We start from the raw sequence: 113,016 nt of genomic DNA on the forward strand, positions 1-113,016 counted from the left end.
ATGCCAAGGACGGGGTGGACATGAGTAAAGAGACATTCATCATGCCGGCCTATATCCCGCCCAAGGCGCGCAGCCTGTTCGAGCCGCACCGGCTGTTCCTCATGACGGTCTTCGTGGCGATCGTATTCTGCGCCGCATGGTTCATGCGCTGGGACTGGCTGCCGCGCTATGGCGAACGGCTCGCCTATGGCGTCTGGCAGACGCTGATCCTGCTGTTCTGGAGCTCGATCGTCGGCTTTCTGTTTGCGGTGCCGATTGGGCTGGTGCAGGTCACGGGACCTCGGCCGCTTGCGTGGCTTGCAAGGGGGTTCTGCAGCATCATCCGTGGTACGCCGATCCTCTTGCAACTCTGGCTGCTGTATTACGGGCTCGGATCGATCTTCGCCCAGTATCCGGAACTGCGTTCTTCCTTCCTGTGGCCTTATCTGAGGCAAGCTTGGCCTTACGGCTTTACGTCGCTGATGATCTCGTTTGCCGCCTATGAGGGCGAGGTGATGCGGGGGGCCTTCGCCGGCGTGCCGCGGGGCGAGCTGGAGGCGGCGCGCGCGTTCGGCATGGGGCGCTTCACCATGTTCCGGCGTATCTGGCTGCCGCGGGCGATCCATCGGGCATTGCCGACGCTTTCCGGCGAGACCGTGCTGCAGCTCAAGTCCACGCCGCTGGTCGCGACGATCACGGTCATCGATGTCTATGCCGTGATCTCCAGGGTCAGACAGGATACCTTCCTGACCTACGAGCCGTTGCTGCTGCTGGCGCTCATCTACCTGTGCCTCACCGGCATCCTCGTCGCTGCTTTCCGCTTCCTCGAAAGCCGGGTTCCCACGCGCGAAACCTGACAAATGTAATCTTTTTTGGGTCTATTCCAAGACTCTGTCAGTTCTCAGGGCACCTTATTAAGGGATCCTATACCTTAACATCCACAATATAGATTTCCACGCGCAGGGGGCTGCGCGGCTGCGGCGAATTTGGGGGCTCATGATGTCGTCGGCTGAAGAGAAACGGGAACTGCAGAAGCGTCTGGACTTCATCGGTCTGGATCAGGAGTCGCGGGCGGTGCTGAAGCGCCTTGCCCCCATGATCGACGCAAGCCTCGCGACCGCGCTCGGAGCGCTTTACAAGAAGATCCAGTCGACGCCCGATACGGCCCGCTTCTTCTCCAGCCAGTCGCATATGGAGGCTGCGAAGAAGCGGCAGGCGAGCCATTGGAACGTGCTGGCGGAAGCCAGGTATGACGAGCGTTATGTCGAAGGCGTCAGGGCCGTCGGTGCCGCACACGCCCATGCCGGCCTTGATCCGCGCTGGTATATCGGCGGTTATGCGATCGTCATGGAACACCTGATCCATACCGTGATGGCGGCGAACTGGCCCTCGCGTTTCGGCCGCGGCAATTCGCAGAAGCTTGCCAAAGAGATCAGCACGCTGGTCAAGGCGGCCATGCTCGACATGGATTATTCGATCTCCGTCTACCTGGACATCCAGGCGGAGGAGCGGCGGCGCGCCGAGGAGGATAAGCGGACCGCCGATCAGGCGCAGGAGGTCGCGCTCGAAGCTCTCGACGATGTGCTGAAGGGACTTGCGACGGGCGATCTGGAAGCCCGGCTGTCCAATGACCTGCCGGTCAATTTCGGCCGCATGGTGGAGGATTATAACAACAGCGCGGAGAAGCTGCGCATCACGCTCGCGACCGTCCGGCATGCCGGAGAAGAGATATTGGTCAGCACGAATGCGATCACCAAGGCCTCGCAGGATCTCGCTCGCCGCACGGAAGAGCAGGCGCAGGGACTGGAGGAAAGCTCGGCAACCTTGCATCAATTGACGCAGAGTGTGTCGGGAACGGCGGGAGGCGCCAGCAAGGCGGCATCCGCCGTGGATGTGGCCCTTTCGGAGGCGCGCGCCTCGGGACCGGTGGTCAAACAGGCCGTGGCGGCCATGGGTGAGATCGAGCGGTCCTCGGACGAGATTTCGAAGATCATCGGCGTCATCGACGAGATCGCCTTCCAGACCAACCTTCTGGCGCTGAATGCCGGCGTCGAGGCGGCGCGTGCGGGCGAGGCGGGTCGCGGCTTTGCCGTGGTGGCACAGGAGGTGCGGGCGCTCGCCCAGCGCTGCGCCGATGCCGCAAAGGAAATCAAGGACCTGATTTCAGACAGTTCGCGCCAAGTCCAGGCTGGCGTCGACCTCGTTAACAATGCGGGCACCGCGCTCGGTCAGATCACGACGCGCATCGACGACATCAATTCGATCGTCCGGACGATCGCCACCGAGGCGGGCCATCAGTCCGTCGGCCTCCACGAGGTCAATGGCGCGCTGAGCCGCATGGACACGCTGACTCAGGAAAATTCGGCGATGGTGCTGGAAAGCGCCAAACAGACGGCCGACCTGCGCGACGCCGTGGAGCGGCTCGTCACGGCGCTGCGCGGCTTCAAGACGCGGAGTGCGGAACGACTTGCCCGCGACCGTCAGGCACGCGAACAGGATGTCCGTCGCCGGGTTGCGTGATCAGCGTCTTCCGCCGGCCAGTCGCGCGGCCTCCGGCCTGCGTCTGAGGATCAGCATCGATGCGGCGCCGAAGGCTGGTCCGACCGCGAGCAGCACGAAAGTCCAGCGCCAGCCGCCGAGAAGCTCGGCGATATGCGGCATCAGCCAGATCATGAAGATGGTCAGCGCAAATCCCATGCCCATTTGCAGCGACAGCGCCGTGCCGACATAGTTGCGGTCGGCAAGTTCGGTGACGGCAGCGGAAAACTGCGCCGAATCACCGATGATCGAAATGCCCCAGACGATCACCACCAGCGCCAGCAGCCAGAACGGGCCGTCGAAGACGATACCGATCAGAAGCGCGCAGACGCCGGAAACGATCATCAGCCCCGCAGTCGTGGCCGTACGGCCGAAACGATCGGACAGCACGCCGCCCGCAAAACAGCCGGCGACGCCCGAGGCGACAGCGATGAAGGTGAGGAGCGATGCGTCACTGCTGATGCCGGTACCGCTCGTGTCGAGCGCGGCGGTCAGATAAGCGAGCAGCCAAGCCCACATGGCATAGAGTTCCCACATATGGCCGAGGTAGCCGCCGTTGACGAGCAGCAGGTTTCGGTCCCTCAGGACCCGGCCGACCTGGCGCGGGTCGAACAGCGCCTTGCCGAAAGGGTAGGGGCCTTCGCGGGTGAAAAGAAGGAAGACGACCGCGCTGCCGAGCGCAGCCGCGCTCGACAGGGCCACGGCGAAACGCCAGTCCATGGCGGACGACATGCCACGAAAGAGATGCGGCAGCGACGAGCCGGCGGTGATCGCGCCGATGACGCCGGCAAGCGCCAGCCCCCGGCCGGAGATGAACCAGGTCGACACGAGCTTCAACGCCGGCGGATAGACGCCGGCCAGGGCAAAACCCGTGACCATGCGGAGAAGGACGGCACCGGCCGGTCCCGGCTCCAGCAGCAGCGCGGCATTGGAAAGCGCCGCCAGCAGCGCGGATGCCGCCATCAGCCGGTTCATGCGGACAAGGTCCGGCAGGTTGAACAGGCTTGCCGACAGCGCGCCGATGACGAAGCCGATCTGAACGCCGTTGGTGAGCCAGGCCGCCGCGCTTTCCGAAAGCGACCAGGCGCGCTTCAGTTCCGGCGCTATGGCGTTTGCGGAGAACCAGCAGCAGAAGGAAAGCACGACCGCGAGGCAGAGGAGCGCCAGCATACGCCAGCGACCGTAGGCCCGAACATCGGAGGCGGCTGCCGTCATGGGTTGATACCGAAGTCGAATACGAGGCTCATCCTGCCGTCCGGTATTTCGCCGCAATATGCCTCTCGGGCAGGCGCGGTGATCCGAACAGCTTTTCACGAAGCGGGCCTTCGCGATAGCTGGTTTTGTAGATTCCGCGCTCCTGCAGGATCGGGACCACCAGTTCGATGATGTCGTCGAAACATTCCGGCACCACGGTGCGCGACAGATTGAAGCCATCGACGCCCGCCTGATCCATCCAGGCGACGAGATTGTCGGCGATCTGCTCCGCCGAACCCACCATCGGCGCCTGACGGCTTCCCAGCACCATCTGTTCGAGCAGTTTGCGCTTCGTCCATTGCGGGCCGGCGGTGCGGGTCATCGCTTCGACATTCGAGACGATCGCCGAGCTTTTCCCCGTTTCGATCGGTTCGTCGAGATCGTACCTGGCGAAATCGATGCCGAGCGAGGCGGCAGCATGTACGAGCGCGCCTTCCGAACTTGCATAGGCACGGTAGTCCTCGAATTTCTCGCGGGCTTCCTTCTCGGTGCGGCCGGTGACGATGGTGGCGCCGACGAAGACCTTCACATCCTCCGCCAGACGGCCGTATCCGACCGCGCGGGCGCGGATATCCTCGACGATGCCCTTCACCCCTTCGACCTTCTGGCCGTTGACGAAGACGCATTCCGCGTGGGTCGCGGCGAACTGCCGACCGCGCGTCGAGGAGCCGGCCTGATAAAGCACGGGCGTGCGCTGCGGCGAAGGTTCGCAGAGATGCAGCGCGTCGAGGCGGTACTGCTTGCCCTGGTGGTCGATCTTGTGAACTTTGGCCGGGTCGGCATAGATGTGGTTCGCACGGTCGACGACGACCGCGTCGTCCTCCCAACTGCCCTCCCACAGCCGGTACATGATCTCCATATATTCGTCGGCAAGATCGTAGCGGTCGTCGTGGGCCGCCATGCCGTCGAGGCCGATCGCCTTGGCGGCGCTGTCGAGATAACCGGTGACGATATTCCAGCCGATCCGCCCACCGGTGAGGTGGTCGAGTGTCGACATGCGCCGGGCAAAAAGAAAGGGCGGCTCATAGGTGAGGTTGACGGTGACGCCGAAGGACAGATGCTCCGTCACCGCCGCCATGGCCGGCAGCAGCATCATCGGATCATTGACGGGCACCTGTACGGCGCCCTTCAGCGCGGCAGCACTGCTGCCGCCATAGACATCGTTGACGCCCACCACGTCGGCGAGGAAGATGCCGTCGAAGAGACCTGCCTCCAGTTTTTTCGCATAATCGGTCCAGTAGCGGAGTTCGGCATAACGATGCGACTGGTCACGCGGGTGCGCCCAGAGCCCTTGCTGGATATGGCCGACCGTATTCATGTCGAAAGCGTTGAAACGGATTTCGCGTCCAGTTTCGTTCCCCATGTTATCTTCCTTATTCGATTGCAAACGGATGCCGTCTCTTATAGGGTTATTTTGTCCACTATAGAAGACGATTGACGAAAGGCAAGCGGCCTGCAGCAGATGGAAAAGGATCCGGTTCAGGCGATCGCCACCCGATTGAAAATCGAGCGCGAGGCGCGAGGCTGGTCGCTTGCCGAGCTTGCCGAACAGTCGGGCGTCTCGAAGGCGATGATCAGCAAGATCGAACGATGCGAGGCGAGCCCAACGGCCACTGTCCTCGGCCGGCTTTCCGGCGCCTTCGGTCTGCCGCTGTCGGTGCTGATGGCCCTCGCCGAACGGGCGCAGGAGCAGGTGGCGCTTGCGGCGGAACAACCGGTTTGGACCGATCCGGAGACGGGCTATACCCGGCGCGCCGTCTCACCGCCGAATTCCCTGCTGGAATTGCTGGAGGTTTCTTTGCCGCCCGGCGTGCGCGTGCCCTATCCCGCAGCCGCCTTTGCCTTTCAGCATCAACAGATCTGGGTTTTGTCCGGACGGTTGGATTTCCAGGAGGGCCGGACGCTGCATCATCTCGCCGAAGGCGATTGCCTGCTACTCGGCCCACCGGCGGATTGCGTCTTCTTCAATCCGGGTTCGGAACCAATCCGTTACGTGGTCGCCCTGACCCGACGGTAATCGGCCCTCCGGAACAGGCGGGCGGCCAGCAGATTCCGGCCCCGTCTTCCAAACAGAAGAACCTCATGGCCCTCATCGCTGCCCTGAAATTGCGCGGGCAACGACCCTGGGTAACAACATTCTTCGTGAAGTCGACCGTGCCCGGCAAGTCGTTCGAGCCTGATGTCAGAAAGAAAAGACGCTTCCCGGGAGGGGAAGCGCCAGTTGGGGAGGGGGTACTTATGACGCGCCGGACGCGTGGAGGTCAGGCGTCCGACACGCTGTGAACACGTAATCGTGAGTTTTGTTCCCGACGTGATCTCAATCTCATGTTTCGGTGAGGAACAATCGGTGATCGATCCGGTTCTGCAATTATATGCAGAAAGGAGAATGCGATCATGAGCAAGGCAGTCGAGACCACGGATCACAAGCAGATCCGCCAGTGGATCGAAGAGCGCGGCGGCCACCCGGCCCGCGTCAAGGGCTCCGGAGAAGGCGGCATCCTGCGCGTCGATTTCGGAAAACCGGAAGAGGCGCTGGAGGAAATCGAATGGGACGATTTCTTTTCGATCTTCGACGCGAACAAGCTTGCCTTCCTTTTCCAAGACGAGACGGAAGCCGGCAAGACCAGCCGCTTCAACAAGTTTGTGTCCCGCACGAAGCATTGAGGCCGCAGTTCCCATTGCAGCTCATCCCGAACGAAGGAGGACGACCCATGTCCGCATCCAAGCATTTCAAGACCCGCCAACCGAACGATGCCGATCTCAGGAAAGATCCGGGTATCGGGCAGTCCAAGGGGCTCGATCGTTTCACCGGTCTGGACGAGATCGCCGGCGACAATACCGAGGAAGGAGACGTCGCCAATGATACGACCAGTTTCGGCGGGGTGGACCCCAATCAGCGGGGCCGGGTCAACAAATAATCTGCCGAAGGAGAAATATCATGCATGCCGAAAAGAAAATGCAGGGCAGCAAGACCCGCCAGCAGCAGCGCGACATTATCAGGAAACAGGTGAATACCGCCAATGCGGACAAGGATTTCGACCCCGGTCCGGACCTCGCGCGCAGCGAAGCGGCCAAGGAGGCCTTTCGCCGAGGTGACAATCTCAACATGCGAGCGGCGGATGTTTCCCTTCATGACGATCCGTCGATCGTCCGCGGCGTCAATCAGGAAAGCGAACATCGCAAGGGCCGCGGTTCCTGATCCACCCTAGAGAATGGAACCAGAACCGTGTCCTTGAGGTTGTCGGATGTCTGGCCGATGGTATGATGCCCTGAAGGGCTGGACAAGGAGGGCGCGGCTGCGGGCTGCGCCGCTATCGTGTGGGAGGATGGCATGTTCGATTCGAGCCCTACTTTTTCCAATCGCGAAGACGCCGGTCGGCAGCTTGCGGAAGCCATGCAAGCGGCACCGCTCCACGATCCGATCATCATGGCGCTGCCGCGCGGCGGTGTTCCGGTCGCATTCGAGGTGGCGCAACGGCTCGGTGCACCGCTCGATCTCCTGATCGTCCGCAAGATCGGTGCGCCCGGCCATCCGGAATATGGCATCGGCGCGGTGGTGGACGGCAAGGAGCCGCATGTCGTTGTGAGTGAGGCGGCGGCCCGTCATTTTCACGTTCCCCCAGGCTATCTGGCGACCGAGCGCGACCATCAGCTCGCCGAAATCGAACGCCGCCACCGCATGTATTTCGGCGAGGACGAACCACGCGATCACGACCATGCGGGCCGCGACATCATTCTCGTGGACGACGGCATTGCCAACGGGGTCTCGATCCGTGCCGGCATTCATGCGCTGAAGGAGATGGGCGTCGGATCGATCCGCGTCGCGGTGCCCGTCGCTCCGCGCGAACTCCTCGAAACGCTGCGGGAGGAGGTCGACGAAGTCGTCTGCCTTTCGGCCCCGGAGCACATGGAAGCGGTGAGCATGCACTACCGCGATTTCGCCGAGACGACCGATCAGGATGTGGTCCGACTCCTGAAGGAGGCCCGCAGGCTCACCCGGATGATCCATTAAAAGCTCAGAGCTCCACCGTTGCCAGCAGCGGCAGGTGATCGGAGGCGCGGCGCGCCAGCGGTGTCGAAATCACTTTTGTTTCCACGACTTTGATCTCCGATGAAACGAAGATGTGGTCGATCCGGAGGAGTGGAAATCGCGACGGGAAGGTGGCTGCCGGCTTTCCGCCGGGTTGGCGCTGCGCATCGGCCAAGTGACGGGCGATGGCTTTGTATGTCGCGGTCAGCGGAATGGCATTGAAATCACCGATCAGAATCCGGGGATTGTCGTGGCAGGCGGGATCCCCCATCCACGAGGGGCCGAGAAGCTCGCCGATCTGCTGCATCCGGTCGCCGCTCATCAGGCCGAGATGCGTATTGAACACCTGCACTTTCTTGGCCCCGATCTCGATCTCGATCCACACCGCGCCACGTTGTTCGCCCGTCGACGGCAATCCGTCGCCCTTGACCATGCGGGCGGGAAGCGCCGTCAGGATAGCGTCGCCATATTTCTCCTCCGCGACCTTGAGGGCCGGATGAAAATGGAACCCCATTTCGAGAAGCGAAGCGATGGCGTGAGCCTGATCCACCCCTCCGGTGCGGCTGCGGCCGACATCCAGTTCCTGCAGGCCGATGACGTCCGGTTCCAGAGCCGAAATCACTTCGGCAATTCGGGCGGGATCGAGCCTGCGATCGGTGCCGATGCAACTATGGACGTTGTAGCTCAGGATTTTCAGGCGGTGCCTTGCGGGCGGCGGCGAACCGGCGGAGGGAGATGCGGGATCGTTCATAGCGCAGGGAACACCTTTGCCGCGTTTTCGTTCCCGTTCATATACCGCCGCTTCTGAGAGGAACCATGACTGCCAGACGCTATTTCCTGAAGTTCCTCGTCGGGGTCGCGATCTGTCTGGCAACCGTGCTGATCTACCGCAGCCTTGCACGTTATACGCTGGACGAGATCGAGGAGGCGGTCCGGTCGATCACCGGCGCCAAGCTCGCTTCCGCGTTTTCCTTCGTTATTCTCTCCTATCTCTGCCTCACCGGTTTCGACACGCTTGCCCTGCGCTATGTCGGTAAACCTCTCGCCTATCGGCAGGCGGCGCTTGCCTCCTTCACCGCGCTGTCGATCGGTCACAATGTCGGGCTCGCGGCGCTGAGCAGCGGTGCGGTGCGTTACCGCTTCTACTCCCGCTGGGGGTTGACGGGAGAGGACATCGCCAAGGTGATCGTCTTCTGCGGCGCGACCGTCGGTCTCGGGCTCGCGACGCTTGCCGGTCTGGCGCTGCTTCTCCGTCCCGTCGATGCCGCCGATCTGCTTGGTCTCGGCGCCCCGGCACGGATTGCGATCGGTCTTCTCTGCCTTGCAATCCCGGCTGCTTATCTGATGATCTGCATTTTCCTCCCTCGGCCCGTCGTTCTCCGCCGCTGGCGTTTCGAACCGCCCGTGCCGAGGCTTGCGCTCGGCCAGATCGTCGTCGGCACGCTGAATTTCGCCTGCGTCGCGGCTTCTATCCACCAGTTGCTGGCAAGCTTCACCGATGCCGGCTATCTGGAGGTGGCGAGCGCCTATGTCACCGCCAACATGGCCGCGCTGATCAGCCATGTGCCGGGCGGACTCGGTGTTCTGGAAGCAACGATGCTGAGCATCCTGCCATCCTCCGCGTCGATCGGGGCGCTGGTGGCGTTTCGGGCACTTTATTTCTTTGTTCCGTTGACGATCGGCATGCCGACCTTTCTCGTGAGCGAAGCCTATTATCGACATCGCGGCGGACGTTATTCAAAGCAAACGGTGATGTGACAGACGGGAGAATAGCCGCCGAAAGCCGCCCTTTATTTCCGGGATCGGCCAGAAAGGCTGTTTCGGATCGATGATGCCGGTACCGACGAGCGATTCCGTCTCTCCCTTTTCCGTATCCACGTCGAAGGCCCGCAGGCCGCGCGGCTTTATGTTCAGGCGGTCGACGGCTGCTACCATCGATCCGGTTTCCGCGATGATCCGCGCCACTTCGGACGGCTCGGCATCCAGGTGTTCGGCCAGAAGATCGTTGCGCAGCGCCGCAATCGCTCGTCGACCGGCCGGGTCGTTGGTTTCGGCGGCAAGGTCGGCTTCCGTGTCCAGCCCTTCCGAACGGTTGTTGAGGTTGGACGACCCGACGCGCACGAAACGGTCGTCGGCGATGATCAGCTTGGAATGGACGATGATCTCCTGCTCGCCGCCCTTTCCGTCGGGCACGGCGGCGTAGAAGACGCGCAGGCGACCGTGGCGGTCGGCCCGTTTCAGGCGGCGGATCAACCGGTTGCGATTGTGCCCCATCATCAGCTTTTCCAGGAAGCCGTGAGACTCGCGAGTGACGATCACGACGATCTCCGGCCCGTCGGACTGCCTCAACCGCTTGGCGAGCGTGCGCGCCACACCAAAGGAGGCCAGATACTGGGTCTCGATATAGAGATGATGTTTGGCGGCCCTCAGCGCATCATGGGTAAGGCGAATGGCTTCGCGATGGCCGCGGTGGCCTTTCCATTTCCAAGCTTCGGTCAGCGCAAGGCCGGTATTGCAGTGGATCAGCGCCGGTTCGAGATCATCCGGCCACAGTCCTTCGCCGGGCGGGCCAACGGGTTTCACAACCTCCCTGGTCGCCCTCTGCCAGCGCCGGCGGGCGACATCGCCGATCAGCCTGGCGCTCTCGCCGGCGACGACCGTCTGCATGTCGTGAACGGGTCCGTAAGGCGTGCCGTCCGGCGAGCGACGCAACGGATTGGCGGCCGCATGGGTCCGGTCGTCCCAGCGGCGCGCGGTCAGATCTATGCCGCCGAGAAATGCGGTACGGTCGTCGATCGCGACGATCTTCTGGTGGTGGCTGGCGCGCAGGGGATGGCCGAAATCGAATTCGAGGCGGATGCGAGGATGGTCGCTCCACTCCATCTTACCGAACATCTTCAGGCTCTTGCCCGAATAAACCGGCCCCATGCCCCAGACAAGGATGCGGATTTCGAGTGCCGGTTTTTCGTCCGCCAGTCGGCGCAGCAATGCGCCCAGGGTCTCATCGCCCGCGTCGCGAGGTCGCAGACGGATTTCGGGGTTGAAATCCCAGCCGATGATGAAGATCGAACGCTCCGCCTGCCGCAGGACCTGGTCCAGGCGGCGAAAATAATCTTCCGCGTCGATCAGGAAGGCTAGCTTTTCAGCTTTAGCGCTGCGCCAGGCATTGCGGCCGGGTCGAATGATCGGATCGAATTGAACTTCCTGCCCGTAAGGGATCGGCTGCGTCGTCGCGTCCACCTGCGCCACCTCGTCATGCGATGATAGGGGAACGCAGGAATTTTGCAATTTGTTCCCACCCGTGAGGCTGCGGAACATCGAGCCGCTCCGGCCGGCCTATTGGACGATCGTCTGCGGCTTCGGTGCTGTGAAATCGCTCGTGCCGTCACCGAACAGCCCGACGATGAGGATCAGTCCCAGCAAGATCATCGCCGCGGCGACCAGCAGTTTCCCGAGGCCCGCCTTGGCTGGCTGATCGCGCTTCGTGTCCTGCAAGTTCCTCTCATGGGAATGCGTGCGGGAATGCGTGCGGCTGTGAATGTTCATGGCAAACTTCCCGGTTCTGGTGAGGATCGCTATCTCTCACGCGGCCTCTCGGTGGAGAGCCAAGCTGGCGGGCGGCATATAAGCCGGCGGGTTGGGGTTTTCGTCGGGATTGGGCAGCGGTGTTTCGTCCGGCAGTCTGTCGGGTTCCGGTTCGTTGATCGGCGGTTCCGGCGTCCAGATGGGCGCCGGCATCGGCGGCTGTTCGCTCGGTTCGCGAGGATTGGGCATCATGGATCTGCTCCCTGTTACTCTACCCACAACAACCCGATATGGCGATTGTTCCTCGCAAATTGCCGTCTCAACGGTTCGTGGAACCGGTACTCGTCGGATCCGTCCCCGGGGTGGGGGCCGGCGACGGTGTCCGCGCCGTGTCGGTCGCTGCGGGGTTGTTCGGAGCCTGCGCCGTGTCGGCCGAAGGGCCGGCGACGTAATATCCGATCGCGAGCAGAAGGAACAACAGGATGATCCCTCCGAGAATCGAATTCGCCTTGGTCGTCCGCGTCATGGTCTTGCCTTCCATGGCTGGTGAATTTGCAAGGATGACAATTCGCAGAAGGCTGTAAAAGTTCCGCCCGGATGGGTGAAGAGGAACTTCCGATGCCTTCGGGGGTTGAAATCCTGCATCGCGCCATCTGCTGCCGGAGAGACACATCGAATTTGCGAGGAGATGCGAATGACACATGCCCGAGATAATTTCCTGGCCTGGCTTCGCGCGGCGCATGCCATGGAAGAGCAGGCGGTCACCATGCTAACCGATCAGGCACGGCGGATCGAGAGCTACCCGGATCTCAAGGCCAGGATCATCCAGCACCTTTCCGAAACCGAGGCGCATGCCCGGGCTCTGAAGGATCTCCTCGATCAATTTGCCGGCAAAGGCGGCGTCCTCGCCCTCAAGGACATTGCCGCCAAGCTCACGGCGAAGGCCCAAGGGGTCAGCGGCATGCTGACCAGCGACGAGGTCGTGAAGGGAGCGATGGCGGGCTACGCTTTCGAGCATCTCGAAATCGCCAGTTATCGCGTCCTGATCGCCGCAGCCGATGAGCTCGATGAGGAGGAAGCAAAGGTCGTTTTCGAACGCATTCTGGCGGAGGAAATCGCCATGGCGGGTTGGCTCGAGGCCAATCTGGACACGATCACCCGAATCTTCCTGATGCGGGACGAGCGGGATCTTATGGCAAAACGATAAGCGGGAAATGGGCCAGCCGCCTCCGAGGCGGCTGGCATGAAATCAGCTTTTGGGCGCCACCGAGGCGCTGAGTTGGAAGTGGAGGTTCTTTTCGTCCCGCACTCCCTGCTGATAGAGGGCGATGATCCGGGCAGCCAGGTCGTTTGCTCCATGGCTGCCGCCCGCGAGCCCATGCTCAGCACAGAAATCATCGAAAAAGCGCTGCAAGAATGCCAGCTCGCTCGGTTCGAAGGTATTCGTCAGGACTGCCGCATTCATAGTCTCGGCCTCCTTTGGGGCGGAAGCGCTTCACGTCTTCCGGTCGCCGACTGTGCCTTTTCGATTGCCGACGATCAACCAAGACTACTCTTTATCCTTCCTTTTGCAAGGGAGGAACCGGGTACCGCCGTCGCAGAGACCGCTTTGTGTCCTTCTCTCACTCAGCCGTGAAGGGGGGCGTGTTCAGTCGTTCAGTCGGTTCGATTCGTGATCGTGAAACTGCTCCGTCTGAATCGCCTTGCCATCCAATCCCCGCTCCCGCGAATGCTGGGCCTTGTCACGGTTGGAAAGAACCATATTGTCCGGAAGAATGTCCTTGTCGATATCGGTCATGGCGCCGTTGCCGCTGCCTTTCCCGGAGGTTGCCGAACCCATGTGTTTCGAATTCGCATTGGCCATGAGATCTGCTCCTTGTCTTTCTTCCATCGGGAAAGAAACCCGCGAAACAGGTTTTTGATCCGAGGCCGGATCAATCTGTTTCGACAAGGAAGAAGGTCGTCGGCCCGGCGGGGGTGTCATTGGAGAGATCGAAGCGCAGCGGCCCGTTGGCGCTCTGCAACGGCGCGTGCACCACGCCGTCCAGTCCGACCGGCGAAAGCCGCCAGCGGCCGCTGCGGTTCTTGAATTCCACCGAAAGCCTGCCCTTTCGCAGCAGTACCGGCAGGGAGCCGAAATCCTCGATCACCTTCTCCTCACTATCGCGAAAGCGCATATTGGTGTTGCGGGCATCGGTCGCGAAGATCAGCAGCATCCGCTTCGCTGCTTCAAGCGTCGAAGCCCCGTCGAGGACTGAAACCGCGAAAAGAGCGCTCCGATCTCCGCGCGCTATCCGGACCGTCCCGAGATCGATCGGATCTTCGAGTGAAGCGAAGGCCGCGGCCTCGGTATGCGCCGTCGACAGCGTCAGGCGAAGCTTTTGCCGATCCAGCAGCAATTCGCCCGTATCGCTCTCGAAAATGCCTTTTCCGGGGTCGGTGCGGTTGTTCCTCGGCAGGGAGCCGGCTTCCTTCAGTGCGGCGAGGAGTTTGACCGCATCCACCTCGCCGCGCGGCTGATTGGCGGCCAGCGGCCGACGCAGTCCGTCCGACCTTTCGAGGCCGATACGGGAAACCAGCGACAGTTCGGTCAAGGCATCCGGCTCGGCGGCCTGCACGTCCTCCGTCAGGTCCTCCTCGCCGCGCACCAGCAAGGGAATGGTGTTGGGCGACGAGGCGACGTCGCCGCGCCGGTAGAGGAGGGCCGCAAGCGTCTCCCCGGCGCGGGCGACGGGATCGAGCGCGATCGCATAGGGCAGCATGGCGCGTTTGTGGGGGTAGGGCTCGCCATATTGCAGCGCGATCGGGCCATGGCCGTGGCGGCAAAGCATGTCCCAGCCCTGCAGTGCCGCATAGGCCGGCATCATCAGCCCTGCCTCATAGCGGTAGCGGCTCCAGAAGAGATGGTCGTATTCGCTGAGCACAAACGGCTTGCCGAGCCAGCGCGCCGCCGCCGCGTAACGCATATAGGCGCCGGCATCGCCGATCGAGCTCTTGTTTTCGATCTTCGAGCCCGGATCGTAGCCGCTCACCCAGTCCTGGTAGGTGTTCATGGTGACGGCCTGAAGGCCGGCACGGCTGAGGCTGGTCTGTATCGTCGCCCAGTTGTTGTAGGTGCTGACGATGCCGCGATAGCCGAGATCGCGGATGGCCCTGGTCAGCTTTTCGGCCGACTTGCGTTCGGTCTCGACAAAAAACGCCTGCAGATCGCGATGGCGCGGGCCGTCGTCGTATCGGTTGGCGGGCGGATATACGGAAGCGTTTTCCAGCCGCTCATTGGCCTTCAGGTCCGGCCAGGCGGCACGCAATTTCTGCGTCGAGCCGTATTTCGCCCTGAGCCATGCGTTGAACGGCCGGCGCAGCATGTCGCTGTAGTTCGGCTTGCCCGGCTTCTCGTTGAGGACGCTGTCGAACTCGATGCCGTTCTCGTTGGCGAGAATGACGACTGCGAGCGCCTCGTCGCGGATCGGCGCGACGCCGGTATAGGGATTGACCTTGGTGAGGATCTCCTGCTGCAGCCGCTTCCAGTGCGCAAACGCACGGTCGTCGAAATAGAGCGCAAGTTTTCCGCCTTCCGACGGGTCCCAGCGATCGTCGTATCCGCCATACCCGCCCCGCCAGGAGGTCAGGCCGTCGACCATCCAGGAAATGCCGTTCTTCTTCAGCGCGGCCATCAGATATCGGATGCGGTCGAGCACGTCGGGATCGAAGTCAAAATCCCGGTTGCGCCCGTTCATCAGGCTTGCATCGAGGAAGTAGAAGCGGGCGATGTTGTAGCCGCGCATGGCGAGCTGTTCGGCATAGATGTCGGCCTCCGCATGATCCGGGAAACCGCCGGACGCCGGGCTCCATCCGAGCGACGCGCAGAAAAGGCGGGCAGGCTTGTCGGGAGTGCTCGCCCTTGCCAGATGCCCGTTCGCCCCCACGACGATCCGGTTGCCCTGACCGGTGAGGTCGTTCGGCAGGAAGCCCGAAAAATCGAGGGGGCTACCCGGCGCAATGATGAGCGCGGTTTCGCGGAGGGGTAGCCAGTCAGCCGGCCAGGCTTCGGGCGTCGAGACTGCGAGCGCCAGGGCCGCTGCCAGTATTCGGACCAGTCGTCTCATCCGTATCTCCGAATTGCCAGCTCTCGACCCATTCGCGCGGATCACGCCGGGACGCAAAAAAGCCGACGGGCACGGCCGCGGCGTGGAACAGCCAGGCCACGACCGTATAAAGCCCCATCTTCAGGCCGCCCTTGCGCCAGGACATCAGCGCGACGATTGCGGCAAAGATGCCGGCGACGAACGCGAGGGCGGCGGGCTTGTCGGGTATGACGATCAGCAGCGCCAGCGAGAAAGCGATCCAGGCAAGCACGAGAGCCCAGAGCTTGAGCTCGGGCAATTCCCGCAACATCTGCCGGAAATAGGGTTTGCCGGTCGAGGCGCGCAGCACCTCGCCGATGCCGAACAGATACTTGGTCTGCCAGCGGCGGACAAGCAGGCGATAGGAATTGACGCTGTGGCCGTAATGCCGGACGAAGCGCCGATCGAGCCGGTGGAGGTCCCAGCCGGCGTGGCGCAACCGGATCCCAAGGTCGAATTCCTCGTAGCCGTGCAGGTTCCTGTCCGTCAGGTAACCGACGCTTTCGATTGCTGCCCGGCGATAAAGCCCGCCACCGTTCATCCGGTCTATGGCGCCGATTCGGTTTTCCGGCGCGTTGCGCTGGACGCGGCGGGCATATTCGAGATTGTCGAGCATCATCTCTTCGACATGGCCCGTCACGCCGCCGGTCTTCGGATGCCGGTCGAGAAAGGCCAGCGCTTCGGGCAGGAATTCCGGATCGAGATCCATGTCCCCGTCGAGCAGGCAAACGAAGTCGTAGCGCGCATACTGAAAGCCGAGCTGGGGGCCGATGCCGCAGCTCGGTCGTGCCGGACTTTCGATCTGCACGATCCGCACCGGGTAGCGGGATGCGATTTCGATCGTCGCATCCCTGGAGCCGCTGTCGGCGACGATCACCTCACCGCGTCCACCGGGCAGGCCGGCAAGCGCGAATTCGATCGTCCGGGCGATCCTTTTCGCCTCGTTCAGCGTCTTGATGATGATCGATACGCTCACCGCCGTTCCTTCCTGCTTCCGCGGGCCAGTACCGATTTATAGACTGCCAGAGTGCTTCGCGTGATGGAAGGCCAGGCATAGGTCTGCTCCACCTCGCGAATGCGCGCCAGCGCGATTTCCTGGCCGAAAGGCTCGTCGAGCTTGCGGGCCAGCGCCTTGGCAAGCGCATCGACGTTTCCGGCCGGGAAATAGTCCTCCGGCGGCAGGTCGACCTCGTGGTTGGCGACGATGTCGCTTGCCAGCACCGGCAATCCGTAACTCATCGCTTCGAGAAGCGAAATGGGCATGCCCTCGTGAAGGGATGGAAGGACGAAAAGACCCGCCTGAGAGAACAGCGCCGCAAGGTCCTCGCCGCTCTGGAAACCCGTCAGCACGACGTTCGGGACGCGCGCCGCCATGGCCTCGATCTCCTTGGCATAGGGCGTGCCATGGTGATCGGCGCCACCGACCAGGGCGAGTTTCCAATCCGGCCGGTCAAGCTTTTCGAAGGCGGCGATCAGATCCGTCTGGCGCTTTTCCGGCACGAAACGGGCGACCATAACGATGTAACGCCGGCGCTGCAGGCCGAAGCGGTCGAGCGTCGCCTTGCCGACGAGGCTCGGCCTTACGGTCACGCCGTTCGGGACATGGGCGACTTCCCTCCCATATCTCTGCTTCATCGTTTCGGTGACGTCGCGCGAGACCGCGATCCTGGCGTTCGAAAAGCGCATCGACAGCCGCTCGCCGAGCCTCAGGACGCGCTTTGCAAGCGGGCTCCATTTTTCCCGGTCGTAGTCGTAACCGTGGTGGGTCGCGACCACCTTGAGCCCAAGGAAGCGGGCGAGCGGCGCCAGGAGGCCGGGACCGATGGCATGGATGTGCAGGATGTCGGGACGCCGAAAAGCCGCGTAGAACACGCCGAAAAGCGTGTGCGTGAAGGCTTCCAGGAACATGGATCTCGGCGCCCAGAGCGGCGTGATGCGGATGCCGCGCCAGGTGGCGGACGCCTTGTCGGCGAGATAATGGCGGCGGGCGATAATCTCGACATCCCAAGCCCGAGCGGCGAGTTCCTGTGCGAGCATCTCGACATGTTTTTCGACACCGCCCTGTATTCCGGGAATGCCGCGCAGGCCGAGCATCATGACCCGGCGGCGGGTGTCGCGGCCGGCAAGGGTATCGTGACCCTGGACGGTATCCGGCAGGGCGGGGGACAGTCGCGGCAGTTGGCTGAGGATAACGCGTTCGATGCGCTCCTGCCCGGCAGGGCTCGGATGCGGAAGAGCCTGGGCCTGCAGCAGTTGGGCGGGGATCTGCTCGATCGACGTCAGGTTGTCCGGAAGCTTCCGGGCAGACTGCGGGTGACGCTTGTTCGAAACGTTGGTTTTCTTGTCCATCTGCCAGGGTCCAGAAATCATTTCCTGGAGCCTTTTCTACGGAAGGAACCTTCCTAACCCCGTAAGTAAAACATTAGGATTTTAGGGAAACTGTCCGGTTATTGGGCAAACGGGCGGAAAAATTTGCGGGACACCGCCCTATTTCGGGAAATGCCGATTTCAGCCGTCAGCGGCTGCTAAGAGATTGGTAAAGATCAAGCATCCGCTGCCGGTAGGCATGCCGCGAAAACTCCTGGAGAACCCAGTTGCGGCCTTTCAAGCCCATTGCCGCGCGCTCTGCGGCTGGCCGAGAGGCGAGGTCGGCAAGCCTTTCTGCCAGATCCTCAACCGAACCTGCTTTGGCGGTCAGGCCCGTTTCCCCTTCGTAGACCATTTCCGGAATGCCGCCGATCGCAGCGCCGATCACCGGCCGGCCGAGCGCATAGGCTTCCAGAATGCTGATTGGCGCGTTCTCGTACCATTCCGACGGCAGCACCAGCCCGCGGGACTGTCCGATCAGCTGGAAAAGTTTCTCGCCGGAAAGATAACCGGCAAAGGTCACGTCGGCGCCGGTGGATTCTGCGAGACTCTTCAGCATCGCCTCTTCCTCGCCGGTGCCGGCGATCACCAGTTTCTGCTTGGCTTTCGCCGCGGCCCGAATGAGCGTCGCGATGCCCTTTTCCGGCGCCAGGCGACCGGCGAAAACGAAGTAGTCGCCCTCCGCCCAATCGGTCGAGAAGCGCTCCGCATCGACGAAATTCGGGATATGCACCAGCCTTTCCGCCGGCCAGCCCCATTCGATCAGCTTCTCGCGATAGAAGCGGCTCGGCACGACGATGCGGTCGATGGTGTTGCGGTAGAGACCGAGCGTCCGGTGGATGATCGTCTCGCCAAGCACTACGGTGCTGAGCGTCAGCGAATCCTTGACGCAGCGATGGATCGCGACGTTGTGAATGCGGCCGCCCCTGCAGGCCTCGCAGATCCGGCCGTCGCGCAGCATCTTGTAGGAAGGGCAGGCGAGCTTCAGGTCATGCGCGGTCATGATCAGCGGAATGCCGGCCTCTTTCAGGACCGGGAAGATCGCCGGAGAAATGTGGTGATAGATATTGTGGGCGTGCGCGACATCCGGCCGTGCCCGGTCGATCAGCCGCCTTATCTTGTCGCGGGCTTCGAAGGAATAGATCACCTTGGCCGCCTGCACGACCTTGTCCTTGAAGCCGATCTCGCGGCCGTATTCGATCTCCGAGACGAAATAGTCGGACCAGGGGGAAGGCAGGTTGTTCTCGTGCTCCATCGCGAAAGGCACGACATCCCAGCCGATCTCCTCGAACAGCGCCGTGTGGTCGAAAAACACCGTCTCGGCGCCACCGCGCCGGTAGAAGTAGTTGTTGATATTGAGGAGGCGGCGCGTGTCCGCCGCTGCCGCCTTGATCGCTACCGGAGCATTCATCTTGGATCGACCTCCCAGCCGAGGGCACGCGTCGCAGCATCGACGGTCAGGATCTCGCAGCCGCGTTCGCGGGCGTGACGGACCAGATGTTCGAAGGTCGCCGGCGTGCAGCCGTAGGGCGTCGGCCTGTCGGCGATATCGTGGGTGAAGAATACCAGCCAGCCGGGATTGGCCGCGACGTCGTCGATCCAGCCGGTAAGCCTCTTGGCGTGGTCCTCCGGCTGGCGGATCTCCACCGATTTCAGCATCAGCGGATCCACGGGGCCGCGATTGATCGCCTCGCCGGCGCCGCGGCAGGTCCGGTAGCGGCGGCCGAGCTCTTGCCGCGCCAGGGGCCAGGCGGAATTGTAGGGAAAGGCGAAATTGGTTGCGGCCCGGGTGATGCCGGCCTCGTCGAGATAACGTGCATTGGCGTCCAGGTCCGCCGAAAGCGCTCCGCCATAGGAGCGGACGCGGTGATGCGCAAACGTGTGGCAGCCGATCTCGTGGCCGCGCCGGAAGAGATCGAGACAGCCCTCCCGGCCGATCAGCGTACGGTCCGATTCCACCCGGGCTTCGAGACCGCCTGCGATGTAGAATGTACCTTGCGCTCCGTATTTTTCAAGGATCGCCGCCCCGTTGGTCAGCGCGGTATCGGGCACGTCGTCGAAGGTGAAGGAAACGATCGGGCGGCTAGTCGCGACGATCCGCGTGCGCGATGCAATCTTCCAGATCAGCCGGTTGCTCGCCCGGTCGATCAGGCCGTCAAGGTTCTTCAGCAGGTCAGGCATGCGCCGGTGCCCTTCTGGCGGTCGCCTTCGGTGCGTTCACCAGATCGGCTCCCCGCAACCTGAACGAATAAAGCGCCACCGCAAACATGAACCACATGAAGCTGCCGCTATCGAAGAAGATGGCTTCCAGCCCGGCATTGAAGAGCACGTAGAGCCAGATGCGCATGAACAGTCTCGTGACGTTCGACTGGCTGCCTTCCGGATCGGCTCTGGACAGATCGCGCAGCGGCAGGAACAGCACGAAGAAGAGCGTCAGGATCAGGCCGGGCAGGCCCGTCTGCAGCCAGATATCGAGATAGGAATTGTGGCCGTTATAGGCGGCGGTGGCCCAGGTGGCGATCGAGTCGCCGCTATAGACGATCTCCTTCGTCTGCCAGAAGCTGTTGATGCCGTAACCGGTGATAGGCCGTTCGGAGATCGCCGAAAATGCGAAGCGCCAGATATCGGCGCGGTTGGTGAAGGTCGGATCGATCCCGAAACTGTTCACCAGTTCGCGAAAAGGCTTGATCACGGCCGAGCCGACCGCGATCAGATTGAAAGCCGCGACGCCTCCGACGGCAATCGGAATGCGCAGCATCCGGTAGCGCTCGAAGAACCAGGCGATCAGAAGCACGGCAGGCAGCATGGCCGACGCGGTCTTGCCGCCGGTATGCATCAGGAAAAAGCAGGAGAGCACGACGATCGCCAGACCGATGACGCGCGACCATACCGACATGATGAAGAAGCCGGAGAAGGAGGCGATCACCATGGCGGCGGCGGCGCTGTTCTTGTGGGCGAAATGGCCCCTCCAGAAACCCGCATTCGTCGGTTCGCGCAGCTCCGATGCCTGATGGATCGACAGTTCCGGCCGAAACATCACGCCGAAATAGGCAAAACCCAGCATGATCAGCGTGCCGATGGCGAGCAGCTTGCCGAACTGCCGTTCGGAAGCGGGCAGGAGGAGGAAGATCGCCGCATTGACGATGGTGATGATCGCGAGGATCAGCGCCTTGATGCCGAGGAAGGGATAGTTCGACAGAAGCGACGTGAAGAGGAACCAGCCGAAGGTCAGCCCGAGCAGCCCGCGCGGCTGCAGGATGATCGAGCGCAGCGGGTTGAGGAAGCCGAAGATCATCATGCTGCCGGCCAGCGCCAGGGTGACGATCTGGTTCAGGCGGTTGGAATTTCCGGCCGACGGATCGAGGATGGCCTCGCCGCGCAGATCCACATAGGGGTTGGTGGTGACCCAGAAGAACAGGAATATGCCGAGGAAGAGCAGGGCGCCGACCACGTTCCTGTCGACATCCGGCGCCGCGACCTCCTGAGCTACCATGCTGCGCATGTCCAGCTCCTATGCGTATCGCTGCCGGTAGGCAAAGCGGCGGCGCGCGGCGGCAAGATGCCCGTTAAGCCCCAGGACGAGCGCAAGGCCGGCACCGAGCATCACGCCGGCGACGCCGCCCGCTGCAAGCAGGATGATGGTGCGCGGCGGCCAGCTTTTTGATTTCGGCGGCACCGGCGGCGAAATCACCCGGACGTTGCTGGTATCGATCTGCTGGCGTTCGGTGATCTGGTGGGTACGGCCGAGGTAGGTCTCGTAGACGGCGGCCTTGGCGCGCGCGTCGCGCTCCAGTTCCCTCAGGCGCACCTGCGCGTCGTTGTTGGTATAGACGGTGGTACGCTCCGCATCCGCCTTGCCGCGCAGCTGGGCAAGCGCCGCCCGCGCCTGGTCGGCATCGGTCTTGGCGGTTTCGAGGATGCGGTTGGCCTCGTCGCCGATCGCCTTTTCGAGCGCTGCTTTTTCCGACTGCATCGAGATCAGCCGCGGGTGGCGTGCACCGTATGTCAGGGTCAAGGAGCCGATCTGCTGCTGCAGCGTATTGTAGCTCGTCCGCAGTGTCTGCATGCCGGGGCTGTCGAAGATCGTGGCCGTCACGGCGCGCCGATCGGCCACGGCGGAGCGCATCTGATTGTAGCGGGCCTCGGCCTGGATCAACCGCTGCTGGGCATCGAGAACCTGGGTGTCGAGCGCGCTCGAAATGCGGCTGCTGGCGAGCTCGCCGGTATTGGACGCCTGGATATTGTTGTCGCGCTTGAACTGCTCGACCTTTTCCTCGGCGTCCGTCACCGCCTTGCGCAATTCGTCCAGCCGGCCGTTGAGGGTCGCGGCGATGCGGCCGGCGCTTTCGGCGGACGAGGTGAAGAGCTCCATCTCGAAAGCACGCACGATCGCCTCGGAAAGCTTCACCGACTTTTCCGGATCGCCGGTCCAGACCCCGAGAGTAACAACGAAGGAGCGTTCCTCGCGGCTTGCACCGACGCGGTCGCCGAGTTCCATCAGCACGGCGAGTTCCTTGTCCTGGGGCGGCCGCTTGCCGGAAATCATCCGGAAGAGTGGTTCGAGCGGACTCGGCCGGGTAAATTCGGGATCCTCGGTGAGGTTCATGTCGGCGATGACCTGTTTCAGGACATTGCGGGAGGTCAGCACACGCAATGTGCTTTCCACCTGGAGCAGCTGCGAATCCCGCTGAGGGTTCGAGGCGAACACGTCGTCATTGACGACATTGAGGTTCTGCGGATCGATGATGATGTCGGTATAGACCGTGTAGCGCGGTGTCGCGGTGGCTGCATAGACGAAGGCGGCGATCACGCAGAGCACGGTGACGAGGATGATCCAGCGCAATCCGCCGCGCAGCCAGGACAGGATGTCGCCGATGCCGATTTCCGAAAGGCTGGCGATCTGAGCCTCCAGAACGCCGTCGAGTGCCGATCTGCGCGGCTCGTCGGACTCGGCGAAGCCTTCGCGGGGCGCTGCATTGCGGGTCGTGGGCTGGGCACGGCGGTCGCCGTAGATGTCGTCCTCGTCGTCGCCGTGATCTTCGAAACGACGTCGGTCCATCGCTCTATCGTTGAAACGGTCTTCGTCTATCCGATCGAGAAGGGAGCCGCGATAGGTCATGCCGGTGCCGCGGCCCGCAGGCGCAGGATAGGCCTCGGGTCGTCGGTTTTGAGGCTCCTTCGGCCGGTACATAGACACCTCCAGCCCTGCAGGCTATGCATTGCAAAGACCGCAATTCACCAACATTTTCACTCCCCATCTCTAGGCGAGTAGGGTGAATATCGGGTTAACTCGGCGCCGCCGGCATTTATGGCGGGATCCATCATCCGGCAACGGCTTCGGTCGCCAGGCTTCTTGCCCTGCTCCGGCTGACGACGCGGAAATAAACGGCCCAGGCGGCAACCGCCATGGCGATCTCGATCAGGTAATAGGAGACGAAGGTTCCGGCGGGCGGCGCGTACCAGGTGCCCCAGGCCGCGACGCCGGCACCGATGAGGCTGCCGAGCCCCATGACGGAGGCGCGGGCGCCCTGATGGCCGGACGCGCCGAGCGCTTCCACCGCGATCGCCCAGCAGCCGACCGGGATCACCACCCAGCAGAGAGTGCGGACGAAGGACACCAGCGACGTGTAGTCATGGCCGAAGAGATAGGGCAGGATCGGTGCGAGGATGAAGATGGCGACGGCAGCGCCGATGCTGATCGCCAGCGCCGCGGCGAATATCTTCGAAACGCGTTCGGTTGCGAGGTGCAGGCCGCCCTGGCTGGCCTTGGCTGTGCCCGGGTAGACGATCCGGTTGAGAGCGTCCACCGAAAGGTAGCTCGAATCGATGATACGGCGCGCGACGCTGTAGCTTGCGACGATTTCGGCGCTGGTGACGAGGCTCAGAACCAGGAGGTCGGCGTTCTGACGGGCGGCTTTCAGAATGAAAGGAATGCTGAAGAACAGGCCAAGCCGCAGCTCTTCGCGGACAAGCTGGAATTTCGGCCGTCCGAGCCGTCTCAGCGCCAGCAGGCAGAAACCCAGCATGACGAGATGGGCGGTAAACTGCCAGACGATCCAGCCGGAGAGCGTCGACACGCCGAAGACGATGCAGGCGAGTACCGCGGCCGTGGTGCGGATCAGCGCGAAGCCCATCACCACCTTGTTGGCCGCCCCGAAATCCGAAAAGGCGATGAAGACCTGTTCGGAGAAGAGGATGCAGCGGACGAGGATGATGTTGGTGATCAGCATCATCATGATTTCGACGATGTTCACCGCCCCGTTGGACGAGATATCGAAGAAATAGGGCAGGATGACCGCTCCCACGACGATCAGCAGGATGCCGCTCGCCGAAATCAGGATGATGTTGTGTCCCAGCATGACCGGATACATGGAATGGTCGCGGGCGACGCGCCGGACGAGGCATTCGGTGCCGCCGATGCCGCAGAGGAACACGGCGATCGTCGAGACGGCGGTGATCGCCACGAAGAGGCTGAATTCGTGAACGCCGAGGAAACGGGCGAGGATCGCGAAGGTCAGGAGCTGCGCGGCCGAGGAGACGATCAGGCTGCCGCCGGACGCCGCATAGGACAAGACCCGCGGCAGGAGGTCGCGATAGCCCGGCAGCTTTCCAATCGAACTCGGCAGGGTCATGCCCGGCCTCCCGCCGCGGCTGCCTTCGTGCTCGCGATGTCACGCACGCCGAAATTCTTCAGCCAGAGCTGGGTCGAAAGAATGCCGACGAAGGCGGCATTGTCGCGGAAACCTCCGACTGCCTGGATACGGCACTTCTGGTGCAGCTTCGCGACCGCGCGGGCATTGAACAGGCCGGAGGCGCTGATTGCCCGCTCGCCGAGCATCTCGCCGACATATGCCAGTTCACGATCGCCGGCGAAGGACCGGCTGTCCGGCGCGCGATAGGGCTGTTTCGGCCGCTTGCTGATGATTTCGGGCAGCACGTTCCGCGCGACGCGGCGGAGGATATGCTTTTCCTCGAGGCCCTTGAGCTTCATTTCAGGCGAGAGGGTGTTCGCGAATTCGACCAGCCGGTGGTCGAGGAAGGGGAAACGGCCTTCGATGCCATGCGCCATTGCGACACGGTCTCCCTGGCTCGACAGGATATAGCCCGGCAGCAGGAAGCGGGTTTCGAGATATTGCGCCTGGTGCAGCGGATGCCAGCGGCGGAAATTATCGGGCAGCCGCGATGCCAGCTCTTCGGCCGCATCGTAGTTTCCAAGCACCTCGCGCAGGTCGTCCGAATAGAAGATCTTCGCCGCCGCCGTGGAACGGAAGCGCGGCCGATGCGAGAACAGCGGATCGTCCATCAGGTCGTTGCCGGCGCCGAAAAAGGCCGCGAGATATTCCGCCGACTGCTGTTTCAGGCCCGGCAGGTAGGGATAGAGCTTGCGGAAGAGATGCGGCCTGATCTTCGAACCGGGCTGGCGGGCGCAGAAGCGGCGCACGCGCGCCTCCCGGAAAATGTCGTAGCCCGCAAAGATCTCGTCGGCGCCTTCACCCGTCAGCACGACCTTCATGCCTGTTTCGCGGACGAGGCTTGCCAGACGATAAAGAGGTGCCGGCGCGGTACGCAGCACCGGCCGCTCGGCAAAGCGGATGACATCCGCAAAACTGCCGGCGATATCGTCCGGGCCGCTGGCGACGGCGCGGTGACGGGTGCCGAGTGCGCGGGCGACTTCCATTTGGAAGGCGCTTTCGTCATGCTCGGCGCTGTCGAACGTGACGGAGAAGGTGTTCAGACCGCCCGGCGCCATCGGCGCTGCGAGCGCGGTGATCAAAGAGGAATCCAGTCCGCCGGAGAGATAGGAGCCGACCGGCACGTCGGCGCGCATCCTGAGCCGCACCGCGTCGGTCAGGAGGGCGCGCAGCTCCTCTTCCTTTGCCGGCTGTTCGGAGCCCCCGGGTTCACCTGCATCCGGGAAATCGAGCGTCCAGTAGGGCCTGATATCGGTCTGTCCACCCTTCGCGACCATCAGGTGTCCGGGTTCCAGTTCGAAAATCCCTTTGAAGGCAGTGCGAGGCGGGATCGGGGCCCAGAGGGTGAATATCTGGTCGAGTGCGACCGGATCGAGCTCCGCCTCGACGCCAGGCACCTGCAGCAGGGCCTTCACTTCGGAGGCGAAATAAAGCGTGCCCTTGTGGTGAGTGTAGAAGAGTGGACGCACGCCCATGCGGTCGCGGGCGAGGATCAGCCGGCGCGCCAGGCCATCCCAGATGGCGAAGGCATAATCGCCGTTGAGACGCGAGAGGCAGGCTTCGCCATAAGTCGCATAAAGCTGCAGCAGGACCTCGGTGTCGCTGCCGGTTCTGAATACGACGCCACGCGATTTCAGCTCGTTGCGCAGTTCGACGTAGTTGAAGATTTCGCCGTTGAAGGCGATGGTGTAGCGGCCGCTCGCCTCGGTCATCGGCTGCTGGCCGTCGGCTAGCCCGACGATCGAAAGCCGCACATGCGCAAGCCCTATGCCGGGTGTGGCGAACACGCCTTGCCCGTCCGGTCCGCGATGGGCAATCGCATCCGCCATGGAGGCCACCAAAGTTTCCGGAGAACCGGAAAAACATGCTTCACCAAGGAAGCCGGCAAAACCGCACATCTGTTTCCATCATGAACAGGGACATTCAATCCGTTCATAGACCGAAAAGCTTGCCGTTCCCCTTAAACGACCGGTAAAATTTGAACTGTGTGCAAAAGAGGTTCAGGTCGCCTGCATGCCGAGGATGACGGTCGGCCAGAATTCCGAGACCGTCGGATGGATCGGAACCGCCCAGCGCAATTGGTCGTAGGTGGCCCCCGCATTCATCATATCGAGTACGCCGTGGATCGACTCGTCGCCGCCGGTGCCGAGGATTGCGGCGCCCAGGATTTTTCGCGTTTCCGCGTCGGCGATGAATTTCATCAGGCCCTGCGTCTCGCCCTTTTCGACGGCGCGGCCGACCTTCGTCATCGGCAGCCGGCTGACCAGAATCTTCCTGCCGGATTTACCGGCTTCGGTCTCGCTCATGCCGACGCGACCAAGCGGCGGGTCGATATAGAGCGCGTAACCGAGCAGCCTGTCGGACACCTTGCGGTTCTCGCCGTCGAAAAGGTTCGCCGCGACGATCTCGAAATCGTTGTAGGCCGTGTGGGTGAAGGCGCCCTTGCCGTTGCAGTCGCCAAGCGCCCAGATGCCCTGGACACTGGTGGCGAGATGGTCGTCGACCTTGATATAGCCACGGGCATCCGTCTCGACGCCTGCCTTGTCCAGGCCGAGATCGTCGGTATTGGGGCGGCGGCCGACGGCGAGCAGCAGATCGGAGCCGATCACTTCGGACTTGCCGGCGCCCACATGGACCGCGACACCGTCTTCGTGCTTGCGGAACCGGATGTCGTCCGCGCCGGTGATGACCGTCACGCCTTCCGCTTCCAGAATGCTGCGGATCGCGTCGGAAATGTCTTCGTCCTCGCGACTGACCAGGCGTGGACCTTTTTCCACGACGGTCACTTCGGCGCCGAAACGCCGATACATCTGCGCGAATTCCAGCCCGATATAGCTGCCACCGATGACGAGCAGGTGCTTCGGCACCCGATCGAGCAAAACGATATCGCTGTTGGTCATGTAGGGAACGTCGTTTATGCCCGGGAAATCCGGGATCACGGCCCGGCCGCCGACATTCAGGAAGATCTGCGGCGCGGTCAGGATTTCGTCGCCGACGCGCACGGTATTCCTGTCCTCGAAACGCGCGTGGCCGCGGATCAGCGCGCAGTTCGGCATGCCTTCGAGCCAGCTTTCGTTGCCGTGGCGGGAATCAAGCGTCACCTTATGGGAACGCTGCATCACCGTCTTCATGTCGATCTTCACCGGGCTTTCCAGCATCACGCCGTATGCGGCGCCGCGGCGGGCGAGATGGGCCGCATAGGCGCTGGCGACGAGCGTCTTGGTGGGCTTGCAGCCGGTGTTGACGCAGGTGCCGCCCACATGCTTGCGCTCGATGATCGCCACCGTCTTGCCGGCGTCGTTGAAACGCCCGGCGAGCGAGGGACCGGCCTGGCCGGCCCCGATGATGATCGCGTCGAAGGTTTTCATCGGATGCCTCAAGCGGGAATGGAGGCGATGATGAGATAGGCGCCGATGATGGCGACGGCGTCTTCGATGAAGGCGGCCGGCGGATCCTTGCCGAAGCTGGCGGCCAGCTTGGCGCGGGCGGCAGCGCCACCATAGGTGCCGATCGCGGCGCCGATGATGCCGGCGATCACGCCGATGATGAGGGAGGTCATCCCCATGGCCGCTAAACCCGGCACGCCCAACGCGGCACCCGTGAACGCCCCCATGAGCAGGCGGGCGCCGAACTGCTGCGGCACCTTGCGGCTCGGCGTCGAGGGAAGCTGGTCGGTCACGAGTTCGACGATCGCCAGAATGGTGAAGATGCCGACGGCCCAGACGGATCCCATGAAGGCGAGCCAGGAGCCGGCGAGGGGAAGCCAGCCGAGATAGGCGGCCCAGGCGATGGCGGCGGGTGCCGTCATGGCACGCAGGCCGGCGATGATGCCGATGAGAAGTGCAAGCAAATAGATCATCAAACCCCCTATGCCGCACCATTGCGGCTTACCCCGCTGTTGCACCCCAGATCGAAATCGTGATCGGTTTCGAAGTCAAGCGGTACGGGAACATTATTACGGGAATACGAGCCCTGCTTGCGTAATTCCACCGCCGGTGGGAAAGGCTCCGCGAAACCCGAGGCCGGTTGCACCGCTCTCCCGCGGCAATACGCAAGATTTGATGGAAATCGCCGGGACAGCATTTAGAATGCATGAAGTGCCAGCAAGGCGAAGGAAGAGCCGCATCTGTTGAAATACCGTATCCTATTGGCATTGATCTTAGCCGTTGCGATCGGCCTGGCGCTGACCCTCAAGGGCAGCGAGGTGGTTGCGCGCGGCTACATGAAGGAGGCGGCCGCGCAGGCGGGCACCACGTTGAGGCTTGCGGTCTCCGCGCTCGACGGCCACCTGAAACGATACGAGGCGCTGCCCGCGCTGATCGCCGACCAGAACAATATCGAAGCGCTCATCTTCGACCCGAAGAACGAGGGTCTGCGCGCCCGCACCAATGCCTATCTCAAGGAAATCAACGCGCTTCTGACCTCGTCGGACATCTACGTGATGACGATGGACGGCGAGACGATCGCCGCCAGCAACTACGATTCCCCGGTCTCCTTCATCGGCGAGAATTTCATTTACCGCCCCTATTTCCAGGAGGCGGCGAGGGGCCAGCAGTCGCGGTTCTACGCGCTCGGTACGACGTCGCTGAAGCGCGGCTATTATTTCGGGTCGCCCATCGAAATCGACGGCGTCATCCGCGGCGTCATCGTCTTCAAGGTGGATATCGACTCGATCGAGGAGAGCTGGAAGGGCGGCGACGACCGGATCTTCGTTTCCGACCCGGAAGGCATCATCTTCATGACCGGCAGTCCGGAATGGCTCTATGCGAGCATCAGGCCGCTGACGGCCGATCGCATCGCCCGGACCGAAGCCTCGCGCCGTTATGCAGACGCGAAACTGCGCGAACTGCCGGTCAGGCCAGGCTCGTTTGCGGGCTACGACGTCATGAGCATCGCCGATGGCGGCGCGGAAAAAGAATATCTCGTCCTCTCGCAGCCGATGCCGGAGGCGGGCTGGACCGTCAACGTGCTGATGGACACGAGTTCGGTGCGCATCCAGGCCAACACGGCGATCGTGGCCATCCTCCTGACGCTCTGCCTTGCGGGTCTGGCGGCGGCGATCATCGTTCAGCGCCGGGCCCGGCTCAGCGAGCGCATGCAGCTGCAGGCCGAAGCCCGCAACGAACTCGAACGGCGGGTGATCGAGCGCACCGCCGATCTCGCCCGCGTCAACAGCCGCATCGAGGAGGAGATCGCCGAGCGGCGACTTACCGAACAGCGCCTGCGCCAGACCCAGGCGGATCTCATCCAGGCCGGCAAGCTCGCCGGGCTCGGGCAGATGTCGGCCGCCCTTTCCCACGAACTCAACCAGCCGCTCGCCGCCGCCAAGACCTATGCGGAGACGACCGGCGTGCTGATCGATCTCGGCCGCACGGAAGAGGCGAGCGACAATGTGCGGCGCATTTCGGCGCTGATCGACCGTATGGCCTCGATCAGCAGGCACCTGCGCAACTTCGCCCGCAAGCCGAACGAAAAGCTCGGTCCGGTCGGCATCGAGGATGTCATGCGCGACACGCTGGAGATCGTCGCCGTCCGCCTCAAGGCCGCGGACGCCATTCTGGAAATGGAGATCGATCCTGCCGTTCCGGCGGTGAGGGCGGGTGCGGTCCGCCTCCAGCAGGTTCTGGTCAACATCATCACCAATGCGGCCGATGCGGTGGAAGGCCTCGACGACCGGCGTATCACCGTCTCGGCCAGACAGGTCGGCGACAAGGTGCTCGTTTCGGTACGCGATCGCGGCCCGGGCGTAGCGGCCGCCATCCGCGAGCGGATCTTCGATCCGTTCTTCACCACCAAGGGCGTCGGCAAGGGTCTCGGTCTCGGACTTTCGATCTCCTACAACATCATCAAGGATTTCGGCGGCAGCCTTTCCGTCCAGGATCATCCGGAGGGCGGAGCGGTCTTCCTGATCGAACTCGACATCGCCGACGGCAGTCTTCTGGAGGCGGCGGAGTGAGCGGACAGAGGGTTCTCCTGGTCGACGACGAAGAGGAACTGCGGCGTTCCACCGCGCAGGCGCTCGAACTTTTCGGCCTCGACGTCCAGACCTTCTCGAATGCCGACCATGTGCTGGAACTTGCCGGCTTCGGCTTCGACGGGGTGGTGGTCAGCGACATCCGCATGCCCGGCATGGACGGCATGACGCTCTTGCAGAAGATCCGCGAGCTTGACGCGGAAATCCCGGTCATCCTGGTGACCGGTCACGGCGACGTGCAGCTCGCCGTCAAGGCGATGCGGGAAGGGGCTTACGACTTCCTCGAAAAACCGTTCACGCCGCAGCATCTTGCCGGCATCATCCGCCGCGCGCTCGACCGCCGCGGCCTGGTGCTCGAAAACCGCAGGCTTCGGGCTGTTGCTGGAAAACGCGACGACGTCGAGGCCCGGCTTCCGGGCCGCACCCAGGTCATGGTCGACCTCAGGTACCGTATCCGTGCCATCGGCGCGGCCGATGCGGATACGCTGATCATCGGCGAAACGGGCGTCGGCAAGGAAGTGGTGGCGCGGGCGCTGCACGACATCAGCACGCGCGCCAACCGGCCGTTCATCGCCATCAACTGCGCGGCGCTGCCGGAAAACCTGATCGAGAGCGAGCTTTTCGGTCACGAGGCAGGCGCCTTTCCGGGCGCGATCAGACCGCGCTACGGCAAGTTCGAGCATGGCCGTGGCGGTACGATCCTGCTCGACGAGATCGGCTCGATGCCGGTCGACCTGCAGGCGAAATTCCTGCGCGTCCTGCAGGAGCGGGTGATCACCCGCCTCGGCTCCAACGAGACCGTGTCGCTCGACGTGCGCTTCATCGCCACCAGCAAGGTGGACCTGGAAGCCGAGGTGGCCGCAGGACGTTTCCGTGCCGACCTCTTCTACCGGCTCAATGTGGCGACCATCCATGTGCCGTCGCTCATGCAGCGGCGGGCGGACATTCCGCTGCTTTTCCTGCAGCTCGTCAGGGAAGCCGCGGCACGTTACGGCCGCGAGGACATGGACGTGCCGGCCGACGTCATCTCGGCGATCGCCCAGCGCGACTGGCCGGGCAATGTGCGCGAGCTCCGCAACGCCGCCGACCGCCTTGTGCTCGGCCTCGATCCGAAACCCGGCGAAACGGGCGGTTCGGGGAAGGACGGTTCCAGGGATGGGGCAGGGCGGTTGGCCGATAAGGTCGCCGCCTTCGAACGCAACATCATCGCCGGCGAGATCGCAGCACATGGCGGCGCGCTCCGTCCCGTCTACGAATCCCTCGGCATTTCTCGCAAGACGCTTTACGAGAAGATGCAGAAATACGGACTCGACAAGAAACTGCTCGGTTTCGAAAACTTGCTGCACGACGACCGGGACGGTTGATGCCCGGGACGAACCTTTCCCGCCGTCATTCCTCTGGCAAGCACGGCGATGAGATCATTTTCGATCCGCTTAGAGTAGCGTGATTGCGGGAATGGGTGGAAATCCACCCACGCTTTTCCCGCATTGTTTCCGAATCCACCCATGCTGCGGCGCGGCATTTGCAGAAAAGCTCAAATAAGACTTTCGCAACGATTGCGCGTGTTTCGCGCCTGACGGCAAATGGCCCGCAGGCTGGCGCCGGAGGAGACTTGCGCGCCTGCTGTGCCATACGTTTCATCCAGGAGGACCCCGATGAAAATCCTGAACGCCATTCTCGGCGCAACCGCCCTTGCGGCGCTTTCGCTGGTTTCCACCGTTGCCAATGCAGCGGGTTTTCCCGAACGCCAGATCACCATGATCGTGCCGTTTGCGGCCGGCGGTCCGACCGATACGGTCGCCCGTCTCGTCGCCGAAGCCATGTCGAAGGACCTCGGTCAGCAGGTCATCGTCGAAAATGTCGGCGGCGCCGGCGGTACGCTGGGCGCTGCCCGTGTCGCGAATGCGGAAAAGGACGGCTATACGATCCTGCTCCACCACATCGGCATGGCGACCAGCAACACGCTCTACCGCAAGCTGCCCTACAAGACGCTTGAGGCTTTCGACTATATCGGTCTCGTCACCGACGTTCCGATGACGCTGCTCGCCCGCAAGGATATGCCGGCCGACGACCTCAAGGGCCTCGTCGAATATGCCAAGGCCAACAAGGACAAGGTCACCGTCGCCAATGCCGGCATCGGCGCCGCTTCGCATCTTTGCGGCATGCTGTTCATGAGCTCGATCCAGACCGCGCTCGTCACCGTCCCCTACAAGGGCACCGGCCCGGCGATGACCGATCTGCTCGGCGGCCAGGTCGACATCATGTGCGACCAGACGACCAACACGACGAAGCAGATCCAGGGCAAGACGGTGAAAGCTTACGCTGTCACCTCGCCGAAACGCCTCGACGTCCTGAAGGACCTGCCGACCGTCAAGGAAGCCGGTCTGCCGCAGATGGAAGTCGGTATCTGGCACGGCATGTATGCTCCGAAGGGCGCGCCGAAGGAAGCGATCGACAAGCTCAACAAGGCGCTGAAGGTCGCTCTCAAGGACACCAATGTCGGCGCCCGCTTCGCCGAACTCGGCACGACTCCTTCGCCGGATGCCGATGCCACGCCGGAAGCGCTGAAGGCCAAGCTCGAAGGCGAGATCGCGCGCTGGAAGCCGGTCATCGAAGCTGCCGGCCAGTACGCGGACTGAAACGCGATCCTTAACCCCTCACCCTCTCCCCGCTTGCGGGGAGAGGGGACGTGCCCCACCCATCGTTTGTTGCCGAGGGAGCCGGTGCGGCACGCTCCTTCTCCCCGCGAGCGGAGAGAAGTTCCCGGTAGCGGGACGAGGGGCATCTTGCACGCCGAATTTGCATCTCCATCCTCTACGGAGACACCATGAATTCCCTGAAAGTCGATACGACCAATCTCATCTGCGGGCTGCTGCTGATCGCCACGGGCCTCTTTTTCGCCCTCGAATCCCTTGATCTCGAACTAGGCACGGCGCTGCGCATGGGGCCGGGCTATTTCCCGTTCATTCTCGCCTGCGTGCTCATCCTGCTCGGTGGGATCGTCCTCGGCCAGGCGGTCAGGGTACAGGGCGAACCGATCGGGGCGATCGCCTGGCGCGGCATGGTCTTCATCCTGCCGGCACCGATCATCTTCGGGCTCACCGTGCGCGGGCTCGGCTTCGTGCCTGCGGTCTTTATCTGCGCGCTCGTTGCCGCCTTCGCGTCGCAGCGCATGAAACCGCTGACCGCTGTCGCGCTTTCCGCGGCGCTGACCGTGTTTTCGCTGCTCGTGTTCAGTTATGGCCTCGGCCTGCCATTCCGCACCTTCGGGCCTTGGCTGGGCTTTTAGGCTCGGCTTCTAAGGATTTTGAGCCATGGATCTCTTCAGCAATCTCGCGCTCGGCTTTTCGACCGCGACCTCCCTTGAAAACCTGTTCTTCTGCCTGATCGGCGTGCTGCTCGGAACGCTGATCGGCGTGCTCCCCGGCATCGGCGCGACGGCGACGATCGCCATGCTTCTGCCGATCACCTTCCAGCTCGAGCCAGTCTCGTCGCTGATCATGCTGGCCGGCATCTATTACGGCGCCCAATACGGCGGTTCGACCACGGCGATCCTCATCAACATGCCGGGCGAATCCTCGTCCGCCGTTACCGCCATCGATGGTTACCAGATGGCCCGCAAGGGCAAGGCGGGCGCGGCGCTTGCGATCGCCGCCATCGGCTCGTTCTTCGCCGGCACGGTTTCGACCTTCCTGGTGGCGATCTTCGCGCCGCCGCTGACGCAGATCGCGCTGCAGTTCGGCGCCGCCGAATATTTCTCGCTGATGGTCGTCGGCCTCGTATCGTCGATCGCCTTGGCGCATGGTTCGATCGTCAAGGCGCTTGCCATGGTGGCGCTCGGCCTGCTGCTCGGCCTTGTCGGCACCGACATTTATACCGGCACGCCGCGCTTCACCCTCGGCATCCGCGAGTATGCGGACGGACTGAACTTCGTCGCGGTCGCCGTCGGGGTCTTCGGCATCGCGGAAATCCTGCGCAACCTCGAAAGCGAAAAGACCCGTTCGGTGCTGATGTCCAAGGTCAGCGGACTCCTGCCGTCGAAGGAGGATTTCAGGGCGATGATCGCGCCGGTGCTACGCGGTACGGTAATCGGCTCCATCCTCGGCATCCTGCCGGGCGGCGGCGCGATCCTTGCCGCGTTCGCGTCCTATACGGTCGAAAAGAAGGTCTCGAAGCATCCGGAGGAATTCGGCCACGGCGCCGTCGCCGGCGTTGCCGGCCCGGAATCGGCCAATAACGCCGGCGCCCAGACCTCGTTCATCCCGCTGCTCACACTCGGCATTCCGGCCAATCCGGTCATGGCGCTGATGGTCGGCGCGATGATCATCCAGGGCATCGTGCCCGGCCCGAACGTTGCCACCGAACAGCCGGCGCTCTTCTGGGGTATCATCGCCTCGATGTGGATCGGCAACCTGATGCTGGTCGTGCTCAACCTGCCGCTGATCGGGCTGTGGGTAAAGCTCCTGACGATCCCGTATTATGTCCTCTTCCCGATCATCATGGCGTTCTGCGCCATCGGGGTCTACAGCGTCAATTCGAACGTCTACGACCTCTATTCCGTCGCCTTCTTCGGTCTCATCGGCTACGTGCTGTCGAAACTGCGCTGCGAGCCCGCCCCGCTGCTGCTCGGTTTCGTCCTCGGCCCGCTGCTGGAAGAGAACCTGAGACGGGCGATGATCCTTTCGCGCGGCGATCCGAGCACGTTCGTTACGCGTCCGATCAGCGCGGCCCTCCTCTTCTTCGCTGCACTCGTTCTTGTCATCGTCTTCCTGCCGAGCGTCAAGAAGAAGCGCGAGGAAGTCTTCGTGGAAGAGGATTGAGAAGCCGCGGACAGCGTCGCGCGACCAAGTCCCGCGCGACGCTGAAACCTTTCGCAATCTTCCTGACGGGATTGCGCGACAACGCTTCAGGCGGTCATACCGTCTGGAGCGCTTGCAGTTCAGCCACCGGAGCCCGCCCGGCTATGTGCTTCAGAAGCAGCCGGCCCATCAGAAGACCGGCCTCGGTCAGGTCCTCGTAGATCGTCTCGACACGAGGCCGGATCTGGTCGAACAGGCCGGACGTCTGTTTGGCGACCAGATGCACGTCGCTGCCGAGTTCAAGACCGCGGTCATAAGCGGACGCCATCACCGCGAGCGCCGATACCTCGCCGCCGCAGATATAGCCGTCCGGCCGCTCCGGCTCTCCCATCCTTTTATAGACATAGTCGCGAATGTCGTCGGACTTGCTGTCCAGCGTCACGCCCGTGGCGATTTCGAACCCGACGCCTTCCTCGCGCACGGCCGTCATGAAGCCGTGGCGCATATGATGGGCGAAGGTAAAGCGGTCCGGCGGCAGGATGATCGACAGCTTTTTCGCGCCGGCGGCGATGAGTTTGCGGGCCGCCTGATAGGCGAAGCCGTAATTGTCGTAATCGACAAACGGGTGGGCGGTCGCGAGCTCCGTGCGGCCATGACAGATGAACGGAAAATTGTTTTCCATCAAAAGCTTGACGCGTTCGTCGGAGGGCTCGGTGCGGGTGAAGATGATGCCGTCGGCCATGCGGTTGCGCATGATGTGGCGCACCGGATCGATCTGCGGCGTGTTCAGAAAATGCGGGGTGATGACAAGGTGGTAGGCGGTGCCGCGCAATGCCTCTGTCAGCCCGTTGATCATCGAGGTGGCGTAACCGAGGATTTCTTCGTGCGGATCGAGCACGAGGCTGATGACATTGGTGCGGCCGGTGCGCAGGCGCTGCGCGGCGCGGTCAGGCAGGTAGCCGATCTCTTCCGCCACCTGCCTGACCCGCAGCCGCGTCTCAAGCGCGATCTGCGGCGCGTCGGCCAGCGCGCGCGACACGGTGGTGACGGCAAGCCCCGTCAGTTCGGCGATCGTCTTCAGGGTTGGCTTCGCACCAGTGCCGGCCTTTTCGGTTCCCCGGGCCGGCATCGCCCGCCGACTCTTGTTCTCCCCCTTGTCCTCTGGGTCCTCCAGCGACATATCCTCATCTCCTCCATGCAGGCTCCGGAACCGGAGCGAGCCTCATCTATATCGTTGCAAATTTTTTCAAAGGCGCCAGAAATTTTTCTCGCTTCCCGAGGAAAATTTGGAAGCGTTTTAAATTTGCGATATTTTTCATGATGTTAATGGGAAATTTCGACTCTGTAAAAAACTCCCTGGGCGGGTTGACACTACCCGCATTTATATCGTTATAAATCCCGATATCCGGAGAGGAGCCCGGATGCAAAGGGAGATTCTCAATGAAGATTCGAATGATTGCCAAACTCGCCGCCGGTGCGGCTCTTATCGCGATGACGGCCGGTGCCGCCAAGGCCGCCGAGCAGGTCGAAGTCCTGCATTGGTGGACTTCCGGCGGTGAAGCGGCCGCCCTCAACGTCTTGAAGGAAAACCTGCAGAAGCAGGGCGTCGCCTGGAAGGACATGCCGGTTGCCGGCGGTGCAGGCTCCGCTGCCATGACCGCGCTTCGCGCCCGTGTGACGGCCGGTGATCCGCCGACCGCCGTCCAGCTGCTCGGCTTCGACCTCCGCGACTGGGCGGAAATGGGTGTTGCCGCAAACCTCGACGACCTCGCCAAGAAGGAAGGCTGGGACAAGGTAATTCCGATCGCCCTCCAGAACTTCTCGAAGTATGACGGCCACTGGATCGCCGCTCCGGTCAATATCCACTCCACCAACTGGCTGTGGATCAACAAGGCGGCTCTCGACAAGGCTGGCGGTAAGGTTCCGACCAATATCACCGAACTCATCGCCATGCTCGACGCCTTCAAGGCGCAGGGCCTCACCGCTCTCGCTCACGGCGGCGTTCCGTGGCAGGACGGCACGCTCTGGGAAGCCGTCGTTCTGTCGACCGGCGGTCCGGACTTCTACAAGAAGGCCGTTCTCGATCTCGACCCGGCGGCTCTTTCCGGCGACACGATGAAGAAGGTTTTCGACACCATGTCGAAGCTGCGCACCTATTTCGATCCGAACTTCTCGGGCCGCGAATGGAACCTGTCGACGGCCATGGTCATCGAAGGCAAGGCCGGCGCACAGGAAATGGGCGACTGGTCCAAGGGTGAGTGGCTGCGCGCCAACAAGAAGCCGGGCGCCGACTTCGTCTGCATCCGCTTCCCGGGCACCCAGGGGTCCGTCCTCTTCAACGCCGACCAGTTCATGATGTTCGACGTGGGCGGTGACGCCGAAAAGGCGCAGATGAAGATGGCGTCCGCCGTCGAGGATCCGGCCTTCCAGATCGCCTTCAACACGGTCAAGGGTTCGGTCCCGGCCCGTACCGACGTCTCGAACGAAAAGTTCGACGATTGCGGCAAGAAGGGCATGGCGGATCTCGCCGAAGCCTCTTCCAAGGGCACGCTGATGGGCTCGCTTGCCCATGGTTACGCTCAGCCGGCGGCCATCAAGGAAGCCATGCTTGACGTCATCACCCAGCACCTGAATGGCCAGTTGACGACCGACGCAGCGCTGAAGCGCTTGCCGGAAGCAGTCAAGGCTGCGAAGTAAGTAGCTTTGCATGAATGGGTGAGGGGGTTGCCTGACGGCGATCCCCTCACTTGCAATTTCCAGCACTTAGCTTTCAGCTAAGATGCTGAAATTGCTTTCTCTCCCACAAAGGGAGAGATAAGGATGCCGCGCCGCCGCCGTCCTACCTCTCCCTTGGTGGGAGAGGTTACAAAATCAGCATCTTAGCTGAAAGCTAAGTGCTAGATTTTGTTGGTGAGGGGGTAAGCTTGGCTTTCTGATAGCTGTTATTTCTCCTGCCCCCACCCGGAGGTCATGATGACGACAATCGAGCCGGTGCCCGCCCTGACACCCGAGGGGACGCCGCAGAGACAGGGCCGCACCTTTGCGGACGGGTTGCGCAATGCACTGCCGAAGATCGTGCTGGCGCCCTCATTCGCGGTGATCCTGGTTTTCGTCTACGGCTTCATCCTCTGGACCGTCTACCTGTCGTTCACGACCTCGCGCATCCTGCCGGTCTACAAATGGGGCGGGTTCGACGCCTATTATCGCCTCTGGTCGCAGCCGAACTGGTATGTGGCGATGCAGAACCTGGCGATCTTCGGCATCCTTTATATCGGTATCTGCATCGCGCTCGGCCTGTTCATCGCCATTTTGATGGACCAGCGCATCCGTGCTGAAGGCGTGCTCCGTCCGATCTTCCTTTATCCGATGGCGCTGTCCTTCGTCGTCACGGGTACCGCTTGGAAGTGGTTCCTGAACCCCGGTCTCGGGCTTGAGCACACGATGCACAATCTCGGCTGGACGAGCTTCAAGTTCGACTGGCTGGTGAACCCGAACATGGCGATCTATACCGTCGTCATCGCCGGCGTCTGGCAGGCGTCCGGTTTCGTGATGGCGATGTTTCTTGCAGGCCTTCGCGGCATCGATGGCGAGATCGTCAAGGCGGCGCAGATCGACGGCGCCTCCAACATCGCCATCTACCGCCGCATCATCATTCCGCTGCTGCGGCCGATCTTCCTGTCGGCTTTCATCGTGCTGGCGCATATGGCGATCAAGTCCTACGACCTGGTCATCGCGCTCACCGGCGGCGGGCCGGGCAATGCGACCGAACTGCCGTCCACCTTCATGTATTCCTACACGTTCAACCGCAACCAGATGAATGTCGGCTCGGCGAGCGCGGTGATGATGCTGATGGGCATTACCGCAATCATCGTGCCCTACCTCTATTCTGAACTGCGGGAGAGGAAGCAATGAGCGCCGCAAACGAAACCGTCAGCGCCGGCCAGGCCCGCACCGCCCGCTATTTCATCTATGCGGCCTTGATTGTGCTGGCACTGGTCTATCTGTTGCCGCTCTACGTCATGCTGACGACGTCCTTGAAATCGCTTGACGAAATCCGCGGCGGCGACATGCTGGCGCTGCCGAAGGACCCGTCGATCGCCGCCTGGGTGAAGGCCTGGGGCGAGGCCTGCATCGGCGTCTCCTGCGTCGGTATCAAAGGGTATTTCTGGAACTCCATCAAGATGGTGGTGCCGGCGGTGATCATCTCGACGCTGCTCGGCGCGCTGAACGGCTACGTACTCACCAAGTGGCGCTTCCCGGGCCACAAGATCGTCTTCGGCATGATGCTGTTCGCCTGCTTCATCCCGTTCCAGGCCGTGCTCATCCCGATGGCGCGCCTGCTCGGCCTGATGGGCCTGTCGAACTCGACGACCGGCCTTGTCATGGTGCACGTGATCTACGGTCTCGGCTTCACGACGCTGTTCTTCCGCAACTATTACGAAGCCTTTCCGGACGAACTCATCAAGGCGGCGATGATCGACGGCGCCGGCTTCTTCCGGATCTTCTGGCGCATCCTGCTGCCGACCTCCGGGCCGATCATCGTCGTCACGATCATCTACCAGTTCACCAATATCTGGAACGACTTCCTGTTCGGCGTATCCTTCTCGGGCGGTGCATCCTCGCCGATGACGGTAGCGCTGAACAACCTCGTCTCCTCCTCCACCGGCGTCAAGGAATACAATGTCGACATGGCGGCCGCCATCTTCGCCGCCCTGCCGACCCTGTTCGTCTATATCGTCGCCGGACGCTATTTCGTGCGCGGCCTGATGGCCGGCGCCGTGAAGGGATAACCGCACATGAGCTTTCTTGAAATCAAGGATATCCGCAAGAAGATCGGCAATAACGAGATCCTCAAGGGGATCAATATCGGCCTCGAAAAGGGCGGGTTCCTGGTTCTGGTCGGTCCGTCCGGCTGCGGCAAGTCGACCTTGTTGAATGCGATCGCGGGCCTCCTGCCGCCGTCTTCGGGCGACATCGTCATCGATGGCCAGGTGGTCACGGATCTCCATCCGTCGAAGCGCGATATCGCCATGGTCTTCCAGTCCTACGCGCTTTACCCGAACATGACGGTGGAAGAGAACATCGCGTTCGCGCTCGAAATGCGCGGTGTCGAGAAGGCGCAGCGTGAGGCGGAGGTGAAGAAAGTCGCCAAGACCCTGCAGATCGAGCATCTGCTGAAGCGTCGTCCGAGCCAGCTTTCCGGCGGACAGCGGCAGCGTGTCGCGATGGGCCGGGCGCTGGTGCGCCAGCCGCGGGTCTTCCTCTTCGACGAGCCGCTCTCCAACCTCGACGCCAAGCTGCGTGTCGAAGTGCGCGCCGAAATCAAGGCGCTGCACCAGAACACCCATGCGACGATCGTCTACGTCACCCACGACCAGATCGAGGCGATGACACTCGCCACCAAGATCGTCGTCCTCAAGGAAGGCACCGTCCAGCAGGTCGGCACGCCGGCGGAAATCTACAACCGCCCGGCCAACCTTTTCGTCGCCGATTTCATGGGTTCGCCGGCCATGAACATGCTGAAGGGCCAAGTTTCCGGCGCCGATGGTCAGCAAAGTATCGCGCTGTTCGGCAACGACGGCGTCAAGGTCGCCATGCCGCCCTCCGTCACCGCCGGCCTCGCCGACGGCAAGGAGGTCATCCTCGGGCTGCGTCCGGAGGCGATCACCGATACCGGCCTTCTCGATCCGCAGGTACGTTCGGTTGCCAGAATCGAGGCCGACGTGACCATGGTCGAACCGACCGGCTCGGACACCTTCGTCACCGGCCGGCTGGATGGGGCGAGCTTCACGGCCCGCACCCGTGCCGACGTTCACGTGGCGCCGGGAGAGAAGTTCTCTTTCGCTTTCAATCTGGACAAGGCCGTCGTTTTCGATCCCCAGACGGGAAGCCGTATCGATTGATGCGGCCCGAGCGGCACTTCACGTAAGATGCTGCGCCTTATTTTTAACAAGCGATAACAACTGCTTATAGATCCGTGGGGAACCAATCCTCACGGACTGGTGTTCCCTTGGACCTGTTGGAACCAAGGAGATGTCATGTCCCTGACCCGAGATTTCACGCAGTTCGATTCACGCAACGAAGCCTCCGTGCGCCCTTTCGAGCGTGCTTTCCCCAAGTTCTGGGGCGCCGAATATCTAGGTAACGGAGAGGTCACCTTTCGTTTGTGGATGCCTGAGGCGGAACGCCTGCGTGTGCGGATCGCCGACCGCAATCGGGAAATGCTGCCAGCCGGCGACGGCTGGTTCACACTGACCACGGAAGATGTTGCGCCGGGCACATCCTATCGGTTCGTGATGCCTGACGGCGTCGCCATGCCGGATCCGGCTTCGCGCGCCCAGCATGGCGGTATCGACGGACCTTCGATCGTCATCGATCCCACCTTCTTTCGCTGGCATGCGACCGACTGGCAGGGCCACGCCTGGGAGGAGGCGATCCTCTACGAGATCCATATCGGCACTTTTACGCCTGAAGGCACCTTTCTCGCCGCGATCGGCAGGTTGCGGGAACTGGCGGACCTCGGCATCACCGTGCTGCAGCTCATGCCGGTCAATCAGTTTCCGGGCGAGCGCGGCTGGGGTTACGATGGCGTGCTGCCCTATGCACCGCATCATGCCTACGGTTCGCCCGACGACATGAAGGCTTTCGTCGACGCTGCGCACCGGCATGGGCTGTCGGTGATGCTCGATGTGGTCTACAATCATTTCGGTCCGCTCGGCAACCTGTTCGATCGTTATGTGCCGTCCTTCTTCGATCCCGAGCGGACGACGCCCTGGGGGCCGGCGATCAATTTCGCCCAGCCCCAAGTGCGACGTTTCTTCATCGAGAACGCCCTCTACTGGCTGGAGGAATACAATCTCGACGGGTTGCGCCTCGATGCCGTCGATCAGATCAATGACGACGCTTCGGACGTTCACTTCCTGACCGAGCTGGCGCAACGGGTCCGCCGCGAAGTGGCGGGACGCCGGCGGCATCTCGTCATGGAGGACCACCGCAACATCACCGGTTATCTGGAACGAAACCGCACTGGCGAGGCACTTCTTTATGAGGCCGGATGGAATCACGATGTCCATCATGCGGCGCATGTGATCGCCACCGGCGAGACGACGGGATATGTGGAGATTTTTGCCGAGCGGCCGGTCGCAAAGCTCGCGCGGGGCTTGGCGGAGGGTTTTATCTATCAGGGCGAGGCATCGCCAAAGGGAGAGGCGCGTGGAGAGCGCAGCGGTCATCTGCCGCCCTCGGCCTTCATCAATTTCCTGCAGAACCACGACCAGGTCGGCAATCGCGCCGAAGGCGAGCGGCTGATTTCGCTTGCCGATCCGCGGATGCTGCGCGTCATGACGGCGATGCTGATCCTCTCGCCGCAGATTCCCATGCTGTTCATGGGCGAGGATTACGGCGAGGTTCGCAGCTTCCGCTTCTTCAGCGATTACGAGGGAGAGCTGGCCCGGGCGGTCTGGCACAACCGGATCAACGAGGCCGCCAGTTTCGGCGGCATTCCGGCGGGCGTTTCGAACCCGGAAGATATAGCCGATCCCAATCGGCCGGAGACGTTCGAGCGTTCAAAACTCGGCTGGGACCACGCCTGGTCCCTGGAAGGACAATCGTTCCGGGATCGTCTCGCCGTCCTCATCGCCAAGCGCCAGGAACATGTGGTTCCAGGCCTGCGTTTCGCGCCCCCCCATTCGGGCCAGACGCTGCAGGCCGAGGAGGGCATCGTCGCGATCGACTGGCGGCTGGGAGACCGGCTACTTCAGCTTCGAGCCAATCTGTCGACGGCGGCCAAGCCGGTTCCGTCCGTTTCCGGCATGGTCTTTCATGCCGAAGCGTCCGGGCTCGAGGACGGGAGACTGCTTCCGGGCCTCTCGATGGCGATGGCAGTATCGGTCGATTGATTGGCCGCCGATCCCAAAAGGCCGGAACAAACCCTGCTGGCCGGGGTTCGGATGGTGTCCCGTCGGCGCGGGATTCCATCCAGTCGAGGGACCAATCCAGATTGAGGAGACAGACAATGGCTAACGGAAATTATTCCCAGTCAGGCGGGTATCGCAATGACCGCAGGCGCGACGAGCGCGATTTCTCTCGTGACGATTCCACATTCTCTCGCGAAGGTGGCCACGAGCCCTCCAGCGAATACCGGCCGGGCGACACCGGTTATGTACGCGGTTTCGGCGACCAGCAGCGCGATGGCGACAATACTTTCGGCGGCCGCGAGGAAAGCGACCGCTCGCGCTTCTCCCGTTATGGCCGCAGCGAACAATGGGCGGGCGACGATTTCGGATATGGCGATACGGAACGGTCGCGCGCCTGGGCCCGCGAATCCTACAGGGGCAACCCGTCCTCGTTCAGCTACGAGCCCGGCCGCAATCGCTCCGGACAGTCCTTCGGCGACCGCTACGGTTATGGTTCCGACCAACGCGACAGCTTTGGAAACCGGTATGGTTATGGCGGCGAGAATCGTTCCCGATCCTCGGATGAGCATGGCCGCAAGCGCTCGTTCATGGAGCGGGCCGGCGACGAGGTCTCCTCCTGGCTTGGCGACGAGGAAGCCGAACAGCGGCGCATGATGGATGCCCATCGCGGCAAAGGCCCCAAGGGCTATCAGCGTTCCGACGCCCGCATCGAAGAAGATGTCAATGATCGATTGAGCGACGATCCCATCCTCGACGCGTCGAACATCACCGTGACGGTGAAGGAAGGAGAAGTGACGCTCGACGGCTTCATTTCGAGCCGTTGGGACAAGCGTCGGGCAGAAGATCTGGTAGACGGCATTTCCGGAGTTCGGCACGTGCAGAACAACCTGCGTGTCAACAATATTTCCACCAATACCCTGAGCGGATCGACAACCATCTGATCTCCGCGCCATCGGTAACCAGGGTCGCCCTTTCCGGGGCGGCCCGGTTGTGCACGAAATGACATTCCGCCTGTTGCCAAGACATATCGCAGGCAATCAATCCTTGGCCCGGCTCCCAAAACCAGTTAGAACAGACCCGCTATTTATATTAGCAAAGGGCGGGATACTGATATGAGCATACCGGCAGGTGGCACGGGCACCTGGGTGTTTCTTTGAGGTAAATGCGCGGAATGTTTAGGATTTCGCGTTTTTTTCCAACGGCGCCCATCGGCGCTTACCTGGTCGCCCTCACGGCCGGCGTCGCACTGCCTTTGCTGATCTTTGTCGGTTATCTGATGATGGAGCTGGAGTCCAACGAGCGGGAAATCCTTGCGAACGAGACGGCCGAGGATGCCCAGCTCATCGCGCGTTCGGTTGATCGCGAACTTCAGGACATGGCAACCACCCTCAGGCTGCTGGTGACGTCGCCGGAGCTCGAACGGGGCGATCTGCGGGCCTTCCACAACCGGACGCAAAACAGCCTGCGATCCAATTCGCTCTACGTGCTTGTCGTCAATCGGGACGGTCAGCAGCGGCTCAACACCCGCGTTCCCTTCGATACGCAGCTCGGCAAGATGTCCAATGTCGCGTCATTGGAATCTGTCCTCAAGACAGGCGTCACCGAAGTTTCCAACGTCTTTTTCGGCGTGACCAGCGGCAAGCATGTGTTCAACGTCACCATGCCGCTGCCCAAGGAGATTTCGTATTCCGGCTCTGCGATGATCATCACGCAGAATGCCGAGGACCTGCAGAAGCTCATCTCGACGGAGGGGCTTCCAACAGGCTGGACCATGGCGGTCGTCGACGGCTCCGGACATGTGGTGACGTCGCTCGGCGCAGGTGCGCTGCCGCCCGGTACGGCTTTTCCCGCCAACACGCTGAAGCTGATGACCGGTTTCAAGGGTACGATCGAGGATGTGGATGGCGATCTGAAGCAGATGTACGGCTATGCGCAGATTACCGGCTGGACCTGGAAGGCCGTTGTCTGGGGGCCGATCGACGCGGCGCAGGCGAGCATCCTGACCACCTGGCGGCAGTTGATTGCCGGCGGAGTCATCTTCCTCGCCGTCGGCATGCTGATCGCCTGGCTGGTCGGGCGCCAGCTTCGCATTCCGATCCGGCAGATCGCCGAGATGGCCGAGCGGATCGGCCGTGGCGAAATCGTTTCTCCGGTGCAGACCAAGATCCGCGAAGCCAACCAGGTGGCGATCGCTCTTTCGAACGCATCCTTCGACCGCAGCCAGGCAGAAGACCGCATCCATCTCATCCTGCACGAACTCGTCCACCGCACCAAGAACATCCTGACGCTGGTGCAGGCGATGATGCGCCAGCTCGCCCGGCAAGACACGACGATGGAGGAGTTCCAGAAGGCGATCGGCAACCGCCTGCAAGGGCTCGGAAAATCGATCGAGGCGCTGGCGAAGGAACAATGGGCGGGCGTTTCGATCCGCCGGGTGGTAGAAATCCACATGAGCACGTTTGCGGAAGTCGCCGATCGTGTCGAATTGCAGGGCCTGGATTTCACGCTCAAGGCGGAAGCGGTGCAGAACCTCGGCCTCGTCCTGCACGAACTCGCCACCAATTCCGTCAAATACGGTGCGCTTTCCGTGCCGCAGGGCAAGGTGCACATCACTTGGAAGGACGTGGTGGACGAAAAGGAAGAGGAGCCCCTGCTTCGCCTCATCTGGGAGGAAAGGGACGGGCCGTCCGTGCGCGAACCTTCCCGTACCGGTTTCGGCACGACGATCATCAAGCGTCATGCATCGGCCGCCTTCCGGGGGCATGTGGATGTAAATTTCCATCCCGCAGGTCTTTGCTGGATCCTGACCGCTCCCCGCGCCGCATTCGAACGCGGGGAAGGCGGCGACACGCTTGCGGATATAGCAATCTGATCTCAATGGCCATCGGTGCCGGAACGAAGCAGCGTTCCCGCCGTTAAAGCGCCCATGGACGCACTGATTAGCCCGATCGATGTCGATCAAAATTCCCTTGAAATCATCGGCCTCACCTACGTTTCCGATACGGAGCCCGGCATCCGGCGCCTGCGTCGCGGCAAGGGTTTCTGCTATCGCCTGCCAGATGGAAAGCTCCTTGCCGATGAGGAGGAAAGGCGCAGGATCGCGGCGCTCGGTCTGCCGCCGGCCTACGAAAATGTCTGGATCTGCCTCGATCCGCGCGGCCATCTGCAGGCGACAGGCTATGATTCCCGCGGCCGCAAGCAGTATCGCTACCACGCGGACTGGCAGAATTTCCGCAGTGAGCGCAAGTTCGATCAGTTGCTGCGGTTTGGCGAGGCACTGCCGCGCATTCGCAACAAGGCGAGACGGGATTTGGCCGCCGGGCTCGACAAATCCGATGCAGTGATCGCCGCCCTCGTGTCGCTGATGGATGCGACGCACCTGCGCGTCGGCAATCGGGCCTATGCGCGGGAAAACAGGACCTATGGGGCGACGACGCTGCTCAAGCGTCACATGATGCTGTCCGGCGACGCGATCATGCTGCGCTTCACAGCCAAGGGCGGCAAGCGGGTACGGCATACGTTGAAGCATCCGCGCCTGCAGCACATTCTTGAAGAGATCGCCGACCTGCCGGGGCGGCAGCTGTTTTCCTGGCCGGACGAGCAAGGCGTACCGCGCCCGGTCGATTCGGGACGTCTGAACGCTTATCTCGCCAAGGCGGCCGGATTTCCGGTATCGGCCAAGACTTTCCGCACCTGGGGCGGCAGTCTGGCGGCCTTTATGGCAGCCTGGCATCACGTGAAGGCGGGAGGCGGCCGTCCCAGGATCCGGACGATGGCGAAAGCGGCGGCGGAAGCCTTGCACAACACGCCGGCCGTCTGCCGGTCGAGCTATATCCATCCCGCCATTCTCTCGCTTTCGCAAGACATATCGCTGCTGGAGAAGGTGATGGCGGAACGGCCGATGGTGAACGGCTCGAAAGGATTGCGCGCCGACGAACGGCGCCTGCTGGCATTTCTGCGGGAGGTCGCCTGAACTCTCGCGACAGCCGCCCGCGAGGAGCAGCGGGCGGCCGGAGCCGGGCCTCCGAAATCAGGCCGCCCGGCGGTTATGGCGCCCTTCCTTCACTTCCTCCACGATCTTATCGACAAACTGCTTCAAGTCCTTGGGAGAGCGCGAGGTGATGATGCCGTTGTCGACGACGACTGCTTCGTCTTTCCACGAGGCGCCCGCATTGCGGACATCGCTGCGGATCGAAGGATAGGACGTGGCCTTGCGGCCCCGCAACGCATCGGCCTCGACGAGAAGCCAGGGGCCATGGCAGATCGCTGCCACCGGCTTGCCGCTTTTGACGAAGTCGCGCACCACTTTCACCGCATCCTCGTTGACGCGCAGCAGATCGGGGTTGATCTGACCGCCCGGCAGTACGAGCGCATCGAATTCTTCGGCCTTGACGTTCCTGGCCTCGATATCGACCGGAACGGTATCGCCCCAGTTCTTTTCGTCCCAGCTCTTGATTTCGCCGGCTTTGATGGATGCGATCTTCACGTTTGCACCGCGCTTTTTGAGCTCCTCAAGTGGAACGCGCAGCTCCGAGCGCTCGTAACCGTCCGTCGCGAGGATCAGAATGGTGGCGGACTCGATTGCGGTCATGCTTGTCTCCTTCGCTCTTCAGTTTCTTGCTCCGGCCCGGGAAGTGCCGTGAGTCCGGGTGGACGCGCGGCACTTCAATGCCTTGAATCGTCTCACTGTGACTTCGGGGCCGTACGTCAGAGGCGGCCGGTAGAAAGGTCCCGGCCGTTGATCGAGGCCGGCACGCTGATTTCCTCACGGGGCGACTTGGGCAGCGGCAGAACCACTGCTTCAGGCACGACGACCTGCAGCTCTTCCGGATGGGCCACGGCAAAGGTCTTTTTCTGGTTCGTGCCGATCAGCCTGTTTCTCAGCATCTTGAAAAAGTGTCGCATGATGAAATCTCCCGTCGCGAAACGAGGGCATCCTGCCCTCTCACACAGGGGCAAACCCGTCGCCTCCGGATTCGTTCCAAGTTTTTCTCCTTCCGTTACACAAAGTTATGCGCCTTTTGGAACAAAACCCTGGGTAGGGCGTTTGGCGCCGAATGTTCTCGCGGCCTGCGGCTGCGGCAACCAACGGGTCGGGCCGAATGAATAATGACCGCTTGACCGGCGCCTGCCGGCCAATCCGATCAGAAAAAAATTGCGGCCCTCCGGCCTTCCAGAGCAGATGCCGGCGTTTCATCCGTCCATTCATTTCAAGCCTTCTTTCCTGTCCGTTTCTTATCGCCTGTTCGGGCGTCCAGTCGACGCTTGATCCGGCCGGCCGCGAAGCGGCGGATGTGGCGGCGCTGTTCCTCGCCATGCTCGCCGGGGCGGTCGTGATCTGGGCCGGCGTCGCCGGCCTGCTCTTTTATGCCGCCCGCCAGAAACGGGGCCATTCGGAGAAGGGTGCGGGCCAACTCATTCTGTGGGGCGGGGCGATTTTTCCGACCGTCGTGCTCGCCGCGCTGCTTTCCTATACCGTCTGGCTGATGCCGAATGTGCGGCCCTGGTTCCAGGGAGAGGAGGGCCGTATGCGAATCGAGGTGACCGGCGAACAGTTCTGGTGGCGGGTACGCTATCTGGAGGAGGGTGGAAATGTCGCCTTCGAGACCGCCAACGAGGTGCGCCTTCCGATCGGCGAGCGCGTCGTCTTTTCCCTGAAAACGCCCGATGTCATCCATTCCTTCTGGATTCCCGTGCTCGGCGGCAAGATGGACATGATTCCCGGCCGTGAAAACCGGCTGACGCTGCTCGCCGAAAAGCCCGGTACCTATCGCGGCGTCTGCGCCGAGTTCTGCGGCGCGTCGCATGCGCTCATGGCGTTTACCGTGCATGCCGTGGAGAAACCGGCCTTCGAGACGTGGATGACGGCGCGTCGGGCATCGTCCGGAGCGCAGGACGCGGAAGGGCTGGCGCTTTTTCTGAAACACGGCTGTTCTGCCTGTCATGCCATCTCAGGCACCGAGGCGCAGGGCAGGATCGGCCCTGATCTCACCGCCTTCGGCGAACGCGGTTCGGTTGCAGCCGGTACGCTGCCCAACCTTGAAGAACATATCGCCCGGTTCATCCGCGATCCCGACCGGATCAAGCCGAAAGTGCTCATGCCCCATTTTTCTATGCTGCCAGAAGCGGAAACCGATCGTATCGCCGCCTACCTGAAAGGGCTCAAATGACAGTGGAGCTCGGCAATTTTTCGCCGGAAGAAAGGGCAGCGCAGGAGGAACGGCTCCGCAAGGTGTGGCAGACGCCGAAAGGCATCCGCTACTGGACCTCGGTCAACAACAGCGAGATCGGCCTCTGGTACGGCGTCACCGCGTTTGTATTCATGCTGTTCGCCGGTCTGCTCGGGCTTTTGATGCGCGTGCAGCTCGCGGTACCGGAAAACGACTTCATCTCCGCCGAACTCTTCAACCAGGCCTTCACGCTGCACGGCACGGTGATGATGTTCCTGTTCGCCGTGCCGATCTTCGAGGCGGTGGCGATCTTCCTTTTGCCCTCCATGCTCGGTGCCCGTGAACTGCCGTTCCCGCGGCTTTCCGCCTTCGGCTTCTGGAGCTTTCTCATCGGCGGCATTTTCGTCTGCGGCTCGATCTTCTTCAACGCGGCGCCGAATGCCGGGTGGTTCATGTATCCGCCGCTTGCTACCGACAAGCAATATTCCGGCATCGGCGCGGATATCTGGCTTCTGGGCTTGTCCTTCATCGAGGTGGCGTCGATCGCCGCCGCCGTCGAGATCATCGTCGGCATCATGAAATGCCGGGCACCCGGCATGCGCATCAACCTGATGCCGATGTTCGCCTGGTATCTGCTGATCGTCGCCGGCATGATCCTCTTCGCCTTCCCGCCGCTGATCGCCGGCGACATCCTCTTCGAGATGGAGCGGATGTTCGACTGGCCGTTCTTCGATGTGAGGCGCGGCGGCGATCCGCTCCTCTGGCAGCATCTTTTCTGGATTTTCGGCCATCCGGAAGTCTACATCATCTTCTTACCCGCAATCGCGCTGATGGCGATGATCGTGCCGACCTTCTCGCAGCGGCCGATTGTCGGATATTCGTGGATCGTGCTCGCCGCCGTCGGCACCGGGTTCCTCAGCTTCGGGCTCTGGGTCCACCACATGTTCACCACCGGACTGCCGCAGATCTCGCTCGCCTTCTTTTCGGCGGCATCGGAGGCAGTGGCGATCCCGACCGGCGTGCAGATCTTCGTCTTCATCGCCACCATGCTGGCAGGTCGGGTGATCTTTTCCGTGCCGATGCTATTCGGCACCGGCGGGCTGATCATCTTCGTGATCGGCGGGCTGACGGGTGTCATGGTGGCGCTGGTGCCGTTCGACTGGCAGGCGCATGACACCTATTTCGTCGTCGCCCACCTGCATTACGTGCTGATCGGCGGCATGCTCTTTCCGGTCGTCGCCGGCATCTATTATTATTTTCCCTTCGTGACGGGAAAGAAGCTCAGCGATGCATGGGGCAAGGTCGCCTTCTGGCTGATGTTTGCCGGTTTCAACATCGCCTTCTTTCCCATGCATTTTTCCGGCCTGCGCGGGATGCCGCGGCGCGTCTTCACCTATCCGGAAAATATCGGCTGGGATTGGTTCAACCTCGTCTCGACCATCGGCGCTTTCGTCTTCGCCGCCGGTATCGCGACCTTCGTCGTCGACATTCTTCGGCCGAAACCGGAACCCAAGGAACGCAATCTCAACCCGTGGAACTCGGGCACGCTGGAATGGACCAACGACCCTTCCGAAAGCTGGGGCATGCGCTCGGTGCCGATCATCACCAGCCGCTATCCGCTTTGGGACCAGCCGGACCTGCAGGCGGATATCGAGGCCGGGCGCTATTATCTGCCCGACGCCAGATCTGGCAAGCGTGAGACACTTGTCACCTCCGTGCTGGACGCCGAGCCGATCCAGTGTCTGCGGGTCGGCGGCGTTTCCCATGTGACGATCATCGCGGCCACGGCGCTCGGCGGCGTGTTCATCGCGCTCACCTTCCACTGGTGGATCACGACGGTTATCTGCGCCGTCATCACCTTCGCCGCCATCATCATCTGGCTCTGGACCGGCACCGCACCGATCCCCGAAGCGCCGGAAACGGATGTCGGGCTCGGCCTGAAACTGCCGATCTATGTCTCCGGCCCGGCCTCGGTCGGCTGGTGGGCGATGTTCATCACCATGGTCGGCGACGGCACAGCCTTCGCAAGCCTGATCTTCGGTTATTTCTTCTATTGGACGATCCACGACGATTTCGCCGTTGCCGCCGGGCCGGGCGTCTTCTGGCCGATGGTGGCGCTGGTGCTCTTCGTCATCGCCTGGGGCCTCACGCTGCTGACCCGTGAATTGAACGAGCGGTGGCCGCTCGGCGCTCGTGTCGCGCTGGTGGCTGCTTTCCTCGCCACCGTCGCCGCGTCGCTGGCGGGTCTTGCCGGCCCTTATATGTACGGCATGGATCCCACTTCGCATGTCTATCCGGCGATCGTCTGGATCGTGGCGATCTGGACCGTCGCCCACGGCGCTGTCGGAGCGATCATGCAGGCCTATTGCCTGGCGCGGAGCCTTGCAGGCCTCATGACCGCCGAATACGACCAGGATATCCGCAATGTCGCGCTCTACTGGCATTTCATGGGCGTCACCGCCGTCGTCACCTTCGCCGTGATCGGCCTCTTTCCCTTGGTGGCGTCATGAAGAGCTTCATCCCGAAGGAAGTCGAAACGCTCTGGACGCTGTTCACGGCGCCGACCGTCTGGGCGCTGCATTTCGTCGTCTGCTACGCGACGGTGGCGGTGTTCTGCGCCAAGCGTCTGCCGGCCTCGTTCACCTTCGACGACGTTCGCGTCGTGCTTGTCGTCGTGACTTTACTGGCGCTGGCGATGATCGTGCTTTCCGCCTTTCTCGCCTGGCGGCAATGGGGCTTCGGTTCCGGAGATCCCCCGCATGACGAACCCACGCGTGAGGACCGGCGGTATTTTCAGGGCTTTGCGACGTTGCTGCTCTCCGGCCTCAGCTTTGCCGCCGTCGCCTATGCTGCAATCCCGCTGATCTTCATCGCGGAGTGCCAGCCATGAAGGAAGATGGACAGGAGGCGGGGCCATCATCCATTCTCCTCCCTTGCGGAGGAGATGCCGGCAGGCAGAGGAGGGTGGTTCCATACACTCTATCGTCGGACTCGCTGAACCACCCCCCTCTGTCGCCTCCGCTGACATCTCCCCCGCAAGGGGAGAAAGGAAGGGCGCATGCTGCTCCGCCTCGATCTCCGACGCCGAGGCAAGCTGTTCTGATTATCGGCTTGATCGTGCTTTTCGCCCTCTGGCTAGGCCTTCTCCCCTTGGCCGACCGAACATCCTTCTCCGTCCATATGATCGTCCACATGGGCGTCGTCGCCGGCGCTGCTCCGTTGATAGCGATTGGCCTTTCCGGAACCCGTTTCGATTTCACCGACGGCCGGACCTGGCTCACCCCCATCACCGCTTCTGTCATCGAACTCTTCGCCGTCTGGACCTGGCATATCCCCGCGCTCCGAGCCCTGTCAGAAACATCCCCGATCATCGCCGTCCTGGAGCAGGCCATTTTCCTCGGCGCCGGCCTCACCCTCTGGCTCTCCTGCCTCGGCGGGGCCGCATCCGGCCGCAAGGAGCGGCGGCTGGCCGGTACGTTCGGCCTGATCTTCACCTCCATGCACATGACGCTGATCGGCGCGCTGCTTTCCCTTTCGCCGCGCCCGCTTTACGGTGAAGGGGAGGTGAGCTGCCTTGGCGTGCCCCTCTCCGCCCTGGCGGATCAACAGGTCGGCGGCGTAGTGATGCTTTTCGTCGGCGCGATCGTTTATCTCGCCGGCGGCGTGGGGCTTCTTGCCCGCATGCTGAATGCACCGGTTCCGGACCGATAGGAGGAAGGGCGATGACGATCCGCTGGAAATATCTGGCCATTTTGGTGATCGTGGCGCCGCTCCTCGGCTTCGGCTTCGCCTGGTCGGGGCTGATGAGCGTCAGGGCGAGCACCGGCCACTGGGCGGCGACCGACTGGTTCCTGCATTGGGTGATGGGGAATTCGGTGCGCACCGCCGCGCTTTCCGTGGATGCTCCGCCGCTCGACAATCCGGCGCTGGTGCCGCCCGCCGCCGGCCATTTCGAGACAGGCTGCGCCATCTGTCACGGTTCGCCGTCGCAGGCGCGTTCGGCCGCCGTACTCGCCATGCTGCCGCCACCGCCGGACCTGAAGACCGTCGTGCCGACCTGGAGCGACGCGCAGCTCTTCGAGATCGTCAAGCACGGCGTCCGTTTCACCGGCATGCCCGCCTGGCCGGCGCAGATGCGCGACGACGAGGTGTGGGACATGGTCGCCTTCCTGCGCAAGCTGCCGGACATGGACAGCGATGCCTATCTGCGGGCCTCCGGCCTGCACGGCATCGGCAAGGCCGGCGAGGTCTCGCCGCTGCCGATCACCTGCGAGAGCTGTCATTCGGAAAGGCGGCTCGAGGCCGCGAGCGTCATCCCGCGGCTCGCGGGCCAGTCGGAGGCCTATCTGCTGAATAGCCTGCGGGCCTATGCCCATGGCGAGCGGGCGAGCGGCATCATGCAGGTCGCTGTCGGAACGCTGCCGGAAGAGAGTTTGCCGGAACTTGCAGCCTACTATGCCAAACAGGCGCGGCCGCAGAGGCCGGCCCTGCCGGCGGATGCACAGCTTACGGAAAAAGGCCGCGAGATCGCGGAAAAGGGAAGAGCGGCAGACAAAATTCCCGCCTGCCTCAGTTGCCACGAAAAGCCCGGCGGCAATCCCGCCTATCCGCGCATCTCGGGTCAGAGCGCTCCTTATCTGGAGCGCCAGCTTCGCCTCTTCCATGCAGGGGTCAGAGGCGGTTCCTCGTTCAGCCATCTGATGACCGAGGCGGCGAAAAACCTGAAGGAGGATGATTTTGCCGTTCTCGCGGCCTTTTTTGCCAGCCGCGAGAACGGCGGACCCTGACCCGTCAAATCGTGATCAAGGCCACGCCTCCTCCCCAGGAGCCCGAAACCAAGCCCTGTGTCTAGACGGGGATGACCATCATGTAACAGGCCGCGATCACCAGCACGAAGCCTGCCGCTTCCACCCATTCTCTGACCATCGTCGCCTCCATCGCTTCGGTCGTGAATGAACGCAGGAGCCACATACTAGTTCCACGAAATGGCCATAAACGTGGCGGGCCTGCCTTAAATGTGATCGAGCATGGTTAACGTCCTGTCTACGGGCCGTCGGCCTCGGCTCTGGCGCGGGCCGCTTCGAGTATGGCACGCACCTCGCGCGCGGCGGAGTTCTCGATCGCGAAGGCTCCTTCGGGGTTGAGGCCCGGATCCTCCTCGTTGTCCTTGAATGTGGCGTCGTCGCGGAGTCTTCTCAGGAAGGAGGTGATGGTCACTTCGCCGCCGATCATCGCCGCCAGCATCTCGATCAGCAGTTCGCGATGGGCATTGAGCCTGCCCTCCAGTTCATGCGGTGTCATCGTCGACATGGAATCTCCTCCGCTGTTTGCCTGTTCTCCCCGGTTAAAGAGATAGGGGACGGTTTCGGGGAGGGAACAATCCACCCGACCGAAAGTTGAACTTCCATCAACGAGATGGAGGCAGTCATGGCGGAGTTTGCCAGAACAGACGGCGACAGACCGGAACGCGATGTACGCGATCGGCTGATCCTTGCCCTCTACGCCCAGCTGAAAGCCGAGCGACAGACACGCGAGGCGCTGGAATATGCCATCCGCAACGGCGCGCTTGCGCCTGAAGTGCTGGAGGCGATCGCCAGCGACCCCATTCCGGCGGCAGCGGCGGAAGATGTCGCCGCGGTCGAGAAAGTCATCGCGCTCGACGCCCATCGGCGGCAGGCCGCAGTCGGCAGGTTTACCGGAGAAGACAAGCCATGAAGCATTTGATCATGATCCTTTCGACCCTCGTGCTGTTGAGCGGCTGCAGTGACGACAGCGAAAAACAGAGCGATCCCATCAACAACACGCCGCCGCCCCAGCCCAGCAATACGGCGCCAGTCGACCGCAGCCCGACGCCGCAAAGCGGCACGGGCGGACAGAGTCCGACGACCTCGCCCTCCGGCACGACGAATACGGCGCCGGGCAACAACCCACCGCCGGCAGCCACCGGAAAACCATAATTTCATCCGCTCCCGGGAACGAAATGCTGTGCCGCACCATTATCCCGCGAATCTTTCAATCGGGTGCGGCATGGACACAAAATCGAACCATTTTGTCATCGAACCCGGCTCCTGGCTTCGGCTCGGAGCCAATTTTGACGGTGAGGGCGTCAATTTCGCGATATTTTCCGCGCATGCGGAACGTGTCGAACTCTGCCTTTATGATCCAAGCGGGAAGATAGAAATCGCCCGGCTGGAGCTTCCGGAATATACCCACGAGATCTGGCACGGCTATATCCCCGGCCTGAAGCCGGGGGCGCTTTACGGCTTCCGTGTCCATGGCCCCTACGATCCGGAAAACGGCCACCGGTTCAATCCGAACAAATTGCTGATCGATCCTTACGCTCGCGAACTGGTCGGCGACGTCGAGTGGAACGAGGCGCATTTTGCCTACGACCTGCTGCATCCGGACAAGGATCTCACGTTCGACGAACGGGACAGCGGTCCCTTCTTGCCGAAATGCCGGGTAATCGACCCAGACGAATTCGACTGGCAGGACCAGAACCGCCCGAATATCCCCTGGCCTCATGCGGTCGTCTACGAGACGCATGTGAAAGGTTTTACCCAGCTCAACCCGGCCATTCCGGAGACGCTGCGCGGCACGTTCGAAGGCATGAGCCACAAGGCCTCCGTGGATTATATCAAGAGCCTCGGCATCACCTCCGTGGAGCTGATGCCCGTCCATTATTTCCCCGACGACCAGCACCTGCTCGACAAGGGTCTCCGTAATTTCTGGGGCTACAACACGCTTGGCTTCTTCGCGGCGGCTCCGCGCTATTACGGCCCGCGCGGCATCCAGGGTTTTCGGGACATGGTGCGAGCCTTCCACGACGCCGGCATCGAGGTGATCCTCGACGTGGTCTATAACCACACGGCGGAGGGCAACGAGCTCGGGCCGACGCTTTCGTTCAAGGGCATCGACAACTTTTCCTATTACCGAACGATGCCGGACCAGCACCGCTACTATATCAACGACACGGGCACCGGCAACACGGTCAATACCTCCCATCCGCGCGTGCTGCAGCTCATCATGGACTCGCTGCGCTACTGGGTGGAGTCCATGCATGTCGATGGTTTCCGTTTCGATCTCGGTACCATTCTCGGCCGCGAACCGCAGGGTTTCGACCAGCGCGGCGGTTTCTTCGACGCGATGACGCAGGACCCGGTACTCTCCAGGGTGAAACTGATCGGCGAGCCCTGGGATATCGGCCCCGGCGGTTATCAGGTCGGGGGATTCCCGCCCGGCTGGGCCGAATGGAACGACAAGTACCGCGATACGGTGCGCGAATACTGGAAGGGCACCAATGTCTCGACCGATTTCGCCGCCCGCCTGCTCGGTTCCGGCGACCTCTACGACCAGCGCGGCCGGCGCCCCTGGGCGAGCGTCAACTTCATTGCCGCCCATGACGGTTTCACGCTGAACGACCTCGTCTCCTATAACGAGAAACACAACGAGGCCAACGGCGAGGACAACAACGACGGTCACAACGACAACCGCAGCTACAACTATGGCGCTGAAGGTCCGACCGAGGACGAGGGCATCAATGGGGTGCGCGACCGCCAGAAGCGCAATTTCCTCGCCACGCTGTTCTTTTCGCATGGCACGCCGATGCTGCTTGCCGGCGACGAGTTCGGCCGCAGCCAGATGGGCAACAACAACGGCTATTGCCAGGACAGCGACATTTCCTGGGTCCATTGGGAGAACCTGCCGGAGACCTGCGAGGAATTGCGCGCTTTCACCCGCCATATCATCAAGCTGCGCCGCGAACAGCCGCTCTTGAGGCGGGAGAACTGGCGCGACGGGCTCGACATCAAGTGGTTCAACGCCGGCGGCGGCTTCCAGACGCCCGAACAATGGGATGAGGGTTCGACGCTCGGCCTCTATATCGGCCGCCCCGATCTGCGGGAAGAGGAAGGCATCTGGCATGACGTGCTGATGCTCTTCAATCCCTTCGAAGGCACCGTGCCTTTCCGCATCCCGCAATTCGGCGAGGGCGGCTGGGTGCTGGAACTGACCACGTCCGATCTTGCAAAGCGCGGGTTGCGGATTACCAAGGAAAAGGACTTCGAGCTCGAAGGCCGCAGCCTGGTGCTTTTCAGGCGGCCGTGAAGTGGTCTTCCCGTTGCAAAAAAACCGGCCGTTACGGCCGGTTTTTTCGTGGATGTCCGAGATCGAAGAGGGGTTACAGCACTGCCCGGCGGATATCGGCGGCCGGCGCGACGACCTGTCCCGACTTGCGCACGAGGTTTGCGTAGACAGCGGCATATTGCTGGGCGCTGCGCTCCCAGGAAAATTTCGCCTTCATACCCTGGTTCTGCAGCCGCGCCCACATTTTGGGATCCTGGTAGGCGTGCAGTGCGCGGCGCAGCGCCAGCCGCAGCCCGTCCGTCGTCACCGGGTGGAACTGGAAGCCGGTCGCGACCCGCGCCGACATTGCCGCGTCATTGGCGTCGATGATCGTCTCCGACAGGCCGCCGGTGCGCGAGACGACCGGCACGCAGCCGTAGCGCAGGGCATAAAGCTGGGTGAGGCCGCAGGGCTCGAAGCGCGATGGCTGGACGATCGCGTCCGAGCCGCCATGAATGAGATGCGCCGTCGGTTCGTCGTAGCCGACATGCACCGCCATGCGGCCCGCAAAGCGGGAGGCGGTGTTCAGAAGCGCCTGCTCTATGTCCTTGTCGCCCTGGCCGAAGACGATCACCATGCCGCCGTTGTTGACGACCTCGTCGGCCGTTTCCGCGAACATGTCGAAACCCTTCTGCCAGGTCAGCCGGCTGACGGCTGAAAAAACCGGCCCTTCATGAGATGCGTCGAGGCCGAACAGTTCCAGCAGGACGGCCCGGTTCTCGCGCTTGCGGCGCAGGCTGCCGACGTCGTAGTTGCGGGGCAGATGCGGGTCGGTGGAGGGATCCCAGATATCGAGGTCGATGCCGTTGACGATGCCGCGGAGCACCGAAACGCGAGCGTTCAGCACGCCGTCCATGCCCATGCCGAAACGCGGTGTGAGGATTTCGCGGGCATAGGTGGGGCTGACGGTGGTGATCGCGTCGGCCGTCTGCAGCCCTCCCTTCAGAAAGCTGATGTCTCCGAAATATTCCAGCCGGTCCATGGAATAGGCATGCGGCGGAAGACCGAGATGATCCAGCAGCTCGGCGCCACACTGGCCCTGGAAGGCGAGATTGTGGATCGTCAGCACGACGGGCGTCATGCAGTTCCGTTCGCGCATGTAGACCGAGGTCAGCGCCGATTGCCAGTCGTGGGTATGGACAAGTTCGGGAACCCAGCCGGGTAGAACGCCGTCGGCGATCTCCGCGGCCGCCAGCGACAGCGCGGCAAACCTCTTCCAGTTGTCCGGATGGTCGGCGCCACGCTCATCGACATAAGGACCTCCCGGCCGGTCGTAAAGAGACGGGGCATCGAGCACGAAGAGGCTCAGTCCTTCGAAGCGGGTGTGCAGCAGCGAGGCCTTTTCGCCCAGCAGGTCCTCGAACGTGACAAGCGGCGTGGCGCTTTTGAGCTGTTCCATCACCTTGGGATAGCCGGGAATGAGCGTCGTCGTTTCTATACCCAGCGCGGCAAGCGCCTTGGGGAGGGAGCCGGTGACGTCGGCAAGGCCGCCGGTCTTCACGAGCGGAAAGATTTCCGAAGTTACGGACAGAACCCTCATCTGCGGCAAGGCTCGCTTTTCGGGGCCTATCCCCACTTCCCGATCCGGCGTTCCGCGCTGGGCATCGTCAATCGAGACGTAAGCGTTCATCATGCCTTCCTCCGCCACGGGTCATTGGCACCCTTCCGAACGTTCAGGCCTTGGGCAACGTTCCAACGGTGGCGCGGATTCAGGCGGAGATCAAACACGCAAGCCATTTTTTATTTTTCCAGGCAAAGAAATCCGTCATCGCGGCAAGACGTGCCACCGCGATTGATAAAACCGGTTTTTGATACAATGGTGCCGGGGCTTCTACTCGCCGACCGGAACCTTCTTGGAGCGTCGCTTGGCCGGCTCGACGGATTCGGGCATCGCCGCCGGAGGCTTCGAATTCGTCTTTGCTGATGATGCGGCCTTAGCCGGCGCTTTCGCAGTCAGCGTTTTTACAGCCGGTGCCTTCGATGAAGACGCAGCCTTTGGCGCTGTTCCCGGAGGTTTTATCGCGGCTGAGGTCTTCCTGCCCCTGGCAGCGCCTGAAGAAGGAACCGGACCGAGCGTCGCGTATTCGAGCTTCGCCCTTTCCCAATGCTCCCTATCTTTGCCGGCAGGATAACCTTCCTCTTCCCACAAAGCGTAAGCACGCTTTCTGATCCACTCGTCTTCGGATTCTGCCATTATTGTCTCCATTCGCCCGGTCGTCCAAACGGATGCCACGCGGAAAAGTTCCATGAAGAAAACGAAAATCACAACACGGCCAAGGGGGAACGCGGCCACTCAAAAAAACGACTTCCCATGCGGAACTTTTTGCAGTCCAGAAGGTTTATCGCCGCCGGGAAGGAGACACATCCAATGGAAAAATACTGCGATATCGTTCCGCACGCAACCGGCTGGGTCTATGTAATCGACGGAGTTCAGTCTGCGTCTTATTACCACACCTATGACCTCGCCATGAACGCCGCACATGCACATCTTGCCCGGATCGGTGCATCCGGCGACAAGGTTTTCCGACGCCAGGCGCCGAACGGGGAGATGCTGCCCGTGTCGATGCTTGCCAAGGGCCTGCCGGGATCGGTTTTGAGGGTTTCGCTTTCAGCCTGACCCTGTCGGGTCGATTACGTCGGACAGACCGTCCGGTGATGCAAGAAGATGATGCAAGGTGATGCAAGAAGAAGCCCGGTCGAAGTCCGGGCTTTTCCGTTGGGCGCATTTTCCTTGCTTGAAAAGAGGCGCGGGCTTGGCCGCGCCTCCTCCGGCACGAGGCGTCAGGCGGCCTTCTGGGCCGCGACGTTGACGGCGGATTTTGCGAGCGCGGTCAGGCTTTCGTCGGTCTTGCTTTCCTCGGCGAGCGTCTGTTCGAGGAGGGTGACCGCGTCCTTCAGGCCGAGCTGCTGGGCCCAGGAGCGCAGTGTGCCGTAGCGGCTGATCTCGTAGTGCTCGACGGCCTGGGCGGCTGCCAGCAGGCCGGCGTCGAGGGCCGGATTGCCCTTGAATTCTTCGAGAATTTCCTCGCCTTCCTCGATGATGCCGTCGATTGCCGGGCAGGTCTTGCCCTGGGCGCGCTTGCCGATGATCTCGAAGACCTGCTTCAGACGTTCGATCTGGCCTTCGGTCTCGTCGCGGTGTTTTTCAAAAGCAGCCTTGAGCTTCTGATCCTGCGCGCCGCGTGCCATCTTCGGCAACGCCTTCACGATCTGGCGCTCGGCGTAATAGATGTCCTTGAGGGTCTCGTGGAAAAGATCGTCGAGGGTCTTCGTGGCCATTGCTCTCTCCTTGGTTTTTGAAATATCGAGGCGGGGATCTCCCGCCGCATTAACAACCGAAGGGCGTTTATGGTTCCCGACCCATCGGGTTGTCGTCAGCCGGAGGTCGCCATTCCCCGACACGGTCTGCCCGTCCGGTTCATTCCTCCCACCAGTTCAGGAGGCCTTCGGTATCCGTCAGCCGAAGCTGGTTGGAGAAACGCCTGCCGAACAGCGCAAGCGAGGCGTCGTGGGTTTCGTCGGACGTGCTGCAGATCGCGTCGCTGACGACGATGATCGCATAACCGAGATCCACGGCGCCGAGCACCGCCGCCAGGACGCAGACATCCGTTTCGCCACCGCTGACGACCAGCGTGGTGACGCCTTGCGCCTGGAGGAAGTGGTGAAGACGACCGTCGAGCCAGGGAGAATAGGTCATCTTGTCGAAGACCGTGGCCGGAGGCACCAGCGCGCGCAACTCAGGGAGGATATCCACCATCGGATCGCCGAGTTCGCTCCGCGTCATCATCGACCATTTCTCATAATAGCCCCGCCAGCTGCCGTTGGCGTCCGACGGTGTCTTCGGCGTCACGAAGCGCGTGAAGACGGTCTTTTCCGGATGACGGCCGGCAATTACCGCAACGGTCTCGCGGACCCGCTGCATCCAGGGAATGTGCCAGGGCGTAAGTTCCGCGAACATGCGCTGCATGTCGATGCACAGGTGCCGGCAACGACGGGGATCTTCCATGCTTTTCTCCGCTTCTTCCCCCTTCGTTCCAAGGGCGGAGGAGGAACTGGCGGGCCGATCGAAATGTTCCGGCGCGCTAATACGGAACGGTCGCCTCGGTCATCGCGTTGACGCTTCGACCGGAGCATCGTGCTCTAAGGGAGAATGACATGCAGGACAGGTTGAAGGTCTATCGGCTGGTGCCGATCGCGCGGGCGGACGACCCCAATTGGCAGAACGCCCGAGCCCGTGGCGAGGCGCATGGCGAAGTAATCGTGAGGGCGAAGACCACGGGCGACGCCCGTCTCGTCGCCAGCCAGGCGGAACTCGATTTCATGGAAATCGACGCCGCGCCGTCCGAAGGCAATTCCACCGAAATGGCAAGCGCCTTCCGCAGCGAAAAACTCTATACGGTGATCGAGGACAACAGCGGCCGGTTCGCACAAAACGGACCACGAGGCGTGATCGGCGGCCGGGTGCCTGTCGACAACATTATCTCGACCCAGCTGTGAAGATTGGCGGTCGGCCGATTGCCGTCAGCCAGCCGTGCCGTCGGCCTTTTCGTTGAGAGCCTTCTGCAGTTCGCGCGCCAGTTCAAGCAGGCGGTCGGGAACGTCTTCCTTCTCGATCTCGCTCAGCAGGACGGAAACCTGACGGTTGACCCGCCGCCCAAACCTGATTTCCTGTTCCGCAACCGGAGTGCTGTCTTTCGCCATCCCGACCTCTGACGTAATCGATGTTCGGCTACCCTTGCCGAAGCCATTATCCGCCCTGCCAAAAACCTATTCCGTCTCCTTACAGCAATATGGTCCACTTCGGGTATCCCGAAAAAGTCACAGAGGACAATGAATAGGCGACTTCCTATCCAGGAAGCCGCCTCATTTGTTCCCGATCGATTTTCGGCAACAGGCTGAAACTAGTGTTTTGGCGGTTTGGGCGTACCGGTCGGGATGGACGTCACGGTCGCCGAGACGGGATCGCTGGCGGGGAAAGTATCCTCCAGCCCCTCGTCGAGCTGTTCTTCCAGATCCTGCGCCCTGCCTTTCTCACGCGCAGACTGCTCGGCCTTTTTGTCCAAATTCCTGTGCGGTGAATGCGGGGTGTTGCTCATCATGGCCCTCCTTGGTGTTCTTGTCCGATCGAAAACGGTTTGCTGCGCGGCTTTGTTCCGGAACCGCCGCGCTTCGCGCGGGTTATTCAGGGAAAGAGGGAGTTCTGCCGTGGCGCCGCGCGTTTTTTGGAAGGGTTATCTGAAGCTGTCGCTGGTGACCTGCCGGGTGACTATGACGCCGGCGGTTTCGGAAGGCGCCAAGGTGAGATTTCACAACCTCAACCGACAGAACCATAACCGCGTCGTCAGCCAATATGTGGATGCCGTGACCGGAAAACCCGTGGAAGACGAGGATCAGGTCAAGGGATATCCCAAGGGCGAGGACGACTATGTGCTTTTCGAGGACGAGGAAATCGACGATGTCGGGCTGGAAAGCACCCGCACCATCGATATCGAAACCTTCGTGCCGGCAGGGTCGATCGGCTGGATCTGGTACGACCGGCCGCATTATCTCGCCCCCGACGACGAGGTGAGCGCAGAGGCCTTTGCCGTCATCCGGGAGGCGATGGCACAGACGAAGACCGGCGGCATCGCACGGCTCGTCATGTACCGGCGCGAGCGGGCCGTGCTCCTGCTGCCGAAGGACAAGGGCATCGTCGTCTGGACGCTGCGCTACGGAGACGAGGTGCGCGATGCGGAGGAATACGCCGCCGACGGGCCCAAGGAGAAACCGCAGTCCGACCAGCTCAAGCTGATGAAAAAAGTCATCGACGAGCGCACCGAAGCCTGGAAACCGTCGATGGCCGACGATCCGGTCCAGGACCGGCTCCTGGAGATCATCGCCAAGCGGAAGAAAGGCCGCAAGGCCGTGAAGAAAGCGGAGGAGAAGGCGCCGGAACGGGCCGGCAACGTGATCGATATCACCGCGGCGCTGAAGAAGAGTTTGGAAGCGGAGCGTAGGCGGTGAGGCAGGCTCGCTTATCGTCCATATGCGACAGGGCTATCGCATATGGACGATAGCCCTGCCCGCAAGAGGAGATGGGAGCAAGGCGCGCCGCCTACTTCTTCCCCTTGAATTCGATCGGCCTTTCCGCCTTGCGAAAATCCCCCCATGGGTCCTTCTCCTGCTGGGCAATCCGCGCCACGGCGTTGCCCACCGTGAAGTAATTCGGCCCGATCGCGCCGCCGAGTTCGTCCCATTCGACCGGCATCGAGACCGGGGCACCGGGGCGGGCGCGGGTGGAGTAGGGGGCGACGGCGGTGTTGCCGCGGCCGTTCCTCAGATAATCGATCAGGATCTTGCCCTTGCGTTTCGACTTGGTGATGGTCGAGACGTACCTGTCCGGATCGTCGCCGGCCATGCCGTCGGCGAGCGCCTTCATCGCCGCCTTCACCTCCGGCCATTCCGCCTTGGGCTTCACCGGGGCGACGACATGCAGGCCCTTGCCGCCCGAGGTCTTCACGAAGGCGACGAGGCCCATCTCCTCGAAACGGCGTTTCACCTCGTGCGCGGCGGCAATGATATCCGTCCAGGAGACGCCTTCGCCCGGATCGAGGTCTATGTTGACCATGTCCGGCTTTTCCCAGTCGCCGAGGTTCGATCCCCAGGGATGGATTTCCAGCGTCCCGCCCTGCACGAGGCCGAGCAGTCCGTCGAGATCGCGGATGGTGATATCCTCTTCGGCGGGATCGGCCGGGTCCTTGACCAGGACCGCGTTCCTGGTCATGCCTTTCCAGCCGTGCTTCTGGAAGAACAGTTGACCGTTGATGCCGTCCGGACCGCGGATCAGCGCCAGCGGCCGGTTGACCACGAAAGGCGCCATCAGCCGCCAGACCTCGGTGTAATAGTCGGCAAGGCCTGCCTTGGTCACGCCGGCATCCGGCCAGTAGACCCGGTCGGGATGGGTGAGATTGACCGTCCGTTTCGGCGGCTTCGGCGCTTCGGCTGCATTCACGGGTACGCCCTCCCGGACGATATCCTTTGGGTCCTTGTCTTCCCGCAGGCCCCGGAAGGAGGCGTGCCGGATATGGGCGTCCGCCGTCCAGCCGCGGAACTCCACTTCCGCCACCAGTTCGGGCTTGATGAACACCACATCCTTCTTTTCCACCCCGGCGAGCTTTTCGTCAAACGGGCTCTTGTCGGTTCGCAGATCGTCGAGGCGCCTGAAGAGCGATTGCGCCACCGCATTCGAATACCCGGTGCCGACCCGCCCGGCATGCCGCAGCTTGCCCTTTTCGTAATAGCCCATGACCAGCGAACCGATAGCCTTGGAATTGACGGAGGAGGGGACGTAACCGGCGACCACGAATTCCTGCCGTGCGGAACATTTCGACTTTACCCAATCACGACCGCGGCCGGATCGATAGGGGGCGTCGGCGACTTTGGAGATGATCCCTTCCAGGCTGAGGCGGCAGGCGTGTTTCAGCACCAGCCCGCCCTCGTCGCCGAAATGTTCGCTGTAGCGCAGGGCAGGGCCGATGCCGGTCAGGAGCTTCTCCAAAGTCTCTTTGCGTTTGAGAAGCGTCATCCCGGTCAGGTCATAACCGTCGAGATGGAGCAGATCGAAAGCATAAAAGGTGAACCGGTCATCGCGGCCCTCGCTCAGGTCCTCCTGCAGGAGCGAAAAATCCGTCGCGCCGGAACCGGCCTCGACTGCGACTTCGCCGTCGATGATCGCCTCCGAGACGTCGAGTTTTTCGAATTCCGCGATGATTTCATCGCCGAATTTGTGCGTCCAATCGAGGCCTGTGCGGGTGAGCAGTGTCACCCTGCCGTCGGCGATACGGGCCAGCAGGCGATAGCCGTCGAGCTTGATCTCATGGATCCAGCGCTTGCCGGAGGGCGCATTCTTCACCAGCGTCGCCAGTTGCGGATCGACGAAATCCGGAAGTCCGGCCTTCCTTGCGCCCTTGATCTTCGAGACCGGAATATCGGCCCTTTCAGGCTCCGGTGCGGTCTTGACGCTGGCCTTCACCGCTCGTTTCTTCGCCGCCGGCTTGCGGCCCCAGATGGCGTCGAGCGTCCTGCCCGATTTCACCGAAAGCGGCAGCTCGTCCAGAATGTCCCTGTCGCCTTCGGCACGGGCGAACTCGTCCTCGCCTTTGATCAGCAGCCAGTTCTCGCGCTTCTCGCCTTGCTTCCGGCCCATGCGGATCAGGTGCCAGCGGCCTTCCAGCTTCTCGCCCTTCAGCTCGAATTCCATATGCCCCTTCTTATAGGCCTTGTGCGGATCGCCGACCGGCTCCCAGCTGCCGCGGTCCCACAGAAGCACGGCACCGGCGCCGTAATTGCCTTCGGGGATCGTGCCTTCGAAACCGCCGTAATCGAGCGGATGGTCCTCGACATGCACGGCCAGCCGTTTTTCGCCGGGCACCAGGCTCGGGCCGCGCGTCACGGCCCAGCTTTTCAGCACGCCGTCCATTTCCAGCCGGAAATCGTAATGCAGGCGGGTCGCGTCATGTTTCTGGATGACGAAACTGTTGCCGCTCGCCTTGGCTTTCTTCCCGCGCGGTTCGGGAGAGGCCTTGAAATTCCGCTTCTGGTTATAGGTTTCGAGCGCCATGATCAGCCGGCCTTTCTGTGAGCCGCCTTTCCGGAGGCGGCGGTCTTACGCGATACGGTTTTCCCGGCTCGGGCCTTCGTTCCAGCAGTCTTTTTTTTCGCCGTTTTCTTCGAGGACGCCGAACTTCCGGCGCTCTGACGCAGGGCATCGAGGAGGCTCGAAACCGTCTGCGGTTGCGGCGCCGGCTTCCTGCGGATCTTGCGGCCTTCGATCTTCGCCTTGATCAGTTCGGCGAGTGCCGCCTCGTAGCGGTCGTCGAACTCCGTCGGATCGAACGTGCCCTTCTTCGTGCCGATGATATGCTCGGCGAGATCGAGCATTTCGCCTTCGATCCTGAAGGTCTTGATGTCGGAAAAGATCTCCTTCGCCGGGCGCACCTCGTAGTCGTAGTTCAGGGTACTGGCGACCATCCCCTCGTCGCTCGGGCGGATGAGCAGGGTCCTGAGGCGCCGGAAAAGAACGGTGCGGGCGAGGGCCGCGACATCCTTTTCCTTCAGGCTCCGGCGGATCAGGTCGAAAACGTCGGCGGCCGCCCTGTCGGCCGGCGCCAGGTAATACGGACGGTCGAGATAGATCGTATCGACCCCGTCGCAGGGAATGAATGTTTCGAGCTCCAGCGTCTTGTCGCTCTCCGGCAGGGCCGCCTTCACCTCGTCCGGCTCCAGGACGACGTATTGCCCGCTGGCAACCTCGTAACCCTTGACGATGTCGTCGCCCTCGACCACCTTGCCGGTGTCGGCATCCAGCATTTCCCGGTGAACCCGGTTGCCGGTCTTGCGGTTGATGATGTGGAAGCTGACGCGGTCCGACGTGGAGGCCGCCGTATAGAGGGCCACGGGGCAGTTCAGCTCTCCGATCTTCAGGAAGCCTTTCCAGTTTGCGCGCGGTGTCACGATCATAACTCCGTGAAAACCCTATCAACCGGCCATCGGGCGGCTTTGTTCCGTCACGAACCTGAACGGCCGTTCATCTTGCGGGAACCAAATGCGCAAGGCGTGCGTTTGCCACCGAATTCCAGCCATGAAGACTTTGGGAGAGGTAGGCAACGGTGTCTGAATCACAGTTGAATGGTGATCCTGCACGTGCAGACATAGTGAGGCTCATTCCGGCTCTCCGCGCATTTGCTCGTACTTTCTGCCGCAATCCGACCGATGCGGACGATCTCGTACAGGAAACGCTGATGAAAGCGCTTGCGAACCTCGACAAGTTCGAGCCGGGCACCAAGCTGAAGAGCTGGCTCTTCACCATCATGCGCAACACGTTCTACACGCGTGCAAAAGTGCTGGGCCGCGAGGCGCCGGGCATAGAGGAAAACGTGTCGGGCGACACGCCGATTGCCGCAAACCAGGAAACGGCGGCGCGGGCGCGGGAGGTGCAGCGGGCGCTGCAGAAACTGCCGCCGCATTACCGCGAGGTTCTGACCCTGGTCGCGATCCTCGGCGAGAGCTACGAGGCGGCGGCGGAGATCTGCGATTGCGCGGTCGGAACGGTCAAAAGCCGGCTCAACAGGGCACGCCATCAGATCCTGCAGGAATTGGGAGAAGAGGCGAACTGAACCATGACGGTCCAGCCGCCCACGCATGTGGAGGTCACGATGAAATTCACCTTGATTGCGGCAGCAATCGTCCTTGCGACGATCGCGCCGGTTTTCGCGTTTATCTGAATCCGGCTCACGCCGGGTCCTCGTCGAGTTCCGGATAATGCCGGAATATGCCCGACTCGTTGAATGCGAGCCGGCGCTTCGACGCGAGATACGCCTCGATGTTGGGCCGCTGGCGAACTTCGTCCCGCAGTTTCGCAAGCCGGGGGTAATCTCCGTCGAAATTCCGCATGGCACGGGGAAACGCATAGGCGAGGCCTTCGGCGAGCTGGAAGAGCGACAGGTCCACATAGCTCAGCCCGTCTCCCACCGCATGGCCGCTCTTTGAGGGATTGGCCTCGATGATGCGGTTGAAATACCTCATGAATTTCGGCACCCGATGTTTCAGGAACGCCGCCGAACGAGCCTTCGCCTCGGGCTTCTGGTCCTCATAATAGTCGTTGGTGCTGATCGGGTGATGCGTATCGTGAACCTCCATGACGAAGTCCGCGATCGTCAGCTGCAGGCCGTGGGCGAAGATGCGGCTCTTCTCGTCTTCCGGCACGAGACCAAGTTTCGGGCCGAGATAATGCAGGATGTTCGCCACATGCGAGACGATGAGGTCCCCGTCCTTCAGGAAGGGCGGCGCGAACGGCATGTCGTGGCCGTGCCTGCCGTGAATATAGTCCATCATCTTCGGCGTGCCGCGGTCGCCGCGGGCGACATCGACATAGTCGGCGCCGGCTTCTTCGAGCGCCAGCCGCACATATTCGCCGCGGCCCTGAAGGCCGTCCCAGTAATAAAGCTCGTAAGTCATTTTCACTCCAGAAACTCTGCAATCTTTTCCAGGTCCTCGACAAAACGGGCGCGGTTCATCTCCGCATCCGGCTGATCGAGGGTCCGCAACAAAGCGGAAGGGTGGATGGTCACCAGAACCGGCAAGCCGTCCGGCGATCGCAACACCGTGCCGCGGTCGCGGGTGACTTTCGCCTGCCGCCCGAGCAAGGCATAGAGCGCGGTGGCACCAAGCGCCACCGCAAGCGTCGGTCTCACGAGGCGTAATTCCGCCGCCAGCCACCAGGCGCAGGCCTGCACTTCGCCGGCATTCGGCTTGGAATGGATGCGGCGCTTGCCGCGCGGCGTGAACTTGAAATGTTTGACCGCGTTGGTGACGTAACAGAGGTCGCGGTCTATCCCCGCCTCGTCGAGGCAGCGGTCGAGCAGCTTGCCCGCCGGCCCAACGAAGGGTTTTCCCGCAAGATCTTCCTTGTCTCCCGGCTGTTCCCCGACGAACAGCACTTTCGCCTTGGCCGGCCCTTCGCCGAAGACCAGATGCGTGGCGTTCCTGTAGAGATCGCAGCGGGTGCAGCCTTCCGCCTGCCGCTGGACTTCCGGCAACCTTCCGCCGTCTGCGCCCGGTGTCTCGAAGGCCGGTCCCTTGCGCGATGTCAGCATGATTTCAGCTCCTGTCGAAGCTTCAAAACCGGCTTGCCCGTGTGACGGTTCCTTTAAATTTGCATGGCGGGAACAAGAGCTGGAACTTTTGCGCAAATCTTTTTGTTGAAGGCGCGGGTGCGAGGGTTCCCGCGCGCCGAAATCCTCGTTCGGGACAAGGTTCTTCCAATATGGCGATCAAGATCACCGCGATCCTCCTTACATTGATCGGGCTCGCGCTGGCGGTCGGCGGCGGCCAGCTGCTGCTGCTCGGCGGCGGCCCCTATTATCTCCTCTGCGGTCTCGGGTTCCTGCTGACGGCCATTCTGCTCTTCCTCCGGAATGCCATCGCGCTCCGGGTCTATGCAGTGCTGGTGCTGGCATCGCTTGCCTGGGCGATCTGGGAGGTGGGCTTCGACTGGTGGCAGCTCGGTCCGCGCGGCGGGGTGATCATCGTGCTCGGCCTCTGGCTCCTGACGCCCTGGATCCGCCGTCCCCTTGGTTTTTCCAGCCCAACCGGAATGCGGTATGGGGCAAGCACCACGCCGCTGGCGCTCTCGCTCGTCATCGCGATCGCCGTTGCGGTCTTCTCGATGTTTATCGATCCGCTCGATCAAAGCGGCGAACTGCCCAATCAATCCGTCGCTGCGGCCCCGCCGATGGGCGGCAACGTGCCGCCCGGCGAATGGCACCAGTACGGCCGCACTCCCTATGGCCAGCGCTACTCGCCGCTCGACCAGGTGAATGTCGACAATGTCGCCAGGCTGACCGAGGTCTGGCGCTACCAGACCGGCGACGTGAAGCGGCCGGACGATGTGGGCGAGACCACCTATCAGGTGACGCCGCTGAAGGTCGGCAACTCGCTCTATCTCTGCACGCCGCACAATCTCGCCATTGCGCTCGATGCGACGACCGGCAAGGAGAAATGGAAATACGACCCGAATTCCGGCATGAACCCGGACCGGCAGCACCAGACCTGCCGCGGCGTCAGCTACTATAAGGATCAGGCGGCAGCGCCCGGCAGCCCCTGTGCCGAGCGCGTCTACCTGCCGACCTCCGATGCGCGGCTCATCGCGCTCGATGCCGCGAACGGTCAGGTCTGCCCCTCGTTCGCCGACAAGGGCACGCTGCTCTTGACCGCCGGCATGCAGTACAATCCGGCCGGTTATTATTATTCCACCTCGCCGCCGGCGATCACCGGCAACAAGATCATCATCGGCGGAGCGGTGAACGACAACTATTCCACCCAGTCTCAATCCGGCGTCATCCGCGCCTATGACGTGAATTCCGGTCAGCTCCTCTGGAACTGGGATTCCGGCAACCCGGGCCAGACCCAGCCGCTCCAGCCCGGCCAGACCTACACCACCAACTCCCCGAACAGCTGGTCGGTGTTCAGCGTCGACGAGGAACTCGGCCTCGTCTACATCCCGCTCGGCAACCAGGTGCCCGACCAGCTCGGCATGGGTCGCAGCGAGAATGTCGAGAAATACTCGTCGTCGATCGTGGCGCTCGACATCCATACCGGCGCGGACAAATGGGTGCGCCAGACGGTGCATCACGATCTCTGGGACATGGACGTGCCGGCCCAGCCCGTGCTGCTCAACCTCACAAGACCGGACAATACGGTCGTGCCGGCGCTGGTCGGCCCCACCAAGCAGGGCGATATCTACGTGCTCGACCGGCGGACCGGAGAACCGATCATTCCGGTGACCGAAGAGCCGGCCCCGTCCGGCGCGATCCCCGAGGACCGCACCGCACCCACGCAGCCGACGTCGGCGCTGACCTTCAAGCCGCGGCCGCTCCAGGAAAAGGAGATGTGGGGCATTACCATGTTCGACCAGATGGTCTGCCGCATCCGGTTCCACCAATATAATTATCTCGGCCGCTACACGCCGCCGTCGCTCGGAGGCTCGATCATCTATCCCGGCAATTTCGGCACGTTCAACTGGGGCAGCGTCGCGGTCGACCCGGAACGGCAGGTGATGTTCGGCATGCCGACCTATCTCGCCTTCACTTCCAGGCTGGTTCCCCGTGCGGATATACCGCCGAGAAGCCAGGATCAAAAGGGCAGCGAGCAGGGCCTCAACCGCAACGAGGGTGCGCCCTATGGCGTCTATATGGGACCGTTCCTCGGTCCCCTGCAGATCCCCTGCCAGGCGCCGCCCTGGGGTTATGTCGCGGGTGCGGACCTCAGGACCGGCAAGATCGCCTACAAGCACCGGAACGGCACGGTCTACGACATGACGCCGCTGCCGCTGCCCTTCAAGGTGGGCGTGCCGGGCATCGGCGGTCCGATGATCACCAAGGGCGGCGTTGCCTTCCTCGGGGCCGCGGTCGACAATTACCTGCGGGCCTACAATCTCACCGACGGCAAGGAACTCTGGAGGGCACGGCTTCCCGCCGGCGGCCAGGCGACCCCAATGACCTATGCGGTCGAGGACGGCCGCCAGTTCGTCGTGATGGTTGCCGGAGGGCACGGTTCGGTCGGCACCAAGCCGGGAGATTACGTGATCGCCTATGCCCTGCCGCGGTGATCATCCGGCCGGTGGGAAAGGCTCGGGAGTTCTCCGCCCGGGCCTCTTTGCCTTTCGTCGGTCGTCGAAACCGTTCGTGGCGGTAGTTATCGTCACAGCGGCCTTGGAGCATTATTGAAGAAGGACGGCGCCATGGACCGGACTTCGTTGCGGACCGACGTGACACCCGCGACGCCGCGTGCCACCTCTTCGGCCCGATCGATTTCCTCCGGCACCTGAACCATGCCGGCGAGCGTCACCTCGCCGCCTTTTGCCGTCACCGTCACGTCGCTGGCATCGACGCCGCCTGCCGAGGCAAGCGCATCGGAGACGGCGCCTTCCAGCGTGGCGCGGGCAGGGAATTCCGCCTCCACCTCCGGCGGCGTCTCGTGAAAATGCTGATGTTTGAAGACCATTGTCGTTCTCCGTTTTTGACGAGCGGACAACGTGCAAGCAGCGGGGATTGTTTCAGGGCGCGCCGTTCAGCACGGCGTTGATGATGTCCTGAAGCTGGTTCTGCGAGAAGGGTTTGGGCAGCCGCGGCAGGCGGTTGTCGCCGCCGACGGGCAGTTCGGCGTAGCCGGTCGCCAGCACCACCGGCAGGTCCGGCCATTCCTCCTGGATCTTGGTCGCCAGTTCGGAGCCGGTCATGCGCGGCATCGAATGGTCGGTGATCACGAGATCGATCCGATGCGCCCCGCTTTTCAGTTCCTTCAATGCGTCGGCGCCGCTATAGCTTTCGATCACCGTGTGGCCGAGATCCTCGAGCATCAGCGCCGTGTTCATCAGCACCAGCGCATCGTCATCGACGGCGAGGATGGTGAAATTCCGCTTGGGGGCTTCGGCGGCGGGTGTCGGCATGGAGGTCTCCGAAGACTGCGGACAGTCGCTTTCATCCGCGGCGGGGAGGTAGAGCGAAACCGTCGTGCCTTTCCCCTTCCTGCTTTCGATTTCCAGCTTGCCGCCGGATTGTTCGGTCAGGCCCTGGACCATGGAAAGGCCGAGTCCGGTTCCCTTGCCGACGCCTTTCGTGGTGAAGAACGGCGTCGTTGCCTGGGCAAGCGTTTCCTCGTCCATGCCTTCGCCGGTATCGGCGACCGAAAGCCTGACGTAGGGGCCGGGTTTCAGCTTCTCCGATCGTTCGTCCGCTACATATTCTTCGGCACCGATAGTGATGGTGCCGCCGTTCGCCATGGCATCGCGGGCATTGACGACGAGGTTGAGAAGCGCGGTTTCGAGCTGCACCGGATCGCTGACGATACGTTCCATGCGGTCGGGGAGGCGATTTTCGAGATGCGTGGTGGCGCCAAGCGTCGGCTGCACGAAATCCAGCATGCCCTTCACGAGGCCCGGCACGTCGATCGCCTGGATGTTGAGTTCCTGCCGGCGCGAAAAGGCAAGCATGCGCTGGGTCAGTGCCGCGCCGCGTTCGGCGCCCTGGATCGCGTTGTCCAGCAGGGAGGTCAGCGTCGGGTCGGCCGGAAGCCGTTTTCTCAGGATTTCCAGGCTGCCGAGGATCGCCATCAGGAGGTTGTTGAAGTCATGCGCTATGCCGCCGGTCAGCTGGCCGATCGCCTCCATCTTCTGCGATTGAAAAAGTTCTTCCCGCGCCTTTGCCAGCGCCTGCTGCGTTTCGACCTTCTCGGTGATGTCGCGGGTGATCTTGGCGAAGCCCAGCAGTTCGCCGTTCTCGCCGTGGATGGCGTCGATGATGACGTGCGCCCAGAAGCGGCTGCCGTCCTTGCGCTGGCGCAGGCCTTCCCTCTCGAAGCGGCCTTCGCGCCTTGCGGTTTCGAGGCTGCGTCCCGGTTCGCCGCGCTCGCGGTCCTCGGGCGTATAGAATTGCGAGAAATGCCTGCCGACGATTTCGCTCGCATCATAACCCTTGATACGTTGGGCGCCGACGTTCCAACTGCTGACATAACCGTCCGGATCGAGCATGTAGAGCGCGTAGTCGGTGACGCCCTGCACCAGGAGCTGGAACTGCTGTTCGCTGCGCCTCAGGTCCGCTTCCGCGGCCTTGCGCTCGGTCAGGTCGCGGGTCACCTTGGCGAAGCCCAGAAGTTCGCCGGCCCGGCCCCAGATCGGATCTATCACCGCATGCGCCCAGAACCGGGTGCCGTCCTTGCGGATGCGCCAGCCTTCGCTTTCGAAGCGGCCTTCGGTCGCAGCCAGCCGCAACGCAGTTTCGGGTGCTCGCGCCAGCCGTTCTTCCGTCGTGTAGAATCGGGAAAAATGCTCGCCGAGGATTTCCCAGGCCTCGTATCCCTTGAAGCGCTGGGCTCCGGGATTCCAGCTTGCGACCCTGCCGTCGATGTCGAGCATATAAATGGCATAATCTGTAATCGCATCGACCAGGAGACGATAACGCTCCTCATCCAGTAACGATACGTCGTAACTTTGCGGCACACTCATGAACTGTCCCCGGCTGCGTCATACGCAGTTCAACGCAGTATAATCGTCGTATCCCATTTTGGTTCCAAAGGGACGCAGATTTTTTACGCTATCCGATGCCGAGTCGGGACGGATTGACAGATGACGCTTTTTGCTTTACGACTGACGAAAAATGAAAATCGTCACACATTAAACGAAAGTCATCAACATTATGGACGCGAACGAGCAGACCCTGGATTCGACGAGGCAGGACAACGTCAACCGCATCCTCGATGCGGCCGAGCGCCTCTTCAAGCACTACGGCTATACCAAGACCAACGTCGCCGACATCGCTAAGGACCTCGGCATGTCGCCGGCCAATATCTACCGCTTCTTCTCTTCCAAGGCGGATATCCACAAGGCGCTGGCGCATCGGATGCTGGAAGCCAGCCGCGCCGTGGCACGTGCCAATGCGGCTCGTCCGGTCAGTGCGACGGAGCGCCTGCGCGACCATTTCCTGCAACAGCACCGGATCACGGTGGAAACCTTCCTGCATGAAAACAAGGTCCACGAGATGGTGGTCGTTGCCATGGAGGAGCAGTGGTCCGTCGTCGAGGATCATATCAAGCAGTTGCAGGCGATCGTCGCCGGCATCATCCGCGAGGGTATCGCCGCCGGCGAATTTCGTGAGCAGGATGCCGTTCTTGCCTCGGAATGCATGTGTGCCACCGTCGTCACGCTCTGCCATCCGCAGATCGTCGCGGAATGCCTGATCGAAGACCGGCGCATGACGCCGGCCGATCTCGTCGAATTCGCCCTCAGGGCCCTCAAGTAAACACCGGCGCCCGCTCCCACTGTTTGACAGGGGGCGCCTTCATCGAAAACCCGCCATCAGGAGTGCGGAGCCATGTCTTTCGAAAAGACCAGACGTCATGCATCGTTCGTCATCAAGGGCCTTCTCGCTGCCGCCGCGCTCGGCGCGCTGACGGCGTGCTCGGAAGAGAAGAAGGTCGAAGCCCCGGAAATCATCCGTCCCGTCAAGGTTATGCAGGTCGCCGCTCCGGACCAGGGCCGCAAGCTCGAATATTCCGGCTCCGTTCGGGCTCGCACGGAAATGAACCTCGGCTTCCGCGTCGCCGGCAAGATCACCGAACGGCTGGTGGATATCGGCGAACGCGTGAAGCCGGGCGATGTGCTGGCCCGGCTCGATTCGGTCGATTATCAGCTCGCGGTGCGTCGCGCCGAGGCCGATCTCGCCTCCGCGACCAAGCAGGTGGAAATCTCCGGCCTTGCACGCCGCCGCGCTGAAGCGCTGGTTGCCAAGGACGTCGCCTCTCAGGCGCAGCTCGAACAGGCGCAGCTTGCCAGCGATCAGGCCGTCTCGGTGCGCCAGTCGGCCCAGTCGGCGCTCGACCAGGCCCGAAACCAGGTTGCCTATACCGAACTCAAGGCCGATCAGAACGGCATCGTCACGACGATCGGCGCCGACGTGGGCCAGGTCGTCAGCGCCGGTACGCCGGTCGTTTCCGTCGCCATCGACGGCGAAAAGGAAGTGCAGGTCGCCGTACCCGAAATGGACGTCGCCGATTTCAAGCCCGGCAAGACCGTCAAGGTCCGCTTCTGGTCCGCGACCGATCTCGTGCTCGACGGCAAGGTCCGCGAGGTCGCCGGCAGTGCCGACGCGCAGTCGCGCACCTTTGCGGTCCGCGTCAGCCTGCCGGAAGATGGCCGCGTGCTGCTCGGCATGACTGCTACCGTCGCCGCCGTGCAGGACAATTCGGTCCCGACCTGGTCGATACCGCTCGCAGCACTCGCCAAGAAGGGCGAGCAGCCGGTGGTCTGGATCGTCGATCGCCAGAAGAGCGTGGTGAATTCCCGCGCCGTCAAGGTCGCCGACTTCTCCGAGGAAGGGGTGCGTGTTTCCGAAGGTGTGGCCAAGGGCGACCTCGTCGTCTCGGCCGGTACGCAGTTCATGAAGGAAGACATGAAGGTCAAGCTGCCGGAAACCGTCGCCTCCCGCTTCGGAGCCGTCAGCAGCCAGACCACAGCCTCCATCCAGCCCTGAGCCCCAAGCGCCTCTTCGTTTTTTCGCAATTCCTGATGGAAACCGCCATGCGCTTTCCGGGAATTGCTCCAGAAGGACCACGACCATGAGTTCCTCTCATCAGGCCAATCCCTTGGACAAGGGTGGATTCAACCTGTCCCGCTGGGCGATCGGCCATCCCAGCATCGCCCGCTTCCTGTTCGGTCTCATTATCGTCATGGGTGCGCTCGGCATCATGAACATGGGCCAGAAGGAAGATCCGGACTTCACCTTCCGCGTCATGGTCGTGCAGACCATCTGGCCGGGCGCGTCCATTCAGGACATGCAGGACCAGGTCGTCAACAAGATCGAGCGCAAGCTGCAGGAAACGCCGCATCTCGACTGGGTCAAGTCGTACACCCGCGCCGGCTTCGCGATCACCACGATCCAGATCAAGGGCGACACGAACACGGCTGAGGTCAACGACGCCTTCTACCAGGTGCGCAAGAAGATCGGCGACATCCGTCAGGACCTGCCGTCCGGCCTGCTCGGTCCCTATTTCAACGACGAGTTCGGCGACACGTATATCACGCTCAACGCGATCGTCGGCGACGGCTACAGCTATCCGGAACTCAAGCAGTTCGCAATCCAGGCGCGCGACATGCTGATCGCCACGCCCGGCGTCGAAAAGGCCGTCATCCTCGGCGACCAGCCGCAGAAGATCTTCATCGACGTCTCCTCCAAGGCGCTCGCCGAGCGTGGGCTTACCGTTCTGAGCATCCGCGACGCGCTTGCAGGCCAGAACGACGTGGATCCCGGCGGCACGGTCCAGACCTCGGACCGCTCGGTGCGGATTTCCGTCGAGGGCGGGCTGACGACACCGGAGGACATTCGCGAGCTGCGGCTGAAGGCCGGCAACCAGGTCATCCGTCTCGGCGACATCGCTACCGTCAGGCAAGGCCTCGAAGACCCGTTCCAGCGCAAGTACCGCTTCAACGGCCACGACAGCGTGCAGCTCGGCGTCGTCATGGCGAAGGGCTTCAAGGTCACCGATGTCGGCCATGCCGTCGAGGAGACATACAAGCGCTTCGAGCAGACCCTGCCGGTCGGCGTCGAGGTCCAGCAGATCTCCAACCAGCCGGAGGTCGTCACAGAAGCGGTCGGCGAATTTACCCAGGCGCTAACGGAAGCCCTTGTCATCGTGCTCATCGTCTCGCTGATCTCGATCGGCTGGCGGTCGGGCATCGTGATTGCGATCGCCATCCCGCTCGTCCTCGCCGCGACGCTCGCCATCATGTACTACATGGGCATCGAACTGCAGCGCATCTCGCTCGGCGCTCTCATCATCGCGCTCGGCCTGCTCGTCGATGATGCGATGATCGTGGTCGAGATGATGGAAAGAAAGCTGGAAGAGGGGCTGCACCGCCTCGATGCAGCGAGCTTCGCCTATTCCTCGACGGCCTTCCCAATGCTGACCGGCACGCTGATCACCACCGCCGGCTTCATCCCGGTCGGTTTCGCCGAATCCACTGCCGGCGAGTACGTGCGCTCGCTGTTCTTCGTCGTGGGTATCGCCCTCGTCGTGTCGTGGTTCGTGGCGGTCTATTTCACGCCATGGCTCGGCTATATGATCCTCAAGCAGCGGCCGCATGCCGGCACCCACCATGACGCCTACGACACCCGGTTCTACAGGCGGCTTCGCTCGACGGTCGGCTGGGCCGTCCGCCACCGGATCATCGTGCTCGCCCTGACGATCGCCGCCTTCTTCGGCAGCCTCTGGTCCTTCCAGTTCATTCCGCAGAGCTTCTTCCCGCAGTCGTCGCGCCCGGAAATCCTGGTCGACATGTGGCTGCCGGAGGGAACCGCGATCGAGGAAGTCGAACGCCAGGCGAAGGCGCTTGAAGACAAGATCCTGCCCGATCAGGACAAGACCTTCGTCGCCACCTATATCGGCGAAGGCGCGCCGCGCTTCTTCCTGCCGCTCGACCAGCAGCTCCGCAACCCGAACTATGCGCAGCTCCTCGTCATGGCGAAGGACGTCGAGGCCCGCGAACGGCTGATCGTCAAGCTGCGCGACACGCTTGCGAAGGATTTCCCGACCGTGCGCGGCAAGGTCGACCGCCTCTTCCTCGGCCCGCCGACCGGCTGGGCGGTGCAGATGCGCGTCACCGGTCCGGAGAAGGCGGAAGTGCGCCGCATCGCCGACCAGGTGAAGGAACGTTACCAGCAGCAGCCGCTGTTCGGCGCGATCCACGACGACTGGATGGAGCCGGTCACGGGCATGAAGCTCGTCATCGACCAGGACCGCGCCCGCGCGCTCGGCGTCACCTCGCAACGCATCCGCCAGGTGCTGCAGGCCGCCACCAACGGCGCTCCGGTCAGCGACTTCCGCGATGGCGAGGAGACGGTCTCGATCGTCGTCCGCGAGCCGGACGCGACCCGTGACCTGCTGTCGGCCGTGCAGTCGGTCTATATCCCGACGGATTTCGGCGGCTTCGTGCCGGTCTCGCAGGTTGCCAAGGTCGAGCCTGTGCTGGAGCAGGGCATCGAATGGCGGCGCGACCGCCTGCCGACGATCACCGTCAAGGCGACGCTGCCGGACGGCGTCGAGCCGACCCAGGTGGCGCTCAACGTCTACAACAGCATGGCAGATCTGCGCGCGGCGCTGCCTGCCGGCTACAGCGTCGAGATCCAGGGCGGCGCGGAGGATGCGGCCGAAAGCCAGAACTCGATCGCCGCCAAGGCGCCGATCATGCTGCTCGTCATCCTTGTTCTCCTGATGGTCCAGCTGCAGCATTTCGGCAAGGCGATGCTGGTGCTCGCCACCGGCCCGCTCGGCATCATCGGCGCGGCGATGGCACTGCTCATCACCGGCGCGCCCTTCGGCTTCGTAGCGATCCTCGGCGTCATCGCCCTGCTCGGCATCATCATCCGCAACTCGATCATCCTCGTCGACCAGATCGACCAGGACATCGCGGCGGGCATGGACCGGGCGGAGGCGATCGTCGGCGCGGCCGTCCGCCGTTTCCGGCCGATCACGCTGACGGCGCTCACCGCCGTGCTGGCGCTGATCCCGATCTCCCGCGGCGCGTTCTGGGGCCCGCTCGCCTATGCGATGATGGGCGGCATCCTGGTCGCGACCGTGCTCACCATCCTCGTCCTGCCGGCCGGTTATGCCCTGTTCTTCGGCCGCGACAGGAAAAAGAAGACGGACGACAAGGACGACCGGACGCCTGCCAATCAGGCCGACCTGTTCGAAAGCCGCCCCGACCTGCCGATCGCGGCAGAGTGACGGCGAGCGCCTTCCTCGGGAGCCTGGTAACTCCTGAGGAAGGCGTCCTGATTGTTCCTGACAGCTTCGAAAATATAGTCCGCCACCATGCGGACGCGCGGTATCTGGCTCAGGTCCCGATGGCACATCAGCCAGTAGGCGCGCCTGAGTTCCACCTCGTCCGGCAACACGATCTCCAGATCCGGCTGCGAACGGGTGATGAAGTGCGGCAGCACGCAGAGGCCGAGCCCGTTCAAGGTCGCGGTCAACTGCGCGAAAATGCTGGAGCTCTGGAAGCGCGCCTTGATGCCCGGATGGACATCCCCGAGATAATCGAGACCCGGCACGAAGATCATGTCCTCGATATAACCGATGAAGGGATGTTCGAGCAGGTCCTGCCGGCTGCGAATCGGCGCAGCCTGGGAAAGATAAGATTTCGTCGCGTAGACGTTGAGGCTGTAGTCGGTGAGCTTCTCGGTGAGATAGGGGCCGTCTTTCGGCGGATCGAGGGAGACGGCGATATCCGCCTCCTTGCGCGATAGCGACATGATCTGCTGGATCGTCACCAGTTCGAGCGTGATGTTCGGATGGCTGTCGCAAAAACTGCGGATCTTGTCGGCGAAGAAGAAATTGGCAAATCCTTCCGGCGTGCTGAGCCTCACCACCCCGCGCTGCGCCGTCGTACCCGACATGAGATCCGCCTGCAGCCGGTCGGCTTCCGCCTCGATCCTTTCCGCCGCCTCGATGAAGCGCTGGCCGATCGCCGTCAGCACGTAGCCGCGCGGGTTACGCTCGAAAAGCTTCACCTTGAGGGAGAATTCCAGCCGGTCGATACGCCGCGAAACAGTCGCATGGCTGGTCCTGAGCTGGCGCGCCGCCGTCGACAGCTGTCCGGTGCGGGCGACTGCCAGGAAATATTGGAGGTCGTCCCAGGTGAAGTTCTGGTTTGTGCTCAAAGGGTTCCCGTCTGTTCAAAAACGCACAGATGCTGTTTGCAATTAATTGCAGCGGCATGCTTGCGTCAACGGCAGTTTTCCTGAACCATGCGGTTCTGGAGCTGCCGCTATGAGGAGAGCGGCTCACCAATTTTGAACAGATTGTTTGGCACATTCTCTGGGAGGAGAAACCATGCGCAAGATCATTTTGACGTCTCTGGTGACATCACTGGCGGCTCTTCTCGCAAGCAGTGCGGCATTCGCCCAAAGCGCCTCAGGGGGTGCGTCCGACAACAAGGTGAAGATCGGCATCCTCAACGACCAGTCGGGCGTCTATGCCGATTTCGGCGGCAAGTCGTCCGTCGAAGCCGCCAAGATGGCGGTCGAGGATTTCGGCGGCAAGGTTCTCGGCCAGCCGGTCGAGATCGTCGATGCCGACCACCAGAACAAGCCGGACATCGCCTCCAACATCGCCCGCCAGTGGTACGATACCCAGCAGGTCGATGCGATCATGGAACTGACGACCTCGTCCGTGGCGCTTGCGGTTCAGGCGATCGGCAAGGAAAAGAAGAGGATCGACATCGTCACCGGCGCGGCGACGACCGACCTCACGGGCAAGGCCTGCTCACCCTACGGCTTCCATTGGGCCTATGACACCCATGCATTGGCGGTCGGCACCGGTGGCGCGCTGGTCAAGCAGGGCGGCGACAGCTGGTTCTTCCTGACGGCCGACTACGCCTTCGGTTATTCGCTCGAACAGCAGACCGGCGATTTCGTGAAGTCCTCCGGCGGCAAGATCGTCGGCGCGGTCCGACATCCGCTCGCCACCACCGATTTCTCGTCCTTCCTGCTGCAGGCCCAATCTTCCGGGGCGAAGGTCGTCGGTCTGGCGAATGCCGGTCTCGACACGTCGAACGCCATCAAGCAGGCGGCCGAATTCGGTATCACTGCCGGCGGGCAGCGCCTCGCGGCGCTGCTCTTCACGCTGGCCGAGGTGCACGGCCTCGGTCTCCAGGCGGCGCAGGGGCTGACGCTGACGGAAGGTTATTACTGGAACCTCGACGACAAGAGCCGCGAATTCGCCAAGAAATTCTTCGCCCGCACCAAGAAGATGCCGAACATGGTCCATAGCGGCACCTATTCGGCGGTCACGCAATATCTGAAGGCGATCCAGAAGGCCGGCACCGACGACGCGGACGCCGTTTCCAAGGCGCTGCACGAAATGCCGGTGGACGATTTCTTCGCCCGCGGCGGCACGGTCGCCAAGAACGGCCGGATGATCCACGACATGTACCTGCTGCAGGTCAAGAAGCCCGGCGAAAGCAAGGAACCCTGGGACTATTTCACCGTGCTCGCCACCATTCCCGGCAAGGACGCGTATATGGATCCCGCCAAGAGCGGCTGCGATCTGGTGAAGTGATGGCGGTCACTGCCACAGCGAAACAGGAAGAGCCGCGGGTGGTGTTGTCCGCCCGCGGCCTCTCGAAAAGCTTCGGCGCCTTCATGGCGGTGAAGAACGTGGACCTCGACGTGCATCACGCGCGCGTCCATGCATTGATCGGCCCGAACGGTGCCGGGAAGACCACCGTCTTCAACCTGCTCACCAAGTTCCTGCAGCCGACGGCCGGTTCGATCACACTGATGGGGACCGACATCACCCGGACGCCGCCGGACAGGGTGGCGCGCATGGGCCTCGTGCGCTCTTTCCAGATTTCGGCGGTTTTCCCGCATCTGACGGTGCTCGACAATGTGCGCGTCGCGCTGCAGCGGCCGAGTGGGCTTTCGACCCAGTTCTGGCTGCCGGTCTCCTCGCTCGACCGGCTGAATGCCCGCGCCGACGAGCTGATCGAGACGGTGGGTCTCAAGCGCGAGCGCAATGCGCTGGCTGCCGACCTTTCCTACGGCCGCAAGCGGGTGCTCGAGATCGCCACGACGCTCGCGCTCGATCCGAAGGTGCTGCTGCTGGACGAACCGATGGCCGGTATGGGGCAAGAGGATATCGGCACCGTCGCCAACATCGTCCGCGAGGTGGCGAAGACCCGCGCCGTGCTGATGGTCGAGCACAATCTGTCGGTCGTTGCCGACATCTGCCACCACGTGACCGTCCTCCAGCGCGGCGAAATACTCGCCGAGGGCGACTATGCCGCCGTCAGCGCCGACCCGCGGGTTCGCACCGCCTATATGGGCACGGAGGAGGCCTGAGATGGCACCGTTGCTGCAAGTCTCCAATCTCAATGCCTGGTATGGCGAAAGCCATGTGCTGCACGGCGTCAACATGAGCGTGGGCGAGGGCGAGACCATTACCATTCTCGGCCGCAACGGCGTCGGCAAAACGACCACCCTGCGCACCATCATGGGCATCATCCGCGAGCGCCAGGGCGAGATCCGCTTTGCGGGCAGGGATATGCTCGGCGTGCCGCTGCACAGGACCGCGCATGCCGGCATCGGCTTCGTGCCGGAGGAGCGCGGCATCTTCTCGACGCTGTCGGTCGAGGAGAACCTGATGCTGCCGCCGGTCGTGGCCGGGGGCGGCATGCCGCTCGACGAGATCTACGATCTCTTCCCGAACCTCAAGGAGCGCCGCTCCAGCCCCGGCACGAAACTTTCCGGCGGCGAGCAGCAGATGCTGGCGATCGCCCGCATCCTGCGCACCGGCGTAAAGCTGCTGATCCTCGACGAGCCGACCGAAGGCCTCGCGCCGGTCATCGTGCAGCGCATCGGCGAGGTGCTGAAGAAACTCAAGGAGCGCGGCATGACCGTGCTCCTGGTCGAGCAGAACTTCCGCTTCGCAAGCCGCGTCGCCGATCGGTTCTATCTGATGGACCATGGCCAGATGGTGGCGGATTTCCCGGTCGGCGAACTGCCGGGGAAGATGGACATGCTGCATAAGGTTCTGGGGGTGTAGGTGATGGTCAGAGATGTGGAGTTTGCCCATAGGACACCGGCGGCTGATATTTTCTCCGTCATCCCTGTGCTTGTCACAGGGATCCAACAACCGCGCGTCTGCGCGGTGAATGACTCCTTTCAGCCCAAGGACTTGGGCTGGCTGGATTCCTGTGACAAGCACAGGAATGACGGAGGGAGAGGCAAGCTCCCAATGATCTACCCCTCAAGGGGGGAGATCGGCACGCTGCGCCGTCTTCCCCACATCGCGGCGACATTGCTCGGGAGCCCCGCGCCATGACGATGATCTTCGGCATACCGCTCCAGGCCTTTCTTGGGCAGCTGCTGATCGGCCTGATCAACGGTTCCTTCTACGCGCTCTTGAGCCTCGGCTTGGCGGTCATCTTCGGGCTCTTGCGCGTCATCAACTTCGCACACGGGGCGCAATACATGCTCGGCGCGTTCGCGGCGATGCTGATGCTGCAGTATTTCGGCGTCAACTACTGGTTCGCGCTGATCTTGGGACCGGTCGTCGTCGGCCTGTTCGGCGCCTTCATCGAACGCACCATGCTGTCCAGGCTCTACGATCTCGATCCGCTCTACGGCCTGCTCTTCACCTTCGGACTGGCGCTGACCATCGAGGGCACGTTCCGCTATCTCTACGGCGCTGCCGGCCAGCCCTATTCGGTGCCGGCGCAGCTTGCCGGCGGCACGAACCTCGGCTTCATGTTCCTGCCCATCTACCGCGGCTGGGTGGTCGTCGTGTCGCTGGTCGCCTGCATCGGCACCTGGCTGCTGATCGAAAAGACCAAGCTCGGCGCCTATCTGCGTGCGGCGACCGAAAATGCCACCCTCGTCCAGGCGTTCGGCGTCAACGTGCCGATGCTGCTGACCTTGACGTACGGGCTCGGCGCGGCGCTTGCCGCATTCGCCGGTGTACTGGCGGCGCCGATCTACCAGGTCTCGCCGCTGATGGGGTCGAACATCATCATCGTCGTCTTCGCGGTGGTCGTGGTCGGCGGCATGGGCTCGATCATGGGGGCGATCCTCACCGGCTACATGCTCGGCATCGCGGAGGGCCTGACAAAGGTATTCTACCCGGAGGCCTCGAATATCGTCATATTCGTGATCATGGCGATCGTACTCCTGCTTCGGCCGGCAGGCCTTTTCGGACGGGATGCGTGAGATGAGCGAGATGACCCAAACCGCTGCCAAACCGCGTATCGAGCGCTCGGCTACCGCTTCCAGGACCTACACGATCTTCGTGATCATCGGTCTCGCGGCTCTGATCCTCGCGCCGATGTTCTTCTATCCGATCTTCCTGATGAAGCTGCTCTGCTTTGCGCTCTTCGCCTGCGCCTTCAACCTGCTGCTCGGCTACACCGGGCTCCTCTCCTTCGGCCATGCGACCTTCTTCGGCGGGGCGGCCTATTTCACCGCGCATGTGGTGAAGGAATGGGGCTTTCCGCCGGAACTCGGCATCTTGACCGGCGTCGCCGGTGCGGCACTGCTCGGTCTGGTCATGGGCTTCTTCGCGATCCGCCGGCAGGGCATCTATTTCGCGATGATCACGCTGGCCCTGTCGCAGATGTTCTTCTTCTTCTGCCTGCAGGCCAAGTTCACCCAGGGCGAGGACGGCATCCAGTCGGTGCCGCGCGGACACCTGTTCGGCTTCATCGACCTCAACAACTCGACCAACATGTATTACTTCGTGCTGGCCGTGTTCGTCATCGGCCTCATCGTCATCTGGCGCTTCATCAACTCTCCCTTCGGCATGATCCTCAAATCGATCCGCGAGAATGAGAACCGCGCCGTCTCGCTCGGTTATTCGGTCGCCCGCTACAAGCTCGGCGCGTTCGTCATGTCGGCGGCGCTGGCGGGGCTTGCCGGGGGGCTGAAGGCGCTGGTCTTCCAGTTCGCGACGCTGACGGACGTCGCCTGGCAGATGTCCGGGGAGGTGATCCTGATGACGCTGCTCGGCGGCATCGGCACGCTGATCGGGCCGATCTTCGGTGCGGGTCTGGTGGTCACCCTGCAGAACTATCTGGCGACCTCGGATTTCCCGGTGACGATCATCACCGGCATCGTCTTCATGATCTGCGTGCTGCTCTTCCGGCGGGGCATCATTGGAGAATTCTACGCCTCCCGGCTCGGGCGGAAGCTCGGTTTCGAGCATCGGCGGTGATTTACGGAGAGCGGGTGTTGCCCCTCACCCTGGCCCTCTCCCCGCCGGCGGGGAGAGGGGATTTGGAGTTCGCGGCTTGCGTCCTTCTCCCCGTCCAAACGGGGAGAAGGTGGCGGCAGCCGGATGAGGGGCGGTTTCGGAGTCGCATACGGGAATGGATATCTACGACTACATCGTCATCGGCGCGGGCAGCGCGGGATGCGTTCTGGCCAACCGGCTGTCGAAGGATCCCGGCAACCGGGTCCTGATCCTCGAAGCGGGCGGCAGCGACAATTACCATTGGGTGCATATCCCCGTCGGTTATCTCTACTGCATCAACAATCCGCGCACCGACTGGTGTTTCACCACCGAGAAGGAAGAGGGGCTCAACGGCCGCTCGCTCTCCTATCCGCGCGGAAAGATCCTCGGCGGCTGCTCGTCGATCAACGGCATGATCTACATGCGCGGCCAGGCTTACGACTATGACATGTGGCGGCAGATGGGCTGCACCGGCTGGGGCTGGGACGACGTGCTGCCGATCTTCAAGCGATCCCAGGATTTCTACAAGGGCGCCGATGACATGCATGCGGTCGGCGGCGAATGGCGCATCGAAAAGCAGCGCCTCAGCTGGGCCGTGCTCGACAGTTTCCAGAAGGCGGCGGAAGAGGCCGGCATCCCGATCGTCGACGACTTCAACCGCGGCGACAACGAGGGATCCAGCTATTTCGACGTCAACCAGCGCTCCGGCATCCGCTGGAACGCGTCGAAGGCATTTCTTCGCCCGGCCATGAAGCGCGCGAACCTGACGGTGCTCACCAAGGCGCATGTGCGCCGGCTGATCATCGAGAACGGCGAGGTGAAGGGCGTCGAATTCCAGCACGACGGCGTGACGAAAAAAGCCCAGGCGAGGAAGGAAACCGTGCTGAGCGCCGGGGCGATCGGCACGCCGCATATTCTCGAACTCTCCGGCGTCGGCCGCGGCGAGGTGCTGCGACAGGCGGGCGTCGAGGTGGTCAAGGAGGTGAAGGGCGTGGGCGAGAACCTGCAGGATCACCTGCAGCTGCGGCTCGTCTACAAGGTAACCGGAGTGCCGACGCTCAACGAAAAGGCCTCCAGCCTGATCGGCAAGGCTTCGATTGGCCTCGAATACGTGTTGAAGCGTTCCGGGCCGATGTCGATGGCGCCGAGCCAGCTCGGCATCTTCACGAAATCCGGACCGGACAAGGAGACGGCGGATCTCGAATATCACGTCCAGCCCGTGTCCCTCGACAGGTTCGGCGAGCCGGTGCACGCCTTCCCGGCGATGACGGCGAGCGTGTGCAACCTTCGTCCGGAAAGCCGGGGCTCGGTGCATCTGAAAAGCCCGGATTTTGCCGCGGCACCCGGCATTCACCCCAACTACCTCTCGACTCCCGGCGACCGGGACGTCGCCGTCAAGTCGATCCGGCTCACCCGCGAGATCGTCAGGAAGCCGGCATTCGCGCGGTATCATCCGGAGGAATACAAGCCCGGTCCCGCTTACGAGACCGATGCCGACCTCGAAAAGGCGGCGGGCGATATCGGCACGACGATCTTCCATCCGGTCGGCACCGCCCGCATGGGCGCCGATCCCGACAGCGTCGTCGATCCGCGGCTGAAAATGCGCGCGCTCGGAAAATTGCGTATCGCCGATGCTTCGATCATGCCCAATATAGTCTCCGGCAACACCAATTCGCCGACGATCATGATCGCCGAGAAGGCGGCCGAGATGATCCTGGCCGACAATCGCTAGACGGGGCGTTCGACAGACGCCGATCCGGAGACCCGCATGACCGATATTCCCATTGAGAGCGATGAAGTCCTTCTCGACCGCGTCGGCTCGGCGGCCGTCATCCGGCTCAACCGGCCGAAGGCGCTGAACAGCCTGAACCTCTCCATGGTGCGGGTGATGAAGGCGGCGATGCAGCATTTCGCCGATGATCCGGAGATTTCCTGCGTCATTCTGAAGGGTGAGGGCGACCGGGGGCTCTGCGCCGGCGGCGATATCCGAGTGATCCACGAGGCAGGCAAGTCGGGCGATCCGGAGGTGACGCGGTTCTGGCGGGAGGAGTTTCCGCTGAACTATGCGGTCTCCCACTATGCCAAGCCGTATGTGGCGCTGATGGACGGCATCGTCATGGGCGGCGGCGTCGGTATCGCCTCGCATGGAAAACACCGGATCGTCACGGAACGGACGAAGCTCGCCATGCCGGAGACGGGTATCGGCTACGTGCCGGATGTGGGGGCCACATGGCTGCTGCCGCGCGCGCCGGGCGAGGCCGGCACCTGGATAGGGTTGACGGGCGAGGTGATCGGCGCGGCCGACGCCATCCATGCCGGTCTCGCCGACGCATCGGTACCGTCCGAACGGCTCGGCCCGCTTGTCGAGGTGCTTGGAGAATTGAAGGGGGGTGCGTCGGACGAGCAGGTGCGGGCGGTGATCGACCGTTTTGCCGTCTTGCCCGGCGAAAGCCAACTCGAGGCGCATCGCGAGATCATCGACCGGGTTTTCCGTTTCGATACCGTCGAGGAGATTGTGCGGGCGCTCGACAGGGAGGATGATGAATTCTCCAGGAGGACGCGGGACATCGTCATCAAACGCTCACCGACCAGCCTCAAGCTGGCGCTCAGGATGCTGAGGCTCGGGCGGGAAAGTTCGAGCCTCGTCGAATGCCTGGAGCGGGAATTCACCGTGGGCTCGGAAATCCTTCGCAACCACGACTTCTACGAAGGAGTCCGGGCGGCGATCATCGACAAGGACCGCAATCCGAAATGGTCTCCGGCGACGCTGGAGGAGGTCGGGGATACGGACCTCGACCGCTATTTCGCTACGCGGCATCCGGTGCTGTTTCCGGACCATCGGCTTTGAACGACACAAGAACGACGAGGGAGGAAGACATGACCAAGATCGCTTTCGTGGGGCTCGGCAATATGGGCGGACCGATGGCCGCCAATCTGGTGAAGGCCGGTCATGACGTGCGCGGCTTCGACCTCTCGGAGGCGTCGGTGAAGGCCGCGGCCGCGACCGGCGTCAAGGGCGCCGGTGCGCTTGCCGAGGCCGTCAGCGATGCCGAATGCATCATCACCATGCTGCCGAAAGGCCAGCATGTCACGGCGGTCTGGACCGATCTCACCACGCTGATCCCGGAGGGCACTCTCGTCATCGACTGCTCGACCATCGACGTGGAAAGTGCGCGCAAGGCGCATGAACTGGCGGATGTCATGAATTGCATCTCGCTCGACGCGCCCGTCTCCGGCGGCACCGGGGGGGCTGCGGCCGGCACGCTCACCTTCATGGTCGGCGGCACGGAAGAGGCGTTTACGATGGGCAGGCCGATCCTGGAGGCGATGGGCAGGAAGATCGTCCATTGCGGCGGCGCCGGCGCCGGCCAGGCGGCCAAGATCTGCAACAACATGATATTGGGCATTTCGATGATCGGCGTCTGCGAAGCTTTCGGGCTTGCCGAAAAACTCGGGCTTTCGCATCAGGCATTGTTCGACGTCGCCTCGACGTCCTCCGGCCAGTGCTGGTCGCTCACCACCTATTGCCCGGTGCCGGGCCCGGTGCCGACCTCACCCGCCAACAACGACTACAAGCCGGGTTTTGCCGCAGCCCTGATGCTGAAGGACCTGACGCTTTCGCAGGAAGCGGCAAGGCAGTCGGGGGCGGCGACGCCGCTCGGGCGCTATGCAGCGGAACTCTATGCGGAGTTTGATAGAGCCGGCCATGGGGCGGACGATTTTTCTGCGATCATCCGGATGCTGCGGGAAAAGGCAGTCGTTTAAGTCTTGCCGGCAACACGTTTGTCCACGTCCGGCCGACCGGCGTGGTTGGGAGTGGGGCAGGCAGCGGTATGGGGTTTGGGAGGTAGGATTTTCTGCCTGCCCCGGCCGTTTGATGCGATCCTTGGAGATTTGTCAGTTCCCGTCAGACCGCATTTTGCGACCATCACCGGAAACCGAGGTCCAAGAACCTTGAAGAGGAGGCCGGTTCGCGAACCCGGTTTCCCATCCGATGACGTGAGAATTATCGCTCCGGCCGGGAGGGTGGGGACAAACGGCACAGGCCACTCGGTCCAAGCCGTTGACAAATAAGCGGTTTATTTTTCAATGACGCCGAAATCGTCCCCGCATGCGGCCTGCCCGGCGGGGCTTTTGTTTGCGTTTGTCTGTCCCGAGCAACGGGAGTAAAATCCACGTCCCCTGGCCGGCCGGCCATGGACTTGTGATGGAGGAGAACATGGGCCGCAAATTTATCGACTGCCGCGAATTTCCGAGCGAGATGAACTGCACCATAGCCATCTCGGCCGACAATACCGATGAACTCGTCAATGCAGCCGTGCAGCATGCCATGACCGTGCATGGTCATCAGGACACTCCGGAATTCCGCTCCGAGATCAGAAAAGCCATTCACGAGATGGAAGCTCCGCGCAGTGTCGCCTGACAGAGGCACGCTGGAATCCGGTCACTTCATGACGCTGCCTTCCTTCAGGGGAGGCGGCGTTTTCCGATCGATCCTCGGCTCCCGGACAGGGCATCCCGGCCGCACGAGGGAAAAGCTCCGCCGAACGTGCCCGAAAATGGACAAAATTTCTAAGAGCGCCTGCAAGCAGGGTGGCCGGTTCCTCGCGATCGGACGCATGTCCCGATAGTTTTGCGATCACGATCCAACACCGGAGACTTGCATGAACCGCCTCCCGATCCTTGGGCTTGCTCTTATTGCTCCCTTGGCCGCGCTTTTCACTACTCCCGCGCTGGCCCAGTCGCCGACGAAACTCCTCAATGCGTCCTACGACGTTTCGCGCGAGCTTTTCGCCGCCGAGAACGAGGCCTTCATCAAGAAAAACCCGGGCGTCACCATCGACCAGTCGCATGCCGGCACCTCGAAGCAGGCGCGCTCGATCGTCGAAGGCCTGGAAGCCGACGTGGTGACCTTCAACCAATCGACGGATATCGATTTCCTCGCCAAGAACGGCTTCGTTTCGAAGGACTGGACGAAGACCTTCCCGAACAACGCCTCGCCCTTCTATTCCTTCCCGTCCTTCCTGGTGCGGGCCGGAAACCCGAAGAACATCAAGGACTGGGGCGATCTGGCGCGTGACGACGTGCATGCCGTCTTCCCGAACCCGAAGACCTCGGGCAATGCCCGCTACACCTATCTGGCGGCTTATGCCTGGGCCCAGGAAGCCTACAAGGGCGATGCGGAAAAGATCGAGGCCTATATCACCAAGATCTTCGACAACGTTCCGGTCTTCGACACCGGCGGCCGCGCCTCGACGACGACTTTCGTCGAGCGCCAGACGGGCGACGTGCTGATCACCTTCGAAGCCGAGACCCGCGGCATCGTCAAGCAGTATGGCGCCGACAAGGTGACGAGCGTCATCCCGTCGGTCAGCCTGCTCGCCGAATTTCCAGTCGCCGTCGTCGACAAGGTCGCCAGGAAACACGGAACCGAGGCGCTTTCCAAGGCCTATCTCGACTTCCTCTACACGGAAGAGGGCCAGCGCATCGCCGCCCAGTTCGGCCATCGCGTCAACAACGAAAAGGTCGCTGGCGAATTCCGACAAGAGTTTCCGGCCATCCGCCTCGTGAAGGTGGAAGACACGTTCGGCGGCTGGGACAAGGTGCAGAAGGAGCATTTCGCTTCGGGCGGCACTCTCGACAAGCTCTACGGCAGCCGTTAATCGGCAACCTGACGTCGCTTTTGATCTCGCCCGGCGGATTTTCATCCGCCGGGCATTGTCGTGCCGATATGGGCTGTGAGAAGAGGAAATGACCGCTTGAGACGCAATGTCCTGCCCGGATTACGCCTGTCGCTGGGTGTGACGCTGTTTTATGTCGGCCTGATCGTCGTGCTGCCGATCGCCGCACTCGTCTTCAAGGCGGCGAGCCTCGGCCCGGAGGATTACTGGCGGATCGTCTCCTCGGCCCGTGCGCTGGCGAGCTACCGGGTCACCGTGCTCGCGGCGCTGGGGGCCACGCTCTTCAACCTCTTCTTCGGCCTGGCGCTCGCCTGGGTGCTGGTGCGCTACCGCTTTCCCGGCTGGCGCCTCGTCGATGCGATGGTGGATCTCCCCTTCGCGCTGCCGACGGCGGTCGCAGGCATTTCGCTGACGGCGCTCTTTACCGCCAATGGCTGGTTCGGTTCCATCCTCGCCGATTTCGGCATCAAGGTCGCCTACACGCCGCTCGGCATCATGATCGCCATGTGTTTTACCTCGCTGCCCTTCATCGTGCGCACCGTTCAGCCGGTTCTGGAGGATCTCGATCCGGCGCTGGAGGAGGCGGCGCAATCGCTCGGCGGCTCCGATTTCGCCATCTTCCGCAAGGTCATCCTGCCGCTTTTGACGCCCGCGCTGCTTGCCGGCGTGTCGCTCTCGTTTGCCCGCTGCCTCGGTGAGTTCGGAGCGATCATCTTCATCGCCGGCAACCAGCCCATGTCGACGGAAATCACCGCGCTCCTGATCTTCATCCGGCTTGAGGAATATGACTATCCGGCGGCTGCGGCGATTGCGTCTGTGCTGCTCATTACCGCCTTGGTGATGCTTGCGCTCACCAACTGGATGCAGTCGCGCGCCCTGCGCTATACGGTGAGGAGTTGATCATGAGCGCAACCCGCACAGGCCGCAAACCGCCGCGCGTCGGCGATGCCCCCGTTTTCCGCCGCCTGCTGATCGGCATCGTGCTGGTCTTTGTCGCGCTTCTCATTCTCGCACCGCTCGTCATCATCGGCGTCGAGGCATTTTCCAAGGGCTGGGCGGTCTATCGCGATACGATCCTGCATCCGGACACGCAGCATGCCATCATGTTGACGGTGCTGGCGGCGCTCATCGCGGTGCCGGTCAATACCGCCTTCGGAGTGGCCGCCGCCTGGGCGATCACCAAGTTCGATTTCCGCGGCAGGCGTTTCCTGCTGGTGGTGATCGAAATCCCGTTCTCGGTATCGCCGATCGTCGCCGGGGTCGCCTATCTCTTCGTCTACGGCCTGCAGGGCATCTTCGGGCCGACGCTGGATGCATGGGATATCAAGATACTCTTCGCAATCCCCGGCATCATTCTCGCCTCGATGTTCGTCACGGCTCCCTTCGTCGCCCGCGAGCTGATTCCGCTGATGCAGGCACAGGGCCGCGATCTGGAAGAGGCGGCCACCTCGCTCGGCGCATCCGGCTGGCGCACTTTCCTTTCGGTCACCCTGCCGAACATCAAATGGGCGCTGCTTTACGGCGTGGTGCTGTGCAACGCCCGCGTCATGGGCGAGTTCGGCGCGGTCTCGGTCGTTTCGGGCAATATCCGGGGGCAGACCAACACGCTGCCGCTGCATATCGAGCTCCTCTATCACGACTACCAGGCGGCGGGCGCCTTCGCCTCCGCCTCGATCCTGGCGCTCATCGCCGTCTTCACCATCATCGCCAAGGTGGCGCTGGAACGCCAGGGCGCAGGCCGTGTCCGCGCTTCTGACCCATCTGCCGCCAATCCTGCGGAGAAAGCCCTATGAAAATCCGCCTCGACCACGTCGTCAAAACCTTCGAAACTTTCCGCGCCGTAAAAGACGTCTCGCTGGAGATCGAAAGCGGCGAACTGGTCGCGTTGCTCGGGCCGTCCGGCTCCGGCAAGACGACCATCTTGCGCATGGTCGCCGGGCTCGAATATTCGGATGGCGGTCAGATCTACTTCGGCGATCAGGACGCAACCGACATTCCGGTGCGCGACCGCGGCGTCGGTTTCGTCTTCCAGCACTACGCGCTCTTTCCGCACATGACGGTTGCGGAAAACATCGCCTTCGGCATGAAGGTCTCGAAGGTGAAACGCGAGAAGGCGGCGATCGAGGCGCGCGTCGCGGAACTGCTGCGGCTGGTGCGACTGGAGAACCTCGGCGGCCGTTTCCCCGCACAGATTTCCGGCGGCCAGCGGCAGCGTGTGGCGCTGGCCCGGGCGCTTGCGGTCGATCCCAAGGTCCTGCTGCTCGACGAGCCGTTCGGTGCGCTCGACGCCAACGTGCGCCGCGACCTGCGCCGGTGGCTGCGCGAGATCCATTCCGAACTCGGCATCACCACGCTGTTCGTCACCCACGACCAGGAAGAGGCGCTGGACCTTGCCGACCGTGTGGTGATCCTGAAAGACGGGCAGATCGTCCAGCAGGGCACACCGCAGGAGGTCTGCCGCGATCCGAAATCCGCCTTCGTGATGAAGTTCCTGGGCGACGCCAATGTCATCGCGGCGGAAGTGCGCGACGGCAAGGCCTATGCCAGCGGGGCGACGATCGCCGTGTCCGGTCTCGCGGACGGCAAGGCGGAGCTTTATGCGCGTCCAGCCGATCTCGACTGGTCGCTGCAGGGGCCGGGCATTCCGGCCAGCATTACCCGCGTCCTCGACCGGCCGGACGGAAGGCGGGTGCTGGCGACGGTGGAAACCGGCGAGCACCTGGAATTCGACGTCGAGCCAGAGCGGGCGGTAAAGGCCGGCGACGGGGGTTTCGTGACGCTGAGGCGGGCCAAGGTGTTTGCGATCGGGTGAGCGGTCGGCGGGTGCCTCTTCACCCGCCTGAAAGTTCGAACGCTTCCGTCGCCAGCACCTCTCCGTTGACGACCAGCTCGACGACATGTCGGCCGGGATAATGTATGCGGGTCGTGAAGTCGCGGATGGCGCGGCTGATCGAAAGCGCGCAGGCTGCGCCGGGCGCCAGTGTCAGTTCTTTCCATTTGAAGACCTTCTTCGACGTGCCGCCGGCCTTCTTCACGTAGTGGACGGCGTAGTCGATGACGAGCTTCTGCGGCTCGGCGGCGGTGGACGTCAGTCCCATGCCGATCTTCACCGCGCCGCCGAGCTTCAGCGACGAGGGCGTTACGGTGAAGGCGTCGACCTTTACCTCCGCCTTGTGGCCGGCGCCGAAGAGATGGAGGGCGCGGGTATCGCCCTTCTTGATCAGGGTGCGGAGCGCCTGTTTCATGATCCAGGCCGTGCGCGGGTCGTTCGGGTCCCAATGAGCGATCCTGTCGAAAACCCAGGCGGGATGGTCCTTGGTGATGTCGTTCAGGTGGTTGGCGACGGATTTGCGGACGTAGAGGCTCGGGTCGCTTTTCAGGTTTTCGAGGATCGCAGCGGCCGGCGAGGGATCGGCGATCAGTTCCCTGAGCTGGAAGGACCAAGGCAGGCGCGGACGGCAGCCTTCGCTCGCAAGCCGGCGCACATGCTCGTTTTCGTCCTTCGACCAGCGCTCCATCACGGCGAGCGTACGGGACAGGTCCTTCAACAGGAAATGCCGCACGGCGAATTCCGACGAGCCGAAACGGGTAAAATAGGCCAGGGCGTCCATCGAAAGGTCGAAATGGTCCTGACCGTAAAGCGCCACATATTCCGGCAGGACCATGGAGGCGAAGCCGTGGTTGATGCGGGGCGCCAGCTCCCGGAGGATTTCGAGATTGGTCGCGAAGCCGCCCGGCAGCACTTCGTGGTAGGCGAGGGCGATCTGGCGCAGCCGCTGCATGATGCTGAGATCATCAAGATCGTTCGAGGCGAGCGCCAAAAAGCGTTCGCCACCGAAGCCGGGATGGATGGCTGTCGTCTCCACCGCGAAATGCCTGAGGCGGTCGCGGTTGAAGATTTCCTTGAGCAGCGGGGCGGCTTCGGTCTCGGCCATGGGATCCATCTGAATGTTCATGGTTTGTTTTCTTGTTATTCGACTCGGATCAGGCCGGCAAGGATAAAAGAAAACCGGCCGGAGCGGCGTGCCCCGGCCGGTGTCAGGCAATTCGCGAATGACTGCGATCAGCTCATCTGGCTGACGAAGCGGGTTTCCAGATAGGCTTCGGTGGCTTCCGAGCCGCCTTCGGTGCCGTAGCCAGAGTCCTTGATGCCGCCGAAGGGCACTTCCGGAAGGGCGAGGCCGTTGTGGTTGATGGTCAGCATGCCGGCTTCCACCTGGCGGCTGAGGGCGTGCGCCGTCCTGACCGAACTGGTGAAGGCATAGGATGCAAGGCCGAAAGGCAGGCGGTTTGCCTCTTCCACGGCATCTTCATAATGCGAGAAGCGGTTGATGATGGCGATCGGGCCGAAGGGCTCGTCGTTCATGATCCTGGACGAGATCGGCGCGTCGGTGATGACGGTCGGCTCGAAGAAATAGCCCTTGTTGCCGATGCGCTTGCCGCCGGTCTTCAGTTCGGCGCCGCTCGACACGGCGTCGTGCAGCAGGTCTTCCATGGCGGGAATGCGGCGCTCGTTGGCGAGCGGCCCCATGGTGACGCCGTCTTCCAGGCCGTTGCCGACCTTGAGCGCCCGTGCGGCCTTGATGAAGCCTTCCGTGAACTTGTCGGCGACGCCGTCCTGCACCAGGAAGCGGGTCGGTGCGACGCAAACCTGGCCGGCATTGCGGAATTTCGCCAGCGCGGTGACTTCGATCGCCTTCTCAAGATCGGCATCGTCGAAGATCATCACCGGCGCATGGCCGCCGAGTTCCATCGTGGCGCGTTTCATGTGCTTGCCGGCGAGCGCGGCGAGATGCTTGCCGACCGGCGTGGAGCCGGTGAACGACATCTTGCGGATGACCGGATGGGCGATCAGGTATTCGGAGATTTCAGCGGGCGTGCCATAGACGAGGCCGACGACCCCGGCCGGAACGCCGGCATCGACGAAGGCGCGGATCAGTTCGGACGGCGAGGCCGGGGTTTCTTCTGGCGCCTTGACGATGATCGAGCAGCCGGTGGCGAGCGCTGCGGAAAGCTTGCGAACGACCTGGTTCAGCGGGAAGTTCCAGGGCGTGAAGGCGGCGACCGGGCCGACCGGCATCTTGATCGCCATCTGCTGCACGCCGCCGAAGCGGGCCGGGATGATCTGGCCATAGGTGCGGCGGGCTTCTTCGGCGAACCAGTCGATCGTGTCGGCGGCGCCCATGACTTCCATCCTCGATTGGGCGAGCGGTTTGCCCTGTTCGCGGGTCATCATGTAGGCGATCGGCTCGACCCGGGAACGCAGCAGGTCGGCGGCCTTGCGCATCAGCTTCGAACGGTCGAAGGGCGAAGTGTCGCGCCAGACCTTGAAGCCTTTTTCGGCGGCCTCGAGAGCGAGGTCGAGATCCGCCTTGCGGGCGTGGGCGATCTTGCCGATCACCTCTTCCGTTGCCGGATCGACGACCGGAATGGTCTCGCCGCCGATGGCATCGCGCCATTCGCCGTTGATGAAAAGCTTGACGTCGGGATAGGTCTGCATGAGATCCACTTTCGGTTTGAAAATCGCGGAGGGTGGGCCAAAAGGCACCCCAAGGGCGCAGTTGGGCCGCCGGCAGATGCGCGGAGAATTCCGGTGCCTGAGTTAGGATATCTGGCACCGGTAATCAACGCCGTATGCGCTGTTAAAGCGAATTTTGTGCGTTAAAGCTGCCTCGGGGATGCGGCGGCGTGACCGTGCTGCGCGGGCGGCGGTGGATCCAATTTTTTTCCGGCTGAATGTCGGATCGCCGAAAGCTCCTGCGTCTTTAAGGCATGGCCGCGGTCGGCGGCCTCGTAACCAGGATGAAAGGGAGAACTGCAATGGCGAAGAACACGATATGCTTATGGTTCGACAAGGATGCCGAGGAGGCTGCCCGCTTCTACGCCGAAACTTTTCCGGATAGCGCGGTCGGCGCCGCAATACGCGCGCCCGGCGATTATCCGGACGGCAAGCAAGGAGATGTACTCGTTGTGGAGTTCACCGTTGCGGGCGTTCCGTGCATCGGGCTGAATGGCGGCCCGACTTTCAAGCACAACGAAGCTTTTTCCTTCCAGATTTCGACCGAGGACCAGGAAGAGACCGATCGGTACTGGAACGCCATCGTCGGCAATGGCGGTCAGGAAAGCGAATGCGGCTGGTGCAAGGACAAATGGGGCATCTCGTGGCAGATCACGCCGCGTGTGCTCATGGAGGCCATGTCGGCCGGTGGCGCTGAAGCAAAGCGCGCCTTCGACGCGATGATGAAGATGCAGAAGATCGACGTCGCGGCGATCGAAGCCGCCCGGCGCGGTTAGGAGAAACGGTCCTCGGCAGACTTCGGTCGCTCCGGGAGGCGGGCCAGCCTGCGCCTGCCTCCGGGCATTCCCGTCGAAATGGGCGGCCATCGAAACAGGGTGCAGGAGAGGAGGGTACCAGCATGATCACCGTATATGGGGAAGGGAGAGGGTTTAGGGTCGTCTGGCTGCTGGAGGAAATGGGCCTGCCATACCGGTTGAGGCGGGTGGACCTGATCGCCGGCGTCGAGCACGACACGGAGTTTCTGGCCATCAACCCAGCCGGGTTCATCCCGGCGCTTCGGGATGGCGACGTCACCATGGTCGAGTCGATTGCGATCATGGAATACCTGATGGCCCGCTACGGGCCGACGCCGCTCGCGCCGCAGCCGTCCGATCCCGCTTTCCCCGCCTACCAGCAGTTCCTTCATCTCGGCGAAGCGGGGCTGGCAGCCTCCATGTATTTCGTCTCCGGCGCCCGCAATCTCGCGCCCGAGGCCGAGCGGCACAACTGGAGCGCCGGTCAGGCACTGGATGTATTCGAGAGCCGGCTGGGCCTGGTGACGCGGCAGCTCGCGCTTTCGCCTTATCTTGCCGGCGAGACATTCACGGCGGCGGACATTTCGGTGACCTACGCGCTGGAAATGGCGCGCAGGAACGTGGGCTTTGCCTTTGGCGAGGCTGAACGCGCCTATGTGGCACGGACCACCGGCCGCGAGGCCTACAGGCGGGCGATGGAGATCTGTATGGACACAAAGGCCTGGAACGAAAAAGCGTCGAGGCTTTGAAACCTAAGGAGAAAATCGATGGATAAAAGAATGAGTGACAGCCACACGGCGGTCGAACGGAGATCGGAACGCGAACTCGCCGTGACGCGGACCTTCGACGGTCCGGTCCAACTCGTGTTCGACGCCTGGACCACGCCCGAACTGTTCAAGCAGTGGTGGGCGCCGAAATCGAGCGGCGTTCCCCTGCTTTCCTGCGAGATGGATGTTCGCACCGGAGGCGGCTATCGCATCGCGTTTGGACATGACGCCGATAGCTCCATGGCCTTTTTCGGCAAATATCTCGAAGTGTCGCCGTCTTCGCGTCTGGTCTGGACCAATGACGAAGGCGATGAGGGCGCCGTCACGACGGTTACCTTCGAGGAAGAGGACGGCAGGACGCTGCTGGTCCTGCATGAACTCTATCCTTCCAGGGAAGCGTGCGACGAGTCCTGCGCTGGCATGGAAGGCGCGATGCCCGAGCAGTTCGGGCAGTTGGACGAACTTCTCATCACGTTGCGCGCAAGCGCGTGAACAAATAAGCCCGGCGCGCTGATAGCGGCCGGGCCGATTTGCCGAAGAGGCGAAACGCTCTTCTCAGAAAAACGCCTGAATACCCGTCTGCGCGCGGCCGAGGATGAGCGCGTGGACGTCGTGCGTGCCTTCGTAGGTGTTGACCGTTTCCAGGTTCTGCGAATGGCGCATGACGTGGAATTCGATCTGGATGCCGTTGCCGCCGTGCATGTCGCGGGCTGCCCGAGCGATGTCCAGCGCCTTGCCGCAGTTGTTGCGCTTGACGATGGAGATCATTTCCGGCGCCATCCTGTGCTGGTCCATGAGCTGGCCGACGCGCAAGCTGCCCTGCAGCCCGAGGGCGATTTCGGTCTGCATGTCGGCGAGCTTCTTCTGGTAGAGCTGCATGCCGGCGAGCGGCTTCCCGAACTGCTTACGATCGAGGCCATATTGGCGGGCGCGGAACCAGCAGTCTTCCGCAGCGCCCATGACGCCCCAGGAAATGCCGTAACGGGCGCGGTTGAGGCAGCCGAAGGGTCCCTTGAGGCCGGAAACGTTCGGAAGGAGCGCGTCTTCCGACACTTCGACACCGTCGAGAACGATTTCGCCGGTGATCGAGGCGCGCAGCGACAGCTTGCCGCCGATCTTGGGCGCGGAGAGGCCCTTCATGCCCTTTTCCAGCACGAAGCCGCGGATTTCGTTGTTATGGGCTTCCGATTTCGCCCAGACGACGAAGACATCGGCGATCGGGGCGTTGGAAATCCACATCTTGGAGCCGCGCAGGCGATAACCGCCCTCGATCTTCTCGGCACGGGTCTTCATGCCGCCGGGATCCGAGCCGGCGTCCGGCTCGGTCAGGCCAAAACAGCCGATCAGGTCGCCTGAAATGAGGCCGGGCAGGTACTTCTTTTTCTGCTCGTCGGAGCCGTAGGCATAGATCGGGTAGATGACCAGCGAGGACTGGACGCTCATCATCGAACGGTAGCCAGAATCGATGCGCTCGATCTCGCGGGCGACGAGGCCGTAGGCGACATAGGAGGCGTTGGCGGCGCCGTATTCTTCCGGGAGGGTGACGCCGAGCAGGCCGGTCTGGCCCATCAGCTTGAAGAGGCCTGCATCGGTCTGTTCGTCAAGATAGGCTTCCTGGACGCGCGGCAGCAGTTCGGACTTGGCGAAGGCGGCGGCGGAGTCGCGGATCATCCGTTCGTCTTCGGTCAGCTGGTCGTCGAGAAGAAAAGGGTCGTTCCAGGAAAAGGCCATGGGGAGCAGTCCTCCGCTTTTGAGCTAGGCAATTTGAAGTTTGAAGAATTATCGCGAGCCACGCGCGAAGAGCAAGCACCGTTTACTCATCCGGCCATGATCTATAGTAATAGGCCATGGTCAGTCTCTCGCGAAAACTGCTTCCCTCCACCTCGGCGCTCGCCGCCGTCGATTCCGTCGCGCGGCTCGGCAGCTTTTCCGCCGCGGCGGAGGAGCTTTCGCTGACGCAAGGGGCGATCAGCCGGCAGGTTTCGGGGCTGGAGGAGCAATTGGGCATCCTGCTTTTCGACCGCACGAGCCGCGGCGTGATGCTCACGACGGCCGGCTCCGACTATGCCAAGGCGGTGGCCGCGGCGCTCACTCAGATCCGCTCTGCCTCGCTCGCCGCCATGACCAAACAACATAGCGACCAGCTGAACCTCGCAATCCTGCCGACCTTCGGCACCCGCTGGCTGATGCCGCGCATCCCGCAATTCGTCGCCCGCCATCCGGAAATCACGCTGAATTTCGCGACCCGCATCGGCATGTTCGATTTCGACCGCGACGGCATCGACATGGCGATCCATATCGGGCCTATGGGTGAAAGAGGGCCGGACTGGCCGGGTGCGGAATGTACCTTCCTGATGGAGGAAATGGTGGCGCCGGTCGCATCGCCGGCTTTTCTCAAGGCGCATCCGATCGGCCGGGGCGAGGACCTGCTGCGGCTGCCGCTTCTGCATATGGCCTCGCGGCCGGGTGCGTGGGCGCATTGGTTCGAGAGTCTCGGGGTCACCGGCACGCCGTCACAGGGCATGCGATTCGAGCAGTTCGGCAACGTGGCACAGGCCTGCATCGCGGGGCTGGGGGTGGCCCTGATGCCGCTCTTTCTGATCGATTCGGAGCTGGCGGCGGGGCAACTGGTCGAGGCGTTTCCGCATCAGGTGAGGAGCCCGAGTGCGTATTATGCGGTGGCGCCGGCGAGCAAGGCGGGGTTCAGGCCGGTCGTGGCGTTTCGGGCGTGGCTGCTGGAGGAGGTCGGGCGGTATAAGGAAGAGGTCGTGGGGTGGTAGGTAAAGCCCTCAACTCCCTAGACACCCGCGTGTGAAGTTACTTAACTCGCGGGGCTGCCTACCGCCCTTCACCGCATTAACTGATCGGCAAAATCCAACTCGACTTATACAGGAATATTTGCCAAATCTCCCTTCGCGGGGAGCCGCATGGAAGTGTATGCATCAAGATATTTGGGGGATTTATGAAGTCGATTTTTTTGATCGCGTTTGCCGTCTTGTCGTGTGGTTTGGCGTCATGCGCGCCCACGCGTGGCGAATATGACGCTCAGACTACTGCGTTACAAGGAAGTTCACGACTGCGAGCTGAGGCTTACGACCGGTGCTTTAAGCGGGAGCGGTCGCCCGAGTGGATCAAGCATGGCTCAATGGTCATGGACGTTCCAGAGAGTAGGGTACGCTCGCTTTATTGCCGCCGGCTTGTTGACGGCCACGTAAATGGAAAACTTGGCTACGAAGATCTTCCGGCTAACAATGGTAGCAAAATGAATGCAAACGTGATCAAGGTCGTTCAAGGTCGCCGATAGGGCTGCCATTTGCGGGAAGCACCTGTCCCATCGGTTTCTAAAGAGCTCGGCAACGATCACGTCGGTTGCCGAGCTTTACTTCATCTAGCCAGGAACTCTTTCTGAGCGGCTCTGATTTGATCTTCTTGATAACAGGCTTTCAAGAAAGAATAATCAATTGCGCCAGCATAAAGCTTGCCTTGGAAGTCATCGATACTCCATTGCAGAAGAGAGCCACCCAATAGCGGCATCAATCCCTGATTGCTGCAGCTGAACCGCACGCACCGAAACTGAGGTGAATCGGAATCTGTACAATCGAACCCATGACGGCGGAACTCGACAGCCATTTGCTCTCTGTTGCCATGCTTTCCGATTGCATGTCCGTCGACCCAGTCCTGAAATTCGACCGCCTTCAATGCCAAGGCGTCTTTCTTGATGGGGCTCTCACCATATGCTGAAGTGAAGCTCGCTAAAAAGCCAATAAGCAGAACCGGGTTGATCTTTGAAAACTGTGACATTGGACCTCCAAAAGAATTTGGTAGGCATTGTTGCATAACACTTTTTCGTGCTCGGGTAGCAAACTTGAGGGTCCTTCTCGAAATCTACCTCGGATGGATTGCACGCGGCGTCACACCAAGGGCGGTGGGTGTGTATCACTAAAGCCGCGGCCTCCTGTCCAACCAATCCGTCGCCGTCTCATACGCAAGCGCCAGTTCCAGCACCGCCTTATCGCCGCGCGGGCGGCCGATGATCTGGATGCCGTTCGGCACGCCGTTTAAGTTGAAACCGGCTGGCATGGCGGCGACCGGCAATCCGGCCATCGAGGCGGGGATCACCACTTCCATCCAGCGGTGATAGGTATCCATCGTCCTTCCGCCGACCTCTTTTGGCCAGTGGGTGGTCGCGTCGAACGGGAAGACCTGGGCGGAGGGCAGGATCAGGTAGTCGTAGCGCTCGAACAGCGTCAGCAGGTAGCGATACCAGGCGCTGCGGCGCCTGGAGGCGAAATGCACCTCGCGGGCCGACATGTCGAGGCCGCGTTCGATCTCCCAGACGATTTCCGGTTTCATCAGGGCGCGCTTGGCCGGGTCGTCGTAATTATCGCGCTGGCCGTTGGCGGAGAGCCAACTCCGGAGTGTGGTCCAGGAGCGCCAGACATCGGCCATGTCGTAATCCGGCACGACATCGTCCACCTTGCAGCCGATCTTTTTGAAGACGGGCAGGGTGGAGCGGCAGAGGTCCAGCACGCCTGGCTCGAAGGGCAGGTAGCCGCCGAGATCGCCGAGCCAGGCGATGCGGGCGCCGGAAAAGTCGCGGCCGGCCTCCGGCATCAGGTCCTCCGTCGGCAGCGACATCGGATCGCGCGGATCGTAGCCGGCCTGGGTGGCGAAAAGTGCGGCGGCATCGGCCACCGTGCGACCCATCGGCCCGAGCACGGAAAGCTGACCCATATACATTTCGAGCTTCAGCGACACCGGGATGCGGCCATAGCTCGGACGGAAACCGACGACATTGTTGAAGGCGGCAGGGTTGCGCAGCGAGCCCATCATGTCGCTGCCGTCGGCGATCGGGAGGAGATGGGCGGCAAGCGCCGCCGCGGCACCGCCGCTGGAGCCGCCAGCGGTCCTGGTCAGGTCGTAGGGGTTCTTCGTGGTACCGTGGACAGGATTGTAGCTCTGCGAGCCGAGGCCCTGTTCGGGGGTGTTGGTCTTGCCGATGATGATGGCGCCCGCCGCGCGGATGCGCTCCACCATCACCTCGTCCTTGTCCGGTACGAAATCGGCGAAGATCGGGGAGCCGTAGGTGCAGCGGATGCCCTTCACCTCGCAGAGGTCCTTGATGGCGATCGGCATGCCATGCATCCAGCCGCGCGAGGTGCCGGCGGCGAGTTCCGCATCGCAGGCCGCGGCTTCGGAAAGAAGCGCATCGGCGTCGCGCAGGCTGACGATGGCGTTGATCGCCGGATTGAATTTCCCGATCCGGTCCAGATAGGCCTGCATCGCCGCGACCGCGGTCATCCGTCCGTCGTGGATCGCTTCCGAAAGCCCCGTGGCGGAAAGGGCGATGATCTCGTCGTTCTGCATTTTTCTCTCCTCGCGAGCCTGCGATTTCCACTGGGCATGGAGACAAAGTCAAGGCAGGATGTGGGGATATCTGTCACCTGGTGGTTACAAACGACTCGACAAAAGCTTTTGACCAAAGTATGGATGCTTAAACGTTTAATCAGAGCATTGCATGGCCATAAACCGTTCCGGACCGAATATGAGCGCGATCGCTGCCGCCCTCGGCGTGTCGGCCGCGACCGTATCCAACGCGTTGTCCGGCAAGGGGCGCGTTTCGCCGGAGCTGATCGAGAAGGTGCGCGCCAAGGCGGCCGAGCTCGGCTACGTGCCGAGCCTGACCGCGCGGGCGCTGCGCACCGGCCGTTCCGGAGTGCTGGGCCTCGTCCTGCCCGATATCGCCAATCCGCTTTTTCCCCAGATCGCCCAGGCGATCGAGAATGCCGCGTCGAATGCAGGGTATGGCGTGCTGATCGCCGACTCGCGCGGTGATATCGCCAGGCAGACGGAAGCGATCGGCCGGCTGATCGAGCGTGGCGTCGACGGCATGGTGATCGTGCCGCGGCGCGGTACCCGGATCGCCGATGTCGGTTGCCCCGTCGCGGTCATCGACACGCCCTCCACCCCCGGCAACACGGTTTCCGCCGACCATTGGGAGGGCGGTGCGGAGATGGGCCGGCATCTTTCCTTGCTCGGCCATCGCAAGGTGCTGCTGATCGGCGCCAGTCCCGCCTCAAACGTGCAGAACGACCGCATCGGTGGGCTGAAGGCGGGGCTCGGGCCGGGGGTCGAATGCGACACGCTGTGGATCGAGAAGGTCGAGGCGATTGAGGGCGAGGGTTGCCCGCTGGGGCTTGCTGCGCGAGCGGCGGCGGGTTTTACGGCCTTCGCGGCGGTTTCCGATCTTTCGGCGCTCCGGGCGCTCACCGAATTGCAGCGCGCCGGCATCGGTGTGCCGGAGGCGGTCAGCGTCAGCGGTTTCGACGACCTCATCTGGTCTCCGGTGGTGACGCCGGCGCTCACCACCGTGCGCATGGACATGACGACGATCGCCGATCTCGCGATTGCCGCGCTGATCCGGGCGATCGAGCCGGAGGACGAGCCGGAAGACGCTGAAAAAACCATCGCCGGCAAGGTCGCCTCCGGGCAGGACCGGGTGCCGATGCAGCTCATCGTGCGGCAGTCCACGGGGGCGCCGCCCTCCGCCAGTTTGCATGCCCCCAACAAACCGACAGCAGGAGAACTCGGAACATGAAGAAGGTCATTCTCGCATCGGGCACCGCCCTGATGCTCACCATGGGCGCCGTACAAAGCCCCGCTCTGGCCCAGGAAAAGACGCTGACGATTTCCGTCTATGCGCTGGCCCAGGACGAATACAAGCAGATCGTCTATGAACCCTTCCAGGCCATCTGCGGCTGCAAGCTGGTGGTCGAGACCGGCAACAGCGTCGAGCGCCTCGCCAAGATGGAGGCCAACAAGGCGAACCCGGTCATCGACATGGCCGTCGTCTCGATGGCCGATGCGCTGGCCGCCTCGCGTGCCGGGCTGATCGACAAGATCGACACCTCGAAGCTCGCCAACTTCAACAAGCTCTACGACGTCGCCAAGGACCCGAACAAGGACGGCATGAGCGTCGGCTATACGTTCTACGCTACCTCGATCGCCTATCGGTCCGACAAGATGAAGATCGAATCCTGGGCCGATCTCCTGAAGCCGGAATATGCAAGCCATATCGCCTGGCCGAACGTCACCACCAACCAGGGTCCCCCGGCGCTCTACATGCTGGGTCTTGCGCTCGGCAAGGATACGCCGGACCTGAAGGCCGCGATCGAAGCGGTCGGCGCCAGGAAGAGCGAGATCGTCACCTTCTACGAGAAGTCCTCGCAACTGGTGCAGCTGATGCAGCAGGAAGAGATTTGGGCCGCGCCGATCGGCCGCTTCACCTGGGCCCCCTTCACCAAGCTCGGCAAGCCGGTCGCCTGGGCGACCCCGAAGGAAGGCCAGACGGGCGGCATGAACGTCATGATCGTCCCGAAGGGCGGCAAGAACCAGGAACTCGCGCTGAAGTTCATGGACTTCTGGCTCTCGACCGAAGTCCAGACCAAACTCGCCGAAAAGTTCATCGACAGCCCGGCCAACAAGGACGTCAAGGTTTCTCCCGAAGTCGCCAACAACCTCACCTATGGCGAGGAAACGGCAAAGAGCCTGAAACTCATCCCGTCGGCGGTAGCCCTCGACAACCGTGCCGGCTGGGTGAAGAGCTGGAACGAGAAGGTGGGACAGTAAGGGCTGGCATCATCACTGGACGCTGCCCCTCACCCTCACCCTCTCCCCGCAAGCGGGGAGAGGGGATTGCCCCGATCAGGCGAAGTGGGTGCGGCATAACACCTTCTCCCCGTCCCGACGGGGAGAAGGTGCCGGCAGGCGGATGAGGGGCGGACATCCGCCACAACCCCGCCGGACAACCAACGACTTTGGAGAAAGACCACCATGTTCCAAAACAGGGCCGAAGCGCTGGCGCTTGCGCTGCCCGCCGCGATCTTCGCGGCGGCGGTCTTCCTCGTGCCGGTGGTGATCCTGCTGTCTGACGGTTTTCGTACATCCGGCGGCGGATGGACGATCTCCGCTTATACCGACTTCTTCTCCAATTCGCTGAACCAGGCGGTTTTCCTGCGCACGCTGAAGCTCGGGGCGCTGGTGACGATTGCTTCCGCAGTCATCGGTTATGCGGCTGCGTTCGCGATCGTCAATCTGGAGCCCGGCATGAAGGGCAAGATGACGGGGCTGGTCGTGCTGCCGCTGATGATCTCGCCGGTGGCGCGCACCTATGCCTGGATCGTCATCCTCGGCCGTACAGGGATCGTCAACGAGGCGTTTCAGGCGCTTGGCATCACCGAGGCGCCGCTGCGCATCCTGTTTTCGGAGACGGCGATCTTCATCGGCCTCCTGCAACTCTTCCTGCCGCTGATGATCATCTCGCTGATCTCGGCGCTCGAAAACATGCCGAAGGACGCGGTGCCGGCCGCACGCGTCCTCGGCGCCAACTGGTTCCAGGTGTTCTGGAAGGTGATCCTGCCGCTTACCAGGGAAGGTCTCGTGGTCGGCGGCACGCTGGTCTTCACCGGCTGCCTGACCGCCTATATCACGCCGGCCATCCTCGGCGGCTCCAAGGTGCTGATGCTGGAAACGCTGCTTTACCAGCAGGTCTCGGTCTCCAACAATTTCGTCTCGGCAAGCGTCATCGCCTTTATCCTGATCGTCATGAGCTTTGCCGCCAACATTCTCCTGAAGCGCGTCGCGACTGCGCGCAACAAGCGGAGGAAAGCGGCATGACAATTCGCAGCCTTTTTATTCCGCTCATTCTCTTCCTGGTGATCACCTTCCTGATCGGGCCTTTCCTGATCATCGTCGCCGCCTCGTTTTCGGCGGGCGAGACGTTGGCCTTCCCGCCGCAGGGCTTTTCGCTGCGCTGGATCGGCAAGGTCTTCACCGTCGAAAGCTTCCGCGCCTCCTTCGGCATGTCGCTGTTCCTGGCGGTCGGCGGCACGGCGGCGGCGCTGGTGCTCGGCATTCCGGCCTCCTACGCGCTCTCCCGCTACAAGCTGCCGGGGGCAGAAATCGTCCGCACCATCGTCTCCGCGCCGATCATCGTGCCGGGCATCATCGTCGGGTTGGCGCTGCTCCGCTATATCGTCGTGCCCTTCCAGGTCGGTATCACGCCGGCGCTGTTCCTCGCTCATACGGCGCTCGTCCTGCCCTATGCGGTGCGGGTCGTCTCCGCGAGCCTCGACAACCTGCGTTCCGATATCGAGGAGGCGGCGGTGCTGCTCGGTTCCTCGCGGCTCGGGGCCTTCTTCCGGGTGGTGATGCCGAACATCCGCGGCGGCATCCTGTCCGCCTTCATCCTCGGCTTCGTCACCAGTTTCAACCAGGTGCCGGTGTCGCTCTTCCTCTCCGGGCCGGGGGTCCGGACGCTTCCCGTCGATATGATCGCCTATATGGAGATCGTCTTCGATCCATCGGTCGCGGCACTCTCCTCGCTGCTCGCCTTCCTTTCCATCGGCATCGTCTTCCTTGCCGAACGTTTCCTGGGGTTCTCCCGCTATGTCTGATGCGTCCTATCTCTCACTTCGAAAACTGACGCTCGCCTATGGCGATTCCGTCGCCGTGCCGGATCTCGATCTCGACATCCGGCGCGGCGAACTGATCGCGCTGCTCGGCCCCTCCGGCTGCGGCAAGACGACGACGATGCGGGCGATCGCCGGCCTCCTGCCGGTCAAGTCCGGCCACGTGCGGCTCGACGGCGCCGACATCACCCGCGTGCCGGCCAACAAGCGCGCGGTCGGGCTGGTCTTCCAGTCCTATGCGCTTTTCCCGCATCTGTCGGTCTACGAGAATGTCGCCTTCGGCCTGAAGCTCAAGGGCATGCGCGGCGCGGAACTGGATGCGAAGGTGCAGTCCGGCCTGAAATCGGTCGGCCTCTCCAGTTTCGCCAACCGCAAGCCGGCGGAGCTTTCCGGCGGCCAGCAGCAGCGCGTGGCGCTCGCCCGTTCCATGGTGATGGAACCTAAGGTGCTGCTGCTCGACGAACCGCTTTCCAACCTCGATGCCCGACTGAGGCTCGAAATGCGCACCGAGCTGCAGCGGGTCCAGAAGGAGACGGGCGTGACGATGATCTTCGTCACCCACGACCAGGCGGAAGCTCTGGCGCTCGCCGACCGTATTGTGGTCATGAAGAGCGGTAAGATAGAGCAGATCGGCTCGCCGGAAGATATCTACAACCGGCCGCTTTCGTCCTTCGTCGCCGACTTCGTCGGTTTCGAGAACATCTTCCCGCTCGTCGAGGGGAAGCTCAAGACGAGCGGCGGCCTCGTCGACCTTTCCAGCCAGGCCCCTTCAGCGGCGGGCCTGGCCTGGCGGCCGCGTATGGTGACCCTGGGAACAGGTCCCTTCAGGGGCACCGTGCGCGGCACATCCTTTGCCGGCGACAGCCGCGAATATCTTCTCGACACATCCATGGGGCCGATCAAGGCCGAGGTGGAGGCGAGCCTTCCCGCGCATGCGATGGGCAGCGACGTTTCCTTCAACCTGCCGGCCGAAAAGGCCGCGCCGCTTTCAAGGTTTGCCTGAGTCATGGGCATCTGGATCGATACGGACATGGGGTTCGACGACATCGCGGCGATCATGGTTGCGGCGCATGCGGGCCTTTCCATCGACGGCGTCTCGCTCTCCTTCGGCAATGCGCCGCTGGATCACGTCCGGCGAAACGCGGCGGGCGCCGCAGCGGCGTTTGTCTGGCCGTTTCCAATCCATGCGGGGCGTGCCATGCCGGTGCTCGGGCAGTTGCAGACGGCGACCGACGTGCTCGGCGATACCGGCATTCCGACGGTCGGGCAGACACTTCCCGAAGCGAACGATATGTTCCATGCCTATGCCTTCGAGGCGCTTTGCGCCTGGCTGGAAAAAAGCGAAGGCGAGCGGCGCATCATGGCGCTCGGACCGCTGACCAACATTGCGGCGGTGGCGCTGGCGCGGCCCGATCTCGCGGCGAAGATCACCAACCTCACCTGGATGGGCGGCGGGGTGACGACCGGCAATCACACGGCCTCGGCCGAGTTCAACGCCTTTGCCGATCCGGAAGCGCTGGCGATCGTGCTGGCCCACAAGATCCCGTTCCGGATGGTCGATCTCGATCTCTGCCGCAAGGTTCTCTGCGGGCCGGAAGACGTGGCGCCGGTGCGCGAGGCGGGCGGCCGCAACGCGGAACTCGTCGCCGATCTTCTGGACGGTTTCGTTGCGATCGCCACCAGCCGCGGCCGGCCGGCCATGGCGCTCTACGATGCGGTGGCGGCGGTGGCCTTCGCCTATCCGGATCATGTGACCTGGCGCGAGGCGCGCCTCGACGTCGAGCTTTCCGGGGCGCTGACGCGCGGCCGGACGGTGATCGAGGTGCGGCCCGGACGGGCGGAGTTCAATGCGGCCTATGGCGTCGAGATCGATGTCGACAAAGCGAAGGCAGTCATTCTGGAAACGTTGCGGGCGGAGGCGAGCTGGTGAAGAACATCATTGCAACGGTGCAGGAGTTTACCGAACCGGTCTTTCGCGACCGCGTTGTGATAGCCGCACGTGGCGACGGGCCTTTCGACATCCTGATCACCGGCGGCACGCTGGTCGACATGGTGACGGGCGAGCTGCGACCGGCCGATATCGGTCTCGTCGGACCGGTCATCGCCAGCGTCCACGCGGCGGGCTCCCGTTCGGATGCCGCCGAGATCATCGATGCGACCGGCACCTTCGTTTCGCCCGGCCTGATCGACACCCACATGCATATCGAAAGCTCGATGGTGACGCCGGCGACCTATGCGGGCGCCGTGCTGCCGCGCGGCGTCACCACCGTGGTCTGGGATCCGCACGAATTCGGCAATGTGCATGGGACGGAAGGCGTCGCCTGGGCGCTGGAAGCGGCAAAGCCGCTGCCGCTGCGCGCCGTCGTGCTCGCTCCGTCCTGCGTGCCGTCGGCGCCTGGCCTCGAAGTGGCCGGCGCCGATTTCGATGCCGCCACGATCGAGGAAATGCTGTTCTGGCCGAAGATCGCCGGGTTGGCCGAAGTCATGAACATGCGCGGCGTGATCGACCGCGATCCGCGCATGAGCGGCATCGTACAGGCCGCCCTCGTGTCGGAGAAGCTCGTCTGCGGCCATGCCCGCAGTCTCGCAGGCCCGGATCTTGCGGCTTTCATGGCGGCGGGCGTCACCTCCGACCACGAGCTGGTTTCCGGCGACGACCTGATGGCGAAGCTCCGTGCCGGCCTGACGATCGAGCTGCGCGGCTCGCACGATCACCTGCTGCCGGAATTCGTCGAGGCGCTCAATACGCTCGGCCATCTGCCGCAGACGGTGACGCTCTGCACCGACGACGTCTTCCCGGACGATCTCGTCGACGGCGGCGGTCTCGACGACGTGGTTCGGCGGCTGGTGCGCTACGGGCTCAAAGCCGAATGGGCGCTGCAGGCGGCGACCCTCAACGCATCGGTGCGGATCGGCCGCGCCGATCTCGGCCTGATCGCCGCCGGCCGCCGGGCGGATATCGTTCTCTTCGAGGATCTCAAGAGTTTCCGCGCCCGCCAGGTGATCGTCAGCGGCACGCCGATTGCCCGCGAGGGTGTGATGACGGTGCCCCTTCACCCGACAGATTCCTGGCTGCTGCAGAATTCCGTCAAGCTCGCGCCGGTCGCGGCGGAGAGTTTCAAACTGCCCGCAACCGGCAAAAAGGTTCGCCTCGCGACCATCGATCGCCCGCGTTTCACGCGCTGGGGGCAGACGGATGCGGATGTCGCCGACGGTTATGTGGTACCCCCGGAAGGCACGACGCTGATCGCCGTGACCCACCGCCACGGCCGCGCCGACAGCCGCACCCGTCTTGGGTTCCTGACCGGCTGGGGCAAATGGAAGGGTGCTTTCGCGACCACGCTTGCCCATGACAGCCACAACCTCACCGTCTTCGGTTCCGATCCCGCCGATATGGCCGCCGCCGCCAATGCGGTGATCGAGGCCGGCGGCGGCATGGCGGTGGCGACCGGCGGCAAGGTCGAGGTGCTTCTGCCGCTGCGGCTTTCCGGCCTCGTATCCGATGCACCGATGGAAGAGGTCGCCGAAGGTTTCCGGAAGATCCGCGCGGCGATGGACCGCGTCGTCGACTGGCAGCCGCCATATCTGGTCTTCAAGGCCTGTTTCGGCGCGACGCTCGCCTGCAATCCCGGTCCTCACCAGACCGATCGCGGCATTGCCGATGTCGCCAAAGGCACGGTATCGGAGTCTCCGATTCTCGATATTCTCGAATAGGGCGAAGCGATGCAGCCGCATGATTTCTGGCAGGAGGTCCACCCGCCCGGCACGTTCGACCCGGCCGGGCCGTTTTCCGGCTTCTATCCGGCGGCTCTTGACGATGGCAGCCAAATCCGCCTGCCGATCCGGCCGCTGGCCGATGGCGAACACGCGCTTGCCTCGCTCATCATCAACCAGGCGAGTTTCGACGTGCAGGATGCGCTGGCCGCCGATCTGGCGCCGAAGCTGGCGGCGCACCGGCCGGAAGTGATCGTGGGCCTGCCGACGCTCGGGCTGACGCTTGCGGCAGCCGTCGCGCGATCGCTCGGCTTCAGCCGTTACGTGCCGCTCGGGACGTCCAGGAAATTCTGGTACGACGAGACGCTTTCCGTGCCGCTTTCCTCGATCACCACACCGGAACAGCAGAAGCGGCTTTATGTCGATCCGCGCATGCTGCCGCTTATCCGCGGCAAACGCGTCGCGCTGGTGGACGACGTGATCTCCAGCGGTACCTCGATCGTTTCCGGCCTTTCGCTGATGGCTTCGCTCGGCATAGAACCGGTGGTGATCGGCGCCGCCATGCTGCAGTCGGAACGCTGGCACGGCAAGCTCGACGCCTTCGGGCCGCAATGGTGGCCGCGCGTGGTCGGCGCTTTCCGGACGCCGATGCTGAAGACGGCAGGCGAGGGTATCTGGACCGCCTGAAGGGGGCTGCCTGAGGCAATTTGAGCCTTGCGAAAGGCGGTCGGCTGACTAGGATCGCACCACCACTCACCTCGGGAACTTTCAAAAAAAATCGGGAATGGATTTCATGGAACTGGTGTTCGACGGCCATAACGACGTGCTCCTAAGGCTCTGGCGGAACATGAAGGCGGGCGGCGATCCGATCGCCGAGTTCATGAACGGCACCACGAGCGGTCATATCGACGGCCCGCGCGCCAGGCAGGGCGGTCTCGCCGGCGGTCTCTGCGCCATCTACATTCCCTCCGGCGATCTCGTGCTCAAGGAACCCGATGCGGACGGCCATTACGTGACGCCGATGTCGGCGCCCCTCGATCATCTGCCGTCGCTGACGGTCGCGCTCGAAAAGGCCTCGATCGCCCTTCGTCTCGACCGGGCCGGCGGCTGGAGGCTCTGCCGCTCGACGGCCGACATCCGCAAGGCCATGGGAGACGGCATCTTCGCCGCCGTCATGCATATGGAAGGCTGCGAGGCGATCGATCCCGATCTCGACAATCTCGAAGTCTTTTATGCCGCAGGTTTGCGCTCGCTCGGTCCCGTCTGGAGCCGCCACAACATCTTTGGTCACGGGGTGCCTTTCGCCTATCCCATGTCGCCGGATACCGGTGCCGGTCTCACCGATCTCGGCTTCGAACTCGTCAGGGCCTGCAACAGGCTCGGCATCCTGATCGACCTTGCGCATATCACCGAGAAAGGCTTCTGGGATGTGGCGAAGACCACCGATCAGCCGCTGATCGCCAGCCATTCGAACGCGCATGCGCTGACGCCGGTCGCCCGCAACCTCACCGACCGCCAGCTCGACGCGGTCAAGGAAAGCGGCGGCCTCGTCGGCCTGAACTACGCCGTGACGATGCTGCGCCCGGACGGCCGCGACAATGTCTCGACGCCGCTTTCCGACATGGTGCGCCATGTCGACCACATGGTGAACCGCATGGGCATCGACCACGTGGCGCTTGGCTCGGATTTCGACGGTGCCTCGATTCCCGAAGAGATTCATGACGCTGCGGGAAATCAAAATCTGGTTGCGGCACTCAGGAACGCGGG

General features: G+C 62.6%; 108 protein-coding genes (2 of these 108 only partly in view). 65 read left to right on the forward strand and 43 right to left on the reverse strand.

Annotated features, from left to right (window positions below; genetic code table 11):
- The 3 genes from DMO26_RS11445 to DMO26_RS11455 form a co-directional block, all read left to right on the forward strand.
- Positions 1-24: the 3' end of an ABC transporter permease gene (locus tag DMO26_RS11445; RefSeq protein WP_117192174.1), read on the forward strand. Its footprint begins 696 nt before the window's first position; only the last 24 of its 720 coding nucleotides appear in the window; the start codon falls outside the window, past its left edge; the stop codon is at positions 22-24.
- The gene (locus DMO26_RS11450; protein ID WP_117192175.1) at positions 21-836 is read left to right on the forward strand and encodes an ABC transporter permease; all 816 of its coding nucleotides are present in this window, start codon (positions 21-23) and stop codon (positions 834-836) included. Before DMO26_RS11445 ends, DMO26_RS11450 begins: the two co-directional genes overlap by 4 nt.
- A 142-nt stretch (positions 837-978) precedes the next feature.
- Complete coding sequence (locus tag DMO26_RS11455; protein ID WP_117192319.1) at positions 979-2,499, forward strand: globin-coupled sensor protein; 1,521 nt, start codon at positions 979-981, stop codon at positions 2,497-2,499.
- Here DMO26_RS11455 and DMO26_RS11460 read toward each other — a convergent pair whose 3' ends face one another.
- On the reverse strand, positions 2,500-3,732 hold the full coding sequence (locus DMO26_RS11460) for an MFS transporter (protein WP_117192176.1): 1,233 nt from the start codon (positions 3,730-3,732) through the stop codon (positions 2,500-2,502).
- Between the two features lie 28 nt (positions 3,733-3,760).
- Positions 3,761-5,134 carry an LLM class flavin-dependent oxidoreductase gene (locus tag DMO26_RS11465; protein WP_117192177.1) on the reverse strand — a complete coding sequence of 458 codons (1,374 nt, stop codon included), beginning with the start codon at positions 5,132-5,134 and terminating at the stop codon, positions 3,761-3,763.
- A 99-nt stretch (positions 5,135-5,233) separates the two neighbouring features.
- On the opposite strand from DMO26_RS11465, the gene DMO26_RS11470 reads away from it, so the two are divergent.
- From DMO26_RS11470 to DMO26_RS11490, 5 genes are all read left to right on the forward strand, one after another.
- Positions 5,234-5,788, forward strand: a complete 555-nt coding sequence (locus tag DMO26_RS11470; RefSeq protein ID WP_117192178.1) for a helix-turn-helix domain-containing protein — start codon at positions 5,234-5,236, stop codon at positions 5,786-5,788.
- 377 nt (positions 5,789-6,165) lie between these two features.
- The gene (locus DMO26_RS11475; protein WP_117192179.1) at positions 6,166-6,435 is read left to right on the forward strand and encodes a hypothetical protein; all 270 of its coding nucleotides are present in this window, start codon (positions 6,166-6,168) and stop codon (positions 6,433-6,435) included.
- Positions 6,436-6,482: 47 nt separating this feature from the next.
- Positions 6,483-6,689: a hypothetical protein gene (locus DMO26_RS11480; protein WP_117192180.1), complete on the forward strand. Its 207-nt coding sequence runs from the start codon at positions 6,483-6,485 to the stop codon at positions 6,687-6,689.
- A gap of 20 nt (positions 6,690-6,709) precedes the next feature.
- Positions 6,710-6,970: a hypothetical protein gene (locus tag DMO26_RS11485; RefSeq protein ID WP_226951266.1), complete on the forward strand. Its 261-nt coding sequence runs from the start codon at positions 6,710-6,712 to the stop codon at positions 6,968-6,970.
- 132 nt (positions 6,971-7,102) lie between these two features.
- Positions 7,103-7,783 (forward strand): phosphoribosyltransferase, encoded by a 681-nt coding sequence (locus tag DMO26_RS11490; protein ID WP_117192181.1) that lies wholly within the window; start codon positions 7,103-7,105, stop codon positions 7,781-7,783.
- A 4-nt stretch (positions 7,784-7,787) separates the two neighbouring features.
- Here the strand turns inward: DMO26_RS11490 and DMO26_RS11495 are convergent, their stop codons facing one another.
- Positions 7,788-8,552 carry an endonuclease/exonuclease/phosphatase family protein gene (locus DMO26_RS11495; protein ID WP_117192182.1) on the reverse strand — a complete coding sequence of 255 codons (765 nt, stop codon included), beginning with the start codon at positions 8,550-8,552 and terminating at the stop codon, positions 7,788-7,790.
- Positions 8,553-8,617: 65 nt separating this feature from the next.
- Here DMO26_RS11495 and DMO26_RS11500 point away from each other — a divergent pair, with 65 nt between their 5' ends.
- Positions 8,618-9,559 (forward strand): putative bifunctional lysylphosphatidylglycerol flippase/synthetase, encoded by a 942-nt coding sequence (locus DMO26_RS11500; protein ID WP_117192183.1) that lies wholly within the window; start codon positions 8,618-8,620, stop codon positions 9,557-9,559.
- Here the strand turns inward: DMO26_RS11500 and DMO26_RS11505 are convergent.
- The 4 genes from DMO26_RS11505 to DMO26_RS11520 form a co-directional block, all read right to left on the reverse strand.
- On the reverse strand, positions 9,539-11,041 hold the full coding sequence (locus tag DMO26_RS11505) for a phospholipase D-like domain-containing protein (RefSeq protein ID WP_117192184.1): 1,503 nt from the start codon (positions 11,039-11,041) through the stop codon (positions 9,539-9,541). The two genes, DMO26_RS11500 and DMO26_RS11505, sit on opposite strands and share 21 nt — an antisense overlap.
- A gap of 96 nt (positions 11,042-11,137) precedes the next feature.
- Positions 11,138-11,347: a hypothetical protein gene (locus tag DMO26_RS11510; RefSeq protein WP_117192185.1), complete on the reverse strand. Its 210-nt coding sequence runs from the start codon at positions 11,345-11,347 to the stop codon at positions 11,138-11,140.
- 36 nt (positions 11,348-11,383) lie between these two features.
- Positions 11,384-11,575, reverse strand: coding sequence for a hypothetical protein (locus DMO26_RS11515; protein ID WP_117192321.1), 192 nt, complete (start codon positions 11,573-11,575; stop codon positions 11,384-11,386).
- A gap of 70 nt (positions 11,576-11,645) precedes the next feature.
- A complete protein-coding gene (locus DMO26_RS11520; protein WP_162894822.1) occupies positions 11,646-11,852 on the reverse strand; it encodes a hypothetical protein in 207 nt (68 codons plus the stop codon).
- A 168-nt stretch (positions 11,853-12,020) separates the two neighbouring features.
- Here DMO26_RS11520 and DMO26_RS11525 point away from each other — a divergent pair, with 168 nt between their 5' ends.
- Positions 12,021-12,533 carry a ferritin-like domain-containing protein gene (locus DMO26_RS11525; protein WP_117192187.1) on the forward strand — a complete coding sequence of 171 codons (513 nt, stop codon included), beginning with the start codon at positions 12,021-12,023 and terminating at the stop codon, positions 12,531-12,533.
- Between the two features lie 42 nt (positions 12,534-12,575).
- Here DMO26_RS11525 and DMO26_RS11530 read toward each other — a convergent pair whose 3' ends face one another.
- The 13 genes from DMO26_RS11530 to DMO26_RS11590 form a co-directional block, all read right to left on the reverse strand.
- A complete protein-coding gene (locus DMO26_RS11530) occupies positions 12,576-12,791 on the reverse strand; it encodes a hypothetical protein (protein ID WP_117192188.1) in 216 nt (71 codons plus the stop codon).
- A gap of 183 nt (positions 12,792-12,974) precedes the next feature.
- Entirely contained in the window at positions 12,975-13,190 is a 216-nt protein-coding gene (locus tag DMO26_RS11535; RefSeq protein ID WP_117192189.1) for a hypothetical protein, read from the reverse strand.
- A gap of 70 nt (positions 13,191-13,260) precedes the next feature.
- Positions 13,261-15,432 (reverse strand): glycoside hydrolase, encoded by a 2,172-nt coding sequence (locus DMO26_RS11540; protein WP_117192190.1) that lies wholly within the window; start codon positions 15,430-15,432, stop codon positions 13,261-13,263.
- Positions 15,359-16,426, reverse strand: a complete 1,068-nt coding sequence (locus DMO26_RS11545; protein WP_117192191.1) for a glycosyltransferase — start codon at positions 16,424-16,426, stop codon at positions 15,359-15,361. The genes DMO26_RS11540 and DMO26_RS11545 overlap by 74 nt, the downstream gene beginning before the upstream one ends.
- A complete protein-coding gene (locus tag DMO26_RS11550; RefSeq protein ID WP_404947040.1) occupies positions 16,423-17,547 on the reverse strand; it encodes a glycosyltransferase family 4 protein in 1,125 nt (374 codons plus the stop codon). Before DMO26_RS11550 ends, DMO26_RS11545 begins: the two co-directional genes overlap by 4 nt.
- Positions 17,548-17,965: 418 nt before the next feature.
- The gene (locus DMO26_RS11555) at positions 17,966-19,228 is read right to left on the reverse strand and encodes a glycosyltransferase family 4 protein (RefSeq protein ID WP_117192192.1); all 1,263 of its coding nucleotides are present in this window, start codon (positions 19,226-19,228) and stop codon (positions 17,966-17,968) included.
- The gene (locus DMO26_RS11560) at positions 19,225-19,998 is read right to left on the reverse strand and encodes a polysaccharide deacetylase family protein (protein WP_117192193.1); all 774 of its coding nucleotides are present in this window, start codon (positions 19,996-19,998) and stop codon (positions 19,225-19,227) included. Before DMO26_RS11560 ends, DMO26_RS11555 begins: the two co-directional genes overlap by 4 nt.
- Positions 19,991-21,319 carry an O-antigen ligase family protein gene (locus DMO26_RS11565; protein WP_117192194.1) on the reverse strand — a complete coding sequence of 443 codons (1,329 nt, stop codon included), beginning with the start codon at positions 21,317-21,319 and terminating at the stop codon, positions 19,991-19,993. Before DMO26_RS11565 ends, DMO26_RS11560 begins: the two co-directional genes overlap by 8 nt.
- Before the next feature lie 9 nt (positions 21,320-21,328).
- Positions 21,329-23,008 (reverse strand): GumC family protein, encoded by a 1,680-nt coding sequence (locus tag DMO26_RS11570; protein ID WP_226951268.1) that lies wholly within the window; start codon positions 23,006-23,008, stop codon positions 21,329-21,331.
- A 130-nt stretch (positions 23,009-23,138) separates the two neighbouring features.
- Entirely contained in the window at positions 23,139-24,449 is a 1,311-nt protein-coding gene (locus DMO26_RS11575) for a lipopolysaccharide biosynthesis protein (protein WP_117192195.1), read from the reverse strand.
- Positions 24,446-26,407, reverse strand: a complete 1,962-nt coding sequence (gene asnB, locus DMO26_RS11580; protein WP_117192196.1) for an asparagine synthase (glutamine-hydrolyzing) — start codon at positions 26,405-26,407, stop codon at positions 24,446-24,448. Before asnB ends, DMO26_RS11575 begins: the two co-directional genes overlap by 4 nt.
- A gap of 102 nt (positions 26,408-26,509) precedes the next feature.
- Positions 26,510-27,877, reverse strand: a complete 1,368-nt coding sequence (locus DMO26_RS11585) for an FAD-containing oxidoreductase (RefSeq protein ID WP_117192197.1) — start codon at positions 27,875-27,877, stop codon at positions 26,510-26,512.
- An 8-nt stretch (positions 27,878-27,885) separates the two neighbouring features.
- Positions 27,886-28,368 carry a DUF4126 family protein gene (locus DMO26_RS11590; RefSeq protein WP_117192198.1) on the reverse strand — a complete coding sequence of 161 codons (483 nt, stop codon included), beginning with the start codon at positions 28,366-28,368 and terminating at the stop codon, positions 27,886-27,888.
- Positions 28,369-28,638: 270 nt separating this feature from the next.
- Between DMO26_RS11590 and DMO26_RS11595 the strand changes: the two genes are divergently transcribed.
- The 5 genes from DMO26_RS11595 to DMO26_RS11615 all read left to right on the forward strand — a co-directional run bounded on the left by DMO26_RS11595 (position 28,639) and on the right by DMO26_RS11615 (position 35,303).
- Positions 28,639-30,465 (forward strand): sensor histidine kinase, encoded by a 1,827-nt coding sequence (locus DMO26_RS11595; protein WP_264319357.1) that lies wholly within the window; start codon positions 28,639-28,641, stop codon positions 30,463-30,465.
- Positions 30,462-31,847, forward strand: coding sequence for a sigma-54-dependent transcriptional regulator (locus DMO26_RS11600; protein WP_117192199.1), 1,386 nt, complete (start codon positions 30,462-30,464; stop codon positions 31,845-31,847). The genes DMO26_RS11595 and DMO26_RS11600 overlap by 4 nt, the downstream gene beginning before the upstream one ends.
- Before the next feature lie 291 nt (positions 31,848-32,138).
- Positions 32,139-33,122, forward strand: coding sequence for a tripartite tricarboxylate transporter substrate-binding protein (locus DMO26_RS11605; protein WP_117192200.1), 984 nt, complete (start codon positions 32,139-32,141; stop codon positions 33,120-33,122).
- Between the two features lie 188 nt (positions 33,123-33,310).
- A complete protein-coding gene (locus DMO26_RS11610; RefSeq protein WP_117192201.1) occupies positions 33,311-33,772 on the forward strand; it encodes a tripartite tricarboxylate transporter TctB family protein in 462 nt (153 codons plus the stop codon).
- Positions 33,773-33,797: 25 nt separating this feature from the next.
- On the forward strand, positions 33,798-35,303 hold the full coding sequence (locus DMO26_RS11615) for a tripartite tricarboxylate transporter permease (RefSeq protein WP_117192202.1): 1,506 nt from the start codon (positions 33,798-33,800) through the stop codon (positions 35,301-35,303).
- Between the two features lie 94 nt (positions 35,304-35,397).
- Here the strand turns inward: DMO26_RS11615 and DMO26_RS11620 are convergent, their stop codons facing one another.
- Positions 35,398-36,462: a LacI family transcriptional regulator gene (locus DMO26_RS11620; protein ID WP_117192203.1), complete on the reverse strand. Its 1,065-nt coding sequence runs from the start codon at positions 36,460-36,462 to the stop codon at positions 35,398-35,400.
- A gap of 266 nt (positions 36,463-36,728) precedes the next feature.
- On the opposite strand from DMO26_RS11620, the gene DMO26_RS11625 reads away from it, so the two are divergent.
- From DMO26_RS11625 to DMO26_RS11660, 8 genes are all read left to right on the forward strand, one after another.
- Positions 36,729-37,979, forward strand: coding sequence for an ABC transporter substrate-binding protein (locus DMO26_RS11625; RefSeq protein WP_205421205.1), 1,251 nt, complete (start codon positions 36,729-36,731; stop codon positions 37,977-37,979).
- Between the two features lie 276 nt (positions 37,980-38,255).
- Positions 38,256-39,194: a carbohydrate ABC transporter permease gene (locus tag DMO26_RS11630; protein WP_205421206.1), complete on the forward strand. Its 939-nt coding sequence runs from the start codon at positions 38,256-38,258 to the stop codon at positions 39,192-39,194.
- Positions 39,191-40,072, forward strand: coding sequence for a carbohydrate ABC transporter permease (locus tag DMO26_RS11635; protein WP_117192205.1), 882 nt, complete (start codon positions 39,191-39,193; stop codon positions 40,070-40,072). Before DMO26_RS11630 ends, DMO26_RS11635 begins: the two co-directional genes overlap by 4 nt.
- A 6-nt stretch (positions 40,073-40,078) precedes the next feature.
- Positions 40,079-41,185, forward strand: a complete 1,107-nt coding sequence (locus tag DMO26_RS11640; protein WP_117192206.1) for an ABC transporter ATP-binding protein — start codon at positions 40,079-40,081, stop codon at positions 41,183-41,185.
- Positions 41,186-41,320: 135 nt separating this feature from the next.
- Positions 41,321-43,180: a malto-oligosyltrehalose trehalohydrolase gene (treZ, locus tag DMO26_RS11645; protein WP_117192207.1), complete on the forward strand. Its 1,860-nt coding sequence runs from the start codon at positions 41,321-41,323 to the stop codon at positions 43,178-43,180.
- A gap of 116 nt (positions 43,181-43,296) precedes the next feature.
- A complete protein-coding gene (locus DMO26_RS34375) occupies positions 43,297-44,139 on the forward strand; it encodes a BON domain-containing protein (RefSeq protein ID WP_117192208.1) in 843 nt (280 codons plus the stop codon).
- 230 nt (positions 44,140-44,369) lie between these two features.
- A complete protein-coding gene (locus tag DMO26_RS11655; protein ID WP_117192209.1) occupies positions 44,370-46,070 on the forward strand; it encodes a sensor histidine kinase in 1,701 nt (566 codons plus the stop codon).
- A 54-nt stretch (positions 46,071-46,124) separates the two neighbouring features.
- On the forward strand, positions 46,125-47,171 hold the full coding sequence (locus tag DMO26_RS11660; RefSeq protein ID WP_117192210.1) for a DNA topoisomerase IB: 1,047 nt from the start codon (positions 46,125-46,127) through the stop codon (positions 47,169-47,171).
- A gap of 57 nt (positions 47,172-47,228) precedes the next feature.
- On the opposite strand, the gene DMO26_RS11665 is transcribed toward DMO26_RS11660, so the two are convergent.
- Both DMO26_RS11665 and DMO26_RS11670 read right to left on the reverse strand, forming a co-directional pair.
- Positions 47,229-47,789, reverse strand: a complete 561-nt coding sequence (locus DMO26_RS11665) for a type 1 glutamine amidotransferase domain-containing protein (protein WP_117192211.1) — start codon at positions 47,787-47,789, stop codon at positions 47,229-47,231.
- Between the two features lie 116 nt (positions 47,790-47,905).
- Positions 47,906-48,103, reverse strand: coding sequence for a hypothetical protein (locus DMO26_RS11670; RefSeq protein WP_117192212.1), 198 nt, complete (start codon positions 48,101-48,103; stop codon positions 47,906-47,908).
- A gap of 389 nt (positions 48,104-48,492) precedes the next feature.
- Between DMO26_RS11670 and coxB the strand changes: the two genes are divergently transcribed.
- From coxB to DMO26_RS11695, 5 genes are read left to right on the forward strand one after another with little or no spacing between them, the layout of a single operon-like run.
- Complete coding sequence (coxB, locus tag DMO26_RS11675) at positions 48,493-49,368, forward strand: cytochrome c oxidase subunit II (RefSeq protein WP_264319358.1); 876 nt, start codon at positions 48,493-48,495, stop codon at positions 49,366-49,368.
- Complete coding sequence (gene ctaD / locus DMO26_RS11680; RefSeq protein WP_117192213.1) at positions 49,365-51,878, forward strand: cytochrome c oxidase subunit I; 2,514 nt, start codon at positions 49,365-49,367, stop codon at positions 51,876-51,878. Before coxB ends, ctaD begins: the two co-directional genes overlap by 4 nt.
- Positions 51,875-52,258: a hypothetical protein gene (locus DMO26_RS11685; RefSeq protein ID WP_117192214.1), complete on the forward strand. Its 384-nt coding sequence runs from the start codon at positions 51,875-51,877 to the stop codon at positions 52,256-52,258. Before ctaD ends, DMO26_RS11685 begins: the two co-directional genes overlap by 4 nt.
- Entirely contained in the window at positions 52,255-53,079 is an 825-nt protein-coding gene (locus tag DMO26_RS11690; protein WP_226951269.1) for a cytochrome c oxidase assembly protein, read from the forward strand. Before DMO26_RS11685 ends, DMO26_RS11690 begins: the two co-directional genes overlap by 4 nt.
- 11 nt (positions 53,080-53,090) lie before the next feature.
- A complete protein-coding gene (locus DMO26_RS11695; protein ID WP_117192215.1) occupies positions 53,091-54,155 on the forward strand; it encodes a c-type cytochrome in 1,065 nt (354 codons plus the stop codon).
- 61 nt (positions 54,156-54,216) lie between these two features.
- Here the strand turns inward: DMO26_RS11695 and DMO26_RS34805 are convergent, their stop codons facing one another.
- On the reverse strand, positions 54,217-54,339 hold the full coding sequence (locus tag DMO26_RS34805) for a hypothetical protein (RefSeq protein WP_264319359.1): 123 nt from the start codon (positions 54,337-54,339) through the stop codon (positions 54,217-54,219).
- A gap of 72 nt (positions 54,340-54,411) precedes the next feature.
- Positions 54,412-54,678 (reverse strand): hypothetical protein, encoded by a 267-nt coding sequence (locus tag DMO26_RS11700; protein ID WP_117192216.1) that lies wholly within the window; start codon positions 54,676-54,678, stop codon positions 54,412-54,414.
- A 117-nt stretch (positions 54,679-54,795) separates the two neighbouring features.
- Here DMO26_RS11700 and DMO26_RS11705 point away from each other — a divergent pair, with 117 nt between their 5' ends.
- From DMO26_RS11705 to glgX, 3 genes are all read left to right on the forward strand, one after another.
- Positions 54,796-55,083 (forward strand): hypothetical protein, encoded by a 288-nt coding sequence (locus DMO26_RS11705; RefSeq protein WP_117192217.1) that lies wholly within the window; start codon positions 54,796-54,798, stop codon positions 55,081-55,083.
- Positions 55,080-55,325, forward strand: a complete 246-nt coding sequence (locus tag DMO26_RS11710; RefSeq protein WP_117192218.1) for a hypothetical protein — start codon at positions 55,080-55,082, stop codon at positions 55,323-55,325. The genes DMO26_RS11705 and DMO26_RS11710 overlap by 4 nt, the downstream gene beginning before the upstream one ends.
- A gap of 70 nt (positions 55,326-55,395) precedes the next feature.
- Positions 55,396-57,474 (forward strand): glycogen debranching protein GlgX, encoded by a 2,079-nt coding sequence (gene glgX / locus DMO26_RS11715; RefSeq protein ID WP_117192328.1) that lies wholly within the window; start codon positions 55,396-55,398, stop codon positions 57,472-57,474.
- A gap of 73 nt (positions 57,475-57,547) precedes the next feature.
- On the opposite strand, the gene glgA is transcribed toward glgX, so the two are convergent.
- Both glgA and DMO26_RS35070 read right to left on the reverse strand, forming a co-directional pair.
- Positions 57,548-59,032: a glycogen synthase GlgA gene (gene glgA / locus DMO26_RS11720; RefSeq protein ID WP_162894844.1), complete on the reverse strand. Its 1,485-nt coding sequence runs from the start codon at positions 59,030-59,032 to the stop codon at positions 57,548-57,550.
- A gap of 291 nt (positions 59,033-59,323) precedes the next feature.
- Complete coding sequence (locus DMO26_RS35070; protein WP_404947041.1) at positions 59,324-59,740, reverse strand: DUF2934 domain-containing protein; 417 nt, start codon at positions 59,738-59,740, stop codon at positions 59,324-59,326.
- A gap of 120 nt (positions 59,741-59,860) precedes the next feature.
- On the opposite strand from DMO26_RS35070, the gene DMO26_RS11730 reads away from it, so the two are divergent.
- Positions 59,861-60,109, forward strand: a complete 249-nt coding sequence (locus tag DMO26_RS11730; protein WP_117192221.1) for a hypothetical protein — start codon at positions 59,861-59,863, stop codon at positions 60,107-60,109.
- Positions 60,110-60,273: 164 nt separating this feature from the next.
- On the opposite strand, the gene DMO26_RS11735 is transcribed toward DMO26_RS11730, so the two are convergent.
- Together DMO26_RS11735 and DMO26_RS11740 are read right to left on the reverse strand one after the other, a co-directional pair.
- Positions 60,274-60,771, reverse strand: coding sequence for a YciE/YciF ferroxidase family protein (locus DMO26_RS11735; protein WP_117192222.1), 498 nt, complete (start codon positions 60,769-60,771; stop codon positions 60,274-60,276).
- Between the two features lie 139 nt (positions 60,772-60,910).
- Positions 60,911-61,498 (reverse strand): cysteine hydrolase family protein, encoded by a 588-nt coding sequence (locus DMO26_RS11740; protein WP_117192223.1) that lies wholly within the window; start codon positions 61,496-61,498, stop codon positions 60,911-60,913.
- A gap of 149 nt (positions 61,499-61,647) precedes the next feature.
- On the opposite strand from DMO26_RS11740, the gene DMO26_RS11745 reads away from it, so the two are divergent.
- Positions 61,648-61,989: a hypothetical protein gene (locus DMO26_RS11745; RefSeq protein ID WP_117192224.1), complete on the forward strand. Its 342-nt coding sequence runs from the start codon at positions 61,648-61,650 to the stop codon at positions 61,987-61,989.
- Positions 61,990-62,013: 24 nt separating this feature from the next.
- Here DMO26_RS11745 and DMO26_RS11750 read toward each other — a convergent pair whose 3' ends face one another.
- Positions 62,014-62,193, reverse strand: coding sequence for a hypothetical protein (locus DMO26_RS11750; protein ID WP_117192225.1), 180 nt, complete (start codon positions 62,191-62,193; stop codon positions 62,014-62,016).
- A gap of 200 nt (positions 62,194-62,393) precedes the next feature.
- Positions 62,394-62,591, reverse strand: coding sequence for a hypothetical protein (locus DMO26_RS11755; protein WP_162894801.1), 198 nt, complete (start codon positions 62,589-62,591; stop codon positions 62,394-62,396).
- A gap of 106 nt (positions 62,592-62,697) precedes the next feature.
- Between DMO26_RS11755 and ku (DMO26_RS11760) the strand changes: the two genes are divergently transcribed.
- Entirely contained in the window at positions 62,698-63,495 is a 798-nt protein-coding gene (gene ku / locus DMO26_RS11760; RefSeq protein ID WP_117192227.1) for a non-homologous end joining protein Ku, read from the forward strand.
- A gap of 91 nt (positions 63,496-63,586) precedes the next feature.
- On the opposite strand, the gene ligD is transcribed toward ku (DMO26_RS11760), so the two are convergent.
- Positions 63,587-66,091 (reverse strand): DNA ligase D, encoded by a 2,505-nt coding sequence (ligD, locus tag DMO26_RS11765; protein ID WP_117192228.1) that lies wholly within the window; start codon positions 66,089-66,091, stop codon positions 63,587-63,589.
- Between the two features lie 2 nt (positions 66,092-66,093).
- Positions 66,094-66,987 (reverse strand): non-homologous end joining protein Ku, encoded by an 894-nt coding sequence (gene ku, locus DMO26_RS11770; protein WP_162894846.1) that lies wholly within the window; start codon positions 66,985-66,987, stop codon positions 66,094-66,096.
- 197 nt (positions 66,988-67,184) lie between these two features.
- Between ku (DMO26_RS11770) and DMO26_RS11775 the strand changes: the two genes are divergently transcribed.
- On the forward strand, positions 67,185-67,646 hold the full coding sequence (locus DMO26_RS11775) for a sigma-70 family RNA polymerase sigma factor (protein ID WP_117192229.1): 462 nt from the start codon (positions 67,185-67,187) through the stop codon (positions 67,644-67,646).
- Positions 67,647-67,761: 115 nt separating this feature from the next.
- Here DMO26_RS11775 and DMO26_RS11780 read toward each other — a convergent pair whose 3' ends face one another.
- Complete coding sequence (locus DMO26_RS11780) at positions 67,762-68,487, reverse strand: glutathione S-transferase (protein ID WP_117192230.1); 726 nt, start codon at positions 68,485-68,487, stop codon at positions 67,762-67,764.
- Positions 68,488-68,489: 2 nt separating this feature from the next.
- Positions 68,490-69,128 (reverse strand): UdgX family uracil-DNA binding protein, encoded by a 639-nt coding sequence (locus DMO26_RS11785; RefSeq protein WP_404947042.1) that lies wholly within the window; start codon positions 69,126-69,128, stop codon positions 68,490-68,492.
- Between the two features lie 167 nt (positions 69,129-69,295).
- On the opposite strand from DMO26_RS11785, the gene DMO26_RS11790 reads away from it, so the two are divergent.
- Positions 69,296-71,638, forward strand: a complete 2,343-nt coding sequence (locus DMO26_RS11790) for a glucose/quinate/shikimate family membrane-bound PQQ-dependent dehydrogenase (protein ID WP_117192232.1) — start codon at positions 69,296-69,298, stop codon at positions 71,636-71,638.
- 92 nt (positions 71,639-71,730) lie between these two features.
- On the opposite strand, the gene DMO26_RS11795 is transcribed toward DMO26_RS11790, so the two are convergent.
- Positions 71,731-72,033 carry a BON domain-containing protein gene (locus DMO26_RS11795; protein WP_117192233.1) on the reverse strand — a complete coding sequence of 101 codons (303 nt, stop codon included), beginning with the start codon at positions 72,031-72,033 and terminating at the stop codon, positions 71,731-71,733.
- Between the two features lie 52 nt (positions 72,034-72,085).
- Positions 72,086-74,032: a hybrid sensor histidine kinase/response regulator gene (locus DMO26_RS11800; protein ID WP_117192234.1), complete on the reverse strand. Its 1,947-nt coding sequence runs from the start codon at positions 74,030-74,032 to the stop codon at positions 72,086-72,088.
- Between the two features lie 187 nt (positions 74,033-74,219).
- On the opposite strand from DMO26_RS11800, the gene DMO26_RS11805 reads away from it, so the two are divergent.
- The 3 genes from DMO26_RS11805 (at position 74,220) to DMO26_RS11815 (ending at position 79,305) form a co-directional block, all read left to right on the forward strand.
- Positions 74,220-74,825 carry a TetR family transcriptional regulator gene (locus DMO26_RS11805; protein WP_404947043.1) on the forward strand — a complete coding sequence of 202 codons (606 nt, stop codon included), beginning with the start codon at positions 74,220-74,222 and terminating at the stop codon, positions 74,823-74,825.
- Positions 74,826-74,897: 72 nt separating this feature from the next.
- A complete protein-coding gene (locus DMO26_RS11810; RefSeq protein WP_117192236.1) occupies positions 74,898-76,055 on the forward strand; it encodes an efflux RND transporter periplasmic adaptor subunit in 1,158 nt (385 codons plus the stop codon).
- An 85-nt stretch (positions 76,056-76,140) separates the two neighbouring features.
- Complete coding sequence (locus DMO26_RS11815; protein ID WP_117192237.1) at positions 76,141-79,305, forward strand: efflux RND transporter permease subunit; 3,165 nt, start codon at positions 76,141-76,143, stop codon at positions 79,303-79,305.
- Here DMO26_RS11815 and DMO26_RS11820 read toward each other — a convergent pair.
- Positions 79,254-80,240 carry a LysR family transcriptional regulator gene (locus tag DMO26_RS11820; RefSeq protein WP_117192238.1) on the reverse strand — a complete coding sequence of 329 codons (987 nt, stop codon included), beginning with the start codon at positions 80,238-80,240 and terminating at the stop codon, positions 79,254-79,256. The genes DMO26_RS11815 and DMO26_RS11820 overlap by 52 nt on opposite strands.
- 172 nt (positions 80,241-80,412) lie before the next feature.
- On the opposite strand from DMO26_RS11820, the gene DMO26_RS11825 reads away from it, so the two are divergent.
- The 13 genes from DMO26_RS11825 to DMO26_RS11885 all read left to right on the forward strand — a co-directional run bounded on the left by DMO26_RS11825 (position 80,413) and on the right by DMO26_RS11885 (position 93,798).
- Positions 80,413-81,639, forward strand: a complete 1,227-nt coding sequence (locus tag DMO26_RS11825) for an ABC transporter substrate-binding protein (RefSeq protein ID WP_117192239.1) — start codon at positions 80,413-80,415, stop codon at positions 81,637-81,639.
- The gene (locus DMO26_RS11830; protein WP_117192240.1) at positions 81,639-82,421 is read left to right on the forward strand and encodes an ABC transporter ATP-binding protein; all 783 of its coding nucleotides are present in this window, start codon (positions 81,639-81,641) and stop codon (positions 82,419-82,421) included. The genes DMO26_RS11825 and DMO26_RS11830 overlap by 1 nt, the downstream gene beginning before the upstream one ends.
- A gap of 1 nt (position 82,422) precedes the next feature.
- Positions 82,423-83,124, forward strand: a complete 702-nt coding sequence (locus DMO26_RS11835; protein ID WP_117192241.1) for an ABC transporter ATP-binding protein — start codon at positions 82,423-82,425, stop codon at positions 83,122-83,124.
- 275 nt (positions 83,125-83,399) lie between these two features.
- Positions 83,400-84,287 carry a branched-chain amino acid ABC transporter permease gene (locus DMO26_RS11840; RefSeq protein ID WP_117192242.1) on the forward strand — a complete coding sequence of 296 codons (888 nt, stop codon included), beginning with the start codon at positions 83,400-83,402 and terminating at the stop codon, positions 84,285-84,287.
- A gap of 1 nt (position 84,288) precedes the next feature.
- Entirely contained in the window at positions 84,289-85,287 is a 999-nt protein-coding gene (locus tag DMO26_RS11845) for a branched-chain amino acid ABC transporter permease (protein ID WP_117192243.1), read from the forward strand.
- A gap of 154 nt (positions 85,288-85,441) precedes the next feature.
- Positions 85,442-87,037, forward strand: coding sequence for a GMC family oxidoreductase (locus tag DMO26_RS11850; protein ID WP_117192244.1), 1,596 nt, complete (start codon positions 85,442-85,444; stop codon positions 87,035-87,037).
- Between the two features lie 36 nt (positions 87,038-87,073).
- Positions 87,074-88,153, forward strand: a complete 1,080-nt coding sequence (locus DMO26_RS11855) for an enoyl-CoA hydratase/isomerase family protein (RefSeq protein WP_117192245.1) — start codon at positions 87,074-87,076, stop codon at positions 88,151-88,153.
- Between the two features lie 29 nt (positions 88,154-88,182).
- The gene (gene mmsB / locus DMO26_RS11860) at positions 88,183-89,070 is read left to right on the forward strand and encodes a 3-hydroxyisobutyrate dehydrogenase (protein WP_117192246.1); all 888 of its coding nucleotides are present in this window, start codon (positions 88,183-88,185) and stop codon (positions 89,068-89,070) included.
- A 454-nt stretch (positions 89,071-89,524) separates the two neighbouring features.
- Positions 89,525-89,728, forward strand: a complete 204-nt coding sequence (locus tag DMO26_RS11865) for a DUF1059 domain-containing protein (protein WP_117192247.1) — start codon at positions 89,525-89,527, stop codon at positions 89,726-89,728.
- 241 nt (positions 89,729-89,969) lie between these two features.
- Positions 89,970-90,968, forward strand: coding sequence for a thiosulfate ABC transporter substrate-binding protein CysP (gene cysP / locus DMO26_RS11870; RefSeq protein WP_117192248.1), 999 nt, complete (start codon positions 89,970-89,972; stop codon positions 90,966-90,968).
- Positions 90,969-91,064: 96 nt separating this feature from the next.
- The gene (gene cysT, locus DMO26_RS11875) at positions 91,065-91,886 is read left to right on the forward strand and encodes a sulfate ABC transporter permease subunit CysT (RefSeq protein WP_117192249.1); all 822 of its coding nucleotides are present in this window, start codon (positions 91,065-91,067) and stop codon (positions 91,884-91,886) included.
- 2 nt (positions 91,887-91,888) lie between these two features.
- Positions 91,889-92,779 carry a sulfate ABC transporter permease subunit CysW gene (gene cysW, locus DMO26_RS11880; RefSeq protein WP_117192250.1) on the forward strand — a complete coding sequence of 297 codons (891 nt, stop codon included), beginning with the start codon at positions 91,889-91,891 and terminating at the stop codon, positions 92,777-92,779.
- Positions 92,776-93,798: a sulfate/molybdate ABC transporter ATP-binding protein gene (locus tag DMO26_RS11885; protein ID WP_117192251.1), complete on the forward strand. Its 1,023-nt coding sequence runs from the start codon at positions 92,776-92,778 to the stop codon at positions 93,796-93,798. Before cysW ends, DMO26_RS11885 begins: the two co-directional genes overlap by 4 nt.
- 19 nt (positions 93,799-93,817) lie before the next feature.
- Here the strand turns inward: DMO26_RS11885 and DMO26_RS11890 are convergent, their stop codons facing one another.
- Positions 93,818-94,921 (reverse strand): DNA alkylation repair protein, encoded by a 1,104-nt coding sequence (locus tag DMO26_RS11890; protein ID WP_117192330.1) that lies wholly within the window; start codon positions 94,919-94,921, stop codon positions 93,818-93,820.
- A gap of 128 nt (positions 94,922-95,049) precedes the next feature.
- Positions 95,050-96,486, reverse strand: coding sequence for an NAD-dependent succinate-semialdehyde dehydrogenase (locus DMO26_RS11895; protein WP_117192252.1), 1,437 nt, complete (start codon positions 96,484-96,486; stop codon positions 95,050-95,052).
- A 320-nt stretch (positions 96,487-96,806) separates the two neighbouring features.
- Here DMO26_RS11895 and DMO26_RS11900 point away from each other — a divergent pair, with 320 nt between their 5' ends.
- From DMO26_RS11900 to DMO26_RS11910, 3 genes are all read left to right on the forward strand, one after another.
- Entirely contained in the window at positions 96,807-97,280 is a 474-nt protein-coding gene (locus tag DMO26_RS11900; RefSeq protein WP_117192253.1) for a VOC family protein, read from the forward strand.
- 122 nt (positions 97,281-97,402) lie between these two features.
- On the forward strand, positions 97,403-98,047 hold the full coding sequence (locus tag DMO26_RS11905) for a glutathione S-transferase family protein (protein WP_117192254.1): 645 nt from the start codon (positions 97,403-97,405) through the stop codon (positions 98,045-98,047).
- Positions 98,048-98,065: 18 nt separating this feature from the next.
- Positions 98,066-98,557: an SRPBCC family protein gene (locus DMO26_RS11910; protein ID WP_117192255.1), complete on the forward strand. Its 492-nt coding sequence runs from the start codon at positions 98,066-98,068 to the stop codon at positions 98,555-98,557.
- A 63-nt stretch (positions 98,558-98,620) separates the two neighbouring features.
- Here DMO26_RS11910 and DMO26_RS11915 read toward each other — a convergent pair whose 3' ends face one another.
- Entirely contained in the window at positions 98,621-99,796 is a 1,176-nt protein-coding gene (locus tag DMO26_RS11915; RefSeq protein ID WP_117192256.1) for an acyl-CoA dehydrogenase, read from the reverse strand.
- 116 nt (positions 99,797-99,912) lie between these two features.
- On the opposite strand from DMO26_RS11915, the gene DMO26_RS11920 reads away from it, so the two are divergent.
- The gene (locus DMO26_RS11920; RefSeq protein WP_117192257.1) at positions 99,913-100,845 is read left to right on the forward strand and encodes a LysR family transcriptional regulator; all 933 of its coding nucleotides are present in this window, start codon (positions 99,913-99,915) and stop codon (positions 100,843-100,845) included.
- 604 nt (positions 100,846-101,449) lie between these two features.
- Here the strand turns inward: DMO26_RS11920 and DMO26_RS11930 are convergent.
- Both DMO26_RS11930 and DMO26_RS11935 read right to left on the reverse strand, forming a co-directional pair.
- On the reverse strand, positions 101,450-101,866 hold the full coding sequence (locus DMO26_RS11930; RefSeq protein WP_117192259.1) for a hypothetical protein: 417 nt from the start codon (positions 101,864-101,866) through the stop codon (positions 101,450-101,452).
- 138 nt (positions 101,867-102,004) lie between these two features.
- Positions 102,005-103,432 (reverse strand): amidase, encoded by a 1,428-nt coding sequence (locus DMO26_RS11935; RefSeq protein WP_117192260.1) that lies wholly within the window; start codon positions 103,430-103,432, stop codon positions 102,005-102,007.
- A 151-nt stretch (positions 103,433-103,583) separates the two neighbouring features.
- Here DMO26_RS11935 and DMO26_RS11940 point away from each other — a divergent pair, with 151 nt between their 5' ends.
- The 9 genes from DMO26_RS11940 to DMO26_RS11980 all read left to right on the forward strand — a co-directional run.
- Positions 103,584-104,663 carry a LacI family DNA-binding transcriptional regulator gene (locus DMO26_RS11940; RefSeq protein ID WP_162894824.1) on the forward strand — a complete coding sequence of 360 codons (1,080 nt, stop codon included), beginning with the start codon at positions 103,584-103,586 and terminating at the stop codon, positions 104,661-104,663.
- Positions 104,660-105,694, forward strand: coding sequence for an ABC transporter substrate-binding protein (locus DMO26_RS11945; protein WP_117192261.1), 1,035 nt, complete (start codon positions 104,660-104,662; stop codon positions 105,692-105,694). The genes DMO26_RS11940 and DMO26_RS11945 overlap by 4 nt, the downstream gene beginning before the upstream one ends.
- Positions 105,695-105,898: 204 nt before the next feature.
- Positions 105,899-106,741, forward strand: a complete 843-nt coding sequence (locus tag DMO26_RS11950) for an ABC transporter permease (RefSeq protein WP_117192332.1) — start codon at positions 105,899-105,901, stop codon at positions 106,739-106,741.
- Positions 106,738-107,520 carry an ABC transporter permease gene (locus DMO26_RS11955; RefSeq protein WP_117192262.1) on the forward strand — a complete coding sequence of 261 codons (783 nt, stop codon included), beginning with the start codon at positions 106,738-106,740 and terminating at the stop codon, positions 107,518-107,520. The genes DMO26_RS11950 and DMO26_RS11955 overlap by 4 nt, the downstream gene beginning before the upstream one ends.
- Complete coding sequence (locus DMO26_RS11960; RefSeq protein WP_117192263.1) at positions 107,513-108,538, forward strand: ABC transporter ATP-binding protein; 1,026 nt, start codon at positions 107,513-107,515, stop codon at positions 108,536-108,538. The genes DMO26_RS11955 and DMO26_RS11960 overlap by 8 nt, the downstream gene beginning before the upstream one ends.
- A gap of 3 nt (positions 108,539-108,541) precedes the next feature.
- Positions 108,542-109,465, forward strand: a complete 924-nt coding sequence (locus DMO26_RS11965) for a nucleoside hydrolase (RefSeq protein WP_117192264.1) — start codon at positions 108,542-108,544, stop codon at positions 109,463-109,465.
- Positions 109,462-111,249, forward strand: coding sequence for an adenine deaminase (locus DMO26_RS11970; protein WP_404947036.1), 1,788 nt, complete (start codon positions 109,462-109,464; stop codon positions 111,247-111,249). Before DMO26_RS11965 ends, DMO26_RS11970 begins: the two co-directional genes overlap by 4 nt.
- Before the next feature lie 9 nt (positions 111,250-111,258).
- Positions 111,259-111,936, forward strand: a complete 678-nt coding sequence (locus tag DMO26_RS11975) for a phosphoribosyltransferase (protein WP_117192265.1) — start codon at positions 111,259-111,261, stop codon at positions 111,934-111,936.
- A 106-nt stretch (positions 111,937-112,042) separates the two neighbouring features.
- Positions 112,043-113,016 carry the 5' portion of a dipeptidase gene (locus DMO26_RS11980; protein WP_117192334.1) on the forward strand. 76 nt of this gene lie beyond the right edge of the window, so only the first 974 of its 1,050 coding nucleotides appear in the window; its start codon is at positions 112,043-112,045; its stop codon lies beyond the right edge, outside the window.

Origin of the sequence: Rhizobium terrae, from assembly GCF_003425685.1 — a bacterium.
In the GTDB taxonomy this organism is placed as follows: Bacteria; Pseudomonadota; Alphaproteobacteria; order Rhizobiales; family Rhizobiaceae; genus Neorhizobium; species Neorhizobium terrae.

What these genes read in the sequence shown, in the direction of transcription:
- DMO26_RS11670 (WP_117192212.1), bottom strand. Translation starts at nt 48,103, where the DNA reads ATGCGACACTTTTTCAAGATGCTGAGAAACAGGCTGATCGGCACGAAC.
- DMO26_RS11920 (WP_117192257.1), top strand. Translation starts at nt 99,913, where the DNA reads ATGGTCAGTCTCTCGCGAAAACTGCTTCCCTCCACCTCGGCGCTCGCC.
- DMO26_RS11890 (WP_117192330.1), bottom strand. Translation starts at nt 94,921, where the DNA reads ATGGCCGAGACCGAAGCCGCCCCGCTGCTCAAGGAAATCTTCAACCGC.
- DMO26_RS11835 (WP_117192241.1), top strand. Translation starts at nt 82,423, where the DNA reads ATGGCACCGTTGCTGCAAGTCTCCAATCTCAATGCCTGGTATGGCGAA.
- DMO26_RS11520 (WP_162894822.1), bottom strand. Translation starts at nt 11,852, where the DNA reads ATGACGCGGACGACCAAGGCGAATTCGATTCTCGGAGGGATCATCCTG.
- DMO26_RS11735 (WP_117192222.1), bottom strand. Translation starts at nt 60,771, where the DNA reads ATGGCCACGAAGACCCTCGACGATCTTTTCCACGAGACCCTCAAGGAC.
- DMO26_RS11710 (WP_117192218.1), top strand. Translation starts at nt 55,080, where the DNA reads ATGAAGCATTTGATCATGATCCTTTCGACCCTCGTGCTGTTGAGCGGC.
- DMO26_RS11690 (WP_226951269.1), top strand. Translation starts at nt 52,255, where the DNA reads ATGAAGGAAGATGGACAGGAGGCGGGGCCATCATCCATTCTCCTCCCT.
- DMO26_RS11470 (WP_117192178.1), top strand. Translation starts at nt 5,234, where the DNA reads ATGGAAAAGGATCCGGTTCAGGCGATCGCCACCCGATTGAAAATCGAG.
- DMO26_RS11665 (WP_117192211.1), bottom strand. Translation starts at nt 47,789, where the DNA reads ATGACCGCAATCGAGTCCGCCACCATTCTGATCCTCGCGACGGACGGT.
- DMO26_RS11790 (WP_117192232.1), top strand. Translation starts at nt 69,296, where the DNA reads ATGGCGATCAAGATCACCGCGATCCTCCTTACATTGATCGGGCTCGCG.
- DMO26_RS11500 (WP_117192183.1), top strand. Translation starts at nt 8,618, where the DNA reads ATGACTGCCAGACGCTATTTCCTGAAGTTCCTCGTCGGGGTCGCGATC.
- asnB (WP_117192196.1), bottom strand. Translation starts at nt 26,407, where the DNA reads ATGTGCGGTTTTGCCGGCTTCCTTGGTGAAGCATGTTTTTCCGGTTCT.
- DMO26_RS11865 (WP_117192247.1), top strand. Translation starts at nt 89,525, where the DNA reads ATGGGCCGCAAATTTATCGACTGCCGCGAATTTCCGAGCGAGATGAAC.
- DMO26_RS11915 (WP_117192256.1), bottom strand. Translation starts at nt 99,796, where the DNA reads ATGGCCTTTTCCTGGAACGACCCTTTTCTTCTCGACGACCAGCTGACC.
- DMO26_RS11885 (WP_117192251.1), top strand. Translation starts at nt 92,776, where the DNA reads ATGAAAATCCGCCTCGACCACGTCGTCAAAACCTTCGAAACTTTCCGC.
- DMO26_RS11705 (WP_117192217.1), top strand. Translation starts at nt 54,796, where the DNA reads ATGGCGGAGTTTGCCAGAACAGACGGCGACAGACCGGAACGCGATGTA.
- DMO26_RS11695 (WP_117192215.1), top strand. Translation starts at nt 53,091, where the DNA reads ATGACGATCCGCTGGAAATATCTGGCCATTTTGGTGATCGTGGCGCCG.
- DMO26_RS35070 (WP_404947041.1), bottom strand. Translation starts at nt 59,740, where the DNA reads ATGGAACTTTTCCGCGTGGCATCCGTTTGGACGACCGGGCGAATGGAG.
- DMO26_RS11910 (WP_117192255.1), top strand. Translation starts at nt 98,066, where the DNA reads ATGGATAAAAGAATGAGTGACAGCCACACGGCGGTCGAACGGAGATCG.
- DMO26_RS11940 (WP_162894824.1), top strand. Translation starts at nt 103,584, where the DNA reads ATGGCCATAAACCGTTCCGGACCGAATATGAGCGCGATCGCTGCCGCC.
- DMO26_RS11745 (WP_117192224.1), top strand. Translation starts at nt 61,648, where the DNA reads ATGCAGGACAGGTTGAAGGTCTATCGGCTGGTGCCGATCGCGCGGGCG.
- DMO26_RS11740 (WP_117192223.1), bottom strand. Translation starts at nt 61,498, where the DNA reads ATGGAAGATCCCCGTCGTTGCCGGCACCTGTGCATCGACATGCAGCGC.
- DMO26_RS11565 (WP_117192194.1), bottom strand. Translation starts at nt 21,319, where the DNA reads ATGCGCAGCATGGTAGCTCAGGAGGTCGCGGCGCCGGATGTCGACAGG.
- DMO26_RS11610 (WP_117192201.1), top strand. Translation starts at nt 33,311, where the DNA reads ATGAATTCCCTGAAAGTCGATACGACCAATCTCATCTGCGGGCTGCTG.
- DMO26_RS11485 (WP_226951266.1), top strand. Translation starts at nt 6,710, where the DNA reads ATGCATGCCGAAAAGAAAATGCAGGGCAGCAAGACCCGCCAGCAGCAG.
- DMO26_RS11780 (WP_117192230.1), bottom strand. Translation starts at nt 68,487, where the DNA reads ATGACTTACGAGCTTTATTACTGGGACGGCCTTCAGGGCCGCGGCGAA.
- DMO26_RS11535 (WP_117192189.1), bottom strand. Translation starts at nt 13,190, where the DNA reads ATGGCCAATGCGAATTCGAAACACATGGGTTCGGCAACCTCCGGGAAA.
- DMO26_RS11480 (WP_117192180.1), top strand. Translation starts at nt 6,483, where the DNA reads ATGTCCGCATCCAAGCATTTCAAGACCCGCCAACCGAACGATGCCGAT.
- DMO26_RS11475 (WP_117192179.1), top strand. Translation starts at nt 6,166, where the DNA reads ATGAGCAAGGCAGTCGAGACCACGGATCACAAGCAGATCCGCCAGTGG.
- ctaD (WP_117192213.1), top strand. Translation starts at nt 49,365, where the DNA reads ATGACAGTGGAGCTCGGCAATTTTTCGCCGGAAGAAAGGGCAGCGCAG.
- DMO26_RS11840 (WP_117192242.1), top strand. Translation starts at nt 83,400, where the DNA reads ATGACGATGATCTTCGGCATACCGCTCCAGGCCTTTCTTGGGCAGCTG.
- DMO26_RS11515 (WP_117192321.1), bottom strand. Translation starts at nt 11,575, where the DNA reads ATGCCCAATCCTCGCGAACCGAGCGAACAGCCGCCGATGCCGGCGCCC.
- DMO26_RS11900 (WP_117192253.1), top strand. Translation starts at nt 96,807, where the DNA reads ATGGCGAAGAACACGATATGCTTATGGTTCGACAAGGATGCCGAGGAG.
- DMO26_RS11540 (WP_117192190.1), bottom strand. Translation starts at nt 15,432, where the DNA reads ATGAGACGACTGGTCCGAATACTGGCAGCGGCCCTGGCGCTCGCAGTC.
- DMO26_RS11930 (WP_117192259.1), bottom strand. Translation starts at nt 101,866, where the DNA reads ATGTCACAGTTTTCAAAGATCAACCCGGTTCTGCTTATTGGCTTTTTA.
- DMO26_RS11845 (WP_117192243.1), top strand. Translation starts at nt 84,289, where the DNA reads ATGAGCGAGATGACCCAAACCGCTGCCAAACCGCGTATCGAGCGCTCG.
- DMO26_RS11755 (WP_162894801.1), bottom strand. Translation starts at nt 62,591, where the DNA reads ATGATGAGCAACACCCCGCATTCACCGCACAGGAATTTGGACAAAAAG.
- DMO26_RS11960 (WP_117192263.1), top strand. Translation starts at nt 107,513, where the DNA reads ATGTCTGATGCGTCCTATCTCTCACTTCGAAAACTGACGCTCGCCTAT.
- DMO26_RS11585 (WP_117192197.1), bottom strand. Translation starts at nt 27,877, where the DNA reads ATGAAAACCTTCGACGCGATCATCATCGGGGCCGGCCAGGCCGGTCCC.
- DMO26_RS11560 (WP_117192193.1), bottom strand. Translation starts at nt 19,998, where the DNA reads ATGCCTGACCTGCTGAAGAACCTTGACGGCCTGATCGACCGGGCGAGC.
- DMO26_RS11635 (WP_117192205.1), top strand. Translation starts at nt 39,191, where the DNA reads ATGAGCGCCGCAAACGAAACCGTCAGCGCCGGCCAGGCCCGCACCGCC.
- DMO26_RS11850 (WP_117192244.1), top strand. Translation starts at nt 85,442, where the DNA reads ATGGATATCTACGACTACATCGTCATCGGCGCGGGCAGCGCGGGATGC.
- DMO26_RS11525 (WP_117192187.1), top strand. Translation starts at nt 12,021, where the DNA reads ATGACACATGCCCGAGATAATTTCCTGGCCTGGCTTCGCGCGGCGCAT.
- DMO26_RS11855 (WP_117192245.1), top strand. Translation starts at nt 87,074, where the DNA reads ATGACCGATATTCCCATTGAGAGCGATGAAGTCCTTCTCGACCGCGTC.
- DMO26_RS11590 (WP_117192198.1), bottom strand. Translation starts at nt 28,368, where the DNA reads ATGATCTATTTGCTTGCACTTCTCATCGGCATCATCGCCGGCCTGCGT.
- DMO26_RS11495 (WP_117192182.1), bottom strand. Translation starts at nt 8,552, where the DNA reads ATGAACGATCCCGCATCTCCCTCCGCCGGTTCGCCGCCGCCCGCAAGG.
- DMO26_RS11950 (WP_117192332.1), top strand. Translation starts at nt 105,899, where the DNA reads ATGTTCCAAAACAGGGCCGAAGCGCTGGCGCTTGCGCTGCCCGCCGCG.
- glgA (WP_162894844.1), bottom strand. Translation starts at nt 59,032, where the DNA reads ATGAGGGTTCTGTCCGTAACTTCGGAAATCTTTCCGCTCGTGAAGACC.
- DMO26_RS11640 (WP_117192206.1), top strand. Translation starts at nt 40,079, where the DNA reads ATGAGCTTTCTTGAAATCAAGGATATCCGCAAGAAGATCGGCAATAAC.
- DMO26_RS11945 (WP_117192261.1), top strand. Translation starts at nt 104,660, where the DNA reads ATGAAGAAGGTCATTCTCGCATCGGGCACCGCCCTGATGCTCACCATG.
- DMO26_RS34805 (WP_264319359.1), bottom strand. Translation starts at nt 54,339, where the DNA reads ATGTGGCTCCTGCGTTCATTCACGACCGAAGCGATGGAGGCGACGATG.
- DMO26_RS11530 (WP_117192188.1), bottom strand. Translation starts at nt 12,791, where the DNA reads ATGAATGCGGCAGTCCTGACGAATACCTTCGAACCGAGCGAGCTGGCA.
- DMO26_RS11810 (WP_117192236.1), top strand. Translation starts at nt 74,898, where the DNA reads ATGTCTTTCGAAAAGACCAGACGTCATGCATCGTTCGTCATCAAGGGC.
- mmsB (WP_117192246.1), top strand. Translation starts at nt 88,183, where the DNA reads ATGACCAAGATCGCTTTCGTGGGGCTCGGCAATATGGGCGGACCGATG.
- DMO26_RS11955 (WP_117192262.1), top strand. Translation starts at nt 106,738, where the DNA reads ATGACAATTCGCAGCCTTTTTATTCCGCTCATTCTCTTCCTGGTGATC.
- DMO26_RS11685 (WP_117192214.1), top strand. Translation starts at nt 51,875, where the DNA reads ATGAAGAGCTTCATCCCGAAGGAAGTCGAAACGCTCTGGACGCTGTTC.
- DMO26_RS11750 (WP_117192225.1), bottom strand. Translation starts at nt 62,193, where the DNA reads ATGGCGAAAGACAGCACTCCGGTTGCGGAACAGGAAATCAGGTTTGGG.
- DMO26_RS11655 (WP_117192209.1), top strand. Translation starts at nt 44,370, where the DNA reads ATGTTTAGGATTTCGCGTTTTTTTCCAACGGCGCCCATCGGCGCTTAC.
- DMO26_RS11555 (WP_117192192.1), bottom strand. Translation starts at nt 19,228, where the DNA reads ATGAATGCTCCGGTAGCGATCAAGGCGGCAGCGGCGGACACGCGCCGC.
- DMO26_RS11830 (WP_117192240.1), top strand. Translation starts at nt 81,639, where the DNA reads ATGGCGGTCACTGCCACAGCGAAACAGGAAGAGCCGCGGGTGGTGTTG.
- DMO26_RS11615 (WP_117192202.1), top strand. Translation starts at nt 33,798, where the DNA reads ATGGATCTCTTCAGCAATCTCGCGCTCGGCTTTTCGACCGCGACCTCC.
- DMO26_RS11570 (WP_226951268.1), bottom strand. Translation starts at nt 23,008, where the DNA reads ATGTACCGGCCGAAGGAGCCTCAAAACCGACGACCCGAGGCCTATCCT.
- DMO26_RS11795 (WP_117192233.1), bottom strand. Translation starts at nt 72,033, where the DNA reads ATGGTCTTCAAACATCAGCATTTTCACGAGACGCCGCCGGAGGTGGAG.
- treZ (WP_117192207.1), top strand. Translation starts at nt 41,321, where the DNA reads ATGTCCCTGACCCGAGATTTCACGCAGTTCGATTCACGCAACGAAGCC.
- DMO26_RS11800 (WP_117192234.1), bottom strand. Translation starts at nt 74,032, where the DNA reads ATGAGTGTGCCGCAAAGTTACGACGTATCGTTACTGGATGAGGAGCGT.
- cysP (WP_117192248.1), top strand. Translation starts at nt 89,970, where the DNA reads ATGAACCGCCTCCCGATCCTTGGGCTTGCTCTTATTGCTCCCTTGGCC.
- DMO26_RS11700 (WP_117192216.1), bottom strand. Translation starts at nt 54,678, where the DNA reads ATGTCGACGATGACACCGCATGAACTGGAGGGCAGGCTCAATGCCCAT.
- DMO26_RS34375 (WP_117192208.1), top strand. Translation starts at nt 43,297, where the DNA reads ATGGCTAACGGAAATTATTCCCAGTCAGGCGGGTATCGCAATGACCGC.
- glgX (WP_117192328.1), top strand. Translation starts at nt 55,396, where the DNA reads ATGGACACAAAATCGAACCATTTTGTCATCGAACCCGGCTCCTGGCTT.
- cysW (WP_117192250.1), top strand. Translation starts at nt 91,889, where the DNA reads ATGAGCGCAACCCGCACAGGCCGCAAACCGCCGCGCGTCGGCGATGCC.
- DMO26_RS11510 (WP_117192185.1), bottom strand. Translation starts at nt 11,347, where the DNA reads ATGAACATTCACAGCCGCACGCATTCCCGCACGCATTCCCATGAGAGG.
- DMO26_RS11460 (WP_117192176.1), bottom strand. Translation starts at nt 3,732, where the DNA reads ATGACGGCAGCCGCCTCCGATGTTCGGGCCTACGGTCGCTGGCGTATG.
- ligD (WP_117192228.1), bottom strand. Translation starts at nt 66,091, where the DNA reads ATGGCGCTCGAAACCTATAACCAGAAGCGGAATTTCAAGGCCTCTCCC.
- DMO26_RS11660 (WP_117192210.1), top strand. Translation starts at nt 46,125, where the DNA reads ATGGACGCACTGATTAGCCCGATCGATGTCGATCAAAATTCCCTTGAA.
- DMO26_RS11575 (WP_117192195.1), bottom strand. Translation starts at nt 24,449, where the DNA reads ATGACCCTGCCGAGTTCGATTGGAAAGCTGCCGGGCTATCGCGACCTC.
- DMO26_RS11895 (WP_117192252.1), bottom strand. Translation starts at nt 96,486, where the DNA reads ATGCAGACCTATCCCGACGTCAAGCTTTTCATCAACGGCGAATGGCGC.
- DMO26_RS11730 (WP_117192221.1), top strand. Translation starts at nt 59,861, where the DNA reads ATGGAAAAATACTGCGATATCGTTCCGCACGCAACCGGCTGGGTCTAT.
- DMO26_RS11965 (WP_117192264.1), top strand. Translation starts at nt 108,542, where the DNA reads ATGGGCATCTGGATCGATACGGACATGGGGTTCGACGACATCGCGGCG.
- DMO26_RS11465 (WP_117192177.1), bottom strand. Translation starts at nt 5,134, where the DNA reads ATGGGGAACGAAACTGGACGCGAAATCCGTTTCAACGCTTTCGACATG.
- DMO26_RS11490 (WP_117192181.1), top strand. Translation starts at nt 7,103, where the DNA reads ATGTTCGATTCGAGCCCTACTTTTTCCAATCGCGAAGACGCCGGTCGG.
- DMO26_RS11605 (WP_117192200.1), top strand. Translation starts at nt 32,139, where the DNA reads ATGAAAATCCTGAACGCCATTCTCGGCGCAACCGCCCTTGCGGCGCTT.
- DMO26_RS11630 (WP_205421206.1), top strand. Translation starts at nt 38,256, where the DNA reads ATGACGACAATCGAGCCGGTGCCCGCCCTGACACCCGAGGGGACGCCG.
- DMO26_RS11905 (WP_117192254.1), top strand. Translation starts at nt 97,403, where the DNA reads ATGATCACCGTATATGGGGAAGGGAGAGGGTTTAGGGTCGTCTGGCTG.
- DMO26_RS11450 (WP_117192175.1), top strand. Translation starts at nt 21, where the DNA reads ATGAGTAAAGAGACATTCATCATGCCGGCCTATATCCCGCCCAAGGCG.
- DMO26_RS11815 (WP_117192237.1), top strand. Translation starts at nt 76,141, where the DNA reads ATGAGTTCCTCTCATCAGGCCAATCCCTTGGACAAGGGTGGATTCAAC.
- DMO26_RS11935 (WP_117192260.1), bottom strand. Translation starts at nt 103,432, where the DNA reads ATGCAGAACGACGAGATCATCGCCCTTTCCGCCACGGGGCTTTCGGAA.
- DMO26_RS11975 (WP_117192265.1), top strand. Translation starts at nt 111,259, where the DNA reads ATGCAGCCGCATGATTTCTGGCAGGAGGTCCACCCGCCCGGCACGTTC.
- DMO26_RS11620 (WP_117192203.1), bottom strand. Translation starts at nt 36,462, where the DNA reads ATGTCGCTGGAGGACCCAGAGGACAAGGGGGAGAACAAGAGTCGGCGG.
- DMO26_RS11825 (WP_117192239.1), top strand. Translation starts at nt 80,413, where the DNA reads ATGCGCAAGATCATTTTGACGTCTCTGGTGACATCACTGGCGGCTCTT.
- DMO26_RS11550 (WP_404947040.1), bottom strand. Translation starts at nt 17,547, where the DNA reads ATGATGCTCGGCCTGCGCGGCATTCCCGGAATACAGGGCGGTGTCGAA.
- DMO26_RS11455 (WP_117192319.1), top strand. Translation starts at nt 979, where the DNA reads ATGTCGTCGGCTGAAGAGAAACGGGAACTGCAGAAGCGTCTGGACTTC.